Origin of the sequence: Nemorincola caseinilytica (assembly GCF_039540515.1) — a bacterium.
GTDB lineage: Bacteria > Bacteroidota > Bacteroidia > Chitinophagales > Chitinophagaceae > Nemorincola > Nemorincola caseinilytica.
Window position 1 is genome coordinate 115,344 of record NZ_BAABFA010000005.1, and the last position, 115,343, is coordinate 230,686.

Consider the following 115,343-nt stretch of genomic DNA (forward strand, 5'->3'; position numbering starts at 1 on the left):
GTCTACCACCTTCTGCTTTGCACGCGCTTCTACCTCATAGAAGTTGTCCTGCCTGCTTTTCGATTTCGTGGTACGGGCCTTTGGCTGCTTGCGCATCCACTCCAGTTCTTTGCGGTACTGGTTGCGGGCCTTGTCTATATTGGCTATGGTGTTCTCTATTCGTGCGGCCTTTTTTTCCAGGTAGTCCTGGTAATCGCCCTTGTAGGTAAATAGCTGTTCGTTGTCCAGTTCCCATATCACGTCGCACACATCTTCCAGGAAGTAGCGGTCGTGGGTCACCATCAGCAGGGTCACGTTCTGCTGGTTCAGGTAGTGTTCCAGCCATTCTACCATTTCCACATCCAGGTGGTTGGTAGGTTCGTCCATTATCAGCAGCACATGCTTGTGCTCGAACCCTATATCTATGAGCACCTGTGCCAGGGCCACGCGTTTGCGCTGCCCGCCCGAGAGGTTTTTTACCGGCTGTGCCAGGTCGTGTATGTTCAGCTTGCCCAGTATCTGGTGTACCTTGGCCTCAAAGTCCCAGGCGCCCAACTCATCCAGCCGGGCCAGTGCGGCAGAGTATTCGGCGGGGTCTTTTTCGGTGCCGCCCACTATGCGCTCATAGTTGCGCAGGGCCTCGGCCACAGGGTGGCGGTAATGGAATATATTGTCGAGCACGGTGGCCTGCTCATCGAATGCCGGTTCCTGCTCGAAGAGGGCCACTGTTACCTCTTTATTGATCCATACGGTACCCTCATCCACGGTGTCCCTGCCAGAAAGTATGCGCAGCAGGGTCGATTTGCCACTGCCATTGCGGGCTATGAGCGCTATCTTGTCGCCCTCGCTTATGTGGAAAGAAATGTCGGTAAAAAGTGGTTTTATACCATATGACTTGCTGATCTTGTCGGCCGAAACGTAATGCATAAGAGCTGCAAAGGTAATATTCCGGGGCAATGGCATGGCAGTAAGGTATACACATAGGGTACTTTGACAAACCGGTAACAGTATTTTGCGGCCCGTATTGTGTTTTTCCTATTCTTTGATGTAATATTGCCCGCACTAAAAAATGCATATGATGCTTGTTATTCCCCAGAGAGTTACGAAAAATATTTCCATTGTTGCGTTTCTGTGTATGGCCACGGGAGCTGCCGCACAAAAAAAGACCGTTCTTTACCCAGATGGAACGAAGGCGTTCGAAGGAGAATATATAGCCGGCTACAATACGGCCTATACAAGGGACCTGATGAACTTCGATACGGCTACCGATAAAAGGAGGGCCAGTATGCTGTCGATGTCTGCCGGTTTCGGTATGGAAAGAGACCTGGCCCCACAGCGTATATATAACGGCAAATGTGTGTTCTACTACCCTAACGGGAAGATATCGTACTCCGGCACATATGAGCATGGAATAAAGAACGGACCGTTCGCGTACTTTTACATAGGAGGAGAGAAAGAGGCCGAGATGAACTATGTGCATGGTATGGCCGATGGCAAATGGACGACCTGGCACAAGAACGGCAAGATACGGTCTGAGCAGAGCTATATAGCCTTCACAGAGGCCGAAATGGACACCTTTTACAGCCGTAAAATGTCGGGCGGGGGTATGTACCAGCAGGATCCGCTGATGACAGAGCGCAACGGTTTCAGGCGTTTTACTGTAGATTCTCTGCAGAAAATGCCGGGTAACTCATTTACGAAATTCACCGAGGCAGAGAACAAGTTCGACAAGCATGCTCACTGGAACGGAGATTTTATTTCGTACTACCCCAATGGCAACAAGAACCTGGAAATGCATTATGCTAATGACAGGCGTGTAGGAAAATGGTATTACCGCGATGAGGAAGGTAAAGTAAAAGTAGAGCTGGCGTTCACGGAGGGTAAGATATCGTCGGTGGTGAACAATATGCCACCCGAACAGCGCCCCGCTATGCCGGCCATGATGCAGCGCCCGGGTATGCCCGGCGGAGGGAGAGATTCCATGAACAGGGCGATGCCTCAGATGCCACCTGCGCAGATGAGCAAAGAACCAACTAAAAAGTAATAATTGAAGCAATTCTATTTGCAGCCAAACCTCTACCGGGGTTTGGCTGTCTTTTTATGGTCATACCGGTAAGTATGATGATCTTCTGTCACTAAGAAATGACAAAAAAAGAACGATCGGAAACTAACGATAATGGCTTCTGTAACGCCTTAATCATAGGTAAATATTTTGTTTTATTTAAAATTATTAACGATCAGCTATAAATAGCGATGTTATGACAAAAAAATAGCAAAAAAACCATCTCAAAAGACCTCTTGACCAGCATATTACATTATTTTTGAACCAAATTACTAACACATTGAATTCTATTTACGAAAGACCATTTCAAGCGCAACAAAAGACCGATATGAAAAAGTACTTTTTGACCTTATTAGCAATTTTTACGGCAACAATAAGCTCATTTTCGCAGGTATCCCTGTCGCTGGCCACAGGCACGGGGCCGGTAGTGCCTGCAGGGTGGTCTTTGGGTGGTAGCGCTACCGCTCCCGGACCGCACATACAGCTTACGCCCAATGCTACAGGTCAGGCGGGACGTGTATGGTATACTACCGCACAGAACGTGACCGCCTGTGGCGCGTTCGTGGTAGATTTCGATTACCAGATAATTCCTCCTACCGGTGCACCTAACCCCGGCAATACTGCCGATGGTATGTCCTTTTGGCTGGTAGATCCGCTTACGGGCTTCGTTGGTGGTGGTGGTATAGGTCTGCCTACCAACCCTAATGGCCTGGTACTGGTCTTCGATACTTATGACAATGGTACACCGGGCGACGACCCGCTGATCTCTCTTTACGGTTATCCTGCTGGTTTTGTGGGGGCATATACCGAGAGCGACCCAACTAACAGGCTTGCTGCTATGCCCAACCAGACATCTCTCTTGTATGATGGCGCATGGCACCATGTGAAGTTGACCTATGCCGGCGGTAACATAAGGGTATATTTCGACTATAACGTATTGCCGTCCATGACGGTGTATTTCCCTATACTAACGGCGGGTTACTTCGGTTTCACGGCCTCAACGGGCGCTGTTACCTCTACTCATAATGTTCGTAATGTATACATCAACTCTAACAGCATAAGCCCGATAGTAGGCCCCGGCGTACTGTGCCTGGGTGGCAGCGCTGTTACCTTCACCGATTCTACAGCGGGTGGTACCTGGAGCAGCACGAATGCTGCTGTAGGCACCATCAACTCTTCTACAGGTGTGTTCACGCCTATAGGTGCGGGCACTACCACCGTTTCTTACATTTACTCTTCTTCATGTAACACTGCGCGTGTAATAACCGTAAATGCGGCCTCGCTTCCTTTGATAGCCGGTCCTACACCCCTGTGCTCCAGCTCTGTTGGCGCGTATTCCAATACCACTACAGGCGGTACATGGACAAGCAGCAATACTGCCGTGGGCACAGTGAACCCATCGACCGGCGAACTGACCCCGGTACAGGCGGGCGAACTGACCCTGACCTATACATTGCCGGCAGGCTGCTATACCACCAAGGCCGTAACTATTAATACGGCACCACCTACGTTAAGCATCAACCCATTGCCGGCCAGCGTGTGCAATAATGGATCGCTGACGCTTACCGCTACCCCTGCCGGTACCTACAATCTTTTCCCACCACAAAGCTGGGAGTCAGGTACACCTACTACTGCAGGCTACCCTGTGAACCTATGGACATATTCGGGTACAATAGCCAGTGTATGGACACAACAGGATGCTGCGCTGACCACTTCACCGGCCGTAGGCGCTGCATCGGCAGGAACTTATGTAGCCAAATTCAATTGCAGGGGTACACCTACGGGAACCATAGCCAATATCCATTCGCCGTCCTTTAGCATGGTAGGCGTGGGTACAGGTACGCTCACGTTCTGGATGTACCGGGATGGCGGGGCCGCATATACTGCCGCGGCATATGCTACCGAAGGGTTGACGGTGTTGGTGAACACAACGGCATCACCGGCAGGCGCCACCAACCTGGGTTTTATACCCAGGCGTGCAGCATTAGCTATCACAGGCCCTCTTACAGGTCCGTCCGCACCTGGTGGGTCGGGCTGGTACCAGTATACAGTGACCATACCGGCGGCATTCACCGGCACTGCTAACTATATAATATTCCAGGGCACCAGCCGCAACGGTAATAATTTTTATGTGGACGATGTAAGGCTGACGGGTACAGTAGGTGCACCTACATGGGCACCATCGACCTACCTGTTCAATGATGCTGCATTTGCGACAGCATATACCGGGGCCGCACTCAATCCCGTATATATGCATCCTACGGGTATATCATCTCCTACGCCTATCACATATACGGTGTCGCTTACGAACGGCCTGTGTTCAGGCACGGGTACAGGAACTGCTACGGCCAACCCCAACCCTGCTGCCATAACCGGTACCGGAGTGATATGCCTTGCATCTACCACCACACTCTCATCGACACCGGCAGCCGGCGTATGGACCAGCGGTAATACTACCGTGGCCACAGTAGGCGCAGGTACGGGTGTGGTGACGGGAGCCGGTGTAGGCACTGCGGTCATCTCTTATTCATTTGGCGGTTGTTATAGCACTACAGTAGTTACGGTTGTGTCTTCACCAGGTACTATAGCGGGCAGCAGTGTTGTGTGCCTTGGTAGTACGGTTACTTTCACCAATCCTGTGGGCGGTGGTACATGGAGCAGCTCTAACCCGGCTGTAGGCTCTGTGGGCTCCTCTACCGGGGTAGTAGGTGGTGTGAGCACAGGTACTACCATAATAACATATGGTATAGGTACATGCTATTCTACCATGACAGTGAGTGTGAACGTAGTACCTACTGCCATAGCGGGCTCGCTGGGCGTATGTGTAGGCGCTACTACAGCCCTCAGCAGTACACCTACGGGCGGCTTCTGGTTCTCGGGTACCACATCGGTGGCCACCATCACCCCATTGGCCGGTGTTGCTACGGGCGTTGCGCCGGGTACATCTGTTATAACTTATACACGTTCGGGCTGTTCGGTGAACGCTACGCTGAACGTGGTATCATCGCCCCCGCCTATAACGGGTACGCTTGCCACATGTTATGGGTCTACGACCACACTAGCCAATGCTACACCCGGCGGTACATGGACCAGCGGTAATACCGCAGTGGCCACTGTAGGGTCTAATACCGGTGTAGTGAGTGGTGTAGGCATAGCAGGCGGAACAGCTACCATTACTTATTCGGTAAGCGCAGGCTGTTTCACTACTGCTGTGGTAACAGTAGGCGCTGCACCCCCTGCACCTACCGGCACCATGTCGGTGTGTGTGGGTGCTACCACTACATTGAACCACGTTACGCCATCGGGAACCTGGACGGGCTCATGCCCGGGTGTTGCCAGCATATCGCTTACCGGTGTAGTGACCGGTGTAGGCCCCGGCACCTGTGTGGTGACCTATACACTACCGGTGACGGGGTGTGTGACCACCGCCACTGTGACGGTATCTGCAGTACCCGGTCCTATAACAGGTACATTGTCGGTGTGCGTGGGGAGTACAACAACATTGGGCAACTCTGCACCCGGCGGTAGCTGGAGTATGTCATGCCCGGGTATCGCTACCATTGGTAGCTCATCGGGCATAGTGACAGGAGTAGGTTCAGGTACCTGTACCGTTACCTATACGTTGGGTTCGGGCTGTTTCACTACGGCCGTTGTGACAGTAAATTCTGTACCCGGAGCCATATCGGGCACATTCGTGCTGTGCTCGGGTACTACCACTACATATAGTACTACGGGTTCGCCCATACTTTGGGGCAATACCACCACCACCACAGGTGCCATAGGCGGCACAGGCGTATACACTGCTACTGCTTCTGGTAACGATACTGTCATTGCATCGAACGTGGCCGGTTGTTCTGTACGCGCGGTAGTAACGGTAAATGCATCGCCGAGCGCCATAGCGGGCCCACTAGGTATATGCGTAGGCGCCACTACCACACTGAGCGCTACACCTGCCGGCGGTACATGGACAGTGACCGCGCCAGGTACCATGTCGGTACCCGGTGTAGTAGGCGGCAGCGCGCCCGGTACCGCTACCGTAAGCTATACAGTGAACGGTTGTTCGAGTTCGGCCGTTGTCACTATCAACTCGCTGCCCGGCACCATAGGCGGACCACTGAGCGTATGTATAGGCCAGTGCAATACACTTACCAACTCTGCAGGTGGCGGTACATGGGCTAGCGGCAATACCAGTGTTGCCACCATAGGCACGTCGTCGGGTTCGCTGTGCGGAATTGCTGCAGGTACATCTATAATAACATATTCTTTGGGTAGTACAGGCTGCAGCACCACAGCTATAGCTACAGTGAACGGCCTGCCATCTGCCATAGGCGGCACCCTCTCTGTATGTGCGGGTTCTATCACTACAGTGACCGCAACACCTGCAGGTGGGACCTGGAGTATGGCATGCCCCACCATAGGTACGATAAATAGCAGCACCGGCGTATGGACCGGCATAGCAGCAGGCACCTGCGAGGTGACCTATACATTATCTACCGGTTGCCGCAGCTTTGCCGTGGTAACGGTAAATGCGCTGCCAACATCCATATTAGGATCTACAGCGGTATGCGCCGGAGCATGTACCACACTTACCGGTGCACCCCTGGGTGGTACATGGGTAAGCAATAATGCAACTGTGGGAACTATAGGCACATCATCAGGCATTTTCTGTGGTGCGGTTGCAGGTACTGCTACTGTTACATATACACTGCCTACCACCTGCTACCGTACCGAGGTGATACAGGTGAATCCATTACCAACATCTATAACCGGCGCTACCTCTGTTTGTGAGAACCAGTGCGGCACGCTTACGGGCAACCCACTGGGCGGCGCATGGAGCAGCAGTACACCTGCTGTAGGTACTATAGGTGCAGGCTCGGGTCTGCTGTGTGGTATAGCTGCCGGTACTACCAATATAACATATACACTGCCCACTACATGTACACTGGCCATAGTAGCAACGGTGAACCCGCTGCCTGCGCCTATAACAGGTACCATGAGCATGTGCGTAGGCTCATCTACCACGCTGAACAGTACACCGCCTGTAGCAGGCAGTACATGGAGCGCTAACAGCACTCCGGCAGGTAATGTGACCATTGGCGCCACCACAGGTGTGGTGAACGGTATCAATGCCGGTACGGCCACAGTAAGTTATACGCATCCTACAGGTTGCCGCGCTACGGCAGTGGTAACGGTACTTGCACTGCCATCGGCCATATCGGGTACATTATCGGTGTGTGAGACGTTTACTACTACACTTAACTGTACGCCCGGCGGCGGAACGTGGAGCACTACATGCCCCGGCATAGCCAGCATAGGTACCAATGGCGTAGTGACCGGCCTAAGCGCGGGTACCTGCGATGTGACCTATACCCTGGGCTCGGGTTGTATACGCACGGCGGTAATAACCGTGAACGCACTGCCTGCGGCGATATCGGGTGTGCCTACTACCTGCGTAGGCTCTACCACTACACTTACCAGCACCCCCGGCGCAGTATGGAGCAGTTCCAATCCATCTATCGCTACCGTAGGTTCTTCTTCGGGTGTTGTAACAGGTGTATCCGGGCCGCTCACAGTGACCATTATTTCTACCATACCTACTACCGGTTGCTATGTGACACAGGTAGTGACCGTATATGCATTGCCAGCCAACATAGCAGGACCTACACAGGTGTGTGATGGCTTATCTATCACACTGTCCGCACCGGGTACACCGGGTGGCTCATGGAGCAGCAGCAACACAGGTGTGGCCGTGGTGAACGGTACCACAGGTGTAGTTACCGGCCAGCCGGTATTGGTGCCTTCTACAGCTACCATCACCTATACATTGGGTACGGGTTGCCTCAAGACATATATTATAACAGTAAATCCTTTGCCTGCTAATATAACCGGCACGCTGGAAGTGTGCGAGGCGGGAGGTACTACCTTACTGGCCAATACCACAGGTGGCGGCACCTGGACCAGCAGCAATACTGGCAGGGCCACGGTGAACAGCTCGGGCCTTGTGACGGGTGTTGTAGCTGGCGGTGTTACAGGTACTGCCAATATCAGCTATACCATCACGGGTACAGGTTGTTATAAGACAGCTACCGTTACCGTGAACCAACTGCCGGCAACCTTCAGCGGACCTTCCGTGGTGTGTGTGAACGAGAGCATCACGCTTTCAACTACGCCTGCAGGCGGTACATGGAGCAGTGGTAGCAGTACAGTTACCGTAGGCTCGTCATCGGGAGTGGTGACAGGTTCATCGGACGGTACAGCACTGATAACATATACTGCACCTGTAACAGGATGCGTACGCACAGGCCAGATAACCGTGAACGCCCTGCCTGCAAATATAACCGGTACGCTGGCAGTGTGTGAAGGCCAGTGCGCTACCCTTACCAATGCATCGGGCGGTGGCTCATGGAGCAGCAGCAACCCTGCTGTGGGCACTATAAGCAGTGGTGGTACCATATGTGGTACGATACCCGGTACTACCACCATCAGCTATACGTTCACAACTACAGGCTGCCGTATCACATCGGTATTCACAGTGAACCAGTTGCCTACACCTATCACAGGTAGCGATGGTTTCTGTAACTACAGCTATTCCAACTACACCAGCCTGCCGGGTGGTGGTGTATGGACCAGCTCTGATACATCTATACTGCAATTTGCCGATAGCCTTGTAGGTACTGCCTATGGTAAGGCGGTAGATACAGCTACCATGACCTATACATTGCCTACAGGCTGTTCTGCATCGAAGAGCGTATATATGATACTGGCTCCGTATACCGTTGATGGTCCGGATAGTGTTTGCCATGGCTCTTGCGTTACCGTGAGCAATATAATAGGCGGCGGTGTATGGAGCACCAGCAATGCAGGTGTACTGAGCATCACGCCTGTAACATCTACTACAGGTACGGCATGTGGTGTTACCCCAGGTACGGCCACTATAACATATGTACTGTCTACAGGGTGCTACTCTGACAAGACGATAGTGGTGAACCCCATACCTGCAGGTGTGACGGGATCGCTGCAGGTGTGCGAAGGCCTGACAACAGACCTTGATAACGTAACACCGGGCGGTACCTGGTATTCCTTCGATCCTACAGTGGCAACGATAGATCCTGCTACGGGTGTAGCCACAGGTGTTACCGGAGCCATACCCGGCGATACTACTACCATAACCTATGCACTGAGCTCGGGCTGTAGCGCTACCGTACTGCTTACCGTACATGCGCTGCCTGCGGCCATCACCGGCATACCACAGGTGTGCGAGGGTATGACCACTACACTGTTCAGCGCGCCATCTACAGGTACATGGATGAGCACCGACCCTGCTGTTGCAAGCATAACCAGTACAGGTATAGTGAGCGGTCTTTCATCTACCGCTCCGGGTGTGAACGGTCCGGGTAGGACACGCATAACCTATACACTGCCTACAGGCTGTCTGCGTACACAGGATGTGACCGTGAACGGCCTGCCTGCTGATATAACAGGTATCTCGAACATATGCGTGGGCGATGTGACCCTGCTGGCCAACGGTACTCCCGGTGGTAGCTGGCTAAGCAGCAACACAGGTGTAGCTACTGTAGATCCGATAGGTGTGGTGACAGGTGTGAGCGGTGGTAGCGTTATCATTACTTATATGCTCTCTACCGGCTGTCTGAAGACATGGCCCATGACGGTGAACGATAACCCTGCTCCTATAGGCGGTTCACTTACTGTATGTGCCGGTTTTGCTACCAACCTTACCAGCGGACCATCGGGTGGTACATGGAGCTCAGATCCTGCTTCTAACCCATATGGTACCATCAACCCCGGAACAGGTGTGGTAAGCGCAATAAGCGCAGGTACCATACCGGTGACCTATTCAATAGGTAGCGGCTGCCGTACTACGGCCACAGTTACAGTTGTGAACCTCCCTGCCATGATAAGCGGCTACCCGCGTGTATGTGCGGGTGGTGGTATCATCAACCTTTCTCATAGTACGCCTGGCGGTACCTGGAGCATAAGCAACCCAGCCATAGCCACCGTAGATATGAGCGGCCAGGTAACAGGTATAGCTGCAGGTACTACAGTAGTGACCTATACCGTAGGTACAGGTTGCTTCAATATACTTACAGTGACCGTGAACCCACTGCCTGCACCTATAACAGGACCTGACAGTGTGTGTGTACATTCTTCTATAACGCTTATGAACAGCACCCCGGGTGGTGTGTGGGCTAGCGACTCTACACCAAGGGCGTATGTGGTAGATGTGGCAGGAGCCGGTGTGGTGACAGGTGTGAGCGCAGGCCTGGCACAGATAAGGTATACTGTGGTAACGGGTGGGGTAGGCTGCTACAGCACCAAGATGATACGCGTGGATGCAACACCAGAACCTATAACCGGCAACCCGCACATATGTATGGGCGCTGCAGGTTATTTCACCAGCATCTCTACAGGCGGTGTGTGGAACATCAGCAACCCGGCGGTAGCTACCCTGGCACCTACTACTACCAATACAGTGATAGCGGTGCCGGTATCCTTGGGGTCGGCCATTATTACATACGAATTCCCGGGTCATGGCTGCCGTGTTACCAGGTCTGTAACAGTACAGCCTCTGCCAGTGGTATATAATGTGACCGGTGGCGGCAACTTCTGTGCCGGTGGTACAGGTGTTCCGGTGGGCCTCGATGGGTCGCAGCCGGGTGTAAGCTATGTACTGTATAATGGCAGTACTGCTGCGGGTTACCTGTCTGGTACGGGCCTGCCTCTGAACTTCGGCCTGCAGACGGCAAGCGGTATCTATACCGTTCAGGCTACCAATGTTACCAGCGGTTGCCAGCGCGATATGGCAGGCAGCGCTACCGTAGTAGCTACGCCGCTGATAACGCCTACGGTGAGCATCAATGCATCGCCCACAGATAGCGTATGTACCGGTGAGACCGTGATACTGACCCCCAATACTACTACAGGCGGCGCCGCGCCGACCTATGTATGGAAGGTAAATGGTGTGACCGTGGCCACCGGCAACACATATAGCTTTGTGCCTGCCGATGGCGATGTGGCTACCGTTGTGATGACGAGCAATGCAAACTGCCTGGCGGTAACTACTGCCACAGGCAATAAGACCCTCACAGTGCTGCCTATGGTACTGCCTGTAGCGGGGATAATAACAGACCCTAACGATAGTGTTTGCCAGTTCACTCCTGTTACCTTCACGGCGGCCCCGCTGTACGGTGGTACAGCGCCTGCATATGCATGGAGGGTGAACGGTATACCTGTAGGTACAGGGCCTTCATATACATTCGTGCCTGTAAATGGTAGTGTGGTGAACTATTCACTTACCAGCAACTACCGTTGCCGCCTGGCCAATACCGCGGTGAGCAATGATGTGAAAATGTATGTAGAGCCGATGGTGATACCTTCGGTGGCCATAGTGGCCGCACCCGGTCTGAGTGTGATGACGGGTAAGCCGATAACATTTACCGCAGTACCATACAATGCAGGCCCATCGCCACGCTACCAGTGGAAAGTGAACGGCTACCCTGTGACGGGCGCTACCAGCGATACATACACCGGCATATTCAATGACCGTGACTCTATAGCCTGCGAGGTGATAAGCGATGGCATATGCAGCAACATAGGTACATCGGGGTGGGTATTCGTATCCATCACCACATCGGTAAGGTCTCAGGCGGGTGTGCAGAGCGATATAAGGCTGCTGCCCAACCCGAACAAGGGCGCCTTTACCATACGCGGTACACTGGCAGGTAATGAGGACATGGACGTGGATGTGACCAATATGCTGGGCCAGGTAGTGTACAAGGGTACTGTGCAGGTGAAACAAGGCAGGGTAGATGCCCAGGTGCAACTGGACAAGAACCTATCGAACGGAATGTACATACTGACACTGCATACCAAAGATGGCCAGATGTCCTTCCACTTTGTGATGGAACAATAGTAATATAGGATCCGAACAAAAGATAGAGGCTGTATCGATCGATACAGCCTCTATCTTTTGTTCGGTTGTTTTGAAGTTATTGGTCAGGTCATTCGGGGTCTGTGATAAAATTGTTCTCACATGCATATATCACAGTGTCGTACCTGCTCCATTTGCCTTTAGGGTCGTAGGCGGTAAGTCGCTTGTACGAACTCTCCCGTCTTACCCCGTTCCAGTGTTGCCCGGGTGGGATCACATATTTGCCGTTCGTGTCTATAAGGCAAAAGTCGGGGCCGACACGAACTGTAGCATTGTTGTTGTAAAAGAAGAGCGCTTCGTCCCATTGCGGGGGGATGAGGACATTCATATTGCTATCACAATACCCATATTTGTTGCCCGACAGGAAGGGGATATGCCTGGGCAACTGCTGTGCATTCAGTTTCCCTGTACCTGTAATGGCAAGAAACAACGATGTATATACCAGGTCATATCTCATGTTCTGTCCTATCCCTGTTCATATGTGATAATAACGTTCGAATGACATGCTCAGTATCTGGTGTTTTATGTGTCTCTAAAATATCGCATCGGGCAGAATGGTATCTATTCCATCACCGGTAATACTATACGCGAGGGATATTTTTCGCCATGCCAGATGCGTATATCGGATGGTATGAAATCCTCATCGCGGCATTTGTAGATGTTCACGAACTGCTGCGGATTGCGGTCGGCAAGAGGGAACCAGCTACTTTGTATCTGCACCATTATGCGGTGCCCCTTCCGGAACACATGCGCTACATCGGGTAATTGGAAGGAGACCTTTGTTACCCGGCCGGGAAGGAAGGGTTCGGGATATTCGAAGCTGTTGCGGTAGCGGCCGCGCATTATTTCGCCGCGCACCAGCATCTCGTAGCCGCCCATGGGGTATTCTTTACCATTGCCTTTGCCATCCTTTGCATCATCGTACTTCATGTCGTCGGGGAACACATCTATGAGCTTCACTACGAAGTCGGCATCGGTGGTAGATATACTGGAGAAGAGGTCGGCTATCACAGGGCCGGCCAGTGTCACATCGGTCTTCAGCACATCGGTAGTGTAGGTGAGCACATCGGGCCTGCGTTCGGCAAAACGCTGGTCATCGGTCATATATTCGGTAGTGCGTTTTGTGAGCAGGTTCTCTGAGTAGGGCACAGGATGCGCGGGATCGCTGCGATACTTGTTGCAGCCGTTATCGGCAGGGCATGTTGCAGATAGTTTGCCATCGGCGCCCAGGTAGTACCATTTGCCTGTGCTTTCCGCAGGCGGCCACTGGGTGAATGAACGCCATTTATTGGCACCTGTAAAGAAGATGCTGGCCTCGGGTATCTTGCTGATGTCGCCCTTGCCTTCCAGGTAGTAGGCAAAGAAAGGCTGCTCCAGGTGCTGCTGGTACCATTCCGATGTTCTGCTGCCAAAGCGTACATTGCCCAGGTATTCGCCTGTGGTCTTTGCCCAGCCACCATGTATCCATGGGCCCATCACCAGCTTGTTGTTGTTGTTCGTCTTTTTCTCTATCGACTTATACAGCTCCCATGCGCCAAAGCAGTCCTCGGCATCGAAGAGACCACCTGTTACCAGCGTAGCGGTACCCGGTGGTATGTGCTGCACATGGTTGCGTGTATTGCGGTCTTGCCACCACTGGTCGTAATTGGGGTGGGCATATAGCTGTTTCCAGAAGGTAATGCTGTCGCCCATCAGCCTGGCAAAGTTGCGCAACGCACCTGTCTCCAGGTAGAACTTGTACATGTCCTTGGTAGGAAAGTCGAAGCCTTTGCCGAACTCGCTGGTAGGGTGCGGGCGTGGCTTGCCGAAAACACTGTAGAAATTGAAGGCATCCATGAGCATGAACGCACCATTGTGATGAAAGTCATCGCCCAGGAACCACTCTGTGACAGGTGCCTGCGGGCTGGAGGCCTTCATGGCAGGGTGGCCGCTAAGAGCGCCCATGGTGGCATAGAAGCCCGGGTAGGATATGCCGTATATGCCTACATTGCCGTTGTTGTTCTTTACGTTCTTTACCAGCCAGTCTATAGCATCGTAGGTATCGCTGGCCTCGTCTATCTCCCGGCCACTTTTATCGGCATCGTAGGGGCGCACATCCATGAATTCGCCCTCGCTCATCATGCGGCCGCGTACATCCTGCACCACCATTATATAACCCTTGCGCAGGTAGGCCATATAGGGTGTCTTCCAGTACTCTTTCATTTTCTTTTCGCCATATGGCGCTATAGAGTAGGGGGTGCGGTTCATGAGTATAGGGTGTTTGCCCTTCATGTTCCTGGGTTCGTATATGGCGGTGAAGAGTCTTTGGCCGTCGCGCATGGGTATGTATACCTCTTTCTTGGTATAGTTCCTTGTCATCCACACGGAATCGGCTTTGGGGTCGTTCCTGGCGGCTACAGCAAGTGGCAGGGCCAGCAGGCAAAAGAGGAGGGGTCGTTTCATGATATGTTACTGTTATAGGTATAAATGTAGCATATCGGTACCGATCTTTCTAACGCGCAAAGGGGTAAATAAAAGAGCCGCATCATAAATGCGGCTCTGTATAAATGTGTGATCTATGACCTTATTTGTCCAGCACCAGACGGAAACCCAGCGACCTGGCCTTGGTGGTAGGTACATAGGCCGCGCGGCGGGTAACTGCCGTTTCGTGCGCAGTGCTTTCTATAGAGCCACCCCTTACTACTTTAGATTTGCCACCTGCAGGGCCCTGTGGATTCTCTACAGTATCGCGGCTGCCATAGCTGGTAGCGTACCAGTCGCTGCACCATTCTTCGGCATTACCGCTCATGTCGTACAGGCCTGCATCGTTGGGCTGTTTCCTGCCCACGGGGTGTACATACCCATCAGAATTGGTCTCGTACCATGCTATAGACTGCGGACCAGCCTTGCGGCCTGCATAGCGGTCGCCGGTCTTCTGCTTTTCGGGTGTGCGTGTATTGCGGTTGCGCTCTGCAACAAGGAATTCGTTCACACCGCCACGATTGGGCCTGCTGGGCTTTACCAGGCGCTCGAACGAGCCGCCGCGTGCTGCATATTCCCATTCGGCCTCTGTAGGCAGGCGATATTTTTTGCCGGTCAGCTCATTGAGCTTTGTTATGAACTCCTGCACCTCGTTCCACGATACATTGGTAACAGGGCATTCGGCACATGGCTGGTGGTGCGAGGGGTTGGCCTCCATCACACATTCCCATTGTTCCTGCTTTATCTCGTAGGTGCTCATCAGGAAGTCGTTGAGCTTCACGGTATGACCGGGCTTCCTGTCGGGGGCCTCTTCATCATTGCCCAGGTCGAAGTAGCCACCTGTGATCCTTACAGTGGCTATATCCAGCGGGCCGGTGATGTTCTTGTTATACTTTCTCTGCGCCGATGCAGGCAGCACAAGCAGCAGCAATAACAATGATGACAAGCCTGATCTCATAAAGGTATCTGTTGTTTGGTTAGTTCGTTGTTGTGTGTCCTCAGTTCACCTGCACCACTTTGGTGGGCTCCAGGCTGGCATTGCGTATGGCTATATTGCGCGCCACATTCTGTGCCAGTTCTGCAAAGGCCTTTTTCGTCACCTGTTCATCATCTATCACGGCCGGTATGCCTTTGTCGCCGCCCTCGCGTATGCTTTGTACCAGGGGTATCTCGCCCAGGAAAGGCAGTTCGAACTGATCTGCCATTTGCCGTGCGCCGCCCTGCCCGAATATATAGTATTTATTCTCGGGCAGTTCCCGCGGTGTAAAATAAGCCATATTTTCTACAATTCCGAGTATCGGCACATTGATCTGGGGCTGTTTGAACATCATTATGGCCTTGCGGGCATCGGCAGCGGCCACTTTTTGCGGTGTGGACACGATGACCGCACCTGTGACAGGTATGGTCTGCACCATGGTAAGGTGCACATCGCCGGTGCCGGGTGGCAGGTCTATGACCAGGTAGTCGAGCTCGCCCCAGTGTACATCGGATATGAACTGCTTCAGTGCCGAGCTGACCTGCGGGCCGCGCCATATCACCGCTTGTTTCTCATCAATAAGCAGGCCCATGGACATGGCCTTTACGCCATAGCGCTCTATTGGCACTATCATGCCCTTGCCGTTCATGTCGGTCATTTTGGGGCGCTCGTCGCGCATGCCCAGCATTATGGGTATGGACGGGCCGTGTATATCGGCATCGAGCAGGCCCACCGATGCACCCTCCTGCGCAAGGCCAAGGGCGAGGTTCACCGATATGGTAGATTTACCCACACCGCCCTTGCCCGATGCCACCATGATGATGTTCTTCACCCCGGGCAGTACCGAGCGTGCATCCTTGCGGTTGCTGTTCACGTTCGATGTCATTTTTACCTTTACAACAGCCTCTTTATCTACCAGTATCCTTATGGCATTGATGCATGCCTTTTCTATCATTTCCTTCAGTGGGCAGGCGGGGGTAGTAAGCACTACTGTGAACGATACGTTCTTGCCATCTATCTCTACATCTCTTACCATGTTCAGCGTCACCAGGTCTTTCCCCAGATCGGGTTCTTCTACCTGGCCCAGCGCCGCCAATACCGCATCTTTTGTTATCATATGATCCTTTGTTAAAGTATTTTTACTGCTGCGCAAAAGTACGACAGATCGGGCTACTTTTGTTGCTGTTAATGTCATAAAAAGCGGTGATGAAGGCATAGTACTCCTGCCGGTTCTTATGAGTAGATCTGTAGCACCATGTACATGAAACTTTACTTATACTTTGTTCTTTCTTTTGCGTTCGCAGGTATACATATAGCTAATGCGCAGACAAGCATAGACAATATAGTACAGATAAACGGTGTGGTGATGACCGCCGACAGCCTGCGTGCGGTACCGGGCGCCATAATAATAGTGAAGAACAAGAACCGCGGTATAGAGGCCGAATACAACGGCGTGTTCTCTATAGTAGTGTATAAGGGCGATACGCTGCAGTTCAGCAATGTGGGCTACCGCACCAAGGAATTCGCTGTGCCGAAGGACCTGCCCGGCACCTACTACTCTATGATACAACTAATGGTGCAGGATACCTTTTACCTGCCCGAGACCATCATACGCCCGCTGCCATCGAAAGAGGCCTTCGACTATGCCTTCAAGCATTGGGACATACCCAACGACCAGTACGAGGTAGCCCGCAAGAACACCGACGTGTACCTGCTGCGCATGCTGGCATATACGCTGCCCATGGATGGTAAGGAGGCCCAGTCGCGCCAGTTGCGCCAGCAGGCCAACGAGGCCGTGTACTATGGCCAGCGCCCACCTATGAACATTCTGAACCCCATAGCATGGGGCGAATTCTTCGAGGCATGGAAACGTGGCGATTACCGCCGCAAGAAGTACAACCCATACCGGCAGCAGATGAAATAGCGGTCTCTGCATTTCGTGTGGATAAATATCCGCCGGTCGCTTGCCTGTACAGCAGCCCGAAAGGCATTTACGAGTACCTTTCCATCCAGATCATCGTATCATATATACATGCGTAGCCGAATAGAAACCCGTATAGCTGCCCTTATGCTGGGCTGCTTCATGCTCACCGCCTGCGATACAGAGGCAGCCAGGAAAAAGGTGTCGGCCGCACCTGCTGCAAAAAAAGATACCGTAGTTGCCGCACCTCCTGCTGCTGCACCGGAGCCGCCTCCCCCTCCCACGCTGGATACCGCCACATACAATGCACTGACACTGCATATGGTGCACGATTCGGCATCGGCGAAATGGCCCGTGAAGACCGGCTATCCGCTGCCGGGAGCATTGCTGCCGTTTCACCGCATAGTGGCCTACTATGGTAACTTTTACTCTACCCGCATGGGCATACTGGGCGAGATAGAGCCCGAAAGCATGCTGAAAAAACTACAGGGCGAGGTAGCGAAATGGCAGGAGGCCGATAGCTCTGTAAAGGTGATACCTGCATTGCACTATATAGTGGTATCGGCACAGGGGCAGCCGGGCAAGGCCGGTATGTACAGGCTGCGCATGCCCTTTACCCAGATAGACAAAACGCTGGAACTGGCCGCCAAGATAAATGCCATAGTGTTCCTGGATATACAGGTGGGCCTGAGCACTCTGCAGAAAGAGATACCCGAGCTGGAGCGGTACCTGGCATTGCCGAACGTGCACCTGGCAGTAGACCCGGAGTTCTCTATGAAGACAGGCAAGGTGCCGGGCAGTGTGATAGGCACCTTTGATGCAGCCGACCTGAACTATGCATCGGAATACCTGGCAGAGTTGGTGAAGAAGAACGACCTACCACCTAAGATACTGGTGGTACACCGCTTTACGAAAGGCATGGTGACCAACTACAAGAACATAGCCCTGCGCCCCGAGGTACAGATAGTGATGGATATGGACGGCTGGGGCTTCCCGGCAAAGAAGGTGAACTCTTACAAGCTGGCCGTGAGCAGCGAGCCGGTGCAGTTCACAGGCTTCAAGCTGTTCTACAAGAACGATATAAAGACACCACCGTGGAATACCATCATGTCTCCGAAAGATGTGCTGAAACTATACCCAAAGCCCATGTACATACAGTACCAGTAAAGGTTTTTCGACAGTATATATAAGAACGATAAAAGCGCCCCATGGGGCGCTTTTATGATAGGCTTTAATAGGCACTACAATGTATATTAGTTGTAGTTCACCGTTACGGGAACACCAGTTGCATTAGTATAAAGACCAGAAGCCTGACCGGCAGCTACGTTCAGGGTAGCGCCTACGTTCAGGGTCTCGGTACCGCCTGCGCTCAGGGTACCTGTGGCAGAAGGTGAGCTGGTAAAGTTGTCAACGGTCATGTTGTGTGAAGAACCATCAGTGATAACACATGATACCGGCAGTGTTATTGCATAAGTGTAACCACCCTGGCCCGATACTGTGAAGCTGGCAGCAGCTACAGTACCTGTAGTAGCAGGAAGGGTAACACCACCTGCACCACCTGTGGTACGGGTACCTGCAGGAGCCAGAACGGCAGTACCTGCTATGGTTGCGGACACGGCCACATTACCGAAGTTCATGTCTACTGTCTTAACGATAGATATGGGAGTGATGATGTTAGCAGATGCAGAAGCAGTTGCAGTGGCCTGTGCGAAAGAGCTGTTAGAGAAAGAAACCAGGGCAACAGTAGCGAGAGCGAGAGACTTGAAGATGTTTTTCATTGTAGTTCGTTTTAGTTTGTTAGTTGTTTTGTTTGACAGGTATATAACCAACGCTGTGCCAGAAACATAAAACACTGAAAATCAAATGATTGAATTTTTGTGCAGTGTGCCAGTCGTCCATTTGGTGGAGATATTTTCCAAAAATGAGACATTGGTGGTCGCTGGCTTTGAACTCAAGGGTAGAATACCGTACTTTCGGGGTATATATCTCTTTTTATGCTCAAACGATACGCTGCCACATTCTTACTGCCTTTCTTTTTCGCATCCTGCAGGCAACAGCAGGCGGCAGATCTCATCATTTACAATGGGGTAGTATATACCGTAGATAGCGCTTTTACCATGGCAGAGGCCATAGCGGTAAAAGATGGCGATATAGTGGCCGTAGGCACCAGCAAGGATATACAGGAAAGATACAAGGCCACAGAAATGGTAGATGCCCATGGGCAGGCCGTGTACCCGGGGCTTATAGATGCCCATGCGCATTTCCTGGGTTATGGCAGGTCGCGGTACGAGGTGGGACTGTATGAATGCACCAACTGGGCCGCTGCCATAGAGAAGGTAAAAGCATATGCTGCGCGCGATACAAAGGTGCTGTGGATAAGAGGCCGTGGATGGGACCAGAACCTGTATCCCGGCAAGGAGTATCCCGATAATAAAGAACTGAACGAGCTTTTCCCCGACAGGCCGGTACTGCTGGACCGTATAGATGGCCATGCGGCCATAGCCAATGCCAAAGCGCTGGAGCTGGCTGGCATAACGGCTGATACCAAACTGACAGGCGGTAAGGTAGAGGTAAAGAACGGAAAGCCTACAGGCCTGCTGATAGACAATGTCGTGGACCTGGTGGCACGGATAGTACCCAAACCTACAAGGGCAGAGCATGAGCAATGGCTAGGGACGGCCGAGGCAGACTGTTATGCGCTGGGTGTGACCACTGTGGCCGACTGCGGCCTGCCGTACGAAGATGTGATGATGATAGACTCGCTGCAGCGTGAGGGGAAGCTGAACATGAACCTGTATGTGATGCTGAGCGATGATGGCAGCACTTACAAAAAATATATGCAGTGGCGCGCTACCGCCCTGGCAGGCAACGATGCCGATGCCAGGAAACACTTTGCAGGCGAAGGCCCTTATAAAACGTCAAAGATGTATGTGAGAGGGGTAAAGGCCTATGCCGATGGTGCGCTGGGAAGCCGTGGCGCCTGCCTGCTGAAACACTATGCCGACAAGCCGGGCTGGGGTGGCTTCCTGCTGAGCCCGCCGGAACATTTCGATTCGCTGGCGCAGATGCTGGTAGGTACCGATATGCAGCTATGCACACATGCCATAGGCGATAGCGGCAACCGTATGGCGCTGCATATATACAAGCGTCACCTGCAGGGCAGGAACGACAAGCGCTGGCGCATAGAGCACGCACAGGTGGTAGACCCTGCAGATATAGATATGTTCGGCGAATGCTCGGTGGTACCATCGGTGCAGCCTACACATGCCACCAGCGATATGTACTGGGCCGGCGACCGTCTGGGCGCAGACCGCATAAGGACCGCCTATGCTTACAAGCAGCTGCTGCAGCAGAATGGGTGGCTACCGCTGGGTACCGATTTCCCGGTAGAGGAGATATCACCCTTCAGGACCTTTCTGGCAGCTACGGCGCGTGTAGATGCCAAAGGGTATCCCGAGGGAGGTTTTCAGCCACAGGAAGCACTGAGCCGCGAGGAGGCACTACGCGGCATGACCATATGGGCCGCAAAGGGCTGTTTTATGGAAAATGAAGTGGGCAGCATAGAAGTAGGAAAGAAGGCCGACCTGGTGATAATGGATAAAGATCTGATGAAAGCTGCCCCGGGCGATGTACTAAAGACAAAGGTAGTAGCTACCTATGCGCGGGGCAGGAAGATGAAGTAGCCCCCAAAGAGAACCGGTACCTCAGGCGCTGATATTCTCAGCATCTTCGGTACCGGTATGAGCCGTATGGCCCGGATGGTAAGGATACGGTAAAGTATCGGTTCCGTGGCTTTATCGCATGTCCATTATGAACACCTTATGCCTTTGACGGAAGCTTGCTTACCTGGTCCACATGGTTCTTGCCTTTCTGGTATAGCATGTTAGAGACCTCTTCTTTGGCCGCCTGGAACTTTGTTGTAAGTCCGTTCACAAGCTCATCGAATTTGTCTTTCATGCCGTCCATTGCATCATCTCTTTTGCGAGCGATCTTTTTGCGTGTTTCAGATCCTTTGTCGGGTGCGAACAATACACCGAGCAGCGCTCCGGCGGCAAGGCCCGCCAGTATGCCTGCTACTGCTTTTCCTGTGGTCATAGCTATTGGTTTTGAGGGTTAAAAATGTTTTACTTTTTAGTGTCTTTATACGGGCCTGTTGCCCCTTATTATCCTTAGTAGCACAGCGATAATGGCAATGACCAGTAGTATGTGGATGATGCCACCGGTACCATATCCGAGGAAGCCTATGGCCCATATGAGTACCAGTATCACTGCGATACCATAAAGCAGACCGTTCATAGTTGTGAGGTTTAGAAGTGATAGAATAGGTTGTTGTCCGTTATAACTTTTACTGCGTGCATCAGAACTGGTAACCCAGCGTCAGCTGCAGCCATTGGTTCTTATACCTGGGCGTAGATGACGAGCCATCGCCATTGTTCTGCTGCAGGTCCCAGCCTGCGCGTGCACCAATGACCATAGGTGCGACCACAACATCGCCACCGAACATCAGGCCCAGCCTGTTGCGACGTATGTTGTCGTTCTCGAATTCCTGCTCACGCTCCAGCGCTGTGTTCTCCCATACGAATACATTGCGCTGGCTCAGCAGGTACGAGTATACCGGGCCTCCCAGTATGGTAATGAATTCTACAGGTTTGAACTGTATGAGCACCGGCACATCTATATGCGATGTAGTACGTGTGAGCGTGTATTTGGAATTCAGTATCACATCTGTGGCCTTGAACCCCTTTTGCGAGAAGAGGAGCTCGGGCTGTACACCCAGGTATTTGCCTATGGGTATGCCCAGGTAACCACCACCTACAAAGCCAACTTTAGGGTCGGCCCTGAAGCTTTGTCCCTGTTCGTCCCATACGTTCGATCCATTGATACCGGCCTTCAGGCCGAATACGAGATCTGTACGGGTATCAGGTACCACCACCTGTGCTGTCGCCTGCTGCATGCAGAGTGTCAGCAAAAGCAATGGGATGAATGATAGCTTTTTCATGACATAGGTTTTAGTAGTGAAAGGATGGGTACTGGTAGTGAACAATGCTTATTTCACATTGTTCTTGCCGAGGTCCGACAGGGCCTGGCCCAGGTTGTCCATATCACGGTTGAACTCTGTTTTGAAGTTCTCCCATTTGTCCTTACCATCGGCCTTGTAGTCGCTCATGCGGGCCTTCAGTTCCCTGTTCTTTTCTTCCAGGGCCGCTACTTTTTGCCTGTATTCTTCCCTGGCCTCTTTGCGTTGCTTGTCTACATTGGCTTTCAGCTCGTCTATAGTACGGTTATTGGCCTCAGAGCGATCTACCATAGTGCGGCGATATTCCTCTATCTCGGCCTCATACTCGGCATTTGCCTTGTTCAGGTCGTTCTGTGCTTCTGCTACGTTCTCCTGTGCGTCTTTTACATCTTCCCTTGCGCGGTCCTCGCTCGATCCGCAGCCTGTGGCCATAAAGCCTGAGATGATAAGTGCGCCTGCGATTGCAATGATGTTGCTTCTCATAGTGTGTGGGTTTTTTATTGTGAAAAAATAATGTTTCTCGTAAGTAGCATACCCTGTAATAAGGCACATGGGTATCGGATGTGTGAGGTATATGCCAGGGGTCGCCTGGCATATACCTCACACAAAATTACTTGGGTACTTAAGGGTAACTGTTATAAGCTTGGGGACCTGGCTTATATAAATCACATGTACTAACTATGGCGCCGCTACATGTGTTCACTGGCCGTATCAGATGTCCTCTAGCGCGATGCGCTTTTCGCTCATTTGGTGTTTGTAGTCGCTGGGAGTATGGCCTGTCACCTTCTTGAACTGGCTGGACAGGTGCGCTACACTACTATAATTTAGTTTGTACGAGATCTCGGTAAGGTTCATGTCGCCGTACAGCAACAGTTCTTTTACCTTTTCGATCTTGTGCTTGATAATGTACTGCTGGATGGTGATACCCTTCACAGAAGAGAACGTATTGGCAAGATAGGTGTAATCCAGGCCTATAGCGTCGCTGATGTAGTACGAATAGTTTACGGCAGGCAATTCCTCCAGGCTATGGATCATCTTGATGATGACGTTCTTGATCTTCTCTATCAGTATCTCCTTTCTGTCTTCCTGCAACTCCAATCCCGAGTTGTGCAGGTCTTCTTTTAACTTTGCTCTCTGTGTGTCTGTTATGTCTGGAACTCCTTCCACTACTCCTAGCTCAACTGCAGAATAATGCAGTCCTAATTTCTTGAGCACATCTTCAACAACCATTTTACACCGGAGGCAGACCATATTTTTGATGTACAGTCTCATAACGGTTCGAGTTTAAGTGATTAGCGATGAATTTTTCTGTTTTGAGTGCCTTAAAATTTTGGGTGCTACTTTAATTCCCTTGCGTTTACTTCGATCGTGATAGTTTTCTTTGAATGGTTTAAAATGTGGTTTTAATAGGTTTAAAAATATAGTTGATACGGCGCCGATAGGGTATTGACAACCTCCAAATAACAGCTGTTCCGGATGTGTTGTTGACATAAATTTACAACATCATTCGTTAATTAGTTACTAACGAAAGAGTGCTTTGCGTTAAAAAAATGATAAGGCGGCAGTCCTATTTTGATGGTGCATGCCCCAAGTGATTATCGATCAATAAGAACGGCAATAGTGTAGAAACCCCCAAAAGGGACAAAAATTTTGTAAAAAAGTTGAAAAAATATACAAATTGGCCTGTTTCGGCGGAAATTTCTTGCGAGATACGAATTTTACAATGTTGTATATGATGTGATCTAAGGGCTATACGTCACTCAAGTGCAGAGCCGCTCGTTCATTCGCCCTTGGTCATGGCTGCGGCCTTCATTTCGCGGGCCGTGTCATGACCCAGGTAATTGTCTATGATGCGCTCTACAAGGTATATGATGGGCGTGAGCAGCAGCGCCACGGCAAACTTGTAAGAATAGCTGATGAGGCATAGGGCCATTACACGCGGAAAACTCCAGCCACGGCCTATCTGGAACGCTATGAAGAGCACTACGAAACTATCTACGAACTGCGATACCACTGTAGAGCCTGTAGCACGCAGCCATACCTTTTTCTCCCCGGTATATTGCTTGATCTTGTGAAACACCCATACATCTACCAACTGGCTAATGAGGAAAGCCATAAGGCTGCCTACTATTATCCACATACCCTGGCCGAAGATGCCACTGAATGCGGCCTGCATATCGGGTATGCCGCTATCCTTCTGGCTGGTGACCCAAAAGGAGGTATCGGAAGGGGTATTGATGGCCGCATAGAAACAGAAGAAAGCATAGCTGATAAGCACCACGGCTATATAAGATATGCGCCTGACGGCCTTCTGGCCGAAGTATTCGTTCACTATATCGGTCATGATGAACTCGAGCGGCCATAGCAGTACACCGCAGGAAAGGGTATATGTAAGGCCCGATTCGCCAAGCAGGGTGAAAGGCTGTGGCTCCATGCCGAACACTTTCTCCAGAGAGAGCAGTTTGCCGCCTATACACTCTGCTATGAGGGCGTTCGCAACAAAGAACGAGGCCAGTGCCACAAATAGTTTGGTGGGCTTGTCGCTAAGTATCTTATGGACCATTCTTCTAAGATAAAGAAGTATTACGGAAAGAAGAGAAAGGAGTTGTATTACGCCTTTCTCATGGCAGTGGTATATGTGCGCCACTTCTCTATCACTTCCACCATTTCCCGCGGCAGATCGGAGTCGAACTGTACCTTTTCCCCGGTGGCAGGGTGGGTGAAGCCCAGCTCCTTTGCATGCAGCGCATGGCGCGGCAATATGGCAAAGCAGTTATCTACGAACTGCTTGTATTTGCTGAAGACAGTACCCTTCACTATACGGTCGCCGCCATAGGTGCCATCGTTGAAGAGCGGGTGGCCGATGTGCTTCATATGTACCCTTATCTGGTGTGTACGGCCTGTTTCCAGCCGCAGCTCTACAAGGGTCACATAATTGAAACGCTCCAGTACCTTGTAGTGGGTGATGGCATCCTTGCCATACTCACCATCGGGGAAGGCATCCATTATCTTGCGAAAGCGCAGGTTGCGGCCTATATGTGCCTGTATGGTGCCCTCATCGTTGGGCAGGTCGCCCCATACAAGGGCTATATAACGGCGGTATACCGTATGTTTTTTGAACTGCGCAGCCAGTGAATGCATGGCCTTTTCGGTCTTGCCTATCACTATAAGGCCGGTGGTGTCTTTGTCTATGCGGTGTACAAGGCCTACACGGTTCAGGCCCGTAACATCTACCTGGCCCTGCTGCAGGTAGTACGACAGGCCATTCACCAATGTACCGCTATAGTTTCCACAGCCGGGGTGTACCACCATGCCTGCAGGCTTATTGATGATCATGAGGCTGTCGTCCTCGTACGCTATGTTCAGCGGAATGTTCTCGGGTATTATCTCCTGGCTTTCGGGCCTGCGGGTCTCAAAGACAACTATGGTGTCATTGGCCTTCACCTTATAGTTGGCCTTTACCACATTGTCGTTCACCAGTATATAGCCCTCATCTATGGCCTGCTGTACCTTGTTGCGCGTAGCGCCCTCCAGCCGGTTCATCAGGAATTTGTCTATCCTCAGGGGCTCCTGCCGCTTGTCGGTAACTATGCGCAGGCGTTCTACCGGCTCGCTGTCCGCTTCCGATACCTCGGCCTCGGGGTCCTCATCGTCCCATACATCCTCTGTCTCGTTGTCTGTAAGCATGGCGCAAAGGTAGTTGTTATAACAAATGCACCATGCTGTGCCCTATGGCAGTAGCGTGGTGCATTCGCAGTATCTTATATTATCATTTTCCCTTGCTCTGGGCCTCTGTTACGGCAAGGGCTATCATATTCACTATCTGGCGCACGGTGCTGCCCAGTTGCAGCACATATACCGGCTTGCGCAGGCCCAGCAGTATGGGGCCTACGGCCTCGGCGCCGCCTACCTCCTGTAGCATGTGGTAGGCTATATTGCCTGCTGCAAGATTGGGGAATATGAGCACATTGGGCGATTCGTTCACGAGGTCGGAGAAAGGATAGTTCTCCTTCAGCAGATCTTTGTTGAACGCTACGCCGGCCTGTACCTCGCCATCTATCACCATATCGGGATTGGCATCTTTGATCTTTGCGACGGCATTGCGCACAGCAGTGGCCTCCGGCGATGGGCTGCTGCCAAAGTTGGAGTAGGACAGCATGGCTATGCGCGGCTTTATGTTGAAGCTGCTTACCATATCGGCCGTGAGCATGGTGATGTCCACCAGCTCGTCTTCCGTGGGGTTGAAGTTGAGGGTGGTATCGGCAAAGAAGAGCGGGCCTTTTTTGGTGAGCATGATGTACATACCTGCCACCTTGCGTACACCCTCTTCCATACCTATTATCTCCAGCGCAGGGCGAATGGTATCGGGGTACTTGCGGGTAAGACCCGATATCATGGCATCGGCATCGCCATTGTGCACCATCATGCAGCCAAAGTAGATACGCTCGCGCATTGTCTTTTTAGCCTCGTACAGGTTCACGCCCCTACGCTTTCGCATATCGAAGAAGGCCTCGCCATAGGCATTGCGGGTAGGCTCCATGCTGGCGCATTTGGGGTCTATTATCTCCACGCCATCCAGGTGGTAGCCATATTCGGCTATCATGGCCTTTATCTTTTCTTTATTGCCCAGCAGTATGGGTATGGCTATACCCTCGTCGCGGGCTATCTGTGCGGCATGGAGTATCTTGGCATTCTCTGCCTCGGCGAACACTACTTTCTTCGGGTTCTGCCTGGCCTTGTTGTTGATGAACTTCAGCAGGTGGTCGTAAGAGCCCGAGCGGCGCTGCAGTTCTGTCTCGTATGCCTCCCAGTCGGTGATGTGCTTGCGTGCTACACCACTTTCTATGGCCGCCTTTGCTACGGCAGTAGATACCGTTACCAGCAGGCGTGGGTCCATAGGCTTGGGTATGATGTAGGAAGGGCTGAAATGCAGGTGGCTATCGTTGTAGGCAGCGTTCACTATATCGGGCACGGGCTCTTTGGCCAGTGCGGCCAGCGCCTTTACGGCAGCCAGCTTCATGGGCTCGTTTATGCTGCGTGCACGCACATCCAGCGCACCGCGAAATATATAGGGGAAACCCAGTACATTGTTCACCTGGTTAGGGTAGTCCGACCGGCCGGTGGCCATTATCACATCGGGGCGGGCAGCTATGGCTTCGTCATACGATATCTCGGGCGTGGGGTTGGCCAGGGCAAAAACTATGGGCTTCGCCGCCATACTTCTTACCATATCCTGCGATACTATATTGCCCTTCGACAGGCCTATGAACACATCGGCGCCCTGCATGGCAGTGCCCAGGTCTACCTGTGCCATGTCTTTGGCAAAAGGCCTTTTGTTGTTGTCCAGGTCGGTGCGGCTGCTTACTATCAGGCCCTTGGTGTCGAACATATACATGTTCTCTATGCGGGCGCCAAGCTCCATGTATATCTTGCAGCACGATATGGCCGATGCTCCCGCACCGCTTATCACCATCTTTATATCTTCTATCTTCTTGCCTACCAGTTGCAGGGCGTTCAGCAGCGCCGCACCCGATATGATGGCCGTTCCATGCTGGTCGTCGTGCATGATGGGTATGCTCAGTTCTTCCTTCAGCCTGCGTTCTATCTCGAAGCATTCGGGCGCCTTTATATCTTCAAGGTTGATGCCGCCGAAAGTAGGCTCCAGCGCCTTTACCACAGTTACGAACTCGTCTATGCTCTTCGAGTTCAGCTCTATATCGAACACATCTATATCGGCATATATCTTGAAGAGCAGGCCCTTACCTTCCATCACCGGCTTAGAGGCCTCGGGGCCTATGTCGCCCAGGCCCAGCACGGCGGTACCATTGCTTATGACGGCCACCAGGTTGCCCTTGGCAGTGTATTTATATACATCCTCGGGGTTGGCATGTATCTCCATGCAGGGATCGGCCACACCGGGAGAGTAGGCGAGCGCCAGGTCGCGCTGTGTCTTTGTTTCCTTGGTAGCTACTACTTCTATTTTTCCCGGCCGTCCTTTTGCATGGTATTCCAGTGCGTCTTCCTTCCTTACCAGTTGTGCCATTGGTCGTTTTTTGAGTTGACCAAGGTACGAATTATGGGAACAAGGTGTGTATGCGGTAAATATGGGGAAAGCGGTAATGTACAAGTGGTAAAGAAGCGAGGGAGATATGAATGGGGCAACGTGTTCGCTTACCAGTCATTACGCCTCAGTATGGCCCTGCCGGCAAAGTAATATACGGCGCACCAGCCAAGGGTGACGGCCAGGTATGTCTCTTTCGATATCTTATCTACCTGCGAGATTATGGCCTTGGTCATCATCATAAGAGGGAAGGGTAGCAGCTCGTCGCTGCACTGCAGCATCAGCAGGTTGCCATATGGTGCATCGGCATAGCTGTTGATGATGCCTTTAGCTATGTTCTCTATTATCATAGAGTACAGCAGGAAGAGGCCTATGGCCAGCCCGCTGCGTTTGATGGCAAAGGAAAGCAAGAGTGCCAGCCCCATATAGTCGAGGCACATGACGAAGAAATAGAACACACTCTTGAGATCGGAGAAAGCACCGCTGAACGAGCCGGAATAGCCCTTGCCGAACAGCACACCCAGTAGCAGGAAGTATAACGTGATGATGAGGCTAAATGTGACAACGAGCAGCACCTTGGTATGGAAGAACTGCATGCGGGTGAGGCCATCTATCACATTCTGCCTGTTGGTGCGGAAGGAGTATTCATTGGTAGTGATGATGATGACCAGTATGGACAGGAAAAGTATGAATATACTACCCCAGAAACCCAGGTTGGCCCACACCTCGGGGAAAGAATAGGCGGTATTGAGCAGGTTGATGCCATCTTTGCCGCTGCCACCCAGTTTCAGTACACCGCTGGCTATCTCATAGTTCCACAGGGGCAGCAGCAGGGCAAAAAGGCCCAGCAGCACCCAAAAGGTGCGGTACTTCCTTAGTTTCAGCCATTCTATAGATAGCAGTGCCAGCATATCAGTTGTTGGTCAGTTCCATGAATTTTGTTTCCAGGCTCTTTTTCTTCAGCAGCAGGTGCGAGAGCACTATGCCCTTGCTTATGCAATACTCGTTCACCTGCACAGGGCCGGTGCCCTGCTCGCAAGCCAGCAGCAGGGTGCCTTCGCTTATTTTCGTGCTGCTTATGCCTGCCATTTGCTTCAATGCTTCTTCCAGCGCGTGCATGTCTGTTGCCCGTACCTCTATCACATCCTCATTGCGCAGGGCCTCGTTCACGGGGCCATGTACCAGCAGGTCGCCGCGCTTCAGTATGGCCACATGGGTACATACCTTCTCTACTTCGTCCAGCAGGTGACTGGCTATGATGATGGTGATACCCTGCCTGTGCAGTGTGCGAATGAGGTCGCGTATCTCGGCTATACCAGCGGGGTCCAGCCCATTGGTGGGTTCATCGAGCACCAGTACTTTGGGTTGCCCCAGCAGGGCTGCGCCAATGGCCAGCCTTTGTTTCATACCTAGTGAGTACGTCTGGAATTTGCTGTGCTTGCGCTCCAGCAGTCCCACCTGTTTTAGCACCCGGTCGCGGTCGTCTTCTTTCAGTTGCCTGATGGTGGCATTTATCTTCAGGTTGTCGTAACCGGAGAGGTAATGGTAGAAGTTGGGCGTTTCCAGCAATGACCCTATGCGCCTGCGGGCCTCGGCATGAGGTATGCCACCGAACCAGCTATAGGTACCGCCCGCGGCCACCAGCACATCCAGTATGATGCCCAGCATGGTGGTCTTGCCACTACCATTGGGCCCCAGTATACCGAACACACTGCTCTCCGGCACATCGAACGATACACCGTTCAGGGCACGTACCGGGCCGTATGACTTGGATATATTCTGTATGGAAAGTATGGGCTGCAATGGAGCGATGATGAACAAATATATGCAACTTATATCAACACACAGGTTATCATTACATACCCGGTTCCATACTCAGCATCACGGTCTTTTCCTGCAAGGTGGTGTTCATGTCGTCGTGCAGGCGTATGATATATTTGCCTGCCTGGTCGCGCCGGGTATCGAAACGTACTACTACGGCAGAGCCATACTTGTCGGACACTATATTGTTCTCTACCCGCTTGTGCAGGGTGCCATCGGCCCTATAGACCGATACATATATTTTCTTGCTACCCTGCTGCGCGGTCCAGTTCATGTTCACATACAGGGTCTCCTCGCCACGGCGCACCATTGGCCTCTGGCCCGATGTATCGGTAGCATATCCGGAGTAGTAGGTAGGTACGTCCATTTTTCGCTTTTTGGCTATGTACTTTATCAGGTTCTCTGATGCCACAGGATATTGTGGCGAGTATACAGAGCGCAGCGGATGCTCGTTGGTGAATGTCCATACCGCGCCCTGTTTCAGGCATATGGGCATATCATTGCTTTTGGCGTAGCGCAGCACGCTTACAAGTGTGGTGTCCAGTTGGCGGGAGAAGGTATATCTACCACCGCGTTTGGGGCAATATGCCCCGCTATTGCCACAGTAGGCATCCAGGGCAATGGTCTTTTCCTCGCAGGCGTTCAGTACCAGTATCTCATCGCCTTGTGTCACCAGCGGCTGCCGGGTGCTGTCATCGGGTTTGAACATAAGTGCCGGCTCTATGTTGATAGAAAGTGTATCGCGGCTGTTGCTGGTCACATCAAGTATGAGGGCCTTTTCGCCGGTACCGCCGCGCGCCTTGGCGCGTACGTTCACCAGCCGGGTGGCAATGGCCTTCCTCAGGCTTATCTTACGATTCTTTGCAGCCGCATCGTATGCGGTATGGCATATGAATAGAATGCCCAGCAGGCAGATATACGAACGAGGGGACATAGTAAATAGGAATGAGTTCGTTATAAAATTAACGAAAAATATCAGGTATTATTGCCGCGGGAGATACAAAAAAACTACAATGCCTGTAAGCCGGATCCTGTTGCCCCGCGAATGCCGGGCAGGCTATCATTTATCTGGGACAATGTTCGCACATTGCCTCTAGCTGCCAACCCACATACATCGGGCGAGCTACCCTCAGGCGTATGCTTATTTGGCATTTCAGCACGCAAGGTTTGCCCCCGCTGCATGTTGCCATACAGCGTCGTGGTCTCTTACACCACGTTTTCACCCTTACCCCGTTGGGGGCGGTAATTCTCTGTGGCACTGTCTGTTCCCGGCCTGCGCCGGGACCTACCCGTTAGGTAGTGCGCTGCTCTGTGCTGTCCGGACTTTCCTCTACCGCCCTGTGAGCGGCAGCGATAACCCGGCATTGTAGCCCGGCAAAGATAGCCATTATTCGGTGTGCGCCTCTTTGGCACCCGTCATATGTTATTGCATCGTATACTGTAGGATAGGTGTAAATATGATGTGCGTATTTGATCTTGAACTGTTATATTTGCGAACTTCAATTTTAACACACTTATAAGAATGATGACACTTTTTTACCTCGTACCATTGTTCGGAGTGCTGGCGCTCCTGTACACTTTCATTAAGGGCTCGTGGGTGAGCAAGCAGGACTCTGGCAACGCCCGCATGCAGGAAATAGCGAAATACATAGCCGAGGGTGCTATGGCCTTCCTGAAAGCCGAATACAAGATACTGACCTATTTCGTGATAATAGCCGGCCTGCTGCTGGCCTTCATGGGGTACAGCAACCCCAAGTCGAGCCCTGTCATAGCTGTAGCGTTCGTGATAGGCGCTGTGTTCAGCGCACTGGCGGGTTTCATAGGTATGCGCATAGCCACCAAGGCCAATGTGCGCACTGCCGAAGCTGCCAGGACCAGCCTTTCAAAGGCGCTGAACGTATCGTTCGGCGGTGGTTCGGTAATGGGCATGGGTGTTGCCGGTCTGGCAGTACTGGGCCTGGGTAGCCTGTTCATCGTCTTCAAAATGATGTTCGCGCCAAATGGCACGCCCGAGGAAATGGAGAAGGCCATAGAGGTGCTTACCGGCTTCTCGCTGGGCGCCGAGAGCATTGCGCTCTTTGCCCGTGTGGGCGGCGGTATCTACACCAAAGCTGCCGACGTAGGCGCCGACCTGGTAGGTAAGGTAGAAGCAGGCATACCCGAGGATGACCCCCGCAACCCTGCCACCATTGCCGATAACGTGGGCGACAACGTAGGCGACGTGGCCGGTATGGGCGCCGACCTTTTCGGTTCTTATGTGGCTACCGTGCTTGCTACCATGGTACTGGGCCGCGAGACCACATCATCGGGCGACAACTTTGGCGGTATGGCTCCCATACTGCTGCCCATGCTGATAGCAGGTGTAGGTATCGTGCTTTCTATAATAGGTACAATGTTCGTACGCATATCTGACAGCGTAGGCAATAGCACTGCCGCTGTACAGAAGGCGCTGAATATGGGTAACTGGGGCTCTATAGTGCTTACGGCCGTGGCCTGCTACTTCCTGGTGAACCATATACTACCTGCCAATATGAGTCTGCGTGGTCACGAATTCACTGCAAATGGTGTGTTCGGCGCTATAATAGTAGGCCTGGTAGTAGGTACGCTTATGAGTATGATAACCGAGTACTATACCGCAATGGGTAAACGCCCTGTGTTGAGCATCATCCGCCAGTCATCGACGGGTCATGCTACCAACATCATAGGTGGCCTTGCCATAGGTATGGAATCTACCACACTGCCCATCATAGTGCTGGCAGGTGGCATATGGGGCTCTTATGAGTGTGCGGGCCTGTATGGTGTGGCCATAGCCGCAGCGGGTATGATGGCCACTACGGCCATGCAGCTGGCCATAGACGCCTTTGGCCCCATAGCAGACAATGCCGGTGGTATAGCCGAAATGAGCGAACTGCCCAAGGAAGTACGCGAGAAGACAGACATACTGGATGCCGTAGGTAATACTACTGCTGCTACAGGCAAGGGTTTTGCGATAGCATCGGCTGCGCTGACCGCGCTGGCGCTTTTTGCGGCCTTCGTAGGGGTGGCAGGCATCAGCGGTATAGATATATATAAGGCCGATGTGCTTGCATGTCTCTTTGTAGGTGGTATGATACCTTTCATCTTCTCTTCGCTGGCCATACGCGCGGTAGGCGAGGCGGCCATGAGCATGGTAGAAGAGGTGCGCCGCCAGTTCCGCACCATACCGGGTATAATGGAAGGTACAGGCAAGCCCGAGTACGATAAATGTGTGGCTATATCTACAGAGGCCTCTATCAGGAAGATGGTGGCTCCCGGCGCTATAGCCATACTTACCCCCATAGCCATAGGCTTCCTGATGAAGGCCGAGGCGCTGGGTGGTTTCCTGGCGGGCGCTACAGTGAGCGGCGTACTGATGGGTATGTTCCAGAACAATGCCGGCGGTGCATGGGACAATGCCAAGAAGTCTTTCGAAAAGGGTGTGGACATCAATGGTCAGACCTATTACAAGAAATCTGAACCGCACAAGGCATCGGTAACGGGCGATACCGTGGGCGATCCATTCAAGGATACATCGGGTCCTTCTATGAACATCCTCATCAAGCTGATGTCGATAGTAGCGCTGGTGATAGCTCCGTCTCTGCCTAAGAAAGAGAACAAGATACCTGCTGCCAATGTAGAGGTAAAGAAAGAAATAAAAGTTACCACTGTGACCAACAAAAATGTAGCTGCTGTAGCGGTAAAATAAGATACATCATCATTCCTTTGAAATGGCTGCCGTTGACCCGGCGGCCATTTTTCTTTTGGGCGATAAAAGGGAGGTGATGCGATATCACACCGATCAGGAGCTTCTTATTTCTTTAAGGTAGCCTGCTACGGGGCATATCTGCCACTTTGGTATGCATTTGCCTACAAACATCTGGCCCCGCCGGGGGCTAATATATGATCGCATAAAAAACTTGTGGTGGCACGGGCGCTTTTAGCTACCTGAGATAAACTACTTGTTTTGGGCAATGATCCTTTGTCCATTCAGTATGGCATCGTACTGCGTGCCATTTATGATGGACAATGCCTTGTTCACCATAGCATCTTCACGCAGGCGTATAGAATAATAGCCATTATCGCGGAAGAGATAGCGGGCCAGTTGGGCCTTTATCTGCGTACGGAAGAGCTTATTGCTGCCCTGTACCGTTATGTGTTTTGCTACTTGTCGCTGTTCGTCGGGCGGCAGCAGTCCTATATAGTTGCTTATTATCTTGTCCTCCCCGTTGAATGCGCGTGTAAAGTCCTGTATACTGCTGTAGCTGAGCAGGTCGCGGTTGCGTACATAGTGGTCGTGTATGGCCTGGCGCATCTCGTCGCTAAAGGCTCTCTTGAACAGAGGGTCTGACCAGCGTGCTGTGTCGTAGGGTACATACACATCGGGCGTTATGCCGCCGCCGCCATATACCAGCCGGCCTTTTGCTGTATGGTAGGGTGTGGTATCTGCGGGGCGCACCTGCTCCTTACCGGTAAGTTCGCCATCCAGCAGCCTGTTCTCCAGGTCTTCGTTATAGACATCGCGGCCTTCGGAGAAGGAACGCTGTATACTGCGGCCCGAAGGGGTGTAATAACGGGCTATGGTAAGGCGCAGGGCAGCGCCATCGGGCATTTCGTACTGCTCTTGTACAAGGCCCTTGCCATAGGTGCGCCTGCCTATTATGAGGCCGCGGTCCCAGTCTTGCACAGCGCCTGCCAGCACCTCGCTGGCCGAGGCCGAGCTCTCGTTCACCAGCACTATGAGCTTGCCACTTTCAAATGCGCCTTTTTCCTTCGCACTATGGTCTATGCGTGGCGTATGCCTGCCGCGGGTAGATACTATGAGCTTATCGTTATCCAGCAATTCATCCGATATGGAAGTGGCCGCATCCAGGTAGCCGCCACGATTGTCGCGCAGGTCTACTATCAGTTGCGTGGCACCTTCTTTCTTCAATTCTGCCAGTGCCTTTGTGAACTCCTCATAAGTAGTGGCGCTGAAGCGGTCCACTTTTATATAGCCGGTCCTGCTATCGAGCATGATGTTGGCATCTACGCTGTACAGGGGTATCATGTCGCGCGTTACCTGTACCGTTCTGCTGCCCTCATATGCTATGGGGCGTATGGTGATACTGACATTGGAACCCTGCCTGCCCCTCAGCAACGCCATTATACGCTCTGATGTGATGCGCGTACCTGCCACCACCGAATCACCTACTTTTATCAGTTGGTCTCCGCTTACCATACCGGCTTTTGCGGCCGGGCCGTTCTCGGTCACCGATGTTACGTTCACCGTATCGTGCATTATGGAGAACTCCACGCCTATGCCCGAGAAGCCGCCATCCAGCTCGCTATTGGCTATGCGTGCATCTTCGGCAGAGATGTATACGGTATGCGGGTCCAGCGGGTCTAGTATGCCTGTCACAGCATCCTGGTACAGGAGGTCGGTGTTCACAGTGTCCACATACCTTTCCTTTATCAGTTCAATAAGTTCTTCGAGGCGGTCGTTCCTTTTTACGATGGTAGAGATGTCGCGCTTATTGCGCAGCGAATCCCTCAGCTTGAACCCCAGCACCATACCCACAATAAGCACAAGAGAAAAGAATAAGGGCATCAATACATTGCCCTTTTCCCCTGGCCGTTCATTAGTTTCCATTTTCACAGTACTAGCTTACAAAGGTACGGGGAATAATATGTCTGCGACAATGTAAAATATAATGCTTACCTATAAGGCTATTCGCGATCTGTATTTTCTGTTATATCTTTACCACATGAAGCGCATCTCCCTCATATCGCTATTGTGTGCCATTGTGTTCGCCTCCTGCTCGAAGAACAATTGCTATACCTGCGTTTTGTATAAGAAGGCCAATGACAAAACGTTATCGCAGACGAAATTCAAGTATTGCCGTATAAAAAGGAGCGATATAGAGCAGATGGAAGCGGATAGCGCACGCACATGGACCGCCACCGATAGCAAGGGCGTTGTTTATAACATGGAGCAGGTACTGGACTGCACGGTAGATAATTACTGGTAGTCAGCGATCTGTCTGCTTCCTAGGCAGATGCCTTTAGCGAGAAATAGAACGTCGATCCTTTGTTCTCTTCCGATGTTACCCATATATCTCCGCCGTTCTCGTTCACGAATTCCTTGCAGAGCATAAGACCTATGCTGGTGCCTTTTTCGTCGGCAGTACCGCGGGTACTGCTGGCAAATGGTTTGAATATCTCCTGCTGTCTCTGGGCGTTTATGCCTATGCCATCGTCTGTAACAGAGAATACCACATGACCTGCCTTTTGCCGGGTATCGGCGCCCAGCGTTACCGTACCGCCATTGTGCGTGAATTTAAGCGCATTGGACAACAGGTTGCGGATCACGAAATCGAAGTGGGCAGGATCTGCGAATACTTTGGTACCCGGAGCTATGTTGTTAACGATGGATATCTGTTTTTGTTTCGCAGTGATGCTGATGAGCGAAAGATTGTTCTGTACGGCATCATCTACCGCAAAAGCGGACTGCTTCATCCCTATGCCCTTTATCTGTGCCTGCCCCCAATAGAGTAGTTTATCGAGGGTCTCGGCCGATGCCTGGGTATGGGCTATAAGGCTCTCTATAAGATACTTCTGCTCCTCTTTCGATGTGCTGCTGTCTTCCAGTATCTGCAGCATCACAGGTACATTGCCTATGGGGCCGCGCAGGTCGTGACCAATGATAGAGAAGAGCTTGTCCTTCATGTCATTGGTCTTTTGCAGCTCGTTCTCTCTGCGCGACAGGCGGCGGTTCAGCACATTCGTTTTGCGGTATAGCAATAATACTGCTATGAACAATACTGCGAAACCTATGGCCACGCCTATGATGATGTTCCTGATGAGCCTGTTCGATTCGTTCTTTTCCTCGGCCAGCGCCAGCTGTGCATTAGAGCGTTCCAGCTCGTGCACGCTCTGCAGGTCCATTATCTCTTTTGCCTTTTCTTTACTTTCCAGGCTGTCCTCTATGTGCTTCAGGGTGGCCATGGCATCGAATGCCTCTTTGTGCTTGCCCATGCGGTTGTACTGCTCTACCATGGCATCGTATATGTCGGGCTCCATAGACCGCAGGCCCAGTTCCTGCACTACTTTCAGCGCTTCTTTCAGTGTCTTTATGGCTTCCTCGGGCTGTGTCTTTCCTATCACCCCCGACCGGCTGACACTGATCCGGGCAAAATCCTCGGGCATATTCTTGTCTTGCGTTATCTTCAACGCTTCGTCGAAGTAGGCAAGTGACTTTTTGTAGTCGCCATACTTGTCGAAAACAATGCCCAGGTTATTGAGGGTCTGTATCCTGATACCCGTTTTTTCGGGCTTGTTGCTGCCTGCAAGCGCCCGCTCGAAGTAGGGCAGCGCCAGTTCCAGGTTACCCATCTTTGCATACACTATGCCTATGTTGTTGTAGAGGTATATGACATCGGTGCCTTTTACCTCTTTTTTGCCCATCAGGTTCAGCGCCTTGTTGTAGTAGTCCAGCGCCTTGTCCATTATATCGTTCTTCTCGTTCACCACACCTATCTTCATGTAGGTGTTCACTATACCGTCGGTATCGTGCAGCTCTTCGAAATATTTGAGGGCTTCCATAAAATGCTTTGTAGCATCTCTGAAATTGCCGCTGCGCCCTTCCAGTACTCCTATGCCGTTCAGCGCACTTGCAATGCCTCGTTTGTTCCCTACCTCGCGAAAGAGCGCTATGGCCTCTTCCTGCATTTGACGTGCCATATCTATACGGCCGTGCAGCGAGTTCATGAAGGCGAGCAGCACCGTCATAGATGCGATGCCGTTCTTGCTCTTTTTGGCTTTGAATTCCTGCAGGCCCATGTTGGCATAGTAGGATGCAGAGTCGGGTTGGGAGTGCTGGTAGTAATTGTAAATATCCCTATAGATCTCTATCCGCTCTTCAATGCTTTTTTGGTTTTTCAGGTCTGCTTTCAGGGCAGAGATATCGACCTGCGAGAAAGACGTGTATGCGCAAAGTAAGGAGATGAATAGACAAATATATAATTTCATAAGCGTAACAACCTTAGACACAATGGGTATTTCCGAAGCTTACTGGAGCGTAGGCTATACTACGCAAATTAAGTGTTTCCTTTCCTTTTTTCGTTACACGATACGGAAATAAAACCATCTTTCACAAAACACCCTTAAATTAGTTGTTAATATTGCCGGTATGCATTTTATGTGTTTAATATAAGATGGCAAGGCGATAACAGGGTAGATATTGTGCGGTAAAAAGATGGGTAAGATACCGCATCAGCGGTTGATGTAGGGCTTGTGCGCACGCAACGAGTGGTTGTACATATTCCTTTCCTCATCGAAGAACTGCAGGCCCAGGTGTATGCCGCAATCGAGGAAGGAGCCGGGCCCCAGCGAATAGAAGAGGTTCTTGTTGTAGTCGTCCTTCTTCTCTATGGGTGATGCCAGTTTCACGCCTATATTGCCCTCTATGAAAAAATGCCCGATATTGATGCGCTTGCCTACACCGCCGCCCGCAAAAAGATAGCCATCTACAACGCCATAGGGGTCTTCGGCACCGGCAAAGTAGGGCTTGGGTGCATAGCCTGCATTACCTACGCCCATCTTGCCATAGAAAAAGGCCTCGTTCTCGGCATTTTGTATGCTGAAATAACGATGGAACTCGCCAAAGGCCTGGTAGCCGGGAAAGAACCCATAATAATGCCTGTAGCCCAGCAACACAGAGTTGGCAGAGCTGAGGCGGTATTGCAGCCTGAGACCGGCCTTGGACAGCAGCCCCAGCGGGTTGGTGACATGCACAGAGAGCCTGTAAGGGGTATATGGGCAGAACTGACCACGGGCCTCACCACGGCACAGCAAGAACAAAGCCAGCAATAAATGGGTGAATAATGTCTTCCGCGTCATTCGTGTTTCAAGGTGTGGTATATGCCCCGGTGGGGGACGATGGCTTACAAATATCGTGTTTGTAATGCAAGAATACTATAGGAGCAGGTAAAATTCTTTCGGGCCCTGCGCTACATAAAGATGCGCTCCAGCGCCCAGGCCTTCAGCCGCATCTCTTCCCATTCGCTCTGCGGCTTGCTATCATAGGTGATGGCGCCACCTGTAGAGCGCGATAGTATGCCTGTGGCACTGTTGTAGAACAGGCTGCGGATGATGACATTGAGGTCCATATCGCCGCCGGGGGTGATGTAGCCTATGGTGCCCGAGAACAGCTCGCGCCGGGTGGTCTCGTACCTGTCTATCAGTTGCATCACTTTATGCTTGGGCGCGCCCGTCATGCTGCCCATCGGGAAGCTAGTGCGTATGGCCCGGGCAAATGTGGCATCGCTGCGCAGTGTACCGCTGATGGTAGATATCATTTGGTGTACCTGCGGGAAGGTATAGATACCAAAGAGCTCATCCACCGCTATAGAGCCTGTGCGGCAGCAGTGGGCAAGGTCGTTGCGTACCAGGTCGGTTATCATCACGTTCTCTGCACGTTCTTTTATATCGGCGGCAAGGGCTGCTTTTATCTCTTCATCTTTAAGTGGGTCATTGTCGCGGCGGGCGGTGCCTTTTATGGGTTGCGACAGTACCGTGTTGCCCTCTTTGCGCAGGTAGCGCTCGGGGCTGGCACACATCATGTATCTGTTGTGCAGGCGGTAGTATGCGGCAAAGGGTGCAGGCGATATAGTATTGAGCGCATGAAAGACCGCTAGTGTATCCAGGCCCATGTGGTGGGCCGTACCGGTAGTGCAGTAGTTTATCTCGTAGCAGTCGCCATCGGCTATGTGCCTGCGCAGGGTCTCAATGGTATCGATGTACATATCCCTGCTCATGGGATCGGTGAAGGAGAGTTGGGGTATGCCGGAGGTGTCTATCGTATCGCTGGCGGCTTGTATCTCTTTATAGATATTGTCAGGGTCGGCTGTGGTCTCTATGGTTAGGGTGGTCTGCCCGCTATCGATATAGCACACTGTCTCCGGAACGAAGAACTGCAGCAGGGGGAAACCGTGTATAGCAGGGTGGGCGGACGATAGCTTAGGTTCCAGTATGTTCTTGAGGTCGTAGCATATATGGCCGAAGAGCCAGTCGGGTTGCTGTGCGTGGGCCTCCTGCAGTGCCAGCAATGGGTCGGGGGTATCGCAGGCCACTATGCGGTGTGCCCCTGCTGCCACCAGGCACTCATAACCGCTGTAGGGAGACGGGTAGCCATTATTGTCTAAAAAAGCAAGGATACTGTATGGTGCAGCCCAATTCAGTATCCTTGTTTTTAGTATGCCGGCCGTGGCCGGTGTTATCTGGTAACTAGCTTTGTTCCTGTGCAATGGCAGTGTGTTACAGCGTATAAGTAAGTGCCACAACAGGTGGCATGCTAGAAGTCGTCGTCATCGTCATCGAAACCTCCGCCACCCTCAGAGAAGAAGCCGAGATCTTTGAATTCATCATCCACATCGAAGTCATCGTCCTTCGATGATTTTTTCTTTCCGGCCCCTGTCTTCGACTTCGATTTCGGAAGGTCGAATTCTTCGAACTCTTTGTCTATATCGTAGTCGTCCTCATCGCCTTTGTTGAAATCATCATCATCATCCATCTCGTCATCTATATCATCATCGTCGTCGTCATCATCATCGTCATCTGCGGTTTTCTTTTTCTTTGCTGACGCAGCAGGCGCTGCTTTTTTAGCCTTCTTCGCAGGCTTTTCTTCCACCTCTTCCTCTATCTCATCTTCATCATCCAGTTCTTCTTTCTTAGCCTTGGGAGATGCCTTCTTAGATGCAGGAGCCGCACTTGGTTTCGCGCTTTTTTTAGGTGCGTCATTCTTGTTGGTATTTGATCTCATAGCCCTTATATCTTGATGGAGTAAAATTTTGATAGTTTGCTGAAATTGCCAAATTTTTTTACCACTAAAAAAATTTTTTTTTTAGGAAATAATAATTAATTGATCGCGTCCTGTACCGTTAGAAATGTGCGATATACGCGTGCCCAGGTACTCTTCTATGAAGCTGCAGTAACGCTTGAATGTAGCGGGCAGGTCGTCATAGGTGCGGCACTCGCTGAGGGGCATACCCGACCATCCTTCGAAGGTGGTGTATACGGGCGTTACCTTGGTATCGCAAAGGTCGTAGGGCAGTTCTTTGGTCTCTACGCCATCTATGCTGTATGCGGTACATGCTTCCAGTGGGCTGAAGGCATCCATTACATCGGTCTTGGTCATTATGAGCTTTGTGACACCGCTCAGCATCACGGCATAGCGCAGTGCCACAAGGTCTATCCAGCCGCAGCGGCGTGGCCTGCCCGTAGTAGCGCCGAACTCGTGACCTGCCTTGCGTATGGCCTCGCCCAGCTCGTCGGTAAGCTCGGTGGGGAAGGGGCCGCCGCCTACACGGGTACAGTATGCCTTGGTAATGCCATATACCTCGCCTACGCGCGCCGGCGATACACCCAGGCCGCTGCACACACCTGCTGCTATGGTGTTGGAAGATGTAACAAAGGGATAAGTGCCGAAGTCCACATCCAGCATACTGCCCTGCGCACCCTCGGCCAGTATCTTCTTGCCGTTGTTCAGGTGCTCGTCCAGCCAGTACTCGGCATTCACTATCTGTAGCTGGCGCAGACTTTCTACAGCCTCGAAGAATGGCTGCTCCCACTGCTGCCAATCCACTACCTCGGGGTACTGGCGCAGCATCTGCAGGTGCTTCTGTGTGAGCCTGTTGTATTTCTCCTTGAAGTTGGGAGACAGTATGTCGCCCACGCGCAGGCCATTGCGGCCTGTTTTATCCATATAGGCAGGTCCTATGCCCTTGAGCGTAGAGCCTATCTTGTCTGCACCCTTCGATGCTTCGGATGCGGCATCGAGCGCACGGTGCGTAGGCAGTATGAGGTGCGCCTTCTGCGATACGAACAAGCGCTGCAACAGATCGGGGCAGAGAGGTACTATCTTGTTTATCTCGTTGCGCAGGGTGACGGGGTCTATGACCACGCCATTGCCTATGAGGTTGAGGCAATGCTGGTGGAATATGCCCGAAGGAATGGTATGCAACACCACCTTCTCGCCGCCCACATACAATGTATGACCGGCATTGGGCCCACCCTGGAACCTTGCTATTATATCGTACTGACCTGCAAGGAAGTCCACTATCTTACCCTTGCCTTCGTCGCCCCACTGAAGGCCCAGCAAAACATCTATCATATGGTTGTGTATTTGTGTTCCGGCAAAGCGCCGGAGAGATATGTTATTTGGAACGCCAAAAATAAAACTTCGCCCCCGGAAAATGAAAAGATCTTTAGGTGAATAGTGGCGTCACATATTTAATATCCTTTTTCAAAAGTGAATATCATTCACGGACGACCTTTCCCACAAAAAGAATGGCTATCGCGCCATACAGCGCGATAGCCATCGGCAAGTGTTGCGACCCTATCGGCCCAGTTGCGCCAGGCTTTCTTCCAGTGTCTTTATCTTGGCCAGGGCATCGCTTTGCTTTTTCCGCTCGGCCTCTATCACTTCGGCCTTGGCATTGGCCATAAAGCGCTCATTGCCCAGCTTTTTGTCTATAGACACAAGGAAGCCTTGCAGATATTCTATCTCTTTCTGCATCTGTTCCTTCTGCGCAGAGGTGTCTATATTGGCCTGTGCGGCCTCTATGTACAGCTTATCGGTCTGCACCACGATAGATATGCTGCCCTGTACCGGCGCAGATACATATGCTACCTGTTCGGCATTCACCTGGCGGGCCAGTATCTGCTGTATGCCGTTGTAATAGCTCTCATTGGCTGTTTGTATATGCAGCTTTATGGTGTCCTTCGGCTTCAGCCTGTTCTTGTTGCGGGTATCGCGTATGGCGGTTATCAGCTCCTGCAGCAGGGCGCCGTCCTTCAGCGTCTGCGCCTTGGGCTGTGTATATGCTGCCAGTTGCTGTACTATAAGGTCGTCGCCGGTGGCGCGCTCCCTTAACAGGTGGTATATCTCTTCGGTAACGAAGGGCATATATGGGTGCAGCAGTTGCAGCAGCCGCTCGAATATGCTGATGGTGCGCTGGTAGGTAGATGCGGCTATGGGCTGATCCATGCCGGGCTTTACCCATTCCAGGTACCACGAGCAGAAGTCGTTCCATATGAGGGAGTAAATGGTCTTGAGTCCCTCGCTGAGGCGGAAGTCCTTCATCAGCTCTTCTACCTCGGCCGATACCTCTGCGAGGCGCGCTTCCATCCACTCTATGGCAAAGGCCACATTGGCGGTGTCCATACCGGCCTGCTGGCGGCCTTCCCAGCCTTTTACCAGCTTCATGGCGTTCCACATCTTGTTGCAGAAGAAGCTGCCCTGTTCCAGTTGCCCTTCATCGAAAAGAAGGTCGTTGCCTGCGGGCGAGGATATCATAACGCTGAAGCGTACCGCATCGGCGCCATGGTCTTCTATAAGCTGCAGCAGGTCGGGCGAATTGCCGAGCGATTTGCTCATCTTACGGCCCTGCTTGTCGCGTACTATGCCGGTGAAATATACCTTGTCGAAAGGCTTTTTGCCCATGAACTCGTACCCGGCCATTATCATGCGCGCTACCCAGAAGAAAATGATCTCCGGAGCAGTAACGAGTGTATTGGTAGGGTAGTAGTAGGCAAGCTCCTTATTGTCGGGCGTTCTGTTCCAGTCGAAGACCTCCATGGGCCACAGCCAACTGCTGAACCATGTATCCAGTACGTCTTCGTCCTGCCTCAGTACGGGTTCTTTAGCTGCAAGCCCGGGTTTGGCTGCCATGTACTTGCTATGCGCTTCGGCTGCGGTATGGGCCACATAAAGGCCTCCCTCGCTATCGTACCATGCGGGTATACGATGGCCCCACCATAGCTGGCGGCTGATACACCAGTCTTTGATGTTGCTCATCCAGTGGCGGTAGGTGTTCTTGAACTTGGCCGGGTGGAACTCCACCTCGTCGCTCATCACGGCTTCCAGCGCGGGCTTGGAAAGCTCCTGCATATTGCACCACCACTGCATGCTGAGGCGTGGCTCTATCACTACATCGGTACGCTCGCTGAAGCCCACCTGGTTGCTGTACTCTTCTTCCTTTACCAGGTTTCCGGCCTCCTGCAGGTCCTTCACTATAGCCTTGCGCACCGCGAACCTGTCCTGGCCCACATATAGCTGTGCGGCGGCGCTCATGGTGCCATCATCGTTCAGCGTATCTATAACGGGCAGGTTATGCTTCAGGCCCAGGTTGTAGTCGTTTATATCGTGCGCGGGGGTCACCTTCAGTGCGCCTGTGCCGAACTCCTTATCGATATACTCGTCGAAGATGATGGGTATACGCCTGTTGATGAGGGGCACGAAGCAGTACTTGCCTGCCAGGTGCGCATAGCGCTCGTCCTCTGGATGTACGCATACGGCGGTATCGCCCAGTATGGTCTCGGGGCGTACGGTGGCTATGGTTATGTATTCTTCCTTGTCGCCATCTATACGGTAGCGTACATAGTAGAGTTTAGAGTTGGTCTGTTTGTAGTTCACCTCCTCATCGCTAAGGGCGGTCTTAGCCTTGGGGTCCCAGTTTATCATCTTTACACCCCTATATATAAGGCCCTTTTCGTACAGCTCTACGAATACGCGCATCACGGCCGCATAGTAGTCATCGTCCATGGTGAAGGCAGTACGGTCCCAGTCGAGGGCACAGCCCAGCTTCTCCAGTTGTTTCAGTATGATGCCGCCATATTTTTCCTTCCATTTCCATGCATGCTCCAGGAAGGCATCGCGGGAGAGGGTCTTTTTGTCTATGCCCATATCGCGCAGCATGCCTACCACTTTGGCCTCGGTGGCTATGGATGCGTGGTCGGTGCCGGGTACCCAGCAGGCATTGTAGCCGTTCATCTTTGCACGGCGTATGAGTATGTCCTGCACGCTGTTGTTGAGGGCGTGGCCCATGTGCAGTACGCCCGTTACATTGGGCGGTGGCATTGCTATAGTATATGCGGGGCGATCATCGGGGGTACTTTTGAAATAGCCTGCATCGCGCCAGTGGGCATACCATTTCTGTTCTGCCTCGTTATGCTGAAAATTCTTACTGAGTTCCATGTCTGTTATTTGTGCCCTGCGAGGGGCAAGAATTTGCAAATGTAATTATTGTGAAAGATAAGGTGCGACAGTTGTGCCGCAGGCGCAAAATTTCCGGCAGTATGACGAAAAAAATGTCCGGCAGGTGGGCCGGACATTTCAATGATGTAGTAATAAAGTACGGCTTTATTCCTTCACCAGCCTGGCGACCGACCTGCTGCTGCCTGCGGCAGTGGCGACTCGCAGCATGTAGGTGCCGGGTGCAAATGAGGTGATGTCCAGATCCAGGATAGCACCCGCAGCGGTATGCGTGCTGATGGCACGGCCTGTAAGGTCGTATATGGTAACTGTTTCGTCTTTTGCCAGCCCGCTCAGCACACATTTTCCGGTGGCAGGGTTGGGGTAGATCTCCAGCTCGCTTCCTTTGCTCACGTCTGCAACACCTACTGCGCTGTAGGTCTGGCGCACGCGCTGGTTCAGCGCATCGGCTATGTAGATGTTACCGGTATTGTTCACCGCTACACCGAATGGCGTGTGCAGGTTGCAGCCAGTTACATACCACAGGTCGCCACCGAAGCCGGGTGTGCCATTGCCTATGATGGTAGTGATGATGCCTGCGGCATCTACCATGCGTATCCTGTTATTGTCGGCATCGGCTATATACAGGTTGCCACTGGTATCCATGGCCAGGCCCGCAGGACGGCTGAGCTGGGCTGAACCCGCCAGGCCGCCATCGCCGCTGAAGCCGGCAGTACCATTACCAGCATAGGTAGTGATGATGCCCGAGGTAACATCTACACGGCGCACTACATGTGCCTTCAGGTCCGATATGAATACATTGCCTGCCCTGTCGGCCACTACAGCATACGGAGAGTCGAGGCGGGCCGTTGTGGCCGGCCCGTCATCGCCCATATAGCCTGCTGTATCGTCACCTGCATAGCGGCTGATGATGCCTGCGGCATCTATCTTGCGTACCACATGGTGCTGGGCATCGGCCAGGTACAGGTTATTGGCAGTATCGAAAGCTATGCCATGTATGAGGCCGAAGGTAGCAGCATTGGCCGGGCCGCCATTGCCTGTATTGGTGCCTATGCCGCCTACGCCAGCTACTGTAGATATGATGCCCAGTGAGTTGAGCTTCCTGATGACATTACTGTGGCCATCGGCTATGTACAGCTCGTTGTTCCTGTTCACAGCTATGCCGGTAGGCCACATGGTGGCAGAGGTGCCTATAGAGCCATCGCCGGTATAACCTATCACGCCATTGCCCGCTACGGTAACTATGATGCCGGTGGCAGCGTTTATCCTGCGTATGCGGAAATTCTCGTAGTCAAGTATATATACATTGCCCGATGCATCGAGCTTTATGTCCCTGGGGCTGTGCAGCCTGCCGCCGGTAGATACGAAACCATCGCCGCCGAAATCGCCGGCGCCTGTACCGGCTATGGTCTTTATCTTTTGCTGGGCGTGTGTGGCGCAGGAAAACAATAAGGCTGTAAATAATAAAGGGATAGAAGTTCTCATACTCATCATTTGGTCAAAAATAATATAAATTCTTGCATTTCACACATGTATATCTATGTTGGTAAGATACTCATAATGTGTATGTTATAAATGTTACAACGGTTTGAAATACCCATCTACAAGATGTCTTGTTTTGGAATATACCGACATATTGCCCGAGCGGCATATCATGTTCACCTGGTCGTAGTCGCACACAATGAATTGATTCTGAGCCACCTTGCCGATATCAGGCCCGCTCTTTATGGTCAGCATCAGTCGCAGCTCGCCTTTATTATAGTACCAGGAGAATTTTATCGTATCTATTTTAGGGCTGTCGCATGCATTGGCATAATAATAGAAACCTGTTTTGTCCTTATTGAACACCACCGTTGTTGGCACCCTGCAGTCTGTTTCATACCCAGCCATATCATAAAAGTTCAGCTTCCATACGGCGGTAGGCAGTACCTCATTGGGGTCGGGGTATTCTTTTGGCCTCCATTTCGTGCAGCCCCACAGCCCCAGCAAAAGCACCAGCACCAATAATAGCGAACCTTTCATAGCGTTATTTTGCTGGTAAAGATAATAGATAACATTTAAATAGTTGCCGGCGGCATACATAGAAAAGGCCGGACATCATAGCGGCCGGCCTTTTCGTATGCTTGTTTTTTTGTTTATTACAGTTCTCCCACCATATCGGCAGGGCGTACCCAGTTGTCGAAGTCTTCGGCAGATACATAACCCAGGTCTATGGCCGTCTGCTTCAGGGTCTTGCCCTGCTTGTGAGCGGTCTGGGCTATCTCGGCAGCCTTGTAGTAGCCTATTTTGGTATTGAGCGATGTCACCAGCATCAGCGAATTGTTCACATGTTTGCTGATATTGTCTTCCAGCGGGGCCAGGCCTTCGGCGCATTTGTCGTTGAACGATACGCAGCCTTCGCCTATCAGGCGCGCGCTGTGCAGGAAGTTGTATATCATCACGGGTTTGAACACGTTCAGCTCGAAGTGGCCGTTGCTGCCGCCTATGCTTATGGCCACATCGTTGCCCATCACCTGGGCAGCTATCATGGTAAGGGCCTCGCACTGCGTGGGGTTCACCTTGCCGGGCATTATAGAAGAGCCGGGTTCGTTATCGGGTATGAAGAGCTCGCCTATACCCGAGCGTGGGCCCGAGCTGAGCATACGGATGTCGTTGGCTATCTTCATCAGGCTTACGGCCACGGTCTTCAGTGCGCCATGTGCCTCTACTATGGCATCGTGCGCGGCCAGGCTCTCGAATTTGTTCTCGGCAGTTACGAACGGCAGGCCGGTAAGGCTTGCTATATTCTCGGCCACCTTTACGGCATAGCCTTTGGGTGTATTGATGCCCGTACCTACGGCAGTGCCGCCCAGCGCCAGCTCGCTCAGGTGTGCGAGGCTATTGTTGATGGCACGCAGGCCATGATCCAGCTGCGATACATAGCCGCTCAGTTCCTGGCCCACTGTCAGTGGGGTAGCATCCATGAAGTGCGTACGGCCTATCTTAACGATATGCATGTACTCCTTCGACTTGGCAGCAAGTGTATTGCGCAGCTTGGTGATGCCGGGAATGGTGACATCGATAAGCATTTTGTAGGCCGATATGTGCATGGCCGTAGGGAAGGTGTCGTTAGATGACTGCGACTTGTTCACATCATCGTTCGGGTGCACGAATTTCTCCTTATCGGTAAGCTGGCCGCCGTTCATCACATGCGCCCTGTAGGCTACCACCTCGTTCACATTCATATTGCTCTGCGTACCCGAGCCTGTCTGCCATACCACCAGCGGAAACTCGTTGTCCAGCTTGCCTTCCAGTATCTCGTCACATACTTTGCCTATCAGGTCGCTTTTTTCCTGCGGCAGTACGCCCAGTTGGTTGTTGGTCATTGCTGCAGCCTTCTTCAGGTAGGCGAACGCCTTTATTATCTCCTTCGGCATGCGGTTGATGTCCTGCGCTATCTTGAAATTCTCTATCGAGCGCTGAGTTTGTGCGCCATAGTAGGCCTGGACGGGCACTTTTACCTCGCCCATCGTGTCTTTTTCTATCCTGTATTCCATATGTGGTATTATAAATATTGGTGTTCAGTGTCTTGTGTGCGCCGCAAAGGTACACTTGAAGATCGTAAAATACACTTATCTGCGCTATATATACCCCTGTAGGGGAAATGATGTTCATCAGTTGCCCTTATTCTCTCCTTACACTTTTCTGCGATCTATCTCTCGAAAAAAAACGACACCCCGCAACAATGCGGGGTGTCGTTCATATGGTCGGAATTGTTCTTTACGGCTTATACACCAGCCTTACCACGGTGGCCGTTCCATCTTCTGCCATGAAGTGACATGTATACATGCCTGCTGCAAGGTCGTAGGGGAGTGATACGGATGCGGCAGGTGCGGCCACATCATAACGGGCCGCCTGTTTGCCATCCATTGTGTATACCGTGAACACACCATTTGCAGCGGTCTCTATAGTGATATTGCCCACCGATGGGTTGGGGAATATCCTTACCTGTGCGATGCGTGTTTCGGGAGTAGTAGCCCCATCGAGCGGCCTGGCCATCGGGGTAGTGATGCTGGCAAGGACCGTCTTCTGGCAGCCATTGGTGAGTCTGTAGGTAATGGTAGCATTGCCTACGCTTACCCCGGTCATGATACCCGTTGCAGAACCGATGCCGGCTATGGTAGTGGCGCTGCTGCTCCATGTACCACCGCTCACGGTATTGGAAAGGGTAGTGGATGTGCCGGTGGCTATAGTAAGTGTACCATCTATAGGTGCAGGCGATGCCAGTACACTTACGGTAGCAAGTTTAAAGCAACCTGTGCCGGTGACCTGGTAGGTAATGATAGCTGTACCGGCCGCCATACCTGTTACTGCACCGGTGGCTTCCACCACAGTGGCATTGGCGGTATTGGAAGAAACCCATGTGCCACCCGGTGTGGTGCATGCCAGTGTTGTGGAGTTGTCCTTACATACAGATGTAGTACCTGTGATAGCTGCTACAGCACCGTTCACGGTCATCGTTCTGGTAGTGAAGCAGGTAGAATTGGTGCGGTAAGAGATAGTGGTGGTACCTGCAGCTACCCCTGTCACCACACCAACGGTGCTGATAGAACCTTTGGCAGGTGTAGCGCTGCTCCATGTGCCGCCCGGTGTAGCATTGGACAAGGCAGTGCTATTGCCTATACATACTATATCCATACCCGATATGGCAGGTACTGCTGCACTTACTGTAACGGCAGCCGTGCGCGAACAGCCCAGTGCGTTGGTGTAGCTGATAGTGGCAATGCCTGTAGTGGTGCCCCCTGTAACTATACCTGTGGTGCTTGATGCCGTTACTACGGTCGCGATAGCAGGGTCGCTGCTGCTCCATGCGCCACCTGTAGTAGTAGATGAGAGGGTAGTGGTATTGTCCCTGCAAACAGAGAATGTGCCGGTAAGCGCTACAGGCTGCAGGTTAACGGTGAGGTTGGTAGTGACGAGGCAGCCTGCAGACGGCGTATAAGAAATGGTGACAGCGCCATTGGCTACACCTGTCACAAGGCCGGTAGCATTTACCGTGGCTCTGCTGGCAAGGCTGCTGGTCCATGTACCGCCTGTTGTCTCATGTGTCAGTTGCTGCGATGAACCTACACATACCGAGGCAGATGAAGTGGTAATGGCCGCCGGTGCGCTTTGTACCGTTATGCTCTTGGTCGTAAAGCAGGTGGTGCTGGTCCTGTAGGTAATGGTAGCAGCACCTTCCGATACACCTGCCACAAGGGCTGTGCTGGCATTGATACTGGCTGCTGCATTGCTGCTGGCCCAGGTGCCGCCCGCGGTAGTATTGGTAAGGGTAGTGCTGCCGCCCGTACAGATGAACGATGGCCCGGCGATAGTGGGCAGCCCGGTAGTTACGTTCACAGAGGCAGTGCGGGCACAGCCTGCGGCATTGGTATAGCTGATAAGGGTGGTGCCGGTGCTCTGTCCCGTAACAACGCCTGTGGTGCTAACGGTGGCTGCAGAAGTGGTGCTGCTCCATATGCCGCCTGTAGATGTGGTGGCAAGCGTGGTATTGCCGCCTACACAGGTAGACAGTGTACCTGTAATGGCATTGGGCAGTGCATCTACGCTCAGTGTCCTGGTAGTGCGGCATCCTCCCGGTGTGGTATAGGTAAGGATGAAATTGCCCGCACCTATACCGGTAACAATGCCCGATGCAGAGCCCACAGTGGCTACCGCCACAGAAGGACTGGCCCATGTGCCGCCACCTACACTATTGGTATAAGGGGTAGTAGCGCCTACACATATGTTGCTATTACCTGTTATGGTTCCGGGAACGGCATACACCGTTACATTCACCGTTTGTGTGCAACCCACGGCCGATGTATAGCTGATGGTAGCATTACCTGCCGCTATGCCATTTACCGTACCGCTGGTGGTAGTGGCAGTACTCACTGTAGCTATGCCCTCATCAGAGCTGCTCCATGTGAGCGATGGTGTAGTGGACGAAAGGCCGGTAGTATTGCCCGCGCATATACCGGTGGTTCCGGTAATGGCTCCGGGCAATGCATTTACCGTCACCTGCTTTATAGAGCGGCAACCTGTAGGCAGCGAGTAGGTAACGGTGGCGTTGCCAAGATTGCCTGTGGCTACGCCGGTAGTGGCATTTATGTTCAATACAGTTGTGGGAGAGCATGACCATGAACCGCCCATAGTGGCGTTGGCGAATGTAGCCGTACGGGTAGCGCATATGTCCGAAGACCCTGAGATAACCGCCGGGGCAACGTTCACCGTTACTGCCGATGACTTGAAGCAGCCGTTAGGCAGTGTGTAGGATATATTGGCCACACCTGCTGCCAGTCCTGTCACCAGGCCTGTTGTGGCATCTATACTGGCCGCGGTCACATTGTCATTGCTCCATGTACCGCCGGTGGTGGTATTGAGAAGTGTCATGGTGGCTCCCTCACATACTACTGTAGGGCCTGCTATGTTCGCAGGAGAGGTGTTAACGGTAACGGCATGTGTCGCATAGCAACTGGGGTTCACCATATAGGTAAAGACCGCAGTGCCTGCAGATATACCTGTCACCATACCCGATGTAAGGTTCACCGTGGCCCTCGATGTATTGTTAGAGCTCCATAATGCGCCGCTCTGGGGGTGTACAAGTTGTATCGTCGATCCTGCGCAGACCTCTGTAGGCCCGGTGATGGCCGCCAGTGGCGCTACGGTGAAGGTCTTATAGGTATAGCAGCCGCTGGGCAGAATATAACTTACATTGGCGGTACCGTTCGATACTCCATATATAGTGGCTACGCTACCCGATATGGATACCGATATATTGGCATTGCTGGAAGACCATGTGCCGCCCGGTGTGCCATTAGAAAGAGACAGGCCACTGCCCTGGCATATAGTAGGTATGCCCATTACAGGGTTGGGAGATGCACTCACGGTCACGGTGGTGTTACGGGTGCAGCCTGCAGCCAGGGTATAGGTAACTATGGCCGTGCCGGCGGTAACACCGGTCACCTGTCCGCTAATGCTGTCTACCGATACCGCAGAGCTGGCCGAAGACCATGTACCACCCGGCGAGGTGTTGCTGAGTGTTATGGTGCTGCCTGAACACAGAGAGCCGGGGCCGGATGTAGTACCTATAGAAAGTACCGTGACAGAAACGGTGTCCGGGGCGCTGCCACAGCCTGCGGTATCGTAGCCCGTTACCGTATACACGAAAGTGGCCGGGAAAGAACCCGATGTAGGCGTTGCCGATACGGAAGCACCGGAAGTGGCCGACAGATAGCCGCCTGCCCATGTATATGTTGCTGCACCTGTAGCGGTAAGCGTTATTGTATTGCCATCGCATATCACAGGTGAAGATGTGGCCGCATCTGCAACAACAGCGGCAGGTTCGGTCACATTGGCCGATGTGGTGCTTGTACAGCCATTGGCATCGGTAACGGTATAGCTATATGAGCCTGCGGAAAGACCGGTGATATCGCCCGTGCCGCTATATGGTGTAGTACCTCCGGAAGCGCTTACCAGCACTGCGCCATTGTTCTCGCCATTGCAGTGTATGTTGGTAGCGGTGGCCGATGCCGTGAGCGCTGCTGCCGGCTGGGCAATGGTGCCGGAGGCAACAGAAGTGCAGCCATTGGCATCGGTAACGGTATAGCTGAACGAGCCTGCAGAAAGGTCTGTATACGAACCTGTGCCGGTATAAGGCGCTGTGCCACCTGCCGCAGATACAGATACGCTGCCTGTGCTATTGCCATAGCAGTTCACATTGGTAATGGTAGTAGACGTAGAGAGTGCGGTCTCTGGTTGTGCGATGGTGGCAGTGGCGGTCACTGTGCCACAGCCATTGCTAACGGTATAGGTATACGCGCCTGCCGGTACCCCAGTAAGGCTGGCTGTGGTAGCGCTATTGCTCCATTGCCATACCAGCGGTGCCGATCCGCTCACATGCGGAACTATAGAGCCGGTATTGCTGCCATGGCAAAGTATATTGCTCACAGTGGCAGCAGATGTGATCTCTGGCGCTGTGCAATCGAGCCTGAAAGTGGCATTGATGGTATGTGCCGCCGTTACTGCCAAAAAAGTATAGCTACCCACAGCACCCACGCTTGCTCCATCTACCAGTACATCGTCTATAAGGTAACCCTCACTGGCGGTAATGGTGTACACCTGGTCGTTGCCGCTGCAAACGGTAGTGGTGCCTGCCGGCGATATGGAGCCATGTGCCCCTGCCGATGCTACTATATTATATATAGCAGCAACAGATAGTGTTTTGCTTATGGTCGCAGAGCAGCCTGCGGTATTGGTGCCTATCACATCATAGGTGGTAGTAGTTGTAGGGTTGGCCGTTACGGTAGAACCCGTAGATGCCGACAGGCTACCCGAGGGAGACCATGAATAAGTATCTGCACCGGTAACCGAAAGGGTAGATGATGAGCCGCTGCATATGCTGGCCGGTGTGGCGATAACGGTAAGCGATGGCCTTTCGTTCACGGTCACTGTTGTTACTACGCAGTTGCCTGCGTATGCAGTGCCTGCATTACCGCAATAACTGATGTTTGCCATACCTGCTGCCAGGCCGGTAACAGTGCCATCGGTGGCTATGCTGGCGATGGCCTCGTTGCTGCTGCTCCATGTGCCGCCGGCAAATGCCGTGCTTAGCATTGTGGTATTACCCATACATACCGATGCTGTTCCTGTCACAGGACTCAGTGGTTTGTTGCGCAGTATGCTCAGTGTATTGCTGCCTGTGGTATTGTTATTGGCTGCAACTATATCGGGTTTGCCGTCGCCGTCTATATCGCCTGCGGCCACCATAGCGCCCGATGGGGATGAACCCAGTGAAAAGCTGACATAGGGTGCAAGCGAAGCCGTAGTGATGGTCCCACTGGTGGCGGTATTGCGCAGTACGAACACGCTGGTACTATTGGTCCCTATTATATCGGGCCTGCCGTCACCGTTCACATCCGCAATGGTAATGCCGGTCATAGCGCTTCCGGTCTCAAAGTCTACCATTGTCTCTAGCGTGCCGGTAGTGATGGCTCCTGTTGCGCCAGAGTTGCGCAGTATGGATATGATACTGCCGCGGCCCAGTATCACATCAGTTCTTCCATCCTGGTCCATATCTGCTACTTCCAGGTAGCTGACGCCGGTGGCGGCTATGTTCACGCTGGCCTGGAAAGATGCTGTAGTGATAGTGCCCAAATTGGAATTATTGCCCAATATGAATATGGAATTGTTGGCGGACATGGTGCCTATCACCTCGGCCTTATTGTCGCCATTCAGGTCGGCTATCTTTACTTCATTTACCGGTTGTGGCAGGGTTATGGATGCTGCTGTGGCAAATGATACATTGGCCGGGGTAGAGGTGTTGCGTATCACTACCAGTTGGGCTGTGTTCTGCGACATCACAATGTCGGGCCTGCCGTCCCTGTCTATATCGCCGGTGGCAAAGAGCCGTGTAAGACCCGTGAATGCGCTGGATGTATATGCCGACGTGAATGCTATAGAGCTGCCCGATGTGGTATTGCGGTGTACGGTAAAGGTCTTGTCTGAGTTATTGGCGCATATCACGTCCAGTTTGCCATCCCTGTCCACATCGCATATGTTAATGCCACAGGGAACATTGCCTGTTGCCACACTAATGGCCGAGCCGAACGCACCCGAAGTTATAGCACCGCTGCTGTTCTGGTTCCTGTATACCGATAGGGTATTGGAGTTCGCATTCGATACCACCAGGTCGGCCTTGCTGTCGCCGTCGAAGTCGGCAAGGCCGGGTTGTACGGAGCGAAGACCTGCAGGTATCTCTACTGCTGCATCAAAATTCACAGTATTGTTGGCATAGCTGCTATTGTCGTATGTAGGTACGAAGAAAGATGGCGAGTAGGCCATCAGGTTCGTTGCAAGGTTCTTCAACACCACCGGGCCATAGGTAGCGCCTGCCGGTACCGGTACCGTTACCGATGTGCTGCCGCCTGCCGTGGCCGTGGCTTGTGTAGCGCCGAAGTAAACGATATTCTGCGTAGCTGTGGCATTGAAGTTGCTACCTGATATAGTGATGGTGGTACCCGGGGCAGCGTTCAGCGTGCTCACTGAGGAAATAGAGGGAAACTGTGCGTATGCGGAATTATTTGCGATGGCCACTGCAAGTATGATCGCCGTGCGCAGTTTTACAAGTTCTCTCATTCTGCTGGATAGATGTTGTATCATAGATACGCTGTTTTATTATTTTCGACTATAGCCGATGCTTTTGTTTCGTGTTCGGTTTAAAAAATGAACGGCCATAAATTCTCTGCAGAATGGTGACATAGACCATTGCGAAAGACGATGCATGGACGTATACTTGAACTTACAGGACACGCCAGATCGGCGCAGTTCCGGAAACATTGTAGGTGTGTCTTATAAATGAATATATCCATTTGTTATGGGTTGATCCATTTATCGGTGTAAAATTACCATATAGGTATGGTACATACCAATATATTTACTAAAGCGATCGTTAACGTGAGGCGATATCTGTTGGCACATTCTACCTCTGGGTATTACGATTGATCTCCTTTTGCTCGCAAAGGTCCACTGACCGGTAGTTAATGATCTTGTAGCCGGATAAGACCGCATATTCACCATTTACGAATATTTTTTGTGGAAACAAAATTTTCACGAAAGAATATTTTTAAAAATGAATATTTCTGCAATTACATCTATCCTGTCTTGTAAGTGTTAAGAAATTGTTGTTACTTTTGATCAACCTCTCATTATAAATACCATTTATCTTATGAAACTAAAATTAGTAAAGCGCTCTCCCGACCTATGTGTCGCCGGTAGACATTCCATCGATAATAGCCTTCCGTTCCGTTCCTCTGTCTGATGTTGGGGATGATACTTTCCCGGTATCGCCTATTATTTCTATTCTATCATCTTAAAACAGTTCTGTCAACCACTCTTATATCACTTTTATGAACAGATCATCTTTACGTACAAGTTCTATCGGCAGGTCATATGGTACGCTCGGGCGTATGTTCTTTACAGGTATGCTATTGCTATGCGCCATTGTGCGAAGCAATGCACAGGTAGCTACCAATTATACCTTCTCTGCTGTTAACCGTACATACAGTACTGCGCTCACCGGCGCTACCACTTTATTCCCTTCGGGGTGGAGCGCCATGGTGGCTAATGTGCCACTGCCATTCGTATTTTACTTCAATGGCAAAGGATATTCCAGTGTGTGGGTCAATTCCAACGGATATATAACTTTTGGTGCTACTGCTCCGCTGCCATCATTCGCCAATCCCATTTCCAATAACAATGGGTTCGATGGCTCGGTATCGGCGTTCGGGTTCAATAACCCGGGCGAGACGGCACCGCTGGTAGATGCCAATAATGCCAACCCCATAATATACGGTACGCAGACCAGCGGCTCCAACACCGTATTCGTGATACAGTGGGCAGGGGCCTGGAAACAGCTTGGGAAGCCTGTAGTAGGTGGTGCAGAGAATATCAATTTCCAGATACGCCTTGTACAGAACACGAATGTGATAGAGATAATGTACGGTAGCTGTACATCCAATATTACATATGGCGCACTTTTTAATCTGTGGTCGCCGGTCGTAGGTATAGGTGGGGCTTCCATTACCGATTTCAATACCAGGAAAAAGACAGTTACTGCCGCATGGTCTACCGCCAATACCACGGCTGCCACTTCTGCGGCCGATTTTGTGCTGTTCGATGGCGGCGGTAATTCGGTTCCCTCGGGTCTTACTTTTCTCTGGACCCCCACCACCACACCGGGCGCATGTAGCAGCACACCCGCAGCACCTACTGCCATAGCGTCTGTAGGGGTAGCATGCCCTACGCGACCTTTTGCCGTGAGCCTTGCCGGTCTTCCGGCTGTTACCGGCCTCACATTCCAATGGCAGTCATCGGCAACGGGTCTGCCAAATTCCTTTACCAATATTCCCGGGGCCACCAACCCTGCTTATACATCTGTGCCCACGGCATCTACCCATTATAGCTGCCGCGTATCGTGCGGGGCCTCTACCGTTTCTTCTACTTCGGTAGGAGTAGGGTATGAGTCTGCATGCCCTACCGATCCTACCTATCTCTATAGCGTATGGTACCGCACCGAATACGAAGGATACCAGACAAGGATAGGTACCATCGTACTGCCTCCCGGCATCAATACCTGTGGTTCATCCATATCAGAGCTGTCGCTGTCGGCATCGGGCCATTCGCAGGGATATATAACAGGTACATGTGCCAATATCATAGATCTTACTTACCTGCCGGCTATAAGGATGCAGGTAGGCACCACCTATACAGGAGGTACCTTAACGGCTGCCTATGCCAACACCGTGCAGGGAGGTGTGTTCATAGACTTCAATGATGATGGCCTTTTCACAGGTACGGGAGAACAGGTAAGCACCATAACGAATTTCACCAATGCCTCATCGGGCAATATGACGATAACCATACCATCGCTGGTAGGTGGTGCATATTACGGTCTGCACCGTATGCGCATACGGTCTATATGGGGAGCAACGGTGACCAGCGCCGATTCATATTCCGGCACGGCATATGGCGGCAATGCAAAGGATTTCCTTGTAGCCATTATGCCGCCCGACCAGACCGTGGCGGCCAGCCCTGTAGCTGCGCCTGCGTCCATATGTGCGCCGGGTGCCGTAGAGACACTTACATCTACGCTCAATGTTGCGGGTGGCACTGTTCCCGGCCGCACCTATACCTACACCTGGACCGGCCCATCGGGCTTCGGTACCAGTGTCAGCTCATCTTCCAATACTACTACGTTCACACCTACCAGTACGGCCTTTTCGGGCGTATACTCCGTTATCCCTGTGTCATCGGGTGCCAGGGCATGCAATGCAGGTACGGTGAACGTGATAGTGGCCGCATCGGTATCTGCCCCTACCAATCCGCCTTCCAGCGCATTGGCCATCAGCGGCAATACCTACCAGGGAGCTACCATCAGTTTCACTCCATTCGCTACTGCTCCTGATGGGTACCTGGTAGTGGCATCTCCATCTTCCACCGCTCCTTCCAACCCTGTGGATGGTACCACATATGCAACCGGCCTTACCGGAACTTTCGGTGCGGGTAGCATAGTTGTCAGCGGATCGGTATACGGCAGCGCGCCGCCATATAGCACTGCCGCGCTCAGCTCCAATTCCAGATACTATATCTATGTATATCCGTTCAATATAGACTGCAGCGGCCCCAAGTACTACACAGGTTATCCTGTGCTCATCAACAATACGCTTACTACATGTATAGCGCCGCCAACAGGTCTTACAGCCACGTTGCCTACCGGCTCTACCGTCGATCTTAGCTGGACGGCCGCTGTAAGCGGGGGCAACCCAGCTACGGTGGTAGCGCCAGGTGCATACACCTATACGGTACATGCATACCTCGATGCTGCCCTTACTACAGAGGCTATCGGTTATCCTGTCACAGGCATCACGGGTACTTCTTATGTTGCTTCGGGCCTGGGTGTGGGTACCACTTATTATTTTGTCATAACATCTACTGCCCCCGGCGCCACATGCGGCTCTAATAGCACTTCGGCATCAAGCACTACTACATGTACAGGTGCGGCAGGTGTGCCATTGCTGCAGAATTTTGATAACAGTACGATAGCCAGCCTCTCTCCCAACTGCTGGACGGGCAATGCCGGCCAGGCAGGAGGCTCGGGAGGGGTATACAGGAACGGCGGCTATTTTGCCGCGCCTATGCCCCCTGTGAGCGGCCTCAACTATTATCTTTTCAATGGGTCCAGCTATATAGCCGCTGCCACATACCCCAACCAATGGCTTATGTCTCCCGGTCTTTCCCTTACACCGGGTACATACAATGTGCGCTTCTGGTACAGGACGAACAGCACATGGGGCGGACTGAAGGTGCAGTATACTACCAATGCTACATTGCCTACCAACCTGATGGCCGACATGACCGGTGCTACGAATATCGGCACACCCCTCGGCTCATTCACCGCAGGTATATGGACGTTGTACTCCGGCTCTATGACCATTACTACGGCAGGTACTTACTATGTGGGTATCAATGCCATCTTGCAGTCGGCCACCTTATGCCTTAATATGGGTATAGAGGACATAGAGATATGCAGGGTGCCCAATGTTACGGTATCTAACGGCACGCCTCCATATTGCGCCACCGCTACCGTGAACCTTAGCTCTGCGGGCAGTACAGGCATCAATCAATACTCGTGGGCCGGCCCGGCAGGTTTTACGTCCACTCTCGCTAACCCCGTGGTATCGGGTCTGGGTGTGGGCAGCTATACCTACTCGCTCACGGCCGTGAACGACCCCACAGCTTCGGGCTATGGCGGCTATTGTAGTACGGGGCCGATAACTACATCGTTCACTGTTAATCCCGGTCCCGATCCCATTACAGGTACGGGCACCATATGCCCCGGCGAAACGCTCACACTCTCTACCACGCCAATGAGCGGTGTATGGAGCAGCAGCACTCCTGCCGTAGGAACAGTAAGCACATCGGGTGTTGTTACCGGTATAGCAGCGGGTACTACTATCATATCATACACTACAAGTTGTGGTGGTTCCTCTACCACTGTGGTAACGGTGAACTTCCCTGCGGGTTCCATTCTGGGCAATGCATCGGTATGCCAGGGGCTCACGCAGACCCTTACGGGCAGCATAGGCGGCGGCACATGGACGAGCAGCAATACCACTGTGGCCACTATAGGTACATCCAGCGGCATAGTATCGGGGCTTACTACCGGTACGTCCAATATCACTTATTATATGGGGTCCTGCCGTGTATCTACCCAGGTAACGGTGGTAGCACCACTGCCTTCTATAACGGGAACTTTATCGGTCTGTCCCACATCTACCTCTACACTTGGCAACACTACGGGTGGCGGTACCTGGGCCAGCAGCAACAGTAATGCAACGGTAGGCCCGTCTTCATCTACCGTCACCGGCGTCGCGCCCGGTACATCGGTCATTACCTATACGCAAGGGGTATGCTATACCACTACCGTGATGACCATAGTGCCGCTGCCTACGGCATCGCCCACCATAGACCCCAATATCTGTTTGGGCGGCAGCACCAACCTCACAGCCAACCCGAGCGGTAGTACGAATACATACTCATGGAGTGGATCGGGTGTAGTAGCTCCTGCCGCGGCCAATACATCGGCATCGCCTGCATCCAGCACATCCTACATACTCACTGTAAGCAACAGTAGCATCACGGGTTGCCCTACCAGCACATATACACTGGCGGTAACGGTAGACCTGCCACCTGTGGCTTCGCCAACCAATTCCGGTGTGATATGTAATGGCGGTACGGTATCGCTTACTGCCAATCCCGGCGGCAGCACTACCAACTACCTGTGGAGTGGCCCGTCCTTGTCGTCTGCCACGGCTGCCAACCCCACTGCCACACCTACGACCAATACTACCTATACGCTGACGGTGACGAACGGCACTACCAATTCGGGCTGTTCCAATACATTCACAACGGCTGTAACGGTAAATGCCACGCCTACTGCAGCACCCACCAATAACGGATATATCTGTAATGGTGGTACGGTAACGCTCACGGCCAACCCCGCAGGCGGCGCCAACACCTATACATGGAGCGGTACAGGCCTGTCATCTACCACGGCTGCCAACCCTACTGCCACACCATCATCTAATGCCGTATACTCGCTCACGGTATCGAATGGTACTGCCAACCCCGGCTGTTCGCCAACTACTGTATATACAACATCAGTTACTGTGAATAGCGTTCCTACGGCGGCACCTACCAATAGCGGCAGCATATGCAATGGTGGTACAGTGACCCTGAATGCCAACCCTGCAAATGGTGCATCGGCATATAGCTGGAGTGGTGCAGGTCTGTCTTCTGCTTCGGCACAGAGCCCCGCCGCTACGCCTACATCTACCACAGTATATTCACTTACAGTGAGCGATGGCAGCGGCAAGCCAGGTTGCAGCCCTGCTACCATATACACCACACAGGTAACGGTAGACCCCAAGCCGGTGGCCGCACCTGCCAACAATGGTTATATATGTAATGGCGGTACGGTGAACCTCACTGCCAACCCATCGGGCGGCGCCAATACGTTCACCTGGAGTGGTTCAGCATTATCTTCTACTTCGGTGCAGAACCCCACGGCCACACCTACTACTACCAGTGTGTACACCATAACAGTGAGCGATGGTACGGGCAGGCCCGGTTGTGCACCGTCTACTATGTATACCACAACGGTATCGGTAAATGCCACACCCACGGCCGCACCTGCCAATAATGGCCATATATGCCAGGGTGGTACGGTGAACCTCTCTGCCAACCCCGCCGGTGGCTCTAATACCTATACATGGAGTGGTTCGTTCCTGGGGTCTACCACTGCGCAGAACCCTACAGCCAACCCCACTGTTACCGGTACCTATTCGCTGGTAGTGAGCGATGGCAGTACGCAGCCAGGTTGTGCACCTGCTACCGTGTACACCACACAGGTAACGGTGAACAATGTGCCCACGGCCGTGCCTACCAATAGCGGCAGCATATGTAATGGCGGTACAGTGACGCTGAATGCCAACCCTGCCAATGGTGCCACAACATATGCGTGGAGCGGTACGGGTCTTTCTTCGGGTTCGGCACAGAACCCCACTGCTACGCCTACGTCCACTACCACATACTCGCTTACTGTGAGCGATGGCAGTGGCCACTCAGGCTGCAGCCCTGCTACAATATATACTACACAGGTAACGGTAGACCCCAAACCGGTGGCTGCGCCTGCTAACAATGGCTACATCTGTAACGGTGGTACTGTGAATCTCACTGCCAATCCATCGGGCGGTGCCAATACGTTCACCTGGAGTGGTTCATCATTATCTTCTGCTTCGGTGCAGAACCCTACGGCCACACCTACTGCTACAGGCATATACTCGCTCACGGTGAGCGATGGTACCGCCCGCCCGGGTTGTGCGCCTGCAACTATCTATACTACCAGTGTGACAGTGAACGCCAAGCCCGTTGCCGCACCGGCAAACGATGGTTACATATGTAATGGTGGTACGGTGAACCTGACAGCGAACCCATCGGGTGGTGCGAACACATTCACATGGAGTGGCTCCTCGCTTTCTTCGGGCGCTGCACAGGACCCTACTGCTACACCTACTGCTACAGGTGTGTACTCGCTCACAGTTAGCGATGGTAGTACGCAGCCCGGTTGTGCCCCTGCAACGGTGTATACTACCGAGGTCACTGTTAATGCCAAACCCATAGCAGCCCCTGCCAACAGCGGCTCTATATGTAATGGTGGTACAGTGACCCTGAATGCCAACCCCGCCGGTGGCGCTACTACATTCACATGGAGTGGCCCGGCGCTTTCTGCTACAGGTGTGCAGGATCCCACTGCTACCCCCAATACTACCGCCACATATTCGCTTACTGTGAGCGATGGTAGTGGAAGGTCGGGATGCAGTCCTGCTACAGTATATACTACAGAGGTAACGGTAGATCCTACCCCTGTAGCTGCACCTGCCAATAATGGTTACATCTGCGAAGGCGGTACAGTGACCCTCTCGGCCAACCCATCGGGCGGAGCGAATACATATGTATGGAGCGGCACATCACTTGCATCTACCACAGCATCTAACCCCACCGCTACACCGGTAACTACGGGTGTTTACTCACTTACGGTGAGCGATGGTACTACCCGTCCCGGTTGTGCACCTGCTACTGTTTATACCACAGAGGTGACCGTGCATGCTGCACCAACTGCCGCACCCACCAACGATGGGCCGATATGCGCAGGCGGCACTGTGAATATAGATGCCAACCCTGCCAATGGAGCATCGGTATACACATGGAGTGGGGCAGGGCTTGCTTCCAATACCTCTGCCAGCACTACGGGTACACCTGCATCTACAAGGACGTATTCGCTCACTGTGAGCGATGGCAGCGGCAAGCCCGGTTGTGCGCCTGCTACCATTTATACTACAGAGGTCACTGTGAAGCCCATCCCTACACTTTCGGATGCGTCTAACAATGGTCCTGTATGTGAGGGTGCCACCCTGCAACTCAATGCCAATAGCTCAGCGAATGTGACGGACTACTCATGGAGCGGCCCTGTGGCTATTACCGATGCTGCTACGGCTGCTGCTACAGTGCCGGGTTCTACTACTGCGGCTACAGGTGTCTATACCGTTACATTGAACAATGGTGCAGGTTCCGGCTGCCAGAAGACCTACACCACATCGGCCACGGTCAATACCGTGCCTGTAGTTACAGGCATAACGCCTTCTACTGTAGATATGTGTATCAATGCGCCGCTTACGCTCAATGCTTCCGGCGCATCGGGTAGCGGCACACTTATATCTTACAACTGGACAGGCCCCAACAGCTATACTGCCACTACCTCGAGTGCGTCGGCCATGCTTACACCGGCCACTACGCTGGCAAGCGGCAGCTACTCGCTCTCTGTCACTTATAGCGGCGATGGCTGTACCAGCAATGGTATAGCATCGGCCGATGTGACCGTGAAAGACCTGCCGGTGATAGGCTCTGTGACCATTACCCCAACACTGCTCTGCGCATCCGATGTCCTCACCCTGGGTGGTGATGGCGCTTCGGGCGATGGTACGCTTGTGTCTTATAACTGGAGCGGCCCCAACAGCTATAGCAGCACTACGGCCGCTTCTACCCAGACCTACACCATACCCGGCGCTGTGGCCAATGGCTCTTACTCGCTCACTGTTACCTATACAGGTACGGGCTGTACCAGCGCAGCGGTAGCATCGGCTGTACTTACAGTTAACCCTGCGCCCAATGCGGGTACTGTAACAGGTACTGCTATAGTGTGTGAGGCCGCTACTACCACATTCGCAGGCTCGGTATCGGGCGGTGTATGGAGCAGCGGTACTTCCTCTGTAGCTACAGTAGGTACCTCGGGTATAGTAAGTGGTGTAGCTGCGGGTACGGCCACTATATCTTACTCTGTTACCAATATGTGCGGTACGGCCGTGGCTACACGCATAGCTACGGTGAACCCACTGCCCAATGCAGGTACACTTTCCGGCACGGCCGCGCTCTGCCCTGCTGTTACTGCTACCTTCACCAGCACTGTGGCCGGTGGTACATGGACCAGCGCCAGTACGGGCATAGCTACTGTGGGTAGCAGCTCGGGTATGGTCACAGGGGTGGCTTCGGGTACTACTACCATATCTTATGCCACTACCAATAGCTGCGGCACTGCATATGCCATGCGCGATGTGACCGTGTCCCCAACACCTGTGGCCGGTACGCTGTCCGGTACATACAGTGTTTGCCCGGGTGCTACCACTACACTGTCCAGCACGGTGGCAGGCGGAACATGGAGCAGTGCCGCCACAGGTACTGCTACCGTGGGCAGCAGCACAGGTGTGGTGACGGGTGTAGCTGCAGGTACGGTAAGCATTTCTTACACAGTTACCAGCATATGTGGAGAAACAGCTACAGCCGCCAATACCGTTACCGTGAATGCATCGCCTGATGCAGGCACCCTCTCGGGCGACAGCCAGGTGTGCCAGGGCACAGGTACTGTACTTACCAGCACTGTAACGGGCGGTACATGGAATTCCTCATCTACGGGTGTGGCCACTGTTAGTTCGGCAGGCCTTGTGTTCGGTACTGCGCCGGGTACATCTACCATCTCGTACTCTGTTAGCAATGTGTGCGGTACAGATGTGGCTACAAAGGTGATGACGGTGAATGTAGTGAACATACCCTCTATGACCATAGATGCAGATCCGGGTACTACAGTGGTATCGGGCTCAGAGGTCACATTCACTGCTCATGTTATCAATGCCGGTACTTCGCCCCAGTATAAGTGGTATGTGAATAGTACCCTTGTGCCCGGCGCCACTACCAATGTGTACACCACATCTTCGCTGGTGAATGGCGACGAGATAATGTGTACCGAACAGGGCACAGGCCTGTGCGACTACAGTACCTTCAACAAAATAAAGGTACAGGTAACGAACGCGGTGGTACTGGTAGATGTTGCCGCCATAGATGTGCGCGTAACGCCTAACCCAAGCAAGGGAACATTTACCGTGACCAGCTCGCTGGGTGTGAATACCGATGAGGAGCTAACACTGGATGTGACCGACATGCTGGGCCGTACCATATACACCAGTAAGACACTGGCCAAAGCAGGTAAGGTAAGCCAGCAGGTAACGCTCGACAATGCGCTTGCCAATGGCATGTTCCTGCTGAATGTTCGCACTGCAACAGGTGGTGGAAAGGTGTTCCACATCATTATTGAAAGATAATGGTCGCCACCATATACAAAATGAAAGCGCCGTGATACACGGCGCTTTCATTTTGTATGATATTATATAAGGTAATCTTTACAGAGAAGATATCACAGTGCTGCTTCGTAGCGCTTTGCTACTTCGGCCCAGTTCACTACGTTCCATATAGCGTTCAGGTAGTCGGGGCGTTTGTTCTGGTATTTCAGGTAGTAGGCGTGCTCCCATACGTCTATACCCAGTATCGGTGTACCCTTTACCTCGGCTACATCCATCAGTGGGTTGTCCTGGTTGGGGGTAGAGCTTACGGCAAGTTTACCATCGCTTACCAGCAGCCATGCCCAGCCGCTGCCGAAGCGGGTAGTACCTGCAGTGTTCATTTTTTCTTTCAGGCCGTCCAGCGATCCGAAGGTCTCGTTTATGGCCTCTGCCAGTTTGCCTGCTGGTGCGCTGTTGTTACCAACCAGTATGCTCCAGAAAAGAGAGTGGTTGTAATGGCCACCACCATTGTTGCGTACCGCAGCAGGGTAGGCCGATATGTTGCTCATCAGCTCTTCCAGCGACTTGTTCTCGCCATCGGTGCCGGCCAGGGCCTTGTTCAGGTTGTCTACATATGCCTGGTGGTGCTTGCCATGATGTATCTGCATTGTCTGTGCGTCGATGTGTGGTTCCAGTGCGTCGAAGCCATAAGGCAATGCGGGAAGTGTATGTGCCATAGTTTGGTTTTTTATTTGCTCAAAGTTACGCTTCTCGGCAGCAATATCACAGGGCTAACGGATAAGTAATATACATAGCGGTATAGTAAAGTTCTCTTCTTATATATAATTACCTCAAGCACAAACATGGCCCGGTCACCGTCGGTGAATGATAGGTGAATGCAGCATTTTTATCGGGAGGTGTTTTTTGAGTTCTGGTGTTGGCTTGTACTTTTACACCGTAAAAAAACAACAACTATGCAGAATCACGAAATAGACTATGTTATACACGGAGAGGAGATGCAGTATGTGGAGGTAGAGCTAGACCCCATGGAGACCGCAGTGGCCGAGCCCGGCAGCTTTATGATGATGGATGAGGGCATCAGCATGGAGACCATTTTTGGCGATGGCAGCCAGCAGCAGGGCGGTCTTCTGAACAAGCTCTTCTCGGCAGGCAAGCGCCTCATAGTAGGCGAGAACCTCTTTATGACCGCCTATACCAATGTAGGTACCGGCAAGAAAAAGGTATCGTTCGCATCGCCCTATCCCGGCAAGATCATTCCGCTGGACCTTATGAGGCTCGGCGGCCGTGTGGTATGCCAGAAAGATGCCTTCCTGTGCGCGGCCAAGGGTGTGGCCGTAGGTATAGAGTTCCAGCGCAAGCTGGGTACCGGCCTCTTTGGCGGCGAGGGCTTCATAATGGAAAAGCTGGAAGGCGACGGTATGGCATTCGTACATGCGGGTGGCCATGTGCTGGAGCGCCACCTGCAGCCCGGCGAACTGCTGAAGGTAGATACCGGCTGTATAGTAGGCTTCACCGGCACGGTGAACTATGACATACAGTTCGTAGGCGGTATCAAGAATACCCTGTTCGGTGGCGAGGGTGTGTTCTTTGCCACATTGCGCGGCCCCGGCACCGTATGGATACAGACACTGCCCATCAGCCGTTTGGCTGGTCGCATACTTGCCTATGGCGGTGGCCGCAGGAAGGAGGAAGGCAGCATACTGGGCGGCATCGGCAACCTCTTCGACGGCGACGGTCTGTAAACGACAAATGCTTTATAACAGAAGAACGGCAGGCTATATGAATAGCGTGCCGTTCCTTATTTATATATCGTCTGCACTTCTTATGCTCAGATGCGCACCAGCCAGTTGTGCGTATCGGTCTTGCGGCCATAGCGTATGTCTGCCAGTTCTTTCTTCAGCCAGTTGGCGTTCTCCCACTCTGTCAGCGGGGGTAGCTCCATCTTATCATCGCGATATGTAAGTGCATATATAGGCGCTATAGATGCCGCTGTACCTGTACCGAAGGCCTCTTTCAACTGGCCGGCCTTGTATGCCGCTTCTATCTCGTCTATGCTCAGCGGGCGTTCTTCCACTGTCACACCTTTTTCGCGCAGCAGGGTTATCACGCTGTCGCGGGTCACACCTTCCAGTATGGTATCCTGTGCTATATCGGGGGTCACTACCTTATCGCCCAGTACAAAGAACACGTTCATGGTGCCTATCTCCTGCACATACTTGTGCTCAAAGCCGTCCGTCCACAGTATCTGGTCGTAGCCCATTTCCTTTACCTTCTGGGTAGGGTACATGCTCATGCCGTAGTTGCCGGCCGCCTTTGTGAAGCCTATACCACCGGGGAATGCACGCACATACTCGTCGTGTACATATATCGATACCGGCTTGTTGTAGTACGGGCCTGCAGGACTGGTGATGATGATGAACATGAACTTCTCTGCCGGGCGCACACCTATGAACTCATCTACGGCCAGCATAAAGGGGCGTATGTAGAGCGATGTATCTTCCGATGTAGGTATCCAGTTGCGGTCCAGGTCTATGAGCTGGCGCAGGCCGTCTATGAACAGCTCTTCGGGCACGGCAGGCATGGCCATACGTTCGGCCGAGCGATTGAAACGTTTCCAGTTGTCATAAGGACGGAAGATGATGGGGTTGCCCTGTGGGTCTTTGTAGGCTTTTATACCTTCGAATATAGCCTGCCCATAGTGCATAAAGGTGGTTGCCGGGCTCAGGCTCAGGTCTCCGTAGGGTTTTATTTCGGCTTGCTGCCAGGCGCCATTCTCATAACATGCCACAAGCATGTGGTCAGAGTATACCTTGCCGAACTGTATATTGGCGGGGTCTACTTCATTTATCCTGCTTTTCGATATTTTCGTTATGTTTATGTCTAGTGCAGCAACGCTCATATTTCACAATTTATATTAATGTGATATTCCCTATTTTTGCGCAAAGAAACGATTTTTTTCGGGAAATGGCTACCGTTCACGGCCATATGTGTGGTGGCGGGAAGGGAAAGGCGGTAGTTGCCGTTTTATATAGCATTTAATAAGCACGGATAAGAAGATGAATTTGATAAGCTCCGACATAGTTACAACTGAATATGATGTTTTCTGGCAGGATATCAGCAGTTTTGTTAAAGAAGATATGGGCCCTGCGCCGGTGCTGGTCATCACAGGCCCGCTGGCAAGTGGCAGCACCGATGAGGTACAGCTTCGCAAAATGCTGGATGCATGCAAACTGCAGCCGGGGCAGTACAACATAGTAGGTATAGCCGAGGGGGCAAAGGCCGCCTGGCACCAGTTCAGGCACAGGTTATCGCCCAGGGTAGTGCTGCTGCTGGGTATAGACCCCGGCAGGCTGGGTATATCGGCCCTGTTCAGGCTGTGTGAGCCCAACAGGTTCGATGGCGCCATATGGCTGCCAGCACCCGCTATAGCCGCCATGGAAAGGGAACCCGAGGTAAAGAAACAGCTCTGGCTGTCGGCCATGAAACCAGTACTGGTAGATAAGATATTCGGCGACCTAACATCTGCTGAAACAATGTTATAGGATGTTTATATTATTGGTATAGATCTTTTCTATATCGCTTATTAATTGTATGTTTGTGGCATATATCCCCCATTATGACCATAACGCAATTAGAGTATGTAGTAGCAGTGGCCACCTATAAGAGTTTTGTTGCCGCCGCCGAGAAATGTTTCGTTACGCAGCCCACCCTTAGCATGCAGATCCAGAAGCTGGAAGATGAGCTGGGCATAAAGATATTCGACCGAAATAAACACCCCATAGCCGTTACCGATATGGGGGCCATCATAGTAGAGCAGGCGCAGACCATACTGGCCGAATGTGAGCGTGTACAGGAACTCATAAATGTGCAGCAGAAGACCCTTACGGGTGTGTTCAGGTTCGCGGCCATACCCACTGTGGCGCCTAATATACTGCCCTCGCTGCTGGAAAATTATCCCAGCGCCTATCCCGGGGTAAAGCTGCAGGTGAAAGAGCTGGAGACCCACCAGGTGATAGCTGCCCTGCGCAATAACGAGATAGATGCCGCCCTTGTAAGCACCCCGCTGGAAGAGAACGGTATAAAGGAATATCCGCTGTTCTACGAGCCGTTCGTGGCCTATTTCAAACAGGGAGAACCCGCGCTGAAAAAGAGGCTTATAACCCCCGACGACATAGAGCTGGACCGTATATGGCTGCTGAACGAGGGCCACTGCATGCGCAACCAGATAATAAACCTGTGCAGCGACCAGATACAGCGCCTGCAGGCCGAACGGCCCTACAGGTACGAGTCGAGCAATATAGAGACACTGCGCAAGATGGTAGAGAAGAACGGTGGTATGGCCGTACTGCCGGAGCTGGCCACGCTAGAGTTCAATGAGGACCAGGTGGAGAACATCCGTTACTTCGAGGCGCCCGAGCCGGTGAGGGAGATAAGCCTGGTCACCAGCAGCCATTTTGTGAAGGACAGCGTACTGCAGAGCCTCACCGACGAGATACTGAAACTGGTACCCGAAAAAATGCGTGTGCAGAAGAAGAACCGCAAGGTACTGCGCATACAGAGTGCCAAACTATAACTAAGACAGAGATAAAGAATAGGGCAGGGCATACCGTAGGTATGCCCTGCGTGTTTCTTGTTTTGTCGTGCTTGTGTAAAATATTGTGTATCTGCGATATGAACGTATGAGATCTAACTAAAATTTAGCTTTGCCGGTAACGGTCGTTTAAGTAAAAGTGTATCTTTGTCACTGTTCAAAAATTCAAGTCAGCAAAAAGAAATGAAGCAAGTGACGAAGCTATTGGTTTGTGTGTGTGGGTATTTCATTCTTGCCCTTTCTTTCAATATAGTTATTGCCAACGAGGCGAATGCAGTAAGTGAATCTGCGAAAATGGAGAGCTATATCGCATCGCTCTACCGCCGCATCGATTTCAGCAACAGCGAGCGTATATCGTATACCGTCTTCAACAATGCCATGCGCGGCTACCTGAACCTGAGGAATGCAGGCAAGCTGACAGGTGAGAAAGAGATCATCACCATCTGCGACCTCAATCAGCCCTCTACCTTCAACCGCCTTTGGGTCATAGACCTGGCGACAAAGAAGGTCCTGTTCAACTCGTATGTGGCACATGGGCAGAACACCGGCGAGGATTGCGCCATGACCTTCTCTAACAAAATGAACTCGCACCAGAGCAGCCTGGGCTTTTACATCACTACCGATGTATATAAAGGAGAGCATGGCACATCGCTGCACCTGCAGGGTATGGACCAAGGCTTTAATGATGCTGCCTTTGAGCGCGATATAGTGGTACACGGCGCCGAATATGTGAGCGACAAGTACATAAACGATAACCAGCGCCTGGGCCGTAGCTGGGGCTGCCCTGCAGTGCCTGTGAAGCTGGCAGAGCCCATTATCAATACCATAAAGGACGGTACCTGCCTTTTCATCTATTACCCCGATACCAGGTACCTGGCCAACAGCTACTGGCTGAACAGGAAGATGGCGCCATTGCCCGACCAGCAGCTGCACGACGACATGATGCCGCTGGAACTGGAACAACCCCGCATGCGTACCATACAGTACATACACAACGGCAAGATAGATAGCGTAAAAAAAATAGCCCGCTAGTATAGCAGGCAAAGGAAGAACAGAGTTATCGTCGTTACTCTATCAGCTTACATTCGGTATATGCCTTAGCGCCCTGTGGCTTATAAGTGCGCTCTTTGCACCTGTAATTGGCCGTTTTCCGGTTCATCTCCCACAGGTCGTAGTTGGTGGTGCGACTGTAGTAATTGGTACCGTAAGAGGTGCATTTGCATACATATGTTTTCTTGCAGGAGAACAGACCAACAGTGAATATAGCGCACAACGCAAGGAATAACATTCTCTTCATACCTACATACTTTTCGTTTCGAAACAGGGATATCCGGCTGCAAATATACATACTGAATTTAACAGATGCATTATTGCAACAAAATAATATAGGTATAGTACAGGGATAACGAATTATTACCGGCCCAGCGTACATTTCAGGTCTACGGTAGTGGTGCCTTTTACGGTAGGACCACTAAGGGCGCCGCATTCGGCCTCGGCATCCTTCTTCTTTTGCTTATCCAGCGTACGGGTACTTATTACGGTAGCGCCGTTAGTGCAGGTGCAGGTATACACCTTCTTGCAGGAAAAGAACATCATAGCGAATACTGTGATGGATATGGCCGGAATGACTTTTTTCATATCGTGCTTCGATGGTTTTCGTACGGTAAATATACACGTTTTACGGAAAAAGAGCCGCTGCCGCGAGGTCATCGACCCCGGGGCAGCGGCCCTGTGAGTATCAATATGCCCTTGCGAACAGTACGCGCTGCGCAGAGGGCTTACCGGTAAGTATACAAGCGCCGGCCTCCTGCTCATTGTTCAGCGGTATGCAGCGTATGGTAGCTTTTGTCAGTTCTTTTATCTTTTCCTCTGTTTCGCCGGTACCGTCCCAGTGGGCCGATACGAAGCCTGCCTGCTCGTCCAGTATCTTTACGAACTCATCCCAGCTATCGGCCTTCCTGGTATTCTCGGTACGGAAGGTGAGGGCCCTATTGTATAGGTTGTCCTGTATCTCGCTCAGCAGGCCTATCACATGCTCGCCCAGGCCATCCAGTGATACGCTGGCCTTTTCGCCCGTATCGCGGCGTGCCACTTCGGCCACATTGTTCTCCAGGTCGCGAGCGCCCAGGGCTATACGCACGGGTACGCCCTTCATTTCGTACTCGGCAAATTTCCAGCCCGGCCTTGTGGTGTCATCGTTATCATACTTCACGCTCACGCCATTGGCGCGCAGTGTTTTCATAAGGGCAGCGGCGGTATCGTTTATCTTGGCCTGTGCAGCAGCATCTTTGCTGAAGATAGGCACTATCACTACCTGCATGGGAGCCAGCTTAGGAGGCAGCACCAGTCCTTTATCATCGCTATGCGACATGATAAGGGCACCTATCAGGCGGGTAGAAACGCCCCACGATGTGGCCCATACATGATCGAGGTTGTTCTCCTTGTCGCGGAAGGTAACATCGAACGCCTTGGCGAAGTTCTGCCCCAGGAAGTGCGATGTGCCGGCCTGCAGCGCCTTGCCATCCTGCATCAGCGCTTCTATGCAGTAGGTGTCCTCGGCCCCGGCAAAGCGCTCGTTGGCGCTCTTTACGCCGCGCACCACGGGTACGGCCATATACTGCTCGGCAAATGTGGCATATACTTCCAGCATCTTGCGGGTCTCTTCTATGGCCTCGTCGCGGGTGGCATGTGCCGTATGGCCTTCCTGCCACAGGAACTCTGTAGTGCGCAGGAAGAGGCGGGTACGCATTTCCCACCTTACCACATTGGCCCACTGGTTTATGAGCAGCGGCAGGTCGCGGTAAGACTGTATCCAATCCTTATATGTGTTCCAGATGATGGTCTCCGATGTAGGGCGTACTATCAGCTCTTCTTCCAGCTTGGCCTCGGGGTCTACTATCACGCCGCCGCCATTGGGGTCGTTCTTCAGCCTGTAGTGGGTCACTACGGCGCACTCCTTGGCAAAACCATCCACATGGGCGGCCTCCTTGCTCATGAAGCTCTTGGGTATGAAGAGGGGGAAATAAGCGTTCTGGTGGCCTGTCTCTTTGAACATGCGGTCCAGCACGTCGCGCATGTTCTCCCACAGGGCATAGCCCAGGGGTTTTATCACCATACAACCCTTTACTGCAGAATAGTCGGCAAGGCCCGCCTTCAGCACGATGTCGTTATACCATTGGGCATAGTCGTCTTTACGAGATGTTATTTCTTTTGACATAGGATATTTCTGGCACGCTTTTGGCACTAACTATGTAAACCACTTATCTACAGTAAAGTTACATGCGACCGGATGTGTTAAAATTTGTCCGGAGTGCGGCCACGATCGCGCAAAAGTAGTAATTTCACTGTGGTTATTTATCATAAAAGACCAACTTCAAAATGAGACGTTCCGTATTGACAACTCTTCTGCTTGCGGCCACGCTGCAAGGTGCGTACGCGCAGACCGATGACATATATGCCACCGGTGCCGACCAGAGCAAGACAAGCGCGAAAGAACAAAGGCGCGAGCGCAGACAGAACGAACAGAACACCAACCCCGATCCTAACCGCTTCGACAGCCCGAACAATACACAGGGCGATGACCGCTCCTATATGCCCGATACCTATCAGAACCAGGGCTATGAGAACGGTGAGGACTATGTGGACTATGATGACGACTATAGCTATAGTACACGCATCAACAGGTTCGATAATGACTTTTATAACATGGGCTACTATAGCTCGTTCTACAATCCCTTCTGGTACAACCGTTACTGGTACGATCCTTTCTGGGGTTATAACCCATGGAGACCAGGTATTTCTGTGGGCTTCGGCTATGGCCCGTACTGGAGCTCGGCCTGGGGCTGGAACACATGGTGGGGCTATGGCGCATGGGGAAGCTACTGGAACTATCCATACTATGGTATGGGCTGGGGAAATCCCTACTGGGGTGGTGGCTTTTATGGTGGCGGCTACTACGGCAATTACTGGAACAGCTATTATGCCGGTTTCGATGGCGGACGCAGTTACCGTACCACCACTTATGGACCACGCCAGGCGGTAGGCCTCAGGAGTGGTGGCAGCGGTGTTACCCAATACCGCAGCAGCACTGTGAACCAGTTGGGCCTGCGCAATCCTTCGCCATCTACCCGCAGCAATGTAGGTATGTACCGTGGCGCCAACGATAATGGCGGTGGCCGCGGCTGGCGCAATGCACAGAACACCGGTACCGGCAACCGCACCTACCAGGATGGCGGCAGGCAGCGCAGCGGCTGGGGCACGCGTGGCACCGCGCAGGACCAGGGCAGCAGGCCGCAGGGTGGCCGCAGTTTCTGGGGCAATGTACGCAACAACATAGCGCAGCAGCCTGATGGCGGACGCAGCATGGATAATGGCTCTCGCCCATCGCAGGGCACCTTCAATGATGGTGGCGGCCGTGGCTGGGGCAATAATCCCGGTTCCAACTCAGGTGGCGGTGGCCGCAGTTTTGGTAGCGGCAATCCCGGCCGTAGCTTCGGAGGCGGTAACTCAGGCGGTGGCAGCTTTGGCGGTGGCCGTAGTGGTGGCTCTTCCGGTGGCGGCGGTGGTCGCAGCGGCGGCGGCGGTGGCCGCAGATAATATTATGATATGTGGTTAAAGAAATTGTAAAAAGGCATTGTTACCCGTGTGGCAATGCCTTTTTCTATTGATCGGGTATGGTTTTTGTACTTTCTTTGCCGTGGTGGCCTGCAGGAGTAGGGGGAAGTGTGCAGGCATTTTTTACTTTCATTCACCGGTACAGTCTAACACACTATGCGTCACAACCGTTTGTTCCTACTTGCATCGGCCTTTGGCCTGGGCCTGCCTGCCGCTGTGGCACAGGATGTAAATATGGCCTATTATCTTGCTAATGTCAATACACAGGGTACGGCCCGCTCTATGGGCTTCGGCAATGCGCTGGGCTCTATAGGTGGCGACTACAGCGCTACCAGTGTCAACCCTGCGGGGCTTGGCATATTTCGCCGCTCCGAGCTGTCGTTCACGCCATCGCTGCGTACCAGTTCGGCCAGCAGCCAGTATCTGGGCTCTGTAACAGCCGATAATAATGTGCGGCTGAATTTGAACAGTTTCGGTATGGTATTCACCGATGCGCCCAAGGGCAAACGGTATGAACGCCGTGCATGGAAGGCCATATCGTTCGCCTTTGGTATGAACCGCGTAGTGGACCTGAACCGCGATCATACATATACCGGTGTGAATACCACCAGCTCTGCCTCACAGGCCTTTGAGGCCGATGCCAACCAATATCCCGGCGATGCACTGAGCCAAAGCCCGTTGAGTGTGCCGGGCTATCTTGGTTACCAGGCCTACCTGCTGAACCAGACCGCCGCGGGCGAGTTTTACAGCATAGTACCATATGGTGGTGGTGTGCGCCAGAGCAAAACAATAAAGGAGAGGGGCAGGGTGAACGAATACACCATATCGCTGGGGGGTAACTACCGGGAGCAACTGATGCTGGGCGCTACGCTGGGCATACCATCTATAAAATACTCGGTGACCAGTAGCTATAGCGAAACACTGGCGCCGGGCAATGTAGAGCCCAACCCATATCAGTTCTCTTCCTTCAGGTACGACCAACAGCTGGATGTGACCGGTGTAGGCATAAACCTGAAAGTAGGCGCCATATACAAGATAGATGAAAAGATACGCGTAGGTGCGGCCCTGCATTCGCCCAGCTACTATGCGCTCGATGAGACATATACACCCGGTGTGGTATCTACCATTGCCGGTACTGTGACACAAGTGACCACGGCTACCAATTTGGTGGCCTCCAACAGGTTCAATTACAGCCTTACTACTCCATGGAGGGGTATACTGAGCGCCTCATACATATTCAAGGGTAAGGGCTTCATAACCGCCGACTATGAATATGCCGATTATGGCTTCCTGCGGTATACTTATCCCATATCTGATGGCTATGGCGGTAATTACGATGCACAGGAGACCGCTATGAACGATGCCCTGCTGAACAAATATGGCTCTACATCCAACTTCCGTATAGGGGGAGAGGCGCTGCTTACCAAGTTCTTTATGGCTCGCGCTGGTTTTGGCTATTATGGTAACCCCTACAGGGCATCGGGTATGGATGGGTCGCGTATGGATATAAGTGGCGGTATCGGTTTCCGCAGCAACGACTTCTTTGCCGATATAGCACTGGTGCATAGTGCATATAGCCTGCAGAATGCACCCTATAGTATAGACTATAGCTATGTTACGTCCGGCCCGCTGGCAGCCATACCTATGGCCGATACAAAGTTCAATAGCAACAATATAGCATTCACGGTAGGCGTGAAATTCTAGTAACACATTGTCTTTCAGCGAAAAATACCTGACCTAATTGGTAATGCCGTTGCTTTTTTGGTTTTTTCTTAACTGAATTTTCAGGCAATATTGAATAGTTTTGCCGCTGACTTGGTTTTATCAACATCCATTTTATTCATTGATCATTTATTATGAAGCTAACACACATTTTGTTCGTAGGGGCAGCATCTGTTGCCATGTTCTCATGTAGCGCTCCCAAGAAGTTGAAAAAATGCGGAGAGAACTATACAAAACTGGATAGCGTGTACCGCCAGTTGATACTGGAGAACGCAAAATGCCAGACCCAGCGCCAGGCCGACCTGGATAAAATGAAAATGCTGGAAGCACAGCTTGCCGATAGCAAGGCCAACAGCAACCAGGTGCTGAACCAGTTGAAGGACCTCTCCGTTATATCGGGTTCGCAGGCAGAGAGCATCAAGAAATCGCTCGATAACATAGGTGTGAAGGACGCTTACATAAAAGACCTCCAGTCTGCCATCAACCGTAAAGATTCGCTGAACATGGCACTGGTGATAAACCTGAAGAGTGCCATAGGCAACCTTGATGACAAGGACGTGAACGTGAAGGTAGACAAGGGTGTGGTATATGTAGATATATCGGACAAGATGCTCTTCAAGAGTGGTAGCTATGATGTTACCGATAGGGCACAGGAAGTACTGGGCAAGGTGGCCAAGGTCATCATCAACCAGCCCGATATAGAGTTCATGGTAGAAGGCCATACCGATAATAAGGTATACAAGGGCAATGGCGCACTTGTAGACAACTGGGACCTGAGCGTAAAAAGGGCAACGGCCGTGGTGCGCATACTGCAGAACAAGTACCATGTACCACCTAACCGTATGACGGCTGCAGGACGTGGCGAATACATGCCTATAGCTACCAACGATACCAAGGACGGCAATGCTACCAACAGGCGTACACGCATAGTGATACTGCCTCAGCTGGATCAGTTCTTCAAGCTGCTGGAAAAGCCTAACAACTAATTCAGTTTCGATATAAAATAGTAAGCCCCGACATATAGATGATGCCGGGGCTTATTCTTGTGTATACTAAATGATATTCTACTATCAGAACCTGAATTGCACACGGCAGGTGAATATATTATCTTTCAGGTCTTTGGTATAACCGCTTATGGCCGTAGACTCGTTCATAATGTGGTCGTAGAAAAGCGTTAGCTTGGTATGTGCGTTCAGCAAGCGCATATAGCCTATACCCAGGGTATTGTATCGTACATCGGCAGCCGTATAGCCGTATGTCGGGTTCACTTCTGTGCCTTTTACCAAACGGTTAGGGTCATACCAGTCGAATTTCAGTATCGACAGATGTTTGGTACTGCCCAGGTGCTGTATGTAGTAAAAGTAGGCACCATCGAACTGGCGCACATATAAGGGCGCTACCGCACTGCCTGCTGCTACGGGATACGAACCGGGTGTTTCCGACGTGGCAGCGGTGCCCGTTTGCAGGCCGCGTATATATTCAGCCCTCAGCTCGCTGAACCCTTTTTTGTTCGGGATCTTTATCTGCATATCGCCCCCTATATAGTGCCTGGGCGCTACATAGCCGGTGTTCGATGCCAGGGAATCGCTCAGCATTGAGTAGCGGCCACCGCCTTTGCTGTTCCTGTATATCAATGGCGACTGGCTGACTATGCCGCCATAGAAACCCGATACACTTGCCGATATGATGATGCCGGATCTTTTCAGTGTCCGTGGCTTTACCGAGAACCTGCTTATGATATCCTTATGGCTATCATAGTCGGCAGGGCCGGCAAGTCCCTGGCCATTGAAAACGCCTATATCATATTTCATCCAGCGAAGCACATGGCCTTTCCTGCGGGTCTCGAATGTAAGCATGGCGCCTATATCTCGCTCTGTCTTCATTAGTATCTGCGACATGCGGCCGCGCTCGGGCGCTTCGCGGTCAGAGGAGGAGAAGTTGGCCTCGAAGCCCATGGGGCGGGCGAACATACCTGCCGTTACTGCGAACATCTCTACCTTGTTCTCGAAGAACCTGCCCCAGAAGTCCCTTATGGCCACACCACGCTCTGTACCGTCGAACTGGAAGGCGAAGTAGGCCAGGGGTTGATTTTTTTCGTTATTGTGCAGGTAATCTACGCGTATACGTCCCCTGCGCAGCATGAAGCGGTTATTGGAGTTGGGTGCGAAGTCGCCACCGGAGTAGTTCTTCACGCCTTTGTCCTGTGCGTATTGGAACTGTGGCTGCATATAGCCACCGAAACGGAGACGGTCGTGCTGCTGGTATATGGGGTAGATACCCTTGCCAAGCGCAGTACTGGTGTCCATCATGTCGGTAAGGAAACGCTGACCATGGGCCGATGAAGAGAATAGGAGAAGAGAATATAAAAGGTAACGACCGGAACGCATTCAATAAATTTTGCGCAAAAGTACGTTTATCTCATTGCAATGTTAACACAAGATGAATTTAATGTTATCTAACTTGCAGGAATGTATAACTGCCGCCTGCTGAACGGGATATGACAAAAAAGAACAAGCGCCCCAATGAGAGGCGCTTGTTCCGGTATCATACGCGCATGGCGCATCTGGTATGTTCTTATTTCTTGCCTGCAGGTGCAGCAGCTTTTGCACCACCTTTTGCGGCGGCGGCAGCTTCGCTGTCGGCCTGGCGCAGGGCGCGGGTAGTAACTACAGAAGCGATGGGGATACGGGGAGAGTTCAGTATCTCCATGTTCTCTGCCACTACATCCTGTACGCGTATGTTGCCATGCAGTTGCAGGTTGTCTATCTTCACTTCTATGCTTTCTTTCAGGTACTTGGGATAAGTACGCACGTTCAGCGACTTTATCTTCAGTTCCAGACGGCCACCGTCCTTCACGCCCTGTGACTGGCCTGTGAAGCTGAGCGGCAGGGTAGCTACCACTTTGCGGTCATCTACCAGCTCCAGGAAGTCCACATGGCTCAGCTGGTCTGTGATCACATCGAACTGCAGGTCTTTCACGATAGCCTTGTAAGTAGTGCCACCCAGAACGATCTCTGCGATCTGGAACTCGGGAGTGTACACCAGTGGACGGAAGGCCATCAGCGGTGCGCTGAAATGGACAGCTTCTTTACCACCGTATATAACGGCAGGTACTTGTTCTTCAGAACGAAGCTGGCGTGTTGCTTTTTTACCAAGTTCGCTTCTTTTTTTTCCTTCGATCTTTACACTTTTCATTTTTAAGTGTTTTGTTCTTTCAGCGCCGCATGTGGATCCGCCAAGCATACGGTCGTTGAAATATTGTTTTGAATAAGGATGCCCGATCTGTGGGGGCGGATCTTTTTGTTTAAACAGTCTTTATTATGGGGTCGAAAGTAGATAGTATAAAGTAGAAAGTACTGCTTTTTGTTGCTACCTGTCTTTGACCTTTATCGTTTTTGTCTTTTACCCGATCCTTTTACTTTCTGCTGCTGTGTATGAACAGGGAGCTTATGGACTTGTTCTCGAAAGTATTGCGTATGGCCACCGCAAAGAGGTCGGCCGTAGGCAGCACTTTTATCTTGTCTATTTGTTTTTTCAGTGGTATGGTGTCGCATACTACCAGTTCCTCCAGTTGCGAGCCGGCTATGTTCTCGTAGGCATTGCCGCTAAGCACGGGGTGCGTACAGAACGCCCTTACCGACAGCGCGCCACGCTCCTTCAGTATGGCGGCTGATTTGCTCAGCGTACCTGCTGTGTCGCAAATGTCGTCTATAAGTACCACATTGCGGCCCGTCACATCGCCTATCACCGTCATGGCGGCTATCTCGTTGGCACGCTTGCGCTGCTTGTCGCATATCACCATGTCCACCTCGAAGTATTTGGCTACCTCGCGTACGCGGTTGGTGCTGCCTACGTCGGGCGATGCGAATATGAGGTTGCTCTTATCCAGGTTCAGCGACTCGATATAGGGTATGAATATGGCCGATGAATCGAGGTGATCCACAGGTATATCGAAGAAGCCCTGTATCTGCGGTGCGTGCAGGTCCATGGTCATCACGCGGTCGGCGCCGGCGGTGGTCAGCAGGTTGGCCACCAGCTTAGAGGCTATGGCCACACGCGGCTTATCCTTCCTGTCCTGGCGAGCAAACCCGAAGTAGGGTATCACTGCGGTGATGTAGCCTGCCGATGCCCTACGGGCGGCGTCTATCATCATCAGCAGCTCCATCAGGTTATCCGATGGGGCGAAGGTAGACTGTACCAGGAAAACATAGTCGCCGCGTATAGACTCCTGGAACACAGGCTGGAACTCGCCATCGCTGAACTTCTGAATGGTAAGCGCGCCAAGCGATCCACCGAAACTTTTTGCGATCTTTTCTGCCAGGTAAGTAGAGCCCGTACCCGAAAATATCTTTACCGAATGATCCATAAATGCGAAATGGAGTGCAAAAGTATGAAAAATAGGGTTGAAAAAAGAGAAATATTATTGCCGGTAGTGCATGCGCAATAAAAATATATCGGGTGCCGTTCCTACTCACAAGCTTTGCCACCTTATTGTACATATATTTGAACAAAATTACCTATATGCTATCCAGAACCTATTCGCTGCTATTGCTCGCCATTGTGCTGATGGGAAGTTGCAGCCCCATCTACTACAAGCCCAACAGGGTGAATGCACCCATGCTCACCGATGCCGGGCAGGTACATTTTTGCGTGGCGCCCAATAATGCACAGGTGGCATTTTCGCCCGTGCGGCACCTGGGCCTCATAGGCAATTATGCAGGCTACAGGCACTCCGGCGATTATGGCCGAGAGCATGCACGCATGTTCGAGGTAGGAGCCGGCTACTACGGCCTCATAGATACTTCCCGCCATTCCGACCGCCTCCGATTCGTGTACGATGTCTATGGCGGTTTCGGCGCGGGCCGCATAGATGTGCGTAACGAGCCGGGCTACTATTATCCCGATGCCACACTTACGCGCGCCTTTCTGCAGCCCGGTATAGGCCTCCGTACCCGTATCTTCGAAATGAGCTTCAACTGGCGGGTATGCCATTTGTCTTATTCCAATTTATCTGCGCCCCCTGTGCTTAATGGCAGTCCGTTCGATGGTAGCAGCTATTTCACCATGGAGCCCGCCCTTACCCTGCGCTGTGGCTACAAGGCAATAAAGGCCGAGCTGCAATATGTACATGCCATGCCCCTCTCCAATATAGAATGGAACTACATCAACAATACCCTGAATGTTGGCATTGCTGTACTGATAAATGGGTATAGATAAGCATCATCCTGTCACATCTGCAGGGCCTATCCATATAGGTGTTCCCCACTTGTTAGCAATGGCGCATACGGCCATTTTGTAACCGGCGGCTATGTCGTATTGCCTGAAGAATATATCCGTCAGTGGCCTGCCAGTGGCTTGCAGTACAGCATACCCGGTCTTTGTAGCCTGTATGGTAAAGGAGGAAGGTGCCAGTTGCACCCCAAGCCCCGTCTGTTTCATATAGCTTTCCTTCAGTGTCCATAGCTCATAGAAATGCTCCTGCTGCTCTTCCCGTGGCAGGGCCTGCAATGCATAATATTCTGCTGCCGACAGATGCTCCCTATAGAGCGTGGCATCTATTCGCCCTACTTGTTCTATATCTATACCCACAGGCTGTGTATGTACTGCACACACCACCCAGTCTCCCGAATGCGACACATTGAAGTGAAAACTGTCCGCGTCCTGTATATAAGGTTTGCCCCCGGGCGTTCCGGCTATAGTTATCCGTTCGCCATCCATACCGCCATACCGCGCGGCTATATGTCGCACCAGCCGGTGTGTGAACCCGGCAGGTCTTTCTGCGCCTGTCTTACATATGTATACCTGCACCATTTGTTGTCCCCCCATGCTTGCGCAAGCAAATATCATGTTTTGAATACGAATATGTTTTAGGAACGGCAAGTGAGAAAACCCACCTCCATCCCACCCAAAAAACCTACCTTTGCACCCCAATTCGGCATATGAACATACGCAAGATACTCGTTCTTTATCGCATACCCATTGCAGTGCTGCTTATGGCGCTGGGCTTTCTCATCGGTTTCAAGGTCACCTGGTGGGTGGCATGGATACCCATGCTCATATCTGTGGTAATGGTGATCGCCTACTTCCTCATTGGCCCCATGACACTGGTACAGGGCTATATAGAGAGTGGCGATATGGAGGGTGTACAGAAACTGCTGAAAATGGTAAAATACCCCAACCTGCTCTACAAGCCCATCCGTTCTACCTACCACATGCTGCAGGCCAATGTATCGACCATGGGCGACGACCTGGATAAGGCCGAGGAGCAACTGCGCAAAAGCCTGGAGACAGGTATGCCCGAAAAAGAGCTGGAAGGTACCGCCTACCTGCAACTAGGTGCTATAGCACAGCGCAAGGGCAATACCAAGGAAGCCTATGAGCACCTGCGCATGGCAGTAAAACTGGGCCTGCCCGATAAGGACAACGAGGCAATGGCCTACCTGCAGATGTCGGGCATATGTGCGCAGCGCCGCGATTTCCGCAATGCCAAGGTATTCTTCAATAAGGCCAAGGCCTGCAAACCTACCAACGAACAGATAGTGGCGCAGATAAAGGAAATGGCCACATACATGGCCAGGATACCGGGCTAGAATGATCGTGAACACAGAAAAACATACAGTATAATTATTAAAGAGGGCGATACCATACGATATCGCCCTCTTCGTTCCCTGTAGTTCGCGATCACATGCCGGTCACTGTCTTCATTTTGGGTATTTCAGGGTATATCCCAGGCTTAGTTTGCGGCTTTCATTGGGCGCAGCGGTGAATGTCCACTTCACGAACCCCGTTCTCTCGTCGAGCGCACCATCGCCGGTCTCCTTGCTTTCTATGGTCAGATCGTTGTTGTTGCTCAGGGGCATTTGGTCGTACACTATCATGTTTATGGGTTGCTTGCGGGTGTTGCGCACATTTATAGTATAGGCATAGGTCTCGCGCACATTGGTACCTATGGTGTGGGCGCTCCGTTTCTTTGCATCCAGCTCCCGCTTTACCATCACCTTTTTGTCTCTGCCCAGCGATACCAGCATGGTGTCTTTTATGATGCGGGTATCGAAATACCCCTGTCCTACATAGGTGCCATCGTAAAATATGTTGGCCTGTGCGGGCATCAGGTCCAGTTCGGCCCAGTTCACTATCTCGGCCTGCAGGAAGGCATCCTTGTCCAGCCGGGGTATGGCATAGTGGCGGAAGCTGGCCGGTACATCGTATTTCTTTATGGCTACCAGGTGCATATTCGCATCTGCCGGTATGGTATAGGGTACCTCTATGTCATAGGTGGTGTTCATACCGCCTCCGTCTACGGCCACATACTGGCTCATGGTGCTTTGTATACCTTCTTCGCCTATGTTCTGTACCTGCACACCATCCACTATATACAATGTACCTGTTTTCCTGGCCCCGGCTATAGATGTTCCCTTGCCCCTCTGTGCCTGGTATATGCCCGGGGTAAGGGTGGCGATGTCTGCTATTTCGGTAGTGGCCAGTGTCTTTATATCCCGGGCATCATAGGTGGTCCTGTTCTGCTGGGGCTGGGAGGCGGCAGGCTGCGCATAGGCTACCGGCTGCGGCACATATATGCCGGCATACCATGGCGTCATCACAGGCATTTCTATACCTTCGGTAGGGTTGCCGGTGCTCAGTGCCAGGCGTACATTTTCCCATTTGGTGCCACTGTTCTGAAAGACATTGGCCTTGTAGTAGAGCTGTAGTGGCCTTGTAGTATTTTCGGCTATGAGGTCGTACACAGGTGCCCAGCCGGCATTGGGGGTAACATAGGTAATGGTGATATTGCTGGGGCCTGTTTCGGTGGCATATAGTTTTATCAGCAGCCGTCCGCCTTCTATCACGCCCTTGTCCTGTTCTTCGCGTATCTGGGTGTTCAGTATGGCTATGTTGTCATTTATGCCGCTTATGGTCTCATTCAGTTTGTTCTTTTGCACCAGGTAGGTCTCCAGCTTTTTATCTATCAGGTCCAGCAGGTTTGCGGTCTCGGCCACGGGTCGTTCTTTGGTGTCTGCCGGTGTGCGGTCGGGTGCCAGCAGTGCTATCTGCTTGTTCACCACGGTCAGCTTCAGCTCGGCCAGTGTGCGTGTACGGGTAAGGGCCTTTATACTATCCTGCAACATGCTTACGCGCTGCGATGGGACCTCGGTGCGCACATAATTGTTCTGGAAGATGACCGATCCGGCAGATACGCCATTGGTAGCATTCACCATTATGCTGGATGTGTTCACGTTCGTGGCCACGTTGGTAAATAGTATCTCGTTATCGCCTTTTACCAACTGCACTGTGGTGCAGCTCATCAGTTCGGCCCCTCTCAGGAAAACAGTGGCTGCCGTGATGGTAAGTTTTTGTTTGTTCTGCGCGGTAGCGCAATATGGAAGACATAAAATGGCAAGGACGGGCAAAATGGAATTTCGGCACATAAGGGTACAGTTTTAAGTGTGAACAAAAACAGATAATTGTTTCAGAACGCTCTTGAAGCAGACCGGCCGGTCCCTGCTATAATAGACGGAAATATGGGCCCGCACCTTGGCTATAACAGAAAATAATTGTCTCTTTCTCATGCTGTTAACATTGGTCATGGGGCCCTTCTGATCTCATCTGAATTCGTATGTTTGAAAATAATATTCAATATCGGATAGGGGTAAATGTGAAGCAGGCTGTCATATTATCAAACAGCAAAAAAAATGATAAAGAGAATTACACTGGCGGCCACTATGATATCGGTACTTGGTACTACCGCCATTGCACAGGAGACAGCGCCACTGAGGAGCAATGCACACATAGGTTTCACATATCCGCTCAGCACCAACGGCATAGCCGCCCCCGATTATACAAATGTTATTTCCATACATGCCCTTGCAGGCGTATCGAAGGCCGAAGAGGCTTTTTGTGTGGCCGGTGTGGCCAACGTTATCAGGGATAGCGCACGCGGCCTGGTGGCCAGCGGCGTGGTAAACGTGATAGGCAACAATGCCCGCGGGCTGCAGGCAGCAGGTATGGTGAACTATACCGGCCATAATGTACGCGGCATGCAGGCCTCAGGCTTCATAAATGTAGCCGGCAGCGTAGATGGTATGCAGAGCGCAGGCTTCGGCAATATGGCCCTTACGAATGTGACCGGGCTGCAGGCCGCAGGTTTCATAAATGTAGCCGATACTGCCACTACACAGGCCGCGGGCTACATCAATGTGGCACAGAGCACCCACACACAGGCCGCAGGCTTCATAAATGTGGCAGAGCGTGCCAGGGGCGCACAGGTAGCAGGTTTCATCAATATAGCCGAAGAGGTAGATGGTGCACAGGTAGCGGGCTTCATCAATATAGCCGAAAAGGTAAAGGGGGTTCAGCTCGCGGGCTTCATCAATATAGCCGATAGCAGTGACTGCCCCATAGGGCTCATCAACATCATTCGCAATGGCGAAATGGCCATAGGTACCATGATGAACGAGACAGGTACCACGCTTTTCACTTTCAGGTCGGGTGGCAAAAAACTCTACGGTATCATAGGCGCCGGTGGCAATATGACCAAAGAATACCGCGCCTATGCCGTACAGGCCGGTCTGGGTATGCACATCCCTGTTACCCGCACCTTCAGGTTCAATGCAGAGGTCACTGTAACCACCCTTTCTGACCGCTGGTGGAACACCGACATCCGCTCGGGCGTCAAGATAATGCCATCAGTAAGGCTGGGCTGCGTAGAGTTCTTCGCCGGTCCTTCGTTCAACTATACCGGCAGCAACGATATACAGGGCGTAGGCAGGGTAGGCTATACTGTATGGGACTACGAATCTCGTTTCTACGCTCACAACCTCTCTATAGGTGCCGAGGGCGGTGTACAGTTCCACCTCGATAGCCGTAAAATGATGAAAAAAATAAAGCCCGAAAAAAATATGACCAACTAATAGGGGTAAAGGCCAAGACAGTTGTCTTAATTAAAAGGGCAAAGAACAAATTCCAAATATCAAATTCCAAAGGCAAATTCCTAATACCTAATTCCCAATACCAAATACCAAATCTCAAACACGAACCACAAACAACAATAAAAGAACAATTAACATGAAAAAGACATTATTAGTAGCATTGGCAGCAGTATCAGTAGTATCATTCCAGTCTTGCCGCAGAACAGTAGGCGAGGGCCCATCCATCACCAAGACATATAACGTATCGGGCTTCACCTCCATAGATGCTGGCCTCGATGGCGATGTATACTATACCCAGGACAGCGTTTACAAGGTAGAGATATATGCCCAGTCCAATGTACAGGACCTCATAGAGACACCCATAGTAGATGGCGAGCTTCGCCTCCAGTTCAAAAAATTCTCTAGCCTGCGCAGGCATGGCAAGGTGGTGGTATACATATCTGCCCCTTCTATCAATGGTCTGGGTGTCAATGGCTCCGGCAATGTATATGCCTCGCAGCCCATCAGCTCGGCCAGCATGGCGCTGAAGGTAAATGGTTCAGGCAACCTCAGCATCAATTCGTATACCGGCACCAGCGTTTCAGGCCACATCAGCGGCAGCGGCCGTATCACCGTTACAGGCGGCAGTGTAAGGAGCAGCGAGCTGCGCACCAGTGGCAGCGGCGATATAGATATGCTGGGCCTGCAGGCAGAGAACGTTACCGTACATACCAGCGGCTCGGGCACTACCACCGTTAGCGCCAGCAACAGTCTGGACGTGCGCATCAGCGGCAGCGGCGATGTATACTACAGGGGCAACCCATCGGTATACACCAGCATCTCCGGCTCAGGCAAGGTGAGCAGGATATAGTTACTTCTCTCTTTCGTGAGCGCTATATTTTCTTCCATAAGCCACCCGGCACACTGCTCACAGCCCCCTTCGGGCATAGTTATCACACTTCATTTTTTACGAACACTCTTTTTTCTCACCGCGCTGCCATAATACACTTATGGCAGCGCACAGGGGAACCTTTTCCCCGAAAAACAACACCATCATGCACACTCTGAAACATTTCATCTTATTCCTGGTACTGCTGCTGGCAACAGGCGTACATGCGCAGACCACGCAGAACATCACCGGCCGCGTATTCGACGAGGCCTCTAAACAACCCCTCACCGGTGCGGTCATAGTACTGCTCAATAGCGCTACCACCACCGGCGCGGTGAGCGATGCCGATGGCAACTTCCTGCTTCCGGGCGTACCGCTGGGCAGGCAAACACTGAAGGTCTCTTATACAGGTTATGAGGACAGGATAATGAACGACGTTCTCGTTACTGCAGGTAAGGAAGTGAACCTGAACATAAACATGCAGGAAGCCCTGCACACCTTGGCCGATGTAAAGGTGACCTACAACAAGAACCGTGATAAGACCCGAACGAACAACGATATGTCGCAGGTGAGCGCCCGTTCCTTCAATGTGGATGAGACCAAACGCTATGCAGGCGCACTCGGCGACCCATCGCGCATGGCGGCCAACTTCGCAGGTGTGGTATCGGGCAACGACTCGCGCAATGATATAGTGGTACGTGGCAACTCGCCCACAGGTATGCTTTGGCAACTGGAAGGACTGAACATTCCCAACCCCAACCACTATGGCTCGCTCAGTACCACAGGTGGCCCCATCAGCATGCTCAACAATAACAACATCGATAAGTCGGACTTTCTTACTAGTGCCTTTCCTGCACAGTATGGTAATGCCGTGGCAGGTGTGTTCGATATGAAGCTGCGCGATGGCAACCGCAACAAGAAAGAATTCGTGGCGCAGATAGGCTTCAATGGTTTCGAGCTGGGCGCCGAAGGTCCGCTGGGCAAGAACAAGCGTACTTCATATGTTGCCAACTACCGCTATTCTACACTTGGTGTGTTCCAGAAGATGGGTATCAACTTCGGCGCGGGCTCGGCAGTACCCCTATACCAGGATCTCAACTTCAAGGTAGTATCCAATATCAGCAAGCGTTCAAAGGTCACTTTCTTCGGTGTCAGCGGTAACAGCCGTATCGACTTCATGGGCAAGGATGTAGATACCACCAAGGCAGAGCAGTACAGCGGCGATCCATATTCTAACGAGCGCAACAAGTTCGGTATGTCGGTCACAGGTCTCGCCTACGAATACCAGTTGTCCGAAAAGACCTCTACCAAGCTCACCCTTGGCTATGGCTATACGATGCAGAAATATGTAGTTGACTCGCTGAGCCCAGACGACCTGAGGGCCATACCTGACCAGGACGGTAAATTCACTACATCCAAGCTCTCGGGCGTATGGACCGTCACGCACAAGATGAATGCGAAGAACAATATGCAGGCAGGTCTCACTTACGATCACCTTGGCTTCGACCTTGTGAACACCGATATACTGCCCGATGGTACCAAGGCTCCATATATAGACCGTTCGGGCAGCTACGGACTGGCACAAGGTTTTGTTCAGTGGAAACACCGCTTCAGCGACAAGCTCTCATCCGTAGCAGGTGTGCATGGCCAGTATGTTACCTTCAATAGCACCATTGCCGCCGAGCCGCGCGCCAGCCTCAGGTATGCCCTTGGCAAAAGGCAGGCTGTAAGTGTGGGCTATGGTATGCACCACCAGGCACAGAACGTATATACCTACTTCTACGAGACACGCAATGCCAATGGCGTATTCCTTACCAACAAAGACCTTGGCCTCACCCGCAGCCACCATTCCGTTGTTACCTACGACTGGAATATAAACGATAACCTGCGCGTAAAGGCCGAAGGATACTACCAGATACTGGGCAATGTGCCTGTAGAGCAGCGTTCTTCTTCTTTCTCCCTGCTCAATACCGGTGCCGATTTCGGCTATACCGATGTGGACAGCCTGGTGAACAAGGGCAAGGGCAAGAACTATGGCGCCGAGCTTACTGTAGAGCGTTTCTTCAACAAAGGCTATTACTTCCTTGTTACAGGTTCACTGTTCAACTCCAGTTACCGGGGCAGCGATGGTATAGAGCGCAACACAGCCTTCAATACCGGCCATGTACTCAATGTACTTGCAGGCAAAGAGTTCAAGGTAGGTAAAGGCAATGTGCTGGCCCTGAACCTGAAGCTCACCAGTGTAGGTGGCAGGTATTTTACACCGGTAGACCAGGTACGGTCGCAGCAGGAAGGCCATACCGTATACATGGATAATATCGCCTTCTCGCAAAAGCAGCCCGACTACTTCCGTACCGACCTTCGCGTATCTTACCGCAAAGAGTACCGCAAGAGCACGCTGGAACTGGCTGTAGACCTGCAGAACCTTACCAACCATCAGAACATACTGGAGCGCTACTACGATGTGAAGGCCAATAAGACCGTCACCGTATACCAGCAGAGCTTCTTCCCCATACCTACCATCAGGTACACCTTCTAAACATGAAAGAAAAGAGTGAGTGGTGAGTGTGACCCCATTGCCGGATCCGTTCGGTATGGGGTCATTTTTTTTGCTTTATCCCACAGCGTATGAACCTCAGTAAAGTATTGCGTGGCATTTTCAGGCCGGTCGCCTTAGTTATCTACAATGCATCTTACGTTGTCGTTCGCGGGGTTGGCGGCAAAAAAAAGACCGCCCCTCATCAGGAGCGGTCTTTCTAGGATCTCATGTCACCTGCATCATTTCTCTACCGTGATGTGGAACACGGTGCGCTGCTCGCCCATCATTACAGATAGCAGGTAAACACCCGGAGCTATATTGACAGGTAGTGCTATGGTCTCGCTTATAGCGCCATTCACAGATCTTGCGCTGCCCTCATATACTTTCTGGCCCAGCATGTTCTGTACCGTCATATGTATATGCTCATTATCGGCCATACCTATGTGGCCCGTTATTGCGAACACACCCTTGTTCGGGTTCGGCGTTACGGCTATCATGCCGCTACCATTGCCCATGCCGCTCACACCGCCAGGTGTCACGATGGTCATCTTTATGCCATTGCTCAGCGATACCGGCGGGTCGGAGCATACAAGGCTCGTGGTCACCTTGCAGTGTACCGTCTGCCCGTTTGTCAGCGCCGTAGTGGTAAAGGTGATATTGGTAGCGCCCGGTACGGCCACAGAGTTGATATACCACTGGTATACCGGGCTGGGGCCTGCATTCGTAGCTACTGCGGCAAAGGTCACCAGTGCGCCCGGTGCGGCCACAGGTGTAGCGGTAGATATAGCTACCCAGTTGGTAACAGGTGCCTGTACCCTCATCACGAATGGCGCGCTCGTGCCCGATGTTGTGGTGCGGCATGCATAGTTGCTGGTAATGGTACATACTATGATGTCGCCATCAAGTGGCACATGTGTATAGGTAGCGCCGGTGCCCACGTTCACACCGTTCTTGCTCCAAACATAGGTAGGTGCCGTACCGCCGAATACCGGTGTGGCCATATAGGTCACGGCATCACTCGTACACACAGTGTCGTTGGGCGATGCAGTGATAACTGCGGAAGGCGCGCCCGAAGGCGTTACCGTCATGGTGAGTGCGGCTGTGGCCATTGCCGGGCTGGCGCATGTAGCGCTGCTGGTCATCTCTACGCTCACTACATCGCTATTGGCAGGTATGTACATGTAGTTGGCCGACGAAATACCTACCGGCGCTCCGTTCACATACCACTGGTAGGCAGGTGTCGCGCCCCCGTTCACAGGCGTAGCAGTGAATATTATGGGCGTGGTAGAAGCACATATCGATGTGCCCGCTCCCGATACCACACTTATACCCGCAGGCACGGTAGGCGTAGGGTTGATGCTGATATCCACCACCGCCGATGTAGAAGGACAGCTCACACTATTCGTCACCACTACCTGGTACATACCGGCTGCACTCACTGCATAAGATGCATTGGTAGCGCCGGGTATATCTATGCCGCCGTCCTGCCATTGGTAGGTATGCCCCGCTGTGGCCGGCGATGCGGTAAGTGTAGTGGTAGTGCCGGCGCATATCATAAATGCTCCCGATGGCGTAGTGGTGGCTGTAGGCGTGTTGTTCACCGTTACCATAGCCGCTATTGTAGATGTACAGCCCGAGCCATTGGTATATGTATAGGTGATGTTGCTGGTACCGGGCGCTACCGCTGTCACGGCCCCTGCACTATTTATGGTGGCAATGGTCGTACTGCCACTCAGCCATGTTCCGCCTGTTATGCTATTACTCAGTGTGGTCCCTATGCCCATACATGCGTTCAGCGATCCGCTTATAGCAGGCAGGGCCGTAGGCGCATTCACTGTCATGGTCAGTACGGCATCGTCCGTACCACAGCCGTTCGTTACCGTATAGGTTATGTTCACCGTACCTGCGGCCACACCGGTCACTACTCCGCCTGTGCTTACAGTAGCTATGCTGCCATTGCTGCTGGTCCACACACCTCCTGCCGATGTATTGGTGAGTGTGGTGTTGGCACCTATGCACACGCTTGTAGCGCCTCCTATAGGCGCCGCATATGCCGAGTCCAGTACCACTGTCACCGCCAGCGATGTACTGTCACATGTCGCCTCGTTCACACGCACCGTATAGTTGCCGCCCAGCATGGCTGTGTAGCTGGCGCTTGTAGCGCCGGGTATGTTGGTGCCGTTCCGTTGCCACTGGTAACCCAGGCCTGCACCCGTAGGCGATGCATTGAATAGCACACTGCCACCTGTACAGAAGCTGGTAGGCCCTGCGGGTGTTATGCTGGCCGCAGGTTTGTTGCAAAGTGGCCCGTCTATCAGTATATACCTGCCAAAGCCTGTGAATGTCCCCCGGAAACCTGTATAGTTTCCTCCCGTCACCAGGGTAGGGGTCAGGTATACCGAGTTAGATGTGCTCACCGTAGCATCGGTAGCGGCGGTCGTTTTAAGTAGATAAAGGGAAGAGGGTAGTGTTCCTGCCAGTTCTGTATTGTTCAGGTATATTGTCACATCATAGGTGGTTATACTGCCATTTATGGTGGGCACTATGTTCACCTCCTTGCGCATACGGTTCACCGACGAGAAGACCGCCGGCGTCAGGCTATTGCCCTGCTGGGTCACCGTTGCGGTCACGCAGCCCAGGTCATTGTCCATGTTCCTTATACCGGCTATCACCTGTGTATCTGCTGTGCTGTAGAAGTATACCTCCTGCCCTGCGCGGACATTCCATATACGATTGCTGCCTGCTGTGGGTTCTATGGCCGCGGGTGGCACCGCCTGTTTGAAGCGTATGGCCGGGCGCACGGTAGAGCGGTTGCCTGTACTGAACCCAAGGGTGCATCCTGTACCGCTACCGCCGTTAGAAGTGTTATAGTCTCCTATGATATAGGCCCCCTGTTGCACACCCTGTACTATGTCGTTGCCACTATAGGCTGCACCGTTCATGCCATAGCAGAACTGTACCACCACATTGCTCACTCCATCCCAGGTAAAGGTGCCCGTGTTGAAGTCTATAGAGTCTATACCCGCATTGGTGATATGATTGCCCGTATACACCTGTACCAGCCCCGTGGTCACAAAGGCCGAATACAGGTCGGCCACTGTGGTATTGCGCATACTTATGGTAAATGCGGTGAAGGCCCCTGTAGAGTTCTTGGTTATCACGTTGAAGGCCATCTGTGTGATGGGTACACGTGGCACCACACCTGCTGCGGCCAGCTCACGCGCGTACAGCAGGTACTGTGATCGTGCCCTGCGCTGCGTACCATAGAATGGCGATGTGAAATTGGCCGGTACCGATATGCCTGCATTCAGGTTAGGGTAAATGGTGGCGCCGCGGTGGGGTACACTATCGTCGTTCCATATATTTATCCGCATGGTATCGTTATAGGGCGCCGCTGTAAGGCCTGTACCCATCGGGTTCACGGTAAAGGCCAGGTCTATCCGTTTGCTGTCGTTCACCGCCCCATTGTCGAATACCGTTAGTGTAGCGTACCTTGTAGACATATCTCCCGCGGGGAAAACAATAGTAGCCGGGGTAATGGTATAGTCCACACCTGCCACTGCCGTAGAGCCGCTGCCGGTCACGAATGTCAGCTCGGGGCTGCCACCTGTGATGGTAGGACCACTGGGCGTAAGGGCTATCAGCACTGTACGGCTGGCGCCACATGCTGTAGACGATGAGTTCTCCATCACATTCAGTGCCGATGTATCGAACGATACCTGTGGTGTGCATGGCACAAAGTTCGGTCCCACACCCACGGCATACCATGCACTGGTCACACATTGCGCTTCGAACGAGCATGGGCCATATATCATATTGGCCGCATTGATAGATGCTATGCGCGCATCCATATATTCGGCCGTGCTGGTCAGGGCCAGCTCTGTCTGGTACAGTATTATCGCAGACTTCGTCCAACCCAGCGCGTTCACTATATAGTCGTTGCCCAGGTCGTTGGTGCCTGTACCGCCGTTCACCAGCAGGTAGTACCAGTAGTTCATAAGGCCGCTGTTGCGGTGTACGCCACAATAGTCATTTCCTCCTGTACCGCCCGTTGGCGTACAGCCTACTACGTTGAACCAGTTGGTGCCGCCATAGGTATCGGGCTGGCCCTGCAGTATGGGGCTGTTCATGCTGCGTAGGGGCTCGGTGCCTATCTCCTCGCCTATATCCCAGGGTGACTTCGGCATCGCGTCCACTTCATGTGGGTCCGACCAGTGTTCTATCGTAGCGCCCCAGCAGTCGCTGAAGGCCTCGTTCAGTGCGCCCGGTTCGCTTTCATATATCAGGCCGGCAGTAGCTTCACATACGCCATGGCCTATCTCGTGCGCCGTCACATCCATGCTGGTAAGTGGCGAAAAACCTCCCGCTGCTATCCCCGATCCGTCGCCATAGGTCATTGCTGTTCCATTCCAGTAGGCATTGTTGTAGTTGCTGCCATAGTGTACATACTGTAGCAGTATACCGTTCAGGTTGTCCCAGCTCAGGCGGCCATGCTCTGCCAGGAAGTAGTCGTACACCAGCGAGCCCGCCCAGTGCGCATCCAGCGCTACATTATCGCCGGCCGCGGGTGCAGGCCATGTGTTCGTTGCGCTGGTGAACTGTGTGGCCGCGCCATAGCTGGTACCATTGTTCATGTTGCGGGTATACACGCCATTGCCCCGGGTAGAGTCGTACAGGCGGTAGGTACCTGTCACCCTCGCCGTCTGGAAGGGTACCACGCCGCTATACCTCGATGCCCCTGTGGCCGCTGTGTGCTTTATCAGCGGGTTCGAGAACAATATCTTGCCCGTGTTCGCATCTACGAATACATGTTGCCTGCTCATGGGCTCGTCAGCATATATATCGAACGACCATGCCAGGTGCAGCTTATGGTCCTTGTTGCCGCCCCATATATCCTCTACCCACACCAGGTCTCCTTTGGGCAGGTAGCTTGTATCGGGCTTGTTGTATAGTTGTTTTATGTATTGTTCCTCCACGGGGTTCTCCCATTTGTAACGGGTAGCGCCCACATGCGCTTTGGCCTTTGCAAATGCCGCCGCTGCCGTCATACCCGGCGTGGCCGACAGGCTGCTGCCCGGCACATATACATTGCTGGTCATAAAGCTCACCTTATCGTCCTTGCTGTTCACGGTTATGCTGCTATACATCACCTTTATGCCCTTGTAGTACTGCTCGTACCTGTCGGTGCGGGCATTGGTCCTGGTATTGGTGGTGTGCAGCAGGCGCATCTGCACCTCGCTGCCGGGCGCCATGCCATAGTAGCGGCCAAATAGCTCCTGCGCCTGTGCGGGTCTCCAGTTGGCATTACCTGTCATACTTAGCGATCTCAGGGTGCCATCCGCAGGGTTGCGCACCTCTGTGGCCACGGTATTATCCTTTTGTTGTGCTATAGCGGTAGTTCCCAGAGATGAAGCAAGCAGTAAAAGGGAAACTCTTTGTAGAATGTGTTTCATGATAGCATATGTGTATTTAACACACATGCATTAAAGTTATGAAAACTTTGGCTTTTATTAATAGACGGGCAGATATCCCTTTACCGCCTGCCTATACCATACAAGGTGAATACCTTCATAGCGATGGCAAAGTGGCCAATATCTCGCGATAGTATAAGGTCAGGAACAAAAAATGGGGAAAATAAACGCTACTACTCGAACTTGTAGCACCCTATATCCGCACTTCCTGCGCGTGGTTTGCCATCCAGGTCTGTGGCGGGTGTATTGGCAGCATTGCCCTTGCCTATCGCCGGCGACCCCTCTTTCAGCCGGAAGTCGCCCTTCTCCTTGTCCTTGAACAAGGGATCCTCGTTGAAGATACAGGCCGTAAAATTCACGAACGGCTCGCGCACATCGCCCATACGCAGCAGGCAGTGATCCATCTCCAACTGGGCGGCAGCATCGGGTACCGCGCTGCACACTATCTCGCTATCCAGCGATCCGTATACTATACAGTTGCGCATGGCTGCATGCAGGTCTCCAAAATATATCTCGTTCTGGTTGGGGCGGTAGTAGTTCAGTATGGCCACCGTACCCTGCGCGCTGTGCGAGAGGGCAGTGCCGCCATAGTTTGCAAAGGTACAATTGGTAAATGTGTCGCGCCCGCCCTGTATGATGGCCAGCGCATAGCCGCCTGTAGTATGCACCAGGCAGTTGGTAGCCGTCATTTTGCTCTTCTGGGCATATATGCCCGTACCTATGGAGTTCTTTACCACACAGTTCTCCATACGCAGTTGCGGCTCTGCACCTGCAGCATTAGAGTCTATGTTCACCCATATGGCTGCGGCGTTGCCCAGCGTGGCATTGCCACCATTCTCTATGCGGGTATAGCGCAGCCTGCTGCCGCTGCTGGTAGAGTGAAAATAGATGCCGCCCCACTCGCCGGGATACCCCTCATAGCCAAAGTACCTGCGGTCCAGCCTGTCGCCCTGGAAGATAACGCTGTCCTTGGCAGTGCCATTGCTTATCAGCTTGCCGAACACTATCAGCCCCGAGTTCTGGTGCATATATATACGGCAGCCGGGGTTCAGCGTCAGCGTAGCCCCCGATGCCACACCCGCACTATTGATGATGACATATGGCAGGGTAGTGTCCCAGGTAGTGTTAGTGGTTATAACACTGTCCCACAGGTAGCGCGCGTTCTGGCCATATGCGGTAAAGGGCACATAGAAATCCTTTCCATTGAGCGTGGCCACCAGCGAATCGGTCACCAGGAAGGGGGTGCGGGTATTGTTGGGGTCTATGTTCACTGTAGCAAAGACATATACACTATCGCGCGGCGCTATACGGATGCTCTGGATATTGTTCCCTTTGAAGCCGTCCACATTCAGCGAAAAATAAGAATTCGGGTTCAGCAGCCTTACCGAGCTCAGTACTATCTCCTGGTTCTGCGGGTTGTATATCAGCAGGCCTGTAGTGAAACTGCCTGCCGCCGTGAATACGGTATCGAACTTCAGGGTATCGTCAGAGAAACGCAGCTCGCCGCCCACCGTCAGGGTCTTTTTCTCTTTGCGGCACGACATCTCCACTGCCGACACCAGCAATGCCACAGCTAATAACAGGAATACAGAGGGTCTTATGCGCATATTGGAGTAAAAATAAATAACAGGAACGATACCACCGGAAGAATGTTCCCGGCTTATGTCACATTAACGGACAGGCATATTTTTTATTATCCGTTCATCAGCATAGCGGCCTCGCGGGCATAATAGGTAGCTATAAGCCCCGCACCGGCGCGTTTTATACCCGTCAGCGATTCCATTATGGCCTTGTTCTCGTCCAGCCAGCCCATTTTCACGGCAGCCTTTATCATGGCATATTCACCGCTCACATGGTAGGCGCTCACAGGTACATCCACAGTGTTCCTCACCTCGCGAATAATGTCCAGGTAGGCCATGGCGGGTTTCACCATTACTATATCGGCGCCCTCTTCCACATCCATCAGGGTCTCTTTTACGGCCTCTATGCGGTTGGCATGGTCCATCTGGTAGGTCTTCTTGTCGCCAAATCCCGGTGCGCTGTCCAGCGCATCGCGAAAGGGACCGTAGAAGCAGGATGCATACTTGGCGCTATACGCCATTATACCCGTGCGGGAGTAGCCTTCTTCCTCCAGCGCCTGCCTGATGGCCAGTATACGGCCGTCCATCATATCGCTCGGGGCTATTATATCGGCGCCGGCCTGTGCATGGCTTACGCTCATTTTTGCCAGTACCTCTACTGTGGCATCGTTCACTATCTCCGTACCATTCACTATACCGTCATGTCCGTATACAGAGAAGGGGTCCAGGGCCACATCTGTCATCACCACCATGCCCGGGCAGGCATCTTTTATGGCCTTTATGCTGCGTTGCATCAGTCCGTCGGGGTTCAGGGCCTCTGCGCCGGTATTGTCCTTCAGCTCATCTGCACATTTTATGAACAGCAGTACGCTCCTTATTCCCAGGCCCCACAGGTTCTTTACCTCTGCCACCGTCAGGTCTATGCTCATGCGGTAGTAGTTGGGCATAGAGCTTATCTCTTCCTTTATGCCACTACCTTCTATTATGAAAAGCGGCGCTATCAGGTCGGCGGGCCTCAGTATGGTCTCGGCTACCATTTCGCGTATCGCGGCCGAGGCACGCAATATCCTGTTCCTTCTTATCAGGTGCATATCTATCCTTTGTGGGCGCAAAGGTAAATGCTTTATCATTAGCGGGGGGCTGTATACATGCCCATAAACATAATGGAAAGGTCAGATCTTGTTGTGCCTACTTCATCTTTTCCAATGCCCACAAGGGGCTGCCGTGGGTCATATTGCGGATAGTGAGGTAGGAATCGGACAGATTGTAGACCTCGTACACTGTGCTGTCGCCGGTGCCCTGGTCTACAAACAGCAGCAGGTCGTCGCGGTCCTTTTTCATGAATATGTATCTGTATACGGCACGTTCATTGCCATTTATATACACGGCCTTGTCAACATCGAATTCCAGCGAGCTTTGGGGGCCTTTTGTTGTATGCCATTTGCCCAGTATGCTGCTGGTATATACTACCTTGCTCTGAGCATGAACGCCCATCGCCATTACGACAAATAAGGCAAGTAATAATGTAAGGCGATGTAACATAGTAGTATATAATATTAGTTTTTGTCTGATCAGAACATGTCATCACGGCTCTCGATAGACCGTATCAACTGTTGTATCTCTTCGGCATTCTGGTCCTCTTTGCGGTACTGGTAGCACAGGCTCAGCTCTTCCAGCATCTTGCATATGATGCGCCTGTTGGAAAGTGGCTCGAAGTAGCGGCCCTTGTCGGTAGCGTTTATTTTCCGCAGGTACAGGTCCAGGTCCTTTTGGGTATATATCATACCACTTATGGGGTCTATATAGAACTGTATCTGCTGTATGCTTTCGCGGTCGTTCAGAAAGCTGTGCAAGGTATCGATATAGGCAAAAATGAACTGGCGGGGCACATCTACGGCAAAAATGGGTATGTCCAGCACCTCGCAAATGGCAAGGTACAGTATGCCTATAGAGTAGGCGTTGCCCTGCTTGCTGTCCAGCACCTGGTTCATGTAAAAATGCTTGTTCTCGCGCTCGGTGAGCTCATGGCCCTGCAGCTTGTAATAGTTGTACAGTATGCTGTTTATCACATTTACCTGCTCCAGCGGGGTCAGGTAGTTGTTCAGTTCCAACCATACATTGCGCCGTATATGCTCGAACTGCGCCATTATGCTGGGCACGTTCAGGTCGGGGAAACGGTATTTGGCTATCAGTATCGCACCTCGCAGCAGGTCGGGCTCTTCCTGTTCGTTCCACTCCTGCAGCTCTTGCTGCAGGTCGTTGAAGTGTACACGATGTATGAGTATCTCCAGCCTTTCCTGTAGTTGCTCATCGGCAGTAGACTCCCATACACTCTCCAGGTTGGGTATAATGTTCTTGCCATAGTGAAGCAGCCTGTTCACAACCTGGTCATAGACCTCATCATCGGGGTCGTCAACAAGCCTTAGCAGGGCGCGTATCTCTTTATCCTTCTCTATCATTGCTGCAGTATGGAACTATGCTCTTCTTAGGTAGACCTAAATTACAAAAATGGCAGGCGGCGACAAAAATAAGTTCTGCACAGGGTGTGCATTTATCTTTGTCGCCGCCCGCTGTATATGGAAATTCTTATTTTTTCCTCGGTGCTTTTTTAGGTGGGTTGGCTTTGGCCTCCTCTATTATAGCCTTTACCTCTTCTATGGTAAGGGCAGCCGGTGTCTCCATTTTTTCTTTAGGTATCTTATAGTTGCGCAGGCCTTGTTTAATGTATGGGCCATATGGGCCTTTCAGTATGCGGATCTTTTCTTTCTCGAAGATCTTTATCTCGCTCTCGGCTTTGGCCTTGCGCTTTTCTTCTATGAGTGGCGCTACCTCGTCCAAGCCTACAGAGTAGGGGTCCATTTCCTTCTTCAGCGAGTAGAACTGGCCGGCGTGCTGTGCATAAGGGCCAAAGCGACCTATGTTCACGGTCACATCGGCATCTTCGAACTGGCCAAGGTTGCGTGGCAGCCTGAAGAGTTCCAGCGCTTCCTGTAGTGTTATGGTCTCAATGCTTTGGTCGGTACGCAGCTTGGCAAAACGTGGCTTTTCCTCGCCTTCGGCAGCACCTATCTGCACCATGGGGCCAAAACGGCCCAGCCTGGCCACTACGGGTTTTCCGCTCTCGGGGTCGGTACCCAGTTCGTGCTCGCCCTTGGCGCGGCCGGCATGTTCTATGGTATGCTCTACGCTGTCGTGGAAGGGGTGGTAGAACTCGTCTATCATTTTGTTCCACTCCTTACGGCCCTCGGCTATACGGTCGAATTCGGTCTCTATGTTGGCGGTGAAGTCATAATCCATCACCTTGCTGAAATGCTCGCGCAGGAAGTCGGTCACTACCATGCCCAGATCGGTAGGGAAGAGCTTGCTCTTCTCGGCACCGGCATTTTCGGTAGCGCTCTTTTTAGCTATCTTATCGTTCTCCAGGGTCAGTATGGCGAATTCTCGTTTCACACCTTCCTTATCGCGCTTTTCTACATAGCCTCTCTGCTGCACTGTGCTGATGGTAGGAGCATAGGTAGAAGGACGGCCAATACCCAGTTCTTCCAGTTTCTTCACCAGAGATGCCTCGGTATACCTTGGCAGCGGCCTAGAGTAACGCTCTGTGGCCACCATACGCTGGAAGCCCAGTTGCTGGCCTGCGGCCAGTGGCGGCAGCATACCCTCGTTCTCGTCCTCGCCATCTTCCTCATCGCGGCCCTCGCTGTATACTTTCAGGAAGCCATCAAAACGCAGTACCTCGCCGGTAGCGGTGAGCTGCTCTTTTGTGGTAGATATAGATATTTTGGCTATGGTACGCTCCAGTTGTGCATCAGCCATCTGGCTGGCCATGGTACGCTTCCATATCAGCTCGTACAGGCGGGTAGTATCGGCATCGCCCGCGCTGGTGATGTTCATATCGGTAGGGCGAATGGCCTCGTGCGCTTCCTGCGCCGATTCATTCTTGTTCTTGAATACCCTCTGGTGATGGTATTTTTCGCCATACTGGCTGGTGATGGCCTGGCGTGCGCTTTCCAGTGCGGTCTCAGACAGGTTCACCGAGTCGGTACGCATATAGGTGATATGACCGTTCTCATACAGCTTTTGCGCCAGCAGCATGGTCTTCGATACCGAGTAGCCCAGCTTGCGGCTTGCCTCCTGCTGCAGGGTAGATGTGGTGAAGGGCGCCGACGGGGTCTTCTTGCCCGGCTTTACCTGTACATCTTCTACCTTATAGGTAGCGCCCACACATTTTTGCAGAAAGTCGTTGGCGCCTGTTGCATCCTTTATCTTATCGGGGCCTTCGGCTTTGAAGGTCACCTTCTTCTTATTGATATCATCGGCGCTGAAGAATGCCTCTACCTTGAAGGTGCTGGAAGCAGTGAAGCGGGTTATCTCGCGCTCGCGTTCCACTATCAGGCGCACGGCCACCGACTGCACCCTGCCGGCCGAGAGGTTGTTGCGCATGCTCATTTTGCGCCACAGCACCGGCGACAGCTCGAAACCCACTATGCGGTCCAGCACACGGCGGGCCTGCTGTGCGTTCACCAGGTCCATGTTCACATTGCGCGGGTTCTTCACCGCCTTTTGTATGGCCGGTTTGGTGATCTCGTGGAAAACGATACGCTTGGTAGTATACGGATCAAGGCCCAGCACCTCGCACAAATGCCACGATATGGCCTCACCCTCACGGTCCTCATCCGTTGCCAGCCATACATCCTCAGACTTCTTTGCCAGCGATTTGAGCTCCTTCACTACCTTCTGCTTGTCTTCCGATACTGTATATTTTGGTTTGTAGCCGTTCTTTATGTCTATGCCCATGTCCTCCTTCTCCAGGTCGCGGATGTGACCATAACAAGACCGTACCTCAAAGTCGCTGCCCAGTATCTTTTCTATGGTCTTGGCCTTTGCCGGAGACTCCACTATCAATAGGTTCTTTGCCATTCCTTTATATTCAATTATGCGCCATTTGTGGCGTCAAGAGTGTGCAATAATAGAATATTGTTTTGAAAAACAAAAAATGGAGGGATAGGCAGTGTATTTGGCGGGTGATGTATCGGGGTGCTGTTCTTTAGCTGAAATATAGGATATGAATATGGGTTACTGGTCATGATAAAGGTAATGCTATCAAGGCCAAATATAACTGGAACCTGTGCGCACCAGCAGGAGAATATATGAGGAAACTGGTGATGGAGTTGTAGGGGATGTTAGCCGTAAATATTTTTTCGGTTGCCTATTTCACGAATATCTACAAGCAATATCCTGTCTTCAATAACATAGATGACCCGGTAGTTACCTACCCGTATACGCCAAAGATCGGCAAAGCCTTTTAGTTTCTTGCATCCGGGAGGCCTAGGGTCTTCTTCCAGGGCAACTATCTCGGGTATGATCTTCTCAACAACTTTTGCAGGCAATTTCTCAATGTCTTTCTCAGCACGTTTTGAGAAAACTATCTCGTAGCGTTTCATTTGAGCTTGCCCTTTTTTTTCAGGTTGCTTATCACATCTTTCAATGGTATTTTTTCGTCATGTTTTCGCGATTCGGCAATAAGCCCATCCAGCAGGTCTTCAAGGTCGTTCGTATAACGCTCCAGGGTCGCCAGCTCTATGACCACCGCTTTTTTCTGGTCATTATCATCTGTCAAATAGCTTACGCCTTTCATGTGGAAAAATAGTTTGTTCAAAGTTACACAATACGAACCTCATAGACCACAGTGTAAATGTGAGGTATTTTATAATATTTCAGTTGCCAAATTCTTATATGCAATACCCAATCCCTCCACTATATCGCCTGCTATCATACTTTCTTCCGAACGGGTGGCAGCGGCGGCATCGCCTGCGGCCCCGTGCAGGTATACGCCCAGCAGTGCGGCATGGTAGGGCTCATAGCCCTGTGCCATCAGGCCGGTAATGATGCCTGTGAGCACATCACCACTGCCTGCGGTGGCCATACCGGCGTTGCCGGTGGTATTGTAGCGGCACTCGCCATCGGTATTTATCACGGCCGTGTAGCGGCCCTTCAGTACTATATTTATATTATAGCGCATGGCCTGCATGCGGGCATTGTCTACCTGTACCATGCTGTTGGTGTTCTCCCCGAACAGCCTGGCGAATTCCTTTGGGTGTGGCGTTATCACCGATCCCTTTGGCAGCTGCGACAGCAGCTCGGGCTGGGCCGCCAGTATGTTCAGTGCATCGGCATCCAGTACTGCCGGCCTGCGGCAGGCGGCCAGGTAGGCCGTAAGGGCTGCGGTGGTCTCTGCCGCAGTGCCCATGCCGGGGCCTATACCTACAGTATAGCGGTCGTTATATTCTATATTGTTCAGCACATCTATACCGCTTATCATGCACATGGCCTCGGGTACTGCGGTCTGCATCACCGGGTAGCCGCAAGAGGGCACCAGTGCCGTTGCCGTACCCGCGCCGGCCCGCAGGGCTGCTTTTGTGGCCAGCACCATAGCGCCTATCTTGCCATAAGAGCCGCCCACCAGCAGCACACTGCCATAGGTGCCCTTATGCCCAAATGCCTGCCTTGGCCTGTATATCCCTGCCACATCATCCTGCTCCGTAGCATGAAAAAGCGTGTGGGTAGACCGTATGAAATTAGCATCCAGTCCTATATCCAGCACATGTATGCGCCCGGTATACGGCCCTGCCTCTGCATGCAGAAAACTCCTTTTGTAGAACTGGAAACTCAGTGTATCATTGGCCCGCAGCACGGTATCGCCTATGCCGGGTACGGCATCGGCCTGTAGACCGCTGGGCATGTCTATGGCTATCTTCCGGTTGGGCAGGTCGTTCACATGCTGCACGAATTGCTCGGGCCACCCGCCCAGGGCGCGGTTCACTCCCGTACCCAGTATGGCATCTATTATTACTATGTTGCGTGGTATGTCCGATATGAAGGTGCCCGGGCCCACATAGCCCACCAGCTCATTGTCTATGGCCTGCAGCCGCTGCAGGTTGGCATTGGCGTCATCGCTCATACCTTCGCTCATACGCAGCACAAATGCCCGTACCCCATACCCGCTGCGGTGCAGCAGCCGTGCTATGGCCAGCCCGTCGCCGCCATTATTGCCCTGCCCGCACAGCACCAGGAAAAGGCTGTCCTTGGGCATATGGTCCTGTATCCAGGTCACGCAGGCCATGGCGGCACGCTCCATCAGGTCTTGGGAGGTGATGCTGGCCGCCTTTATAGTATATGCATCGCATGCGCGTATCTGCGCCGCCGAAAATATCTTCATCTTAGTATGCCCTCCGGGCCATTACCACACATATGATATATATGGTCTACTTAAAAGTACGAAATAATGCGATGCGCCATATACCTCGTCCTACTCCTCCTCTTCCAGGCTGAAAAGGTCATCGACCCTCACCCCGAACACCCTTGCTATCCTGAAGGCCAGCGTTGCCGATGGGTCGTACTTTGAGGCTTCTATGGCATTTATGGTCTGCCGGGTCACATTCACTTTATCGGCCAGTTCGGCCTGTGTCATATTGTGCCGGGCCCTTTCCACTTTTATGGTGTTCTTCATAGGTCGGCGGTATTAGAGAAACGGGGCTTTACATGCAGCAGGTAGTTGTACACCAGCAGGAAGATGATGGGTATGGTAAAGAGATCTAGCTCTACTACCAGCATAAAGCTGCCGCCGTACAGAAATATACAGGCCAGCGCCAGCACCACATAGTTCACATATACGCTTATCTGCAATGCCTGCAGCCTTACAGCGCGTACATATTCGTCCTCCCTTCTTTCCCGGGCGAATGCCGCCATAAAGAGCGCTGCCAACGTCAGCAGTATGGAAACGGTAAGATTCAGGTCGGCATGAAAACCCTTGCTCAGCAGGAAGTCGCTCGTATCTAGTAACGAGGTGCTGCTGCCATTTTTTTGCCTTAGGTCCAGGAAGCCGAACACTTTTACATCGTAATAGGCCGCTACCATCCATGCAAAGGAGAAGGGCAGCAGCACAAGGCCCGCTATGCGGCATTTGTTGGGTAGTAATAGTTGCTTATTCATGTCCTGTAATTTTTACCAAATGTAAAATATATTTTACAAAATGACCAAAATTATTTACTGCACGATAGAATAATATGAGTTCTGCTACAGCGAAAAGGATGCAGACCGCAGAATACTTTATGGCCTTCCCCCAAGCTTTTATAACGTACCATCGTCTATATATGTACAACGCAAGCAGAGCGGACAGAAACAGGCGATATCACTTGTGCCAAAGGGGTGTTGCATATGGCTTTCCACACCCTGTTCACAAGCGCTTTTTTAACACAGGAATGAGGGGTCGGAAATAGCTATTACGGGCGGGAAACATTATATTTGCAATTCTCATTTTTTAATAGGTCTATGGATAACAATAACGGGGCACTGCAGCCGCAGGACCCACAGGAAGAGAATAATAAGATCATTCCCGTAAACATTGAAGAGCAGATGAAGACCGCCTACATAGATTACTCTATGTCGGTAATAGTAGGTCGTGCCCTGCCCGATGTGCGGGATGGCCTGAAGCCCGTACACAGGCGTGTGCTTTTTGCCATGCACGAGCTGGGCAATACCTTCAACAAACCATATAAGAAATGTGCGCGTATAGTGGGCGAGGTGCTGGGTAAATATCACCCCCACGGCGATACTGCCGTGTACGATGCCATGGTGCGTATGGCACAGCCGTGGAGCATGCGCTACATGCTGGTAGACGGCCAGGGAAACTACGGCAGCCAGGATGGCGACAACCCGGCGGCCATGCGTTATACCGAGGCGCGTATGCTGCGCCTGGGCGAGGCCATGATGGAGGATATCGATAAGGAAACTGTCGACTTCACGCTCAACTTCGACGATTCGCTGCAGGAGCCTACCGTACTGCCTACACGCATACCCCAACTGCTGGTCAATGGCTCATCGGGTATAGCCGTGGGTATGGCCACCAACATGATGCCGCACAACCTGACCGAGGTGATAGACGGCTGCCTGGCCTACATAGATAATAAAGAGATCACCATAGATGAGCTGATGAAGTATGTGAAGGCACCCGATTTTCCTACGGGTGGCATCATATACGGCATGGAGGGCATAAAGGCGGGTATGCATACCGGCAGGGGCAGGGTAGTGCTGCGCGGCCGCGTAACGGTAGAGACCACCAAGACCGGCAAGGAACAGATAATCATAACCGAGGTGCCCTACCAGGTGAGCCGCGATGCGCTGGCCGAGAAGATAGGTATACTGGTGAATAACAAAGTGATAGAGGGTATCACCCACGTTGCCAACGAATCGAACAAGGAAGGTACGCGTATAGTGGTAGAGATCCGCAGAGATGCTGTGGCGCAGGTCATCATCAACCAGCTTTACAAATACAGCGAGCTGCAGACCTCCTACGGTATCAACAATGTGGCGCTGGTAAATGGCCGTCCTCGCACGCTGAACCTGAAAGACCTGATAAGTGAGTTCATATCGTTCCGCCACGAGGTAGTGGTGCGCCGCACGCAGTTCGAGCTGAAAGAGGCCCGCAAGCGCGCCCATATACTGGAAGGTTACCTCATAGCGCTCGATCACCTGGATGAGGTGATAGCCCTCATACGCAGCTCTGCTAACCCAGAGATAGCCAAGGAAGGCCTCATCACGCAGTTCGGTATGAGCGAGATACAGGCCAAGGCCGTACTGGAGCTGCGCCTGCAGCGCCTCACCGGTATGGAGCGCGACAAGATACGCGAAGAGCATGCCGAGCTGATGAAACTGATAGCCCACCTAGAGGCCATACTGGGCGACGAGGGCATGCGCTACCAGATAATAAAGGACGAGCTGACCGACGTACAGAAGAAATTTGGCGATACGCGCAAGAGCGAGATACACTACATGGCCGACGAGATGAGGATAGAAGACCTCATAGAGAAGGAAGATGTGGTCATCACCGTATCGCACCTGGGCTACATAAAGCGTACCTCTGCCGCCGATTTCCGCTCGCAGAAGCGTGGTGGCCGCGGTGCCATGGGTGGCCGCACCCGCGAAGAGGATTTTATAGAGCACCTCTTCATAGCCTCTACGCACCATACCCTTATGTTCTTTACCGAGAAGGGCCGCTGCTTCTGGCTGAAGGTATACGAGATACCCGAGGCCGACAGGAACGGCAAGGGCCGCGCTATACAGAACATGATACAGATACCGCCGGACGATAAGATACGCACGGTGATAGATGTACCAAAACTGGATGATGAGGACTTTGTGAACAAGCACAGCGTAGTGCTTTGCACCAAGAAGGGTATCATCAAAAAAACAAGGCTCGAGGATTTCAGCCGTCCCCGCTCTACGGGTGTCAATGCCATAACCATAGAAGAGGGCGACCGCCTGCTGGATGTATCACTGTCGCTCAACGATGAAAGCTATATAATGATGGCCGTAAAGAGCGGTCGCGCCGTATGCTTCAACGAGAACAAGGTAAGGCCCACAGGCCGTGGCGCCATAGGCGTGTTCGGTATAGAGCTGGAAAATGATGAGGATGAGGTGATAGGTATGATATGCCTGCCCAAGACCGATATACGCAAGCAGATACTTGTGGTGTCGGAGAACGGACTGGGCAAACGTACCCCCTTCCTGGAACCCGCTACCGAGGCCGAAATAAAGGAGGATGCCGGCAACCTGGTGAATATCACCGATGCCGATGGCACCGAGAAGCCTTATATGCTGTCGTACCGCATTACCAACCGCGGCGGCAAGGGCGTGAAGACCATGAACATCACCGAAAAGACAGGTGCGCTGGTAGGCCTGCTGACCGTAGAAGAGAACGATGACCTGATGATAACCTGCGAGTCGGGCGTGACGATACGCATGAAGGTGCGCTCTATACGCGAGGCTGGCAGGGCCACACAGGGTGTGAAGCTCATAAACATAGACAGTGGCGACAAGATAGCCGCCATAGCAGCTATAAAAGAGCAGGAAGAAGAGACCGAACAGCTGGGTGAGGAAGGTGGTACTGATGCTCCCGCAGACACTGCAACAGCCACAGATGCCGCCGAATAATGGATCATCCGATCTGAATAATATTTAAATAGGAAAACTGCAACCAACAACTAATAGTATAAAATGAAAAGAACGATCTTAATTGCATCGATGGCTGTAGCTGCACTGCCCGGCATAGCCCAGGACAAATATGTAGTAAGCGCCAACCTGGCCCTTAAAAGCCAGAACTATGACGAGGCCAAAAGCGAGATAGACAAAGCAATGGCAAACCCCGAGACCGCGCAAAAACCCAAAACGCTTTTTGCAAAGGCCCAGGTATACTTTACCCTGCAGAATGTAGATAAGTATAAGAACGATGCCCCCTACAAGCAGGGCCTGGACGCGGCCGTGAAGCTGGCAGAGTCGAAGCCCGACTATGAAAAGCAGGCCGTGGACGGTATGCTGCTCACAGGTGGCTTTCTTAGCTACAACGATGGCGTAAGGGCATATAACGAAAAGAAATACACCGAATCGGCAGAGCTGATGAAGACCGTGATAAAGGTAGGCGAAATGAGTGGTGGCAAGCGTTTCCAGAATGCCAATCCCACATGGCAGAAACAAATGGATACCGTACTGGCCGATGCCTACCTTACTATGGCCAATGCCGCCTATTTCAGCGAGAAGTACGATGAGGCCATACCCCTGCTCATAAAGGTGAAGGGCAACCCCATCAGGAAGAGCCCATCGGTATACCAGTGCCTCATAGATGCGTATGGCAAGCAGAACAACAGCGCACAGGAACTGGCCGCTATAGAAGAAGGACGTAAGGAATACCCTTCCGATATCACCATTCGTAACTACGAGCTGAACTATTATATAAAGGCCGGTAAAATGGACGAGCTGGTGAAGAAGCTGGAAGAGGCAGCAGCAAAAGATCCTTCTAATGCCGACCTCAACTTCAACCTTGCCACTACCTACCTGAGCATGGCCGCGCCAAAAGATGGTAAGAAGCCTGCCAACGCTGCCGATATGTATAAGAAAGCAGAGGGCGCGTTCCTGAATGCGCTGAAGGCCAGCCCCGATAATGGTGGCTATAACTACAACTTCGGTGCGCTCTACTTCAACCAGGCCACCGATGTGAACGACCAGATGAACAGCATCACGGGTTCTACCAAGGCCGATATAGACAAGTTCGATGCACTGAAGAAGCAGCGCGACGATCTGTTCGGCAAAGCAACTCCTTACTTCGAGAAAGCATATGCTGTACTTAGCCCCAACGAAGCCTCACTGAAAGGCGAGGACCGCAGGTCTTACAAGTCGTCTATGCTGGCGTTGAACAGGATATATGCCATCCAGAACAAGCTGGACAAGGCCACCGAAATGAAGAAGAAAATGGATGCCTTCCAGTAACGGGCTTCCGTATAGTACCTATATATATAAAGAGACCGTGCATACCTGCACGGTCTCTTTGCGTAATGATATACGCCTGCACCTTACCCGGTATACTCGCTGCGCAGCAGCGAAAAACACACCGAATCCTCTATCCACCCCGTTCTTGCAGTAGTGCGAGCGCAGAAGGCCTTCTTTTGTAAAGCCGAAATGCTGCATCAGTCGTAGCGATGGCTCGTTGCGGGTACCCACAAAGGCCTCTATCCTGTTCAGCCCCATTTGCCCGAAGCCGTGTGCTATCACTGCCTGCATGGCCTCGGTCATATAGCCCTTATTGCGGTAGGCCCTCCTGTATGTCATAGCCTATCTCTGCCCGGCTGTGCTGGGTATACCAGGTATGAAAGCCTATCTTGCCTATGCGCTTGCCGCTCTCCTTATGCACCACCAGGAAGCTGCGGAACGTGGCCCTGTACCACGATAGCCCCTGCCGGTAGTTACTTTTTTCGGTCTCCAGCTCGGCGGCAGTTTCCAGTCCCAGCAAGTTCATTATACCCTCATCGCTATAGGTGCTGAACAGGAAGGTCATTATTTCAGGGTTCACTTCCTTTAGCAGTAGTCTTTCGGTCTCTATCACTTGTTGCATTAACCATATGTTTTTTCAACAGTACAACATTAAACTGAACCAAAAACTTTATCAACAATTTCTATGACAAACTCTCGAGCTTGTTGAAGATTAGTATCTGTTTTCATGTTTTTTTGCAACACCTCATCTAACCACTTCGATTTGTTGCTGTTCGATACGCTTCTATCAAAACTTTCTAATTCTCCGATTTTGATTGGATAAATGCCAATGCTATTTAGCATTTTTATGGTATCTATACAAGCTACATATGGTTCTCCCTGAGGAACAAACGCTAGCCCCTTTGCTTTGGCAAAAGACCAAGGGGACGATTGTTTAATTATTTCTTTTACATTGTCTATTTCGTTTAAGGATAAGACGTTCTTGTTTGTCTTGCCAAATATCGCATCGATCTTATCTTTAACCTCAGCACGATTTAATTGAGATTTCTCTTGATTAATAGCTTTGAAGAATATTCGCCATCTTTTTTCAATATCATTCCAGTTACCACCGTGAGATTCAACAAGTTCTTTTAGTGGATGTTCATTATTGAAAATGTCAAAGTCGCAGATACTTATAGTTGGGACCGATAATTTTTTTAAAGCATTGACTACTGTAGGAATTTTTTGTTTTCCATGTGATGCGATAAAAAGTGTATCGGAAATTCTTGAACTCCTAGGGTCGTCTTTAAAAATAGAATCTAAAAGAGCCGAAAAGAAACGGCAATCTCCTTCACTTTCACAAATAAATACGTTTTCATGAAAAACTCCATCAATTATTTGAGAGTGTCTAAGTATCGGATCTTTCCATAGAGTTTTAATATCATCATTATTCAGAAGAGATGGGATATTTTTTTGACCATCCCTTTGTATCCTAATGATCTTTATGTCCTCCTTATTGCTTTCAAGCAAGCCTTTAATAAAGTCAGAACTATGTGTGGATAGGAAAATTTGTTTGTTTGTCAATTCTTTTCCTATCAACTTTCCTAGTAGTTTCGCTTGTGGCGGATGCAAAAATGCTTCTGGCTCATCTATAAAGACTACAGAACTATTTTGAGTAAATAATTCTAAGATTATAGATGTAAAGCTGCGCATTCCATCTCCTTGCGCTTCTAATAATGGTAGTTTTTGAATTCTACTTTGGTAGCTTGTAGAGAGTATATTTTCATTTTCTGCCATTGAGGGTGTTTGCCCAATATGCAAATGAATTTTTTTACCACTTAATCTACTTACTATTAGTTCAAGATTAAAGGCTTGTTGAAAATAACTGCTAATTATTATTTCTAGTTGGTCATTTATATACAACTTTTGTAATGGTACTCTTGCTTTCTGGTTGACAAAATCGATTGTATCAACGGCGTTGCTACCAATAAGTCTAGCTTTCGTATCTAGAAATTTAAAAAAAACATCTCTAAATAAGTTATTCCTCAAGCTCATGTGTTCCCATTGTTTAAAGAGCTGTTGTTCATTGAGAGAGGAATATTGAGCTATGTTAAAGGAAACTCTACCTGCTGAATCTTCATGACAAAACTCACTACTCTTTAAAAAAGTAACAAACTCAACAAAAGAATAATCTGATGTTAATTTGGTGTTTGTTATAACGCTGAATAAATTATTTTCTGAAAGTGTATGTTTGCTTATAAATATATTCTTTAGAGCAACACTTTTACCAACGTTATTTGATCCTACAAAAACAATAACGTCATTACTATTTATCTCTATCGTTTCTCCATTATTAAATGAGAAACTATTATAACAACATGTGTTTGTCATATGTATTGAGTTTACTTCTTCTTTTTCTTTTCTTCCTTTTCCAGTTCTTTCAATTCTTTGCTCAGGTCGGGGCCGCCTTGCAGCAGTTTCATTTCCATTTCCAGTATCTTGGTTATGTCGAAGTATATGGCCGTTACACCCAGGTCGTTCTCTTTTACGCTCATCTTATCGCATTGCCCTACCAGCGCCTGCGATGTGAATTGCAGCCCCAGTATGCCCAGGAAGCCATATTCGTCTGATACCGAGCCTATATGAAAGCCTGTTTTCACGGTCTTGCCATCGCCTGTGGCTACTATGGTGCGCATCAGCATTTCCATTTTTTTGTCGTAGTATACCTTTCGCGGGTCGTTCAGCCTGTCGCTAAGGTTATATAGCGAGTATAGGGTTTTCAGGTCGAAGGGTTCGGCCTCCAGGTCTAGCAGGTAATACCCCACCAGTTTCCTTCTGTCATCATCTGTCATTTCCGGCTTGGCATATATCGCCCTTGTAGAGTCAATGAATTTCGACCGGCTGCCGAAGGGATTCGCCATGCCTTCCTGCGAGAACTGGCCATAGTACAGCAGGTGTACCTCTCGCGCGGTGAGGGTAGTATCATTATTCCTGAACCTTGCCAGCAGCTTGGGGTAGTAGCTGTCGCTTTGGGCATCCTTTGTCACTTTTTCTATTTGCTCATAATTGGGCGCGGCAAAGTTCTGCCGCTCCTGTGCATAGCTGCCGGTAAAGAAGACCATCAGGGCTATAAGAAGGGGTATCTGTCGTATCATAAGATGCTTTTTTACGAATTTACGGTATATGCATTTATATGTACATGGTTTTTGTACCCTGCCGCCCTGCTACCATCCGCCCTACATACCGAGCTATTACCGTACCTTTGCACACTTTTAAGTGGTAGGCCTACTTTTGACCATCTACTAAGGACTATCTACTAACTACCTTTTATTAAATGAACGAAAAAGAGATATCGCTCAGGCGCACATTCGCCATCATATCGCACCCCGATGCCGGTAAGACCACACTTACCGAAAAATTGCTGCTGTTCGGTGGCGCCATACAGGTGGCCGGCGCCGTAAAGAGCAACAAGATAAAGAAGCATGCCACCAGCGACTTTATGGAAATAGAGCGCCAGAGGGGTATATCGGTGGCCACTTCGGTCATGAGTTTCGAGTACAATGGTACCCTCATCAACCTGCTGGATACGCCGGGTCACAAGGACTTTGCCGAAGATACTTACCGTACCCTTACCGCTGTAGACAGTGTGATACTGGTGATAGACAGCGTGAACGGTGTGGAAGAGCAGACCCGCAAGCTGGTAGAGGTGTGCCGCATGAGAGATACGCCCATCATCGTATTCGTGAACAAGCTGGATCGTGATGGCAAATTCCCCTTCGACCTGCTGGACGAAATAGAAAAAGAGCTGAAACTGAGTCTGCATCCCCTCTCATGGCCCATAAATATGGGTAAGGAGTTCAAGGGTGTGTACAACCTCTACGATAGTAGCCTCAACCTCTTCACCGCCAACCAGAAGTCGACCGAAGAGAATACCATACCCATACCCGATATAAACGACCCTCTGCTGGACGAAAGGGTAGGCGAGCGCGATGCCGGCCAGCTTCGCGAGGATGTAGAGCTGCTGCAGGGCGTTTACGGCGACCTGGATGTGCAGCGCTACCTCGATGGCAAGGTGGCCCCGGTGTTCTTTGGTAGTGCGGTCAACAATTTCGGGGTAAAGGAGTTGCTCGATACCTTCATTCGCGTAGCTCCCGTACCACAGGGCCGCTATACCGATAAGCGACATGTAGAGCCGAACGAACCTAAGTTCACCGGCTTCATCTTCAAGATACATGCCAACCTGGACCCCCGCCACCGCGACCGTATCGCCTTCCTTCGCGTATGCTCGGGCAGGTTCGCACGCAATACCTATTACAAGCATACCCGCGTAGGCAAAGATGTACGCTTCAGCAATCCTTATTCCTTCCTTGCGCGCGAGAAGGATGTGATAGAAGAGGCATTCCCCGGCGATGTGGTGGGCCTTTTCGATACCGGCAACTTCAAGATAGGCGATACCCTTACCGAGGGCGAGATCATGCAGTTCACCGGCATACCCACCTTCTCTCCCGAGATATTCAAAGAGCTGGTGAACAAAGACCCCATGAAGACAAAACAGTTAGAGAAAGGCATACAGCAGCTTACAGATGAGGGTGTGGCTCAATTGTTTACGCAGCATGGTGGCAATAGGAAGATAATAGGCTGCGTGGGCGAACTACAGTTCGAGGTGATACAGTACCGCCTGCTGCAGGAATATGGCGCCTCTTGTGCTTTTATGCCGCTTTCCTTCTACAAGGCCTGCTGGATCACCGGCGACAAAAAAGCCATAGAGGATTTTGCCCGCTTCAAGCAGGCCAATATAATGCAGGACAAGGACGGCAACCTCGTATACCTGGCCCAGAGCGAGTGGTTCCTCAATACCGAGCGGCAGAACAACCCCGCCATAGAGTTCCATTTCACCTCCGAGTTCAAGACGGCTATGGCAAAATAGTGGGATATTGGTTATTAGGAATTAGGAATTAGGAATTAGGAATTAAGTACTGGGTATTGGGGGCTGGATCTTGGAATTTCGAATTCGATCTCGGTCTGATCCCCCAATACCCGATACCTCACCACGAATTATCAAATTGTCAAATTGCCGAATTGTAATTGTAAATAATTATTTTTGTTGGGCAAAAAAGAACAACGCTAACTATCTATTTATCAGCAGCAGTAAATGAACAATACATATACCGACCTCGTACACCAGACCTTCCATTTTCCACAAGAAGGCTTCAATGTGAATGATGACGATAATCTCATGTTCAACGGGGTGGATATCAAGGCGTTGATAGACAAGTACGGAACCCCTTTCAAGCTCACCTACCTGCCCAAGATAGGGATGCAGATAAACAAGGCGAAGAAGATGTTCGCCGATGCCATCAAAAAGCATAAGTACGACGGTAAGTACGTTTACTGCTACTGCACCAAAAGCTCTCACTTCTCCTTTATAGTAGAGGAAACGCTGAAGCATGGCGTGAACCTGGAGACCTCATTTGCCTACGATATAGACATCATATGGCAGCTCTATCGCAAAAAGAAGATAAATAAAGACATATTCATCATCTGCAACGGTTTCAAGACCAAGCAGTATACGCGCAATATCTCCAAGCTCATCAACGATGGCTTCAAGAACGTGATACCCATCATAGACAACAAGAGCGAGTTCGAGGATTATAAGAAGTCCATTCGCTCCAAAGACCCTGTGAACATAGGTATACGCATAGCCAGCGAGGAAGAGCCCACGTTCGACTTCTATACATCACGTCTCGGTATTCGCAGCCGCGATGTGCTGGAGTTCTATGTAGACAAGATAAAGGGCAACGAGAAGTTCCGCCTGAAGATGCTGCACTTCTTCATGAACAAGGGCATAAAGGATGATGTATACTACTGGAGCGAGCTGAACAAGGTGCTGAATCTCTACTGCCAGCTGAAAAAGGTATGCCCCGAACTGGAGGGCCTGAACATAGGTGGCGGCCTGCCCATAAAGCACTCCCTTAATTTCGATTACGATTACAACTACATGATCAACGAGATCGTGTCTACCATCAAAAAGGTCTGCAAGAAGAACAAGGTAGATGTGCCTGATATCTATACCGAATTCGGCTCATTCACCGTAGGCGAGGCCGGGGCTGTGGTATACAGCGTGCTGGACGAAAAGATGCAGAACGACCGCGAGATATGGTACATGATAG

77 protein-coding genes and 1 other RNA gene (2 of these 78 cut by a window edge) are annotated in these 115,343 nt (G+C 51.8%); 24 read left to right on the forward strand and 54 right to left on the reverse strand.

What is annotated here, in order from left to right; genetic code table 11:
• Positions 1-906: the beginning of a ribosomal protection-like ABC-F family protein gene (gene abc-f / locus ABD843_RS02830; RefSeq protein ID WP_345078206.1), read on the reverse strand. Its footprint begins 978 nt before the window's first position; the window shows 906 of its 1,884 coding nt (coding positions 1-906); the start codon lies at positions 904-906; the stop codon falls past the left edge of the window.
• 208 nt (positions 907-1,114) lie between these two features.
• Here abc-f and ABD843_RS02835 point away from each other — a divergent pair, with 208 nt between their 5' ends.
• Together ABD843_RS02835 and ABD843_RS02840 are read left to right on the forward strand one after the other, a co-directional pair.
• The gene (locus ABD843_RS02835; RefSeq protein ID WP_345078209.1) at positions 1,115-2,023 is read left to right on the forward strand and encodes a toxin-antitoxin system YwqK family antitoxin; all 909 of its coding nucleotides are present in this window, start codon (positions 1,115-1,117) and stop codon (positions 2,021-2,023) included.
• A gap of 361 nt (positions 2,024-2,384) precedes the next feature.
• A complete protein-coding gene (locus tag ABD843_RS02840; RefSeq protein WP_345078212.1) occupies positions 2,385-11,972 on the forward strand; it encodes an Ig-like domain-containing protein in 9,588 nt (3,195 codons plus the stop codon).
• A gap of 88 nt (positions 11,973-12,060) precedes the next feature.
• On the opposite strand, the gene ABD843_RS02845 is transcribed toward ABD843_RS02840, so the two are convergent.
• The 4 genes from ABD843_RS02845 to ABD843_RS02860 form a co-directional block, all read right to left on the reverse strand.
• Positions 12,061-12,447 (reverse strand): WG repeat-containing protein, encoded by a 387-nt coding sequence (locus tag ABD843_RS02845; protein WP_345078215.1) that lies wholly within the window; start codon positions 12,445-12,447, stop codon positions 12,061-12,063.
• A 104-nt stretch (positions 12,448-12,551) separates the two neighbouring features.
• Entirely contained in the window at positions 12,552-14,432 is a 1,881-nt protein-coding gene (locus ABD843_RS02850) for a CocE/NonD family hydrolase (RefSeq protein ID WP_345078217.1), read from the reverse strand.
• Positions 14,433-14,553: 121 nt separating this feature from the next.
• Positions 14,554-15,408 carry a formylglycine-generating enzyme family protein gene (locus tag ABD843_RS02855; protein ID WP_345078220.1) on the reverse strand — a complete coding sequence of 285 codons (855 nt, stop codon included), beginning with the start codon at positions 15,406-15,408 and terminating at the stop codon, positions 14,554-14,556.
• A 40-nt stretch (positions 15,409-15,448) separates the two neighbouring features.
• On the reverse strand, positions 15,449-16,543 hold the full coding sequence (locus ABD843_RS02860; RefSeq protein WP_345078223.1) for an Mrp/NBP35 family ATP-binding protein: 1,095 nt from the start codon (positions 16,541-16,543) through the stop codon (positions 15,449-15,451).
• 144 nt (positions 16,544-16,687) lie between these two features.
• On the opposite strand from ABD843_RS02860, the gene ABD843_RS02865 reads away from it, so the two are divergent.
• Both ABD843_RS02865 and ABD843_RS02870 read left to right on the forward strand, forming a co-directional pair.
• Positions 16,688-17,350 (forward strand): carboxypeptidase-like regulatory domain-containing protein, encoded by a 663-nt coding sequence (locus ABD843_RS02865; protein WP_345078226.1) that lies wholly within the window; start codon positions 16,688-16,690, stop codon positions 17,348-17,350.
• 108 nt (positions 17,351-17,458) lie between these two features.
• Positions 17,459-18,514 (forward strand): hypothetical protein, encoded by a 1,056-nt coding sequence (locus tag ABD843_RS02870; RefSeq protein ID WP_345078229.1) that lies wholly within the window; start codon positions 17,459-17,461, stop codon positions 18,512-18,514.
• Positions 18,515-18,600: 86 nt separating this feature from the next.
• Here the strand turns inward: ABD843_RS02870 and ABD843_RS02875 are convergent, their stop codons facing one another.
• Complete coding sequence (locus ABD843_RS02875; protein WP_345078232.1) at positions 18,601-19,125, reverse strand: DUF4402 domain-containing protein; 525 nt, start codon at positions 19,123-19,125, stop codon at positions 18,601-18,603.
• A 216-nt stretch (positions 19,126-19,341) separates the two neighbouring features.
• Between ABD843_RS02875 and ABD843_RS02880 the strand changes: the two genes are divergently transcribed.
• Positions 19,342-21,030: an amidohydrolase gene (locus ABD843_RS02880; RefSeq protein WP_345078235.1), complete on the forward strand. Its 1,689-nt coding sequence runs from the start codon at positions 19,342-19,344 to the stop codon at positions 21,028-21,030.
• Between the two features lie 136 nt (positions 21,031-21,166).
• On the opposite strand, the gene ABD843_RS02885 is transcribed toward ABD843_RS02880, so the two are convergent.
• The 12 genes from ABD843_RS02885 to rnpB form a co-directional block, all read right to left on the reverse strand.
• Positions 21,167-21,442, reverse strand: a complete 276-nt coding sequence (locus ABD843_RS02885) for a YtxH domain-containing protein (RefSeq protein ID WP_345078238.1) — start codon at positions 21,440-21,442, stop codon at positions 21,167-21,169.
• A gap of 45 nt (positions 21,443-21,487) precedes the next feature.
• Positions 21,488-21,643, reverse strand: coding sequence for a lmo0937 family membrane protein (locus ABD843_RS02890; RefSeq protein WP_345078241.1), 156 nt, complete (start codon positions 21,641-21,643; stop codon positions 21,488-21,490).
• 61 nt (positions 21,644-21,704) lie between these two features.
• Entirely contained in the window at positions 21,705-22,346 is a 642-nt protein-coding gene (locus tag ABD843_RS02895) for a porin family protein (RefSeq protein ID WP_345078244.1), read from the reverse strand.
• A 48-nt stretch (positions 22,347-22,394) separates the two neighbouring features.
• Entirely contained in the window at positions 22,395-22,847 is a 453-nt protein-coding gene (locus ABD843_RS02900; protein ID WP_345078247.1) for a sll1863 family stress response protein, read from the reverse strand.
• 228 nt (positions 22,848-23,075) lie between these two features.
• Positions 23,076-23,636 (reverse strand): helix-turn-helix domain-containing protein, encoded by a 561-nt coding sequence (locus ABD843_RS02905; RefSeq protein ID WP_345078249.1) that lies wholly within the window; start codon positions 23,634-23,636, stop codon positions 23,076-23,078.
• A 508-nt stretch (positions 23,637-24,144) separates the two neighbouring features.
• A complete protein-coding gene (locus ABD843_RS02910; RefSeq protein WP_345078252.1) occupies positions 24,145-24,927 on the reverse strand; it encodes a queuosine precursor transporter in 783 nt (260 codons plus the stop codon).
• A 47-nt stretch (positions 24,928-24,974) separates the two neighbouring features.
• Positions 24,975-26,051 (reverse strand): RluA family pseudouridine synthase, encoded by a 1,077-nt coding sequence (locus tag ABD843_RS02915; protein ID WP_345078255.1) that lies wholly within the window; start codon positions 26,049-26,051, stop codon positions 24,975-24,977.
• 82 nt (positions 26,052-26,133) lie between these two features.
• Positions 26,134-28,407: an NADP-dependent malic enzyme gene (locus ABD843_RS02920; protein ID WP_345078258.1), complete on the reverse strand. Its 2,274-nt coding sequence runs from the start codon at positions 28,405-28,407 to the stop codon at positions 26,134-26,136.
• Positions 28,408-28,535: 128 nt separating this feature from the next.
• On the reverse strand, positions 28,536-29,336 hold the full coding sequence (locus ABD843_RS02925) for an ABC transporter permease (protein WP_345078261.1): 801 nt from the start codon (positions 29,334-29,336) through the stop codon (positions 28,536-28,538).
• 1 nt (position 29,337) lies between these two features.
• Complete coding sequence (locus ABD843_RS02930; protein ID WP_345078264.1) at positions 29,338-30,246, reverse strand: ABC transporter ATP-binding protein; 909 nt, start codon at positions 30,244-30,246, stop codon at positions 29,338-29,340.
• Between the two features lie 34 nt (positions 30,247-30,280).
• Entirely contained in the window at positions 30,281-31,180 is a 900-nt protein-coding gene (locus ABD843_RS02935; protein WP_345078267.1) for a hypothetical protein, read from the reverse strand.
• Positions 31,181-31,250: 70 nt separating this feature from the next.
• Positions 31,251-31,616, reverse strand: an RNA gene (rnpB, locus tag ABD843_RS02940) — RNase P RNA component class A.
• 152 nt (positions 31,617-31,768) lie between these two features.
• Here rnpB and ABD843_RS02945 point away from each other — a divergent pair.
• Positions 31,769-33,970, forward strand: a complete 2,202-nt coding sequence (locus ABD843_RS02945; protein WP_345078270.1) for a sodium-translocating pyrophosphatase — start codon at positions 31,769-31,771, stop codon at positions 33,968-33,970.
• A 249-nt stretch (positions 33,971-34,219) separates the two neighbouring features.
• Here ABD843_RS02945 and ABD843_RS02950 read toward each other — a convergent pair whose 3' ends face one another.
• Complete coding sequence (locus tag ABD843_RS02950) at positions 34,220-35,851, reverse strand: S41 family peptidase (protein ID WP_345078273.1); 1,632 nt, start codon at positions 35,849-35,851, stop codon at positions 34,220-34,222.
• Between the two features lie 157 nt (positions 35,852-36,008).
• Here ABD843_RS02950 and ABD843_RS02955 point away from each other — a divergent pair, with 157 nt between their 5' ends.
• Positions 36,009-36,272 carry a hypothetical protein gene (locus ABD843_RS02955; protein WP_345078275.1) on the forward strand — a complete coding sequence of 88 codons (264 nt, stop codon included), beginning with the start codon at positions 36,009-36,011 and terminating at the stop codon, positions 36,270-36,272.
• Between the two features lie 19 nt (positions 36,273-36,291).
• On the opposite strand, the gene ABD843_RS02960 is transcribed toward ABD843_RS02955, so the two are convergent.
• The 10 genes from ABD843_RS02960 to ABD843_RS03005 form a co-directional block, all read right to left on the reverse strand.
• Entirely contained in the window at positions 36,292-38,271 is a 1,980-nt protein-coding gene (locus tag ABD843_RS02960; protein WP_345078278.1) for a tetratricopeptide repeat-containing sensor histidine kinase, read from the reverse strand.
• 243 nt (positions 38,272-38,514) lie between these two features.
• Complete coding sequence (locus ABD843_RS02965) at positions 38,515-39,141, reverse strand: hypothetical protein (RefSeq protein WP_345078281.1); 627 nt, start codon at positions 39,139-39,141, stop codon at positions 38,515-38,517.
• A gap of 110 nt (positions 39,142-39,251) precedes the next feature.
• Positions 39,252-40,547: an anthranilate synthase component I family protein gene (locus tag ABD843_RS02970; RefSeq protein ID WP_345078284.1), complete on the reverse strand. Its 1,296-nt coding sequence runs from the start codon at positions 40,545-40,547 to the stop codon at positions 39,252-39,254.
• Positions 40,548-40,594: 47 nt separating this feature from the next.
• Complete coding sequence (locus ABD843_RS02975) at positions 40,595-41,062, reverse strand: hypothetical protein (protein ID WP_345078287.1); 468 nt, start codon at positions 41,060-41,062, stop codon at positions 40,595-40,597.
• Between the two features lie 81 nt (positions 41,063-41,143).
• Positions 41,144-42,412 (reverse strand): adenylosuccinate synthase, encoded by a 1,269-nt coding sequence (locus tag ABD843_RS02980; protein ID WP_345078290.1) that lies wholly within the window; start codon positions 42,410-42,412, stop codon positions 41,144-41,146.
• 225 nt (positions 42,413-42,637) lie between these two features.
• On the reverse strand, positions 42,638-45,277 hold the full coding sequence (locus ABD843_RS02985) for a valine--tRNA ligase (protein ID WP_345078293.1): 2,640 nt from the start codon (positions 45,275-45,277) through the stop codon (positions 42,638-42,640).
• Between the two features lie 165 nt (positions 45,278-45,442).
• Positions 45,443-46,780 (reverse strand): NHL domain-containing protein, encoded by a 1,338-nt coding sequence (locus ABD843_RS02990; RefSeq protein ID WP_345078296.1) that lies wholly within the window; start codon positions 46,778-46,780, stop codon positions 45,443-45,445.
• A 93-nt stretch (positions 46,781-46,873) separates the two neighbouring features.
• Positions 46,874-47,317 (reverse strand): hypothetical protein, encoded by a 444-nt coding sequence (locus ABD843_RS02995; protein ID WP_345078299.1) that lies wholly within the window; start codon positions 47,315-47,317, stop codon positions 46,874-46,876.
• A 116-nt stretch (positions 47,318-47,433) separates the two neighbouring features.
• Positions 47,434-48,831: a class II fumarate hydratase gene (gene fumC, locus ABD843_RS03000; RefSeq protein WP_345078301.1), complete on the reverse strand. Its 1,398-nt coding sequence runs from the start codon at positions 48,829-48,831 to the stop codon at positions 47,434-47,436.
• Between the two features lie 223 nt (positions 48,832-49,054).
• Positions 49,055-55,450: an FG-GAP-like repeat-containing protein gene (locus tag ABD843_RS03005; RefSeq protein WP_345078304.1), complete on the reverse strand. Its 6,396-nt coding sequence runs from the start codon at positions 55,448-55,450 to the stop codon at positions 49,055-49,057.
• A gap of 770 nt (positions 55,451-56,220) precedes the next feature.
• On the opposite strand from ABD843_RS03005, the gene ABD843_RS03010 reads away from it, so the two are divergent.
• Complete coding sequence (locus tag ABD843_RS03010) at positions 56,221-65,583, forward strand: GEVED domain-containing protein (RefSeq protein WP_345078307.1); 9,363 nt, start codon at positions 56,221-56,223, stop codon at positions 65,581-65,583.
• A 92-nt stretch (positions 65,584-65,675) separates the two neighbouring features.
• On the opposite strand, the gene ABD843_RS03015 is transcribed toward ABD843_RS03010, so the two are convergent.
• Complete coding sequence (locus tag ABD843_RS03015; RefSeq protein ID WP_345078310.1) at positions 65,676-66,278, reverse strand: superoxide dismutase; 603 nt, start codon at positions 66,276-66,278, stop codon at positions 65,676-65,678.
• A 237-nt stretch (positions 66,279-66,515) separates the two neighbouring features.
• Between ABD843_RS03015 and ABD843_RS03020 the strand changes: the two genes are divergently transcribed.
• Positions 66,516-67,304 (forward strand): TIGR00266 family protein, encoded by a 789-nt coding sequence (locus tag ABD843_RS03020; protein ID WP_345078313.1) that lies wholly within the window; start codon positions 66,516-66,518, stop codon positions 67,302-67,304.
• Between the two features lie 86 nt (positions 67,305-67,390).
• Here the strand turns inward: ABD843_RS03020 and ABD843_RS03025 are convergent, their stop codons facing one another.
• On the reverse strand, positions 67,391-68,461 hold the full coding sequence (locus tag ABD843_RS03025; RefSeq protein WP_345078316.1) for a branched-chain amino acid aminotransferase: 1,071 nt from the start codon (positions 68,459-68,461) through the stop codon (positions 67,391-67,393).
• 157 nt (positions 68,462-68,618) lie between these two features.
• Here ABD843_RS03025 and ABD843_RS03030 point away from each other — a divergent pair, with 157 nt between their 5' ends.
• From ABD843_RS03030 to ABD843_RS03040, 3 genes are all read left to right on the forward strand, one after another.
• Positions 68,619-69,104: a hypothetical protein gene (locus ABD843_RS03030; RefSeq protein WP_345078319.1), complete on the forward strand. Its 486-nt coding sequence runs from the start codon at positions 68,619-68,621 to the stop codon at positions 69,102-69,104.
• 74 nt (positions 69,105-69,178) lie between these two features.
• A complete protein-coding gene (locus tag ABD843_RS03035; RefSeq protein WP_345078322.1) occupies positions 69,179-70,135 on the forward strand; it encodes a hydrogen peroxide-inducible genes activator in 957 nt (318 codons plus the stop codon).
• A 201-nt stretch (positions 70,136-70,336) separates the two neighbouring features.
• The gene (locus ABD843_RS03040; protein WP_345078325.1) at positions 70,337-71,185 is read left to right on the forward strand and encodes a murein L,D-transpeptidase catalytic domain family protein; all 849 of its coding nucleotides are present in this window, start codon (positions 70,337-70,339) and stop codon (positions 71,183-71,185) included.
• Between the two features lie 34 nt (positions 71,186-71,219).
• On the opposite strand, the gene ABD843_RS03045 is transcribed toward ABD843_RS03040, so the two are convergent.
• The 3 genes from ABD843_RS03045 to proS all read right to left on the reverse strand — a co-directional run bounded on the left by ABD843_RS03045 (position 71,220) and on the right by proS (position 73,370).
• Positions 71,220-71,450: a hypothetical protein gene (locus tag ABD843_RS03045; protein ID WP_345078328.1), complete on the reverse strand. Its 231-nt coding sequence runs from the start codon at positions 71,448-71,450 to the stop codon at positions 71,220-71,222.
• Between the two features lie 116 nt (positions 71,451-71,566).
• The gene (locus ABD843_RS03050; RefSeq protein ID WP_345078331.1) at positions 71,567-71,791 is read right to left on the reverse strand and encodes a hypothetical protein; all 225 of its coding nucleotides are present in this window, start codon (positions 71,789-71,791) and stop codon (positions 71,567-71,569) included.
• A gap of 100 nt (positions 71,792-71,891) precedes the next feature.
• Positions 71,892-73,370, reverse strand: coding sequence for a proline--tRNA ligase (gene proS, locus ABD843_RS03055; protein ID WP_345078334.1), 1,479 nt, complete (start codon positions 73,368-73,370; stop codon positions 71,892-71,894).
• Positions 73,371-73,531: 161 nt separating this feature from the next.
• Between proS and ABD843_RS03060 the strand changes: the two genes are divergently transcribed.
• The 3 genes from ABD843_RS03060 (at position 73,532) to ABD843_RS03070 (ending at position 77,475) form a co-directional block, all read left to right on the forward strand.
• On the forward strand, positions 73,532-74,749 hold the full coding sequence (locus ABD843_RS03060) for a hypothetical protein (protein WP_345078336.1): 1,218 nt from the start codon (positions 73,532-73,534) through the stop codon (positions 74,747-74,749).
• Positions 74,750-74,923: 174 nt separating this feature from the next.
• Positions 74,924-76,471, forward strand: coding sequence for a hypothetical protein (locus ABD843_RS03065; protein ID WP_345078338.1), 1,548 nt, complete (start codon positions 74,924-74,926; stop codon positions 76,469-76,471).
• A 152-nt stretch (positions 76,472-76,623) separates the two neighbouring features.
• Entirely contained in the window at positions 76,624-77,475 is an 852-nt protein-coding gene (locus tag ABD843_RS03070) for an OmpA/MotB family protein (protein ID WP_345078340.1), read from the forward strand.
• An 84-nt stretch (positions 77,476-77,559) separates the two neighbouring features.
• Here ABD843_RS03070 and ABD843_RS03075 read toward each other — a convergent pair whose 3' ends face one another.
• The 3 genes from ABD843_RS03075 to ABD843_RS03085 all read right to left on the reverse strand — a co-directional run bounded on the left by ABD843_RS03075 (position 77,560) and on the right by ABD843_RS03085 (position 80,855).
• Positions 77,560-78,876 carry a porin gene (locus ABD843_RS03075; protein ID WP_345078342.1) on the reverse strand — a complete coding sequence of 439 codons (1,317 nt, stop codon included), beginning with the start codon at positions 78,874-78,876 and terminating at the stop codon, positions 77,560-77,562.
• Positions 78,877-79,063: 187 nt separating this feature from the next.
• On the reverse strand, positions 79,064-79,684 hold the full coding sequence (locus ABD843_RS03080) for a 50S ribosomal protein L25 (protein WP_345078345.1): 621 nt from the start codon (positions 79,682-79,684) through the stop codon (positions 79,064-79,066).
• Positions 79,685-79,904: 220 nt separating this feature from the next.
• Positions 79,905-80,855, reverse strand: coding sequence for a ribose-phosphate pyrophosphokinase (locus tag ABD843_RS03085; RefSeq protein WP_345078348.1), 951 nt, complete (start codon positions 80,853-80,855; stop codon positions 79,905-79,907).
• Positions 80,856-81,010: 155 nt separating this feature from the next.
• Between ABD843_RS03085 and ABD843_RS03090 the strand changes: the two genes are divergently transcribed.
• Positions 81,011-81,706 carry a hypothetical protein gene (locus ABD843_RS03090; protein WP_345078351.1) on the forward strand — a complete coding sequence of 232 codons (696 nt, stop codon included), beginning with the start codon at positions 81,011-81,013 and terminating at the stop codon, positions 81,704-81,706.
• Positions 81,707-81,709: 3 nt separating this feature from the next.
• Here the strand turns inward: ABD843_RS03090 and ABD843_RS03095 are convergent, their stop codons facing one another.
• The gene (locus ABD843_RS03095; RefSeq protein WP_345078354.1) at positions 81,710-82,336 is read right to left on the reverse strand and encodes a 4'-phosphopantetheinyl transferase family protein; all 627 of its coding nucleotides are present in this window, start codon (positions 82,334-82,336) and stop codon (positions 81,710-81,712) included.
• A 92-nt stretch (positions 82,337-82,428) separates the two neighbouring features.
• Between ABD843_RS03095 and ABD843_RS03100 the strand changes: the two genes are divergently transcribed.
• Positions 82,429-83,079, forward strand: a complete 651-nt coding sequence (locus ABD843_RS03100) for a tetratricopeptide repeat protein (RefSeq protein ID WP_345078357.1) — start codon at positions 82,429-82,431, stop codon at positions 83,077-83,079.
• Positions 83,080-83,190: 111 nt separating this feature from the next.
• On the opposite strand, the gene ABD843_RS03105 is transcribed toward ABD843_RS03100, so the two are convergent.
• Positions 83,191-84,915: a DUF4139 domain-containing protein gene (locus ABD843_RS03105; RefSeq protein WP_345078360.1), complete on the reverse strand. Its 1,725-nt coding sequence runs from the start codon at positions 84,913-84,915 to the stop codon at positions 83,191-83,193.
• A 264-nt stretch (positions 84,916-85,179) separates the two neighbouring features.
• Between ABD843_RS03105 and ABD843_RS03110 the strand changes: the two genes are divergently transcribed.
• The 3 genes from ABD843_RS03110 (at position 85,180) to ABD843_RS03120 (ending at position 89,822) form a co-directional block, all read left to right on the forward strand.
• The gene (locus ABD843_RS03110) at positions 85,180-86,397 is read left to right on the forward strand and encodes a hypothetical protein (RefSeq protein WP_345078362.1); all 1,218 of its coding nucleotides are present in this window, start codon (positions 85,180-85,182) and stop codon (positions 86,395-86,397) included.
• 154 nt (positions 86,398-86,551) lie between these two features.
• Entirely contained in the window at positions 86,552-87,265 is a 714-nt protein-coding gene (locus ABD843_RS03115) for a head GIN domain-containing protein (RefSeq protein WP_345078365.1), read from the forward strand.
• A gap of 184 nt (positions 87,266-87,449) precedes the next feature.
• Positions 87,450-89,822, forward strand: coding sequence for a carboxypeptidase regulatory-like domain-containing protein (locus tag ABD843_RS03120; protein ID WP_345078368.1), 2,373 nt, complete (start codon positions 87,450-87,452; stop codon positions 89,820-89,822).
• A 239-nt stretch (positions 89,823-90,061) separates the two neighbouring features.
• Here ABD843_RS03120 and ABD843_RS03125 read toward each other — a convergent pair whose 3' ends face one another.
• The 11 genes from ABD843_RS03125 to ABD843_RS03175 all read right to left on the reverse strand — a co-directional run bounded on the left by ABD843_RS03125 (position 90,062) and on the right by ABD843_RS03175 (position 104,865).
• The gene (locus ABD843_RS03125) at positions 90,062-95,074 is read right to left on the reverse strand and encodes a M4 family metallopeptidase (protein WP_425575662.1); all 5,013 of its coding nucleotides are present in this window, start codon (positions 95,072-95,074) and stop codon (positions 90,062-90,064) included.
• 392 nt (positions 95,075-95,466) lie between these two features.
• Positions 95,467-96,900: a right-handed parallel beta-helix repeat-containing protein gene (locus ABD843_RS03130; RefSeq protein ID WP_345078374.1), complete on the reverse strand. Its 1,434-nt coding sequence runs from the start codon at positions 96,898-96,900 to the stop codon at positions 95,467-95,469.
• Positions 96,901-96,986: 86 nt separating this feature from the next.
• Complete coding sequence (gene hemB, locus ABD843_RS03135; protein WP_345078377.1) at positions 96,987-97,964, reverse strand: porphobilinogen synthase; 978 nt, start codon at positions 97,962-97,964, stop codon at positions 96,987-96,989.
• A 97-nt stretch (positions 97,965-98,061) separates the two neighbouring features.
• Complete coding sequence (locus ABD843_RS03140) at positions 98,062-98,367, reverse strand: hypothetical protein (protein WP_345078380.1); 306 nt, start codon at positions 98,365-98,367, stop codon at positions 98,062-98,064.
• A gap of 77 nt (positions 98,368-98,444) precedes the next feature.
• Entirely contained in the window at positions 98,445-99,332 is an 888-nt protein-coding gene (locus tag ABD843_RS03145) for a transglutaminase family protein (protein WP_345078383.1), read from the reverse strand.
• A 127-nt stretch (positions 99,333-99,459) separates the two neighbouring features.
• Positions 99,460-101,793 (reverse strand): type I DNA topoisomerase, encoded by a 2,334-nt coding sequence (gene topA, locus ABD843_RS03150; RefSeq protein ID WP_345078386.1) that lies wholly within the window; start codon positions 101,791-101,793, stop codon positions 99,460-99,462.
• Positions 101,794-102,056: 263 nt separating this feature from the next.
• Entirely contained in the window at positions 102,057-102,317 is a 261-nt protein-coding gene (locus ABD843_RS03155; RefSeq protein ID WP_345078389.1) for a type II toxin-antitoxin system RelE family toxin, read from the reverse strand.
• Positions 102,314-102,511, reverse strand: a complete 198-nt coding sequence (locus tag ABD843_RS03160) for a hypothetical protein (RefSeq protein ID WP_345078391.1) — start codon at positions 102,509-102,511, stop codon at positions 102,314-102,316. Before ABD843_RS03160 ends, ABD843_RS03155 begins: the two co-directional genes overlap by 4 nt.
• 69 nt (positions 102,512-102,580) lie before the next feature.
• Complete coding sequence (locus ABD843_RS03165) at positions 102,581-104,092, reverse strand: NAD(P)H-hydrate dehydratase (protein ID WP_345078394.1); 1,512 nt, start codon at positions 104,090-104,092, stop codon at positions 102,581-102,583.
• Between the two features lie 90 nt (positions 104,093-104,182).
• A complete protein-coding gene (locus ABD843_RS03170; RefSeq protein ID WP_345078397.1) occupies positions 104,183-104,383 on the reverse strand; it encodes a helix-turn-helix transcriptional regulator in 201 nt (66 codons plus the stop codon).
• Complete coding sequence (locus ABD843_RS03175) at positions 104,380-104,865, reverse strand: hypothetical protein (RefSeq protein WP_345078400.1); 486 nt, start codon at positions 104,863-104,865, stop codon at positions 104,380-104,382. The genes ABD843_RS03170 and ABD843_RS03175 overlap by 4 nt, the downstream gene beginning before the upstream one ends.
• 339 nt (positions 104,866-105,204) lie before the next feature.
• Between ABD843_RS03175 and gyrA the strand changes: the two genes are divergently transcribed.
• Together gyrA and ABD843_RS03185 are read left to right on the forward strand one after the other, a co-directional pair.
• Positions 105,205-107,865, forward strand: a complete 2,661-nt coding sequence (gyrA, locus tag ABD843_RS03180) for a DNA gyrase subunit A (RefSeq protein WP_345078403.1) — start codon at positions 105,205-105,207, stop codon at positions 107,863-107,865.
• A 63-nt stretch (positions 107,866-107,928) separates the two neighbouring features.
• Positions 107,929-109,194 carry a tetratricopeptide repeat protein gene (locus tag ABD843_RS03185; protein ID WP_345078407.1) on the forward strand — a complete coding sequence of 422 codons (1,266 nt, stop codon included), beginning with the start codon at positions 107,929-107,931 and terminating at the stop codon, positions 109,192-109,194.
• Positions 109,195-109,212: 18 nt separating this feature from the next.
• Here the strand turns inward: ABD843_RS03185 and ABD843_RS03190 are convergent, their stop codons facing one another.
• From ABD843_RS03190 to ABD843_RS03205, 4 genes are read right to left on the reverse strand one after another with little or no spacing between them, the layout of a single operon-like run.
• A complete protein-coding gene (locus ABD843_RS03190) occupies positions 109,213-109,533 on the reverse strand; it encodes a GNAT family N-acetyltransferase (protein ID WP_345078410.1) in 321 nt (106 codons plus the stop codon).
• On the reverse strand, positions 109,505-109,816 hold the full coding sequence (locus ABD843_RS03195; protein WP_345078413.1) for a GNAT family N-acetyltransferase: 312 nt from the start codon (positions 109,814-109,816) through the stop codon (positions 109,505-109,507). The genes ABD843_RS03190 and ABD843_RS03195 overlap by 29 nt, the downstream gene beginning before the upstream one ends.
• A gap of 29 nt (positions 109,817-109,845) precedes the next feature.
• Positions 109,846-111,564: an ATP-dependent nuclease gene (locus tag ABD843_RS03200; RefSeq protein WP_345078416.1), complete on the reverse strand. Its 1,719-nt coding sequence runs from the start codon at positions 111,562-111,564 to the stop codon at positions 109,846-109,848.
• Between the two features lie 11 nt (positions 111,565-111,575).
• Positions 111,576-112,328 carry a DUF4919 domain-containing protein gene (locus ABD843_RS03205; protein WP_345078419.1) on the reverse strand — a complete coding sequence of 251 codons (753 nt, stop codon included), beginning with the start codon at positions 112,326-112,328 and terminating at the stop codon, positions 111,576-111,578.
• Between the two features lie 179 nt (positions 112,329-112,507).
• Here ABD843_RS03205 and ABD843_RS03210 point away from each other — a divergent pair, with 179 nt between their 5' ends.
• Positions 112,508-114,100 carry a peptide chain release factor 3 gene (locus ABD843_RS03210; protein ID WP_345078422.1) on the forward strand — a complete coding sequence of 531 codons (1,593 nt, stop codon included), beginning with the start codon at positions 112,508-112,510 and terminating at the stop codon, positions 114,098-114,100.
• Between the two features lie 225 nt (positions 114,101-114,325).
• On the forward strand, positions 114,326-115,343 hold the 5' portion of the coding sequence (locus ABD843_RS03215) for a type III PLP-dependent enzyme domain-containing protein (RefSeq protein ID WP_345078425.1). 398 nt of this gene lie beyond the right edge of the window; the window shows 1,018 of its 1,416 coding nt (coding positions 1-1,018); it begins with the start codon at positions 114,326-114,328; its stop codon lies beyond the right edge, outside the window.

What these genes read in the sequence shown, in the direction of transcription:
- ABD843_RS03200 (WP_345078416.1), bottom strand. Translation starts at nt 111,564, where the DNA reads ATGACAAACACATGTTGTTATAATAGTTTCTCATTTAATAATGGAGAA.
- ABD843_RS03175 (WP_345078400.1), bottom strand. Translation starts at nt 104,865, where the DNA reads ATGAATAAGCAACTATTACTACCCAACAAATGCCGCATAGCGGGCCTT.
- ABD843_RS03210 (WP_345078422.1), top strand. Translation starts at nt 112,508, where the DNA reads ATGAACGAAAAAGAGATATCGCTCAGGCGCACATTCGCCATCATATCG.
- ABD843_RS03085 (WP_345078348.1), bottom strand. Translation starts at nt 80,855, where the DNA reads ATGGATCATTCGGTAAAGATATTTTCGGGTACGGGCTCTACTTACCTG.
- hemB (WP_345078377.1), bottom strand. Translation starts at nt 97,964, where the DNA reads ATGCACCTGATAAGAAGGAACAGGATATTGCGTGCCTCGGCCGCGATA.
- ABD843_RS02960 (WP_345078278.1), bottom strand. Translation starts at nt 38,271, where the DNA reads ATGAAATTATATATTTGTCTATTCATCTCCTTACTTTGCGCATACACG.
- ABD843_RS02880 (WP_345078235.1), top strand. Translation starts at nt 19,342, where the DNA reads ATGCTCAAACGATACGCTGCCACATTCTTACTGCCTTTCTTTTTCGCA.
- ABD843_RS02950 (WP_345078273.1), bottom strand. Translation starts at nt 35,851, where the DNA reads ATGCCCTTATTCTTTTCTCTTGTGCTTATTGTGGGTATGGTGCTGGGG.
- ABD843_RS02875 (WP_345078232.1), bottom strand. Translation starts at nt 19,125, where the DNA reads ATGAAAAACATCTTCAAGTCTCTCGCTCTCGCTACTGTTGCCCTGGTT.
- ABD843_RS02895 (WP_345078244.1), bottom strand. Translation starts at nt 22,346, where the DNA reads ATGAAAAAGCTATCATTCATCCCATTGCTTTTGCTGACACTCTGCATG.
- ABD843_RS03020 (WP_345078313.1), top strand. Translation starts at nt 66,516, where the DNA reads ATGCAGAATCACGAAATAGACTATGTTATACACGGAGAGGAGATGCAG.
- ABD843_RS03095 (WP_345078354.1), bottom strand. Translation starts at nt 82,336, where the DNA reads ATGATATTTGCTTGCGCAAGCATGGGGGGACAACAAATGGTGCAGGTA.
- ABD843_RS02850 (WP_345078217.1), bottom strand. Translation starts at nt 14,432, where the DNA reads ATGAAACGACCCCTCCTCTTTTGCCTGCTGGCCCTGCCACTTGCTGTA.
- ABD843_RS03015 (WP_345078310.1), bottom strand. Translation starts at nt 66,278, where the DNA reads ATGGCACATACACTTCCCGCATTGCCTTATGGCTTCGACGCACTGGAA.
- ABD843_RS02835 (WP_345078209.1), top strand. Translation starts at nt 1,115, where the DNA reads ATGGCCACGGGAGCTGCCGCACAAAAAAAGACCGTTCTTTACCCAGAT.
- ABD843_RS03060 (WP_345078336.1), top strand. Translation starts at nt 73,532, where the DNA reads ATGAGACGTTCCGTATTGACAACTCTTCTGCTTGCGGCCACGCTGCAA.
- ABD843_RS02870 (WP_345078229.1), top strand. Translation starts at nt 17,459, where the DNA reads ATGCGTAGCCGAATAGAAACCCGTATAGCTGCCCTTATGCTGGGCTGC.
- ABD843_RS03190 (WP_345078410.1), bottom strand. Translation starts at nt 109,533, where the DNA reads ATGACATACAGGAGGGCCTACCGCAATAAGGGCTATATGACCGAGGCC.
- ABD843_RS02925 (WP_345078261.1), bottom strand. Translation starts at nt 29,336, where the DNA reads ATGCTGGCACTGCTATCTATAGAATGGCTGAAACTAAGGAAGTACCGC.
- ABD843_RS02860 (WP_345078223.1), bottom strand. Translation starts at nt 16,543, where the DNA reads ATGATAACAAAAGATGCGGTATTGGCGGCGCTGGGCCAGGTAGAAGAA.
- ABD843_RS02985 (WP_345078293.1), bottom strand. Translation starts at nt 45,277, where the DNA reads ATGGAACTCAGTAAGAATTTTCAGCATAACGAGGCAGAACAGAAATGG.
- ABD843_RS03185 (WP_345078407.1), top strand. Translation starts at nt 107,929, where the DNA reads ATGAAAAGAACGATCTTAATTGCATCGATGGCTGTAGCTGCACTGCCC.
- fumC (WP_345078301.1), bottom strand. Translation starts at nt 48,831, where the DNA reads ATGGAATACAGGATAGAAAAAGACACGATGGGCGAGGTAAAAGTGCCC.
- ABD843_RS02900 (WP_345078247.1), bottom strand. Translation starts at nt 22,847, where the DNA reads ATGAGAAGCAACATCATTGCAATCGCAGGCGCACTTATCATCTCAGGC.
- ABD843_RS02965 (WP_345078281.1), bottom strand. Translation starts at nt 39,141, where the DNA reads ATGACGCGGAAGACATTATTCACCCATTTATTGCTGGCTTTGTTCTTG.
- ABD843_RS02990 (WP_345078296.1), bottom strand. Translation starts at nt 46,780, where the DNA reads ATGAGAACTTCTATCCCTTTATTATTTACAGCCTTATTGTTTTCCTGC.
- ABD843_RS02910 (WP_345078252.1), bottom strand. Translation starts at nt 24,927, where the DNA reads ATGGTCCATAAGATACTTAGCGACAAGCCCACCAAACTATTTGTGGCA.
- ABD843_RS03045 (WP_345078328.1), bottom strand. Translation starts at nt 71,450, where the DNA reads ATGAAGAGAATGTTATTCCTTGCGTTGTGCGCTATATTCACTGTTGGT.
- ABD843_RS03165 (WP_345078394.1), bottom strand. Translation starts at nt 104,092, where the DNA reads ATGAAGATATTTTCGGCGGCGCAGATACGCGCATGCGATGCATATACT.
- ABD843_RS03130 (WP_345078374.1), bottom strand. Translation starts at nt 96,900, where the DNA reads ATGCGCATAAGACCCTCTGTATTCCTGTTATTAGCTGTGGCATTGCTG.
- ABD843_RS02890 (WP_345078241.1), bottom strand. Translation starts at nt 21,643, where the DNA reads ATGAACGGTCTGCTTTATGGTATCGCAGTGATACTGGTACTCATATGG.
- ABD843_RS02935 (WP_345078267.1), bottom strand. Translation starts at nt 31,180, where the DNA reads ATGTCCCCTCGTTCGTATATCTGCCTGCTGGGCATTCTATTCATATGC.
- ABD843_RS02975 (WP_345078287.1), bottom strand. Translation starts at nt 41,062, where the DNA reads ATGAGATCAAATACCAACAAGAATGACGCACCTAAAAAAAGCGCGAAA.
- ABD843_RS02945 (WP_345078270.1), top strand. Translation starts at nt 31,769, where the DNA reads ATGATGACACTTTTTTACCTCGTACCATTGTTCGGAGTGCTGGCGCTC.
- ABD843_RS02855 (WP_345078220.1), bottom strand. Translation starts at nt 15,408, where the DNA reads ATGAGATCAGGCTTGTCATCATTGTTATTGCTGCTGCTTGTGCTGCCT.
- ABD843_RS03115 (WP_345078365.1), top strand. Translation starts at nt 86,552, where the DNA reads ATGAAAAAGACATTATTAGTAGCATTGGCAGCAGTATCAGTAGTATCA.
- ABD843_RS03080 (WP_345078345.1), bottom strand. Translation starts at nt 79,684, where the DNA reads ATGAAAAGTGTAAAGATCGAAGGAAAAAAAAGAAGCGAACTTGGTAAA.
- ABD843_RS03005 (WP_345078304.1), bottom strand. Translation starts at nt 55,450, where the DNA reads ATGAGAGAACTTGTAAAACTGCGCACGGCGATCATACTTGCAGTGGCC.
- ABD843_RS03105 (WP_345078360.1), bottom strand. Translation starts at nt 84,915, where the DNA reads ATGTGCCGAAATTCCATTTTGCCCGTCCTTGCCATTTTATGTCTTCCA.
- ABD843_RS03030 (WP_345078319.1), top strand. Translation starts at nt 68,619, where the DNA reads ATGAATTTGATAAGCTCCGACATAGTTACAACTGAATATGATGTTTTC.
- ABD843_RS03140 (WP_345078380.1), bottom strand. Translation starts at nt 98,367, where the DNA reads ATGGGCGTTCATGCTCAGAGCAAGGTAGTATATACCAGCAGCATACTG.
- ABD843_RS03040 (WP_345078325.1), top strand. Translation starts at nt 70,337, where the DNA reads ATGAAGCAAGTGACGAAGCTATTGGTTTGTGTGTGTGGGTATTTCATT.
- ABD843_RS02955 (WP_345078275.1), top strand. Translation starts at nt 36,009, where the DNA reads ATGAAGCGCATCTCCCTCATATCGCTATTGTGTGCCATTGTGTTCGCC.
- ABD843_RS03090 (WP_345078351.1), top strand. Translation starts at nt 81,011, where the DNA reads ATGCTATCCAGAACCTATTCGCTGCTATTGCTCGCCATTGTGCTGATG.
- ABD843_RS02905 (WP_345078249.1), bottom strand. Translation starts at nt 23,636, where the DNA reads ATGAGACTGTACATCAAAAATATGGTCTGCCTCCGGTGTAAAATGGTT.
- ABD843_RS02920 (WP_345078258.1), bottom strand. Translation starts at nt 28,407, where the DNA reads ATGGCACAACTGGTAAGGAAGGAAGACGCACTGGAATACCATGCAAAA.
- ABD843_RS03100 (WP_345078357.1), top strand. Translation starts at nt 82,429, where the DNA reads ATGAACATACGCAAGATACTCGTTCTTTATCGCATACCCATTGCAGTG.
- ABD843_RS03070 (WP_345078340.1), top strand. Translation starts at nt 76,624, where the DNA reads ATGAAGCTAACACACATTTTGTTCGTAGGGGCAGCATCTGTTGCCATG.
- ABD843_RS02980 (WP_345078290.1), bottom strand. Translation starts at nt 42,412, where the DNA reads ATGATAGATGTTTTGCTGGGCCTTCAGTGGGGCGACGAAGGCAAGGGT.
- ABD843_RS03160 (WP_345078391.1), bottom strand. Translation starts at nt 102,511, where the DNA reads ATGAAAGGCGTAAGCTATTTGACAGATGATAATGACCAGAAAAAAGCG.
- ABD843_RS03050 (WP_345078331.1), bottom strand. Translation starts at nt 71,791, where the DNA reads ATGAAAAAAGTCATTCCGGCCATATCCATCACAGTATTCGCTATGATG.
- ABD843_RS03170 (WP_345078397.1), bottom strand. Translation starts at nt 104,383, where the DNA reads ATGAAGAACACCATAAAAGTGGAAAGGGCCCGGCACAATATGACACAG.
- ABD843_RS03065 (WP_345078338.1), top strand. Translation starts at nt 74,924, where the DNA reads ATGCGTCACAACCGTTTGTTCCTACTTGCATCGGCCTTTGGCCTGGGC.
- ABD843_RS03120 (WP_345078368.1), top strand. Translation starts at nt 87,450, where the DNA reads ATGCACACTCTGAAACATTTCATCTTATTCCTGGTACTGCTGCTGGCA.
- topA (WP_345078386.1), bottom strand. Translation starts at nt 101,793, where the DNA reads ATGGCAAAGAACCTATTGATAGTGGAGTCTCCGGCAAAGGCCAAGACC.
- ABD843_RS03145 (WP_345078383.1), bottom strand. Translation starts at nt 99,332, where the DNA reads ATGATAGAGAAGGATAAAGAGATACGCGCCCTGCTAAGGCTTGTTGAC.
- ABD843_RS02885 (WP_345078238.1), bottom strand. Translation starts at nt 21,442, where the DNA reads ATGACCACAGGAAAAGCAGTAGCAGGCATACTGGCGGGCCTTGCCGCC.
- ABD843_RS02845 (WP_345078215.1), bottom strand. Translation starts at nt 12,447, where the DNA reads ATGAGATATGACCTGGTATATACATCGTTGTTTCTTGCCATTACAGGT.
- ABD843_RS03125 (WP_425575662.1), bottom strand. Translation starts at nt 95,074, where the DNA reads ATGGCGCCCGGCAGCGAGGTGCAGATGCGCCTGCTGCACACCACCAAT.
- ABD843_RS03110 (WP_345078362.1), top strand. Translation starts at nt 85,180, where the DNA reads ATGATAAAGAGAATTACACTGGCGGCCACTATGATATCGGTACTTGGT.
- ABD843_RS03075 (WP_345078342.1), bottom strand. Translation starts at nt 78,876, where the DNA reads ATGCGTTCCGGTCGTTACCTTTTATATTCTCTTCTCCTATTCTCTTCA.
- ABD843_RS03025 (WP_345078316.1), bottom strand. Translation starts at nt 68,461, where the DNA reads ATGAGCGTTGCTGCACTAGACATAAACATAACGAAAATATCGAAAAGC.
- ABD843_RS02865 (WP_345078226.1), top strand. Translation starts at nt 16,688, where the DNA reads ATGAAACTTTACTTATACTTTGTTCTTTCTTTTGCGTTCGCAGGTATA.
- ABD843_RS03195 (WP_345078413.1), bottom strand. Translation starts at nt 109,816, where the DNA reads ATGCAACAAGTGATAGAGACCGAAAGACTACTGCTAAAGGAAGTGAAC.
- ABD843_RS03155 (WP_345078389.1), bottom strand. Translation starts at nt 102,317, where the DNA reads ATGAAACGCTACGAGATAGTTTTCTCAAAACGTGCTGAGAAAGACATT.
- proS (WP_345078334.1), bottom strand. Translation starts at nt 73,370, where the DNA reads ATGTCAAAAGAAATAACATCTCGTAAAGACGACTATGCCCAATGGTAT.
- ABD843_RS03205 (WP_345078419.1), bottom strand. Translation starts at nt 112,328, where the DNA reads ATGATACGACAGATACCCCTTCTTATAGCCCTGATGGTCTTCTTTACC.
- ABD843_RS03035 (WP_345078322.1), top strand. Translation starts at nt 69,179, where the DNA reads ATGACCATAACGCAATTAGAGTATGTAGTAGCAGTGGCCACCTATAAG.
- ABD843_RS02995 (WP_345078299.1), bottom strand. Translation starts at nt 47,317, where the DNA reads ATGAAAGGTTCGCTATTATTGGTGCTGGTGCTTTTGCTGGGGCTGTGG.
- ABD843_RS02915 (WP_345078255.1), bottom strand. Translation starts at nt 26,051, where the DNA reads ATGCTTACAGACAACGAGACAGAGGATGTATGGGACGATGAGGACCCC.
- gyrA (WP_345078403.1), top strand. Translation starts at nt 105,205, where the DNA reads ATGGATAACAATAACGGGGCACTGCAGCCGCAGGACCCACAGGAAGAG.
- ABD843_RS03010 (WP_345078307.1), top strand. Translation starts at nt 56,221, where the DNA reads ATGAACAGATCATCTTTACGTACAAGTTCTATCGGCAGGTCATATGGT.